Annotated in this window: 106 protein-coding genes, 1 tRNA gene and 1 pseudogene (1 of these 108 running past the window's edge); 52 read left to right on the top strand and 56 right to left on the bottom strand. The window is 57.6% G+C overall.

Annotated features, from left to right (window positions below):
• The 4 genes from ACR0NO_RS15885 to ACR0NO_RS15870 form a co-directional block, all read right to left on the bottom strand.
• Positions 1-1,094 carry the 5' portion of a sulfatase-like hydrolase/transferase gene (locus ACR0NO_RS15885; RefSeq protein WP_480724719.1) on the bottom strand. 547 nt of this gene lie to the left of the window's left edge, so only the first 1,094 of its 1,641 coding nucleotides appear in the window; it begins with the start codon at positions 1,092-1,094; its stop codon lies beyond the left edge, outside the window.
• Between the two features lie 93 nt (positions 1,095-1,187).
• Positions 1,188-1,424 carry a (Na+)-NQR maturation NqrM gene (gene nqrM / locus ACR0NO_RS15880; RefSeq protein WP_170377292.1) on the bottom strand — a complete coding sequence of 79 codons (237 nt, stop codon included), beginning with the start codon at positions 1,422-1,424 and terminating at the stop codon, positions 1,188-1,190.
• Positions 1,425-1,439: 15 nt separating this feature from the next.
• Positions 1,440-2,465 carry an FAD:protein FMN transferase gene (locus ACR0NO_RS15875; protein WP_480724646.1) on the bottom strand — a complete coding sequence of 342 codons (1,026 nt, stop codon included), beginning with the start codon at positions 2,463-2,465 and terminating at the stop codon, positions 1,440-1,442.
• Positions 2,466-2,531: 66 nt separating this feature from the next.
• A complete protein-coding gene (locus ACR0NO_RS15870) occupies positions 2,532-2,717 on the bottom strand; it encodes a hypothetical protein (protein WP_170377287.1) in 186 nt (61 codons plus the stop codon).
• Between the two features lie 112 nt (positions 2,718-2,829).
• Between ACR0NO_RS15870 and ACR0NO_RS15865 the strand changes: the two genes are divergently transcribed.
• Complete coding sequence (locus ACR0NO_RS15865; protein ID WP_170481434.1) at positions 2,830-3,354, top strand: CBS domain-containing protein; 525 nt, start codon at positions 2,830-2,832, stop codon at positions 3,352-3,354.
• Positions 3,355-3,397: 43 nt separating this feature from the next.
• Here the strand turns inward: ACR0NO_RS15865 and ACR0NO_RS15860 are convergent, their stop codons facing one another.
• Entirely contained in the window at positions 3,398-4,141 is a 744-nt protein-coding gene (locus ACR0NO_RS15860; RefSeq protein WP_480724645.1) for a metallophosphoesterase family protein, read from the bottom strand.
• 125 nt (positions 4,142-4,266) lie between these two features.
• Between ACR0NO_RS15860 and ACR0NO_RS15855 the strand changes: the two genes are divergently transcribed.
• Together ACR0NO_RS15855 and tviB are read left to right on the top strand one after the other, a co-directional pair.
• Positions 4,267-5,280 (top strand): SDR family NAD(P)-dependent oxidoreductase, encoded by a 1,014-nt coding sequence (locus tag ACR0NO_RS15855; RefSeq protein ID WP_480724644.1) that lies wholly within the window; start codon positions 4,267-4,269, stop codon positions 5,278-5,280.
• Between the two features lie 15 nt (positions 5,281-5,295).
• Complete coding sequence (gene tviB, locus ACR0NO_RS15850) at positions 5,296-6,579, top strand: Vi polysaccharide biosynthesis UDP-N-acetylglucosamine C-6 dehydrogenase TviB (RefSeq protein WP_480724643.1); 1,284 nt, start codon at positions 5,296-5,298, stop codon at positions 6,577-6,579.
• A gap of 57 nt (positions 6,580-6,636) precedes the next feature.
• Here the strand turns inward: tviB and nqrF are convergent, their stop codons facing one another.
• From nqrF to ACR0NO_RS15820, 6 genes are read right to left on the bottom strand one after another with little or no spacing between them, the layout of a single operon-like run.
• Positions 6,637-7,860, bottom strand: a complete 1,224-nt coding sequence (gene nqrF / locus ACR0NO_RS15845) for an NADH:ubiquinone reductase (Na(+)-transporting) subunit F (protein ID WP_480724642.1) — start codon at positions 7,858-7,860, stop codon at positions 6,637-6,639.
• 10 nt (positions 7,861-7,870) lie between these two features.
• Positions 7,871-8,479 (bottom strand): NADH:ubiquinone reductase (Na(+)-transporting) subunit E, encoded by a 609-nt coding sequence (nqrE, locus tag ACR0NO_RS15840; RefSeq protein WP_170377273.1) that lies wholly within the window; start codon positions 8,477-8,479, stop codon positions 7,871-7,873.
• Entirely contained in the window at positions 8,479-9,132 is a 654-nt protein-coding gene (locus ACR0NO_RS15835) for an NADH:ubiquinone reductase (Na(+)-transporting) subunit D (protein ID WP_152460184.1), read from the bottom strand. The genes nqrE and ACR0NO_RS15835 overlap by 1 nt, the downstream gene beginning before the upstream one ends.
• Positions 9,132-9,959 (bottom strand): Na(+)-translocating NADH-quinone reductase subunit C, encoded by an 828-nt coding sequence (locus tag ACR0NO_RS15830; RefSeq protein WP_170554954.1) that lies wholly within the window; start codon positions 9,957-9,959, stop codon positions 9,132-9,134. Before ACR0NO_RS15830 ends, ACR0NO_RS15835 begins: the two co-directional genes overlap by 1 nt.
• Complete coding sequence (locus tag ACR0NO_RS15825; RefSeq protein ID WP_480724641.1) at positions 9,952-11,160, bottom strand: NADH:ubiquinone reductase (Na(+)-transporting) subunit B; 1,209 nt, start codon at positions 11,158-11,160, stop codon at positions 9,952-9,954. Before ACR0NO_RS15825 ends, ACR0NO_RS15830 begins: the two co-directional genes overlap by 8 nt.
• A 5-nt stretch (positions 11,161-11,165) precedes the next feature.
• Complete coding sequence (locus ACR0NO_RS15820) at positions 11,166-12,509, bottom strand: Na(+)-translocating NADH-quinone reductase subunit A (protein WP_480724640.1); 1,344 nt, start codon at positions 12,507-12,509, stop codon at positions 11,166-11,168.
• Positions 12,510-12,805: 296 nt separating this feature from the next.
• Between ACR0NO_RS15820 and ACR0NO_RS15815 the strand changes: the two genes are divergently transcribed.
• Together ACR0NO_RS15815 and ACR0NO_RS15810 are read left to right on the top strand one after the other, a co-directional pair.
• Positions 12,806-13,921 (top strand): THUMP domain-containing class I SAM-dependent RNA methyltransferase, encoded by a 1,116-nt coding sequence (locus tag ACR0NO_RS15815; RefSeq protein ID WP_480724639.1) that lies wholly within the window; start codon positions 12,806-12,808, stop codon positions 13,919-13,921.
• Between the two features lie 105 nt (positions 13,922-14,026).
• Positions 14,027-14,103, top strand: a tRNA-Pro gene (locus ACR0NO_RS15810).
• A 250-nt stretch (positions 14,104-14,353) separates the two neighbouring features.
• Here ACR0NO_RS15810 and ACR0NO_RS15805 read toward each other — a convergent pair.
• The 4 genes from ACR0NO_RS15805 to ACR0NO_RS15790 form a co-directional block, all read right to left on the bottom strand.
• Positions 14,354-15,244 (bottom strand): EamA family transporter, encoded by an 891-nt coding sequence (locus ACR0NO_RS15805; RefSeq protein WP_480724638.1) that lies wholly within the window; start codon positions 15,242-15,244, stop codon positions 14,354-14,356.
• A gap of 58 nt (positions 15,245-15,302) precedes the next feature.
• Positions 15,303-15,926, bottom strand: a complete 624-nt coding sequence (gene wrbA / locus ACR0NO_RS15800; RefSeq protein WP_170472425.1) for an NAD(P)H:quinone oxidoreductase — start codon at positions 15,924-15,926, stop codon at positions 15,303-15,305.
• Between the two features lie 104 nt (positions 15,927-16,030).
• On the bottom strand, positions 16,031-16,900 hold the full coding sequence (locus ACR0NO_RS15795; protein ID WP_480724637.1) for a LysR family transcriptional regulator: 870 nt from the start codon (positions 16,898-16,900) through the stop codon (positions 16,031-16,033).
• A 359-nt stretch (positions 16,901-17,259) separates the two neighbouring features.
• Complete coding sequence (locus ACR0NO_RS15790; protein ID WP_480724636.1) at positions 17,260-17,715, bottom strand: Lrp/AsnC family transcriptional regulator; 456 nt, start codon at positions 17,713-17,715, stop codon at positions 17,260-17,262.
• A 115-nt stretch (positions 17,716-17,830) separates the two neighbouring features.
• On the opposite strand from ACR0NO_RS15790, the gene ACR0NO_RS15785 reads away from it, so the two are divergent.
• The gene (locus ACR0NO_RS15785) at positions 17,831-19,030 is read left to right on the top strand and encodes a methionine gamma-lyase (RefSeq protein WP_480724635.1); all 1,200 of its coding nucleotides are present in this window, start codon (positions 17,831-17,833) and stop codon (positions 19,028-19,030) included.
• Positions 19,031-19,044: 14 nt separating this feature from the next.
• Positions 19,045-21,417: a 1-deoxy-D-xylulose-5-phosphate synthase N-terminal domain-containing protein gene (locus ACR0NO_RS15780; protein ID WP_480724634.1), complete on the top strand. Its 2,373-nt coding sequence runs from the start codon at positions 19,045-19,047 to the stop codon at positions 21,415-21,417.
• Between the two features lie 608 nt (positions 21,418-22,025).
• Here the strand turns inward: ACR0NO_RS15780 and ACR0NO_RS15775 are convergent.
• The 11 genes from ACR0NO_RS15775 to cuyA form a co-directional block, all read right to left on the bottom strand.
• Positions 22,026-22,712 (bottom strand): ABC transporter ATP-binding protein, encoded by a 687-nt coding sequence (locus ACR0NO_RS15775; RefSeq protein WP_480724633.1) that lies wholly within the window; start codon positions 22,710-22,712, stop codon positions 22,026-22,028.
• Positions 22,709-23,458 carry an ABC transporter ATP-binding protein gene (locus ACR0NO_RS15770; RefSeq protein ID WP_480724632.1) on the bottom strand — a complete coding sequence of 250 codons (750 nt, stop codon included), beginning with the start codon at positions 23,456-23,458 and terminating at the stop codon, positions 22,709-22,711. The genes ACR0NO_RS15775 and ACR0NO_RS15770 overlap by 4 nt, the downstream gene beginning before the upstream one ends.
• The gene (locus tag ACR0NO_RS15765) at positions 23,455-24,432 is read right to left on the bottom strand and encodes a branched-chain amino acid ABC transporter permease (protein WP_480724631.1); all 978 of its coding nucleotides are present in this window, start codon (positions 24,430-24,432) and stop codon (positions 23,455-23,457) included. Before ACR0NO_RS15765 ends, ACR0NO_RS15770 begins: the two co-directional genes overlap by 4 nt.
• A complete protein-coding gene (locus tag ACR0NO_RS15760; protein WP_480724630.1) occupies positions 24,429-25,349 on the bottom strand; it encodes a branched-chain amino acid ABC transporter permease in 921 nt (306 codons plus the stop codon). The genes ACR0NO_RS15765 and ACR0NO_RS15760 overlap by 4 nt, the downstream gene beginning before the upstream one ends.
• A 51-nt stretch (positions 25,350-25,400) precedes the next feature.
• Positions 25,401-26,534 carry an ABC transporter substrate-binding protein gene (locus tag ACR0NO_RS15755; RefSeq protein ID WP_480724629.1) on the bottom strand — a complete coding sequence of 378 codons (1,134 nt, stop codon included), beginning with the start codon at positions 26,532-26,534 and terminating at the stop codon, positions 25,401-25,403.
• Between the two features lie 292 nt (positions 26,535-26,826).
• The gene (locus ACR0NO_RS15750) at positions 26,827-27,051 is read right to left on the bottom strand and encodes a hypothetical protein (RefSeq protein ID WP_480724721.1); all 225 of its coding nucleotides are present in this window, start codon (positions 27,049-27,051) and stop codon (positions 26,827-26,829) included.
• 554 nt (positions 27,052-27,605) lie between these two features.
• On the bottom strand, positions 27,606-28,328 hold the full coding sequence (locus ACR0NO_RS15745) for an alpha/beta fold hydrolase (protein WP_480724628.1): 723 nt from the start codon (positions 28,326-28,328) through the stop codon (positions 27,606-27,608).
• Positions 28,325-29,869: an ABC transporter permease subunit gene (locus ACR0NO_RS15740; protein ID WP_480724627.1), complete on the bottom strand. Its 1,545-nt coding sequence runs from the start codon at positions 29,867-29,869 to the stop codon at positions 28,325-28,327. Before ACR0NO_RS15740 ends, ACR0NO_RS15745 begins: the two co-directional genes overlap by 4 nt.
• The gene (locus ACR0NO_RS15735; protein ID WP_170554923.1) at positions 29,866-30,921 is read right to left on the bottom strand and encodes a betaine/proline/choline family ABC transporter ATP-binding protein; all 1,056 of its coding nucleotides are present in this window, start codon (positions 30,919-30,921) and stop codon (positions 29,866-29,868) included. Before ACR0NO_RS15735 ends, ACR0NO_RS15740 begins: the two co-directional genes overlap by 4 nt.
• 69 nt (positions 30,922-30,990) lie before the next feature.
• Positions 30,991-31,950 (bottom strand): ABC transporter substrate-binding protein, encoded by a 960-nt coding sequence (locus ACR0NO_RS15730; RefSeq protein WP_170377011.1) that lies wholly within the window; start codon positions 31,948-31,950, stop codon positions 30,991-30,993.
• 32 nt (positions 31,951-31,982) lie between these two features.
• Positions 31,983-32,996, bottom strand: coding sequence for a D-cysteate sulfo-lyase (cuyA, locus tag ACR0NO_RS15725; protein WP_480724718.1), 1,014 nt, complete (start codon positions 32,994-32,996; stop codon positions 31,983-31,985).
• Positions 32,997-33,190: 194 nt separating this feature from the next.
• On the opposite strand from cuyA, the gene ACR0NO_RS15720 reads away from it, so the two are divergent.
• A complete protein-coding gene (locus ACR0NO_RS15720; protein ID WP_480724626.1) occupies positions 33,191-34,156 on the top strand; it encodes a LysR family transcriptional regulator in 966 nt (321 codons plus the stop codon).
• Positions 34,157-34,264: 108 nt separating this feature from the next.
• On the opposite strand, the gene ACR0NO_RS15715 is transcribed toward ACR0NO_RS15720, so the two are convergent.
• Genes ACR0NO_RS15715 through ACR0NO_RS15700 form a run of 4 tightly spaced genes read right to left on the bottom strand, consistent with a single transcriptional unit; the run spans position 34,265 to position 37,222 of the window.
• Entirely contained in the window at positions 34,265-34,696 is a 432-nt protein-coding gene (locus ACR0NO_RS15715) for a c-type cytochrome (RefSeq protein WP_480724625.1), read from the bottom strand.
• Positions 34,693-36,003, bottom strand: coding sequence for a multicopper oxidase family protein (locus ACR0NO_RS15710; RefSeq protein ID WP_170718717.1), 1,311 nt, complete (start codon positions 36,001-36,003; stop codon positions 34,693-34,695). Before ACR0NO_RS15710 ends, ACR0NO_RS15715 begins: the two co-directional genes overlap by 4 nt.
• Before the next feature lie 8 nt (positions 36,004-36,011).
• Positions 36,012-36,878, bottom strand: coding sequence for a copper resistance D family protein (locus tag ACR0NO_RS15705; RefSeq protein WP_480724624.1), 867 nt, complete (start codon positions 36,876-36,878; stop codon positions 36,012-36,014).
• Positions 36,879-36,880: 2 nt separating this feature from the next.
• Positions 36,881-37,222, bottom strand: a complete 342-nt coding sequence (locus ACR0NO_RS15700) for a copper resistance CopC family protein (RefSeq protein ID WP_170640256.1) — start codon at positions 37,220-37,222, stop codon at positions 36,881-36,883.
• Positions 37,223-37,785: 563 nt separating this feature from the next.
• Here ACR0NO_RS15700 and ACR0NO_RS15695 point away from each other — a divergent pair.
• Genes ACR0NO_RS15695 through ACR0NO_RS15685 form a run of 3 tightly spaced genes read left to right on the top strand, consistent with a single transcriptional unit; the run spans position 37,786 to position 40,234 of the window.
• Entirely contained in the window at positions 37,786-38,331 is a 546-nt protein-coding gene (locus tag ACR0NO_RS15695; protein ID WP_480724623.1) for a GbsR/MarR family transcriptional regulator, read from the top strand.
• Between the two features lie 41 nt (positions 38,332-38,372).
• On the top strand, positions 38,373-39,074 hold the full coding sequence (locus ACR0NO_RS15690) for a DUF4166 domain-containing protein (protein ID WP_480724622.1): 702 nt from the start codon (positions 38,373-38,375) through the stop codon (positions 39,072-39,074).
• A complete protein-coding gene (locus ACR0NO_RS15685) occupies positions 39,071-40,234 on the top strand; it encodes a saccharopine dehydrogenase family protein (RefSeq protein ID WP_480724621.1) in 1,164 nt (387 codons plus the stop codon). Before ACR0NO_RS15690 ends, ACR0NO_RS15685 begins: the two co-directional genes overlap by 4 nt.
• Before the next feature lie 292 nt (positions 40,235-40,526).
• Here the strand turns inward: ACR0NO_RS15685 and ACR0NO_RS15680 are convergent, their stop codons facing one another.
• The 3 genes and pseudogenes from ACR0NO_RS15680 to ACR0NO_RS15670 form a co-directional block, all read right to left on the bottom strand.
• A complete protein-coding gene (locus ACR0NO_RS15680; protein ID WP_480724620.1) occupies positions 40,527-41,537 on the bottom strand; it encodes a cytochrome d ubiquinol oxidase subunit II in 1,011 nt (336 codons plus the stop codon).
• A gap of 6 nt (positions 41,538-41,543) precedes the next feature.
• Positions 41,544-42,911 carry a cytochrome ubiquinol oxidase subunit I gene (locus ACR0NO_RS15675; RefSeq protein ID WP_480724619.1) on the bottom strand — a complete coding sequence of 456 codons (1,368 nt, stop codon included), beginning with the start codon at positions 42,909-42,911 and terminating at the stop codon, positions 41,544-41,546.
• A gap of 103 nt (positions 42,912-43,014) precedes the next feature.
• Positions 43,015-43,241, bottom strand: a pseudogene (locus ACR0NO_RS15670) (hypothetical protein); the annotation flags it as partial.
• 590 nt (positions 43,242-43,831) lie between these two features.
• On the opposite strand from ACR0NO_RS15670, the gene napF reads away from it, so the two are divergent.
• The 13 genes from napF (at position 43,832) to ACR0NO_RS15605 (ending at position 56,244) form a co-directional block, all read left to right on the top strand.
• A complete protein-coding gene (gene napF, locus ACR0NO_RS15665) occupies positions 43,832-44,344 on the top strand; it encodes a ferredoxin-type protein NapF (RefSeq protein ID WP_480724618.1) in 513 nt (170 codons plus the stop codon).
• Positions 44,341-44,613 (top strand): chaperone NapD, encoded by a 273-nt coding sequence (locus tag ACR0NO_RS15660; RefSeq protein WP_170376993.1) that lies wholly within the window; start codon positions 44,341-44,343, stop codon positions 44,611-44,613. Before napF ends, ACR0NO_RS15660 begins: the two co-directional genes overlap by 4 nt.
• A gap of 17 nt (positions 44,614-44,630) precedes the next feature.
• Positions 44,631-47,123 carry a nitrate reductase catalytic subunit NapA gene (napA, locus tag ACR0NO_RS15655; protein WP_480724617.1) on the top strand — a complete coding sequence of 831 codons (2,493 nt, stop codon included), beginning with the start codon at positions 44,631-44,633 and terminating at the stop codon, positions 47,121-47,123.
• A gap of 27 nt (positions 47,124-47,150) precedes the next feature.
• Entirely contained in the window at positions 47,151-47,969 is an 819-nt protein-coding gene (gene napG, locus ACR0NO_RS15650; protein ID WP_480724616.1) for a ferredoxin-type protein NapG, read from the top strand.
• On the top strand, positions 47,966-48,883 hold the full coding sequence (gene napH, locus ACR0NO_RS15645) for a quinol dehydrogenase ferredoxin subunit NapH (protein ID WP_480724615.1): 918 nt from the start codon (positions 47,966-47,968) through the stop codon (positions 48,881-48,883). Before napG ends, napH begins: the two co-directional genes overlap by 4 nt.
• Before the next feature lie 12 nt (positions 48,884-48,895).
• A complete protein-coding gene (locus ACR0NO_RS15640; protein ID WP_170376987.1) occupies positions 48,896-49,333 on the top strand; it encodes a nitrate reductase cytochrome c-type subunit in 438 nt (145 codons plus the stop codon).
• A gap of 29 nt (positions 49,334-49,362) precedes the next feature.
• Positions 49,363-50,055, top strand: coding sequence for a NapC/NirT family cytochrome c (locus tag ACR0NO_RS15635; RefSeq protein ID WP_170666982.1), 693 nt, complete (start codon positions 49,363-49,365; stop codon positions 50,053-50,055).
• Between the two features lie 12 nt (positions 50,056-50,067).
• On the top strand, positions 50,068-50,331 hold the full coding sequence (locus tag ACR0NO_RS15630; RefSeq protein ID WP_170640276.1) for a hypothetical protein: 264 nt from the start codon (positions 50,068-50,070) through the stop codon (positions 50,329-50,331).
• A 661-nt stretch (positions 50,332-50,992) separates the two neighbouring features.
• Positions 50,993-51,973, top strand: a complete 981-nt coding sequence (locus tag ACR0NO_RS15625) for a LysR family transcriptional regulator (RefSeq protein WP_480724614.1) — start codon at positions 50,993-50,995, stop codon at positions 51,971-51,973.
• A 113-nt stretch (positions 51,974-52,086) separates the two neighbouring features.
• Positions 52,087-53,076, top strand: a complete 990-nt coding sequence (locus ACR0NO_RS15620) for a pyridoxal-phosphate dependent enzyme (protein WP_480724613.1) — start codon at positions 52,087-52,089, stop codon at positions 53,074-53,076.
• Positions 53,077-53,169: 93 nt separating this feature from the next.
• Entirely contained in the window at positions 53,170-54,123 is a 954-nt protein-coding gene (locus ACR0NO_RS15615) for an ornithine cyclodeaminase family protein (protein ID WP_480724612.1), read from the top strand.
• A 22-nt stretch (positions 54,124-54,145) separates the two neighbouring features.
• The gene (locus ACR0NO_RS15610) at positions 54,146-55,273 is read left to right on the top strand and encodes an aminotransferase (protein ID WP_480724611.1); all 1,128 of its coding nucleotides are present in this window, start codon (positions 54,146-54,148) and stop codon (positions 55,271-55,273) included.
• Between the two features lie 11 nt (positions 55,274-55,284).
• Complete coding sequence (locus ACR0NO_RS15605; RefSeq protein WP_480724610.1) at positions 55,285-56,244, top strand: Rossmann-fold NAD(P)-binding domain-containing protein; 960 nt, start codon at positions 55,285-55,287, stop codon at positions 56,242-56,244.
• A 5-nt stretch (positions 56,245-56,249) separates the two neighbouring features.
• Here ACR0NO_RS15605 and ACR0NO_RS15600 read toward each other — a convergent pair whose 3' ends face one another.
• Together ACR0NO_RS15600 and ACR0NO_RS15595 are read right to left on the bottom strand one after the other, a co-directional pair.
• Complete coding sequence (locus tag ACR0NO_RS15600; RefSeq protein WP_480724609.1) at positions 56,250-57,353, bottom strand: mandelate racemase/muconate lactonizing enzyme family protein; 1,104 nt, start codon at positions 57,351-57,353, stop codon at positions 56,250-56,252.
• A 67-nt stretch (positions 57,354-57,420) separates the two neighbouring features.
• Entirely contained in the window at positions 57,421-59,898 is a 2,478-nt protein-coding gene (locus tag ACR0NO_RS15595) for an FAD-dependent oxidoreductase (RefSeq protein ID WP_480724608.1), read from the bottom strand.
• A gap of 134 nt (positions 59,899-60,032) precedes the next feature.
• On the opposite strand from ACR0NO_RS15595, the gene ACR0NO_RS15590 reads away from it, so the two are divergent.
• The 7 genes from ACR0NO_RS15590 (at position 60,033) to ACR0NO_RS15560 (ending at position 67,352) form a co-directional block, all read left to right on the top strand.
• Positions 60,033-61,130 carry an aromatic ring-hydroxylating oxygenase subunit alpha gene (locus ACR0NO_RS15590; RefSeq protein WP_480724607.1) on the top strand — a complete coding sequence of 366 codons (1,098 nt, stop codon included), beginning with the start codon at positions 60,033-60,035 and terminating at the stop codon, positions 61,128-61,130.
• 168 nt (positions 61,131-61,298) lie between these two features.
• Positions 61,299-61,679: a carboxymuconolactone decarboxylase family protein gene (locus ACR0NO_RS15585; RefSeq protein ID WP_170376962.1), complete on the top strand. Its 381-nt coding sequence runs from the start codon at positions 61,299-61,301 to the stop codon at positions 61,677-61,679.
• The gene (locus ACR0NO_RS15580; RefSeq protein ID WP_480724606.1) at positions 61,676-61,975 is read left to right on the top strand and encodes a hypothetical protein; all 300 of its coding nucleotides are present in this window, start codon (positions 61,676-61,678) and stop codon (positions 61,973-61,975) included. Before ACR0NO_RS15585 ends, ACR0NO_RS15580 begins: the two co-directional genes overlap by 4 nt.
• Positions 61,976-62,009: 34 nt before the next feature.
• Positions 62,010-63,005, top strand: coding sequence for a taurine ABC transporter substrate-binding protein (locus tag ACR0NO_RS15575; RefSeq protein WP_170641131.1), 996 nt, complete (start codon positions 62,010-62,012; stop codon positions 63,003-63,005).
• 69 nt (positions 63,006-63,074) lie between these two features.
• Entirely contained in the window at positions 63,075-63,881 is an 807-nt protein-coding gene (locus tag ACR0NO_RS15570; RefSeq protein WP_170376956.1) for a taurine ABC transporter ATP-binding protein, read from the top strand.
• Positions 63,878-65,143, top strand: coding sequence for an ABC transporter permease (locus tag ACR0NO_RS15565; protein WP_170376954.1), 1,266 nt, complete (start codon positions 63,878-63,880; stop codon positions 65,141-65,143). Before ACR0NO_RS15570 ends, ACR0NO_RS15565 begins: the two co-directional genes overlap by 4 nt.
• Positions 65,144-65,345: 202 nt before the next feature.
• Entirely contained in the window at positions 65,346-67,352 is a 2,007-nt protein-coding gene (locus ACR0NO_RS15560) for an adenylate/guanylate cyclase domain-containing protein (RefSeq protein ID WP_480724605.1), read from the top strand.
• Positions 67,353-67,361: 9 nt separating this feature from the next.
• Here the strand turns inward: ACR0NO_RS15560 and ACR0NO_RS15555 are convergent, their stop codons facing one another.
• Positions 67,362-69,503, bottom strand: coding sequence for an ATP-binding protein (locus ACR0NO_RS15555; protein ID WP_480724604.1), 2,142 nt, complete (start codon positions 69,501-69,503; stop codon positions 67,362-67,364).
• Entirely contained in the window at positions 69,500-70,207 is a 708-nt protein-coding gene (locus ACR0NO_RS15550) for a response regulator transcription factor (protein WP_170666965.1), read from the bottom strand. Before ACR0NO_RS15550 ends, ACR0NO_RS15555 begins: the two co-directional genes overlap by 4 nt.
• A gap of 322 nt (positions 70,208-70,529) precedes the next feature.
• Between ACR0NO_RS15550 and ACR0NO_RS15545 the strand changes: the two genes are divergently transcribed.
• Positions 70,530-71,156 carry an adenylate/guanylate cyclase domain-containing protein gene (locus tag ACR0NO_RS15545; protein WP_480724603.1) on the top strand — a complete coding sequence of 209 codons (627 nt, stop codon included), beginning with the start codon at positions 70,530-70,532 and terminating at the stop codon, positions 71,154-71,156.
• A gap of 135 nt (positions 71,157-71,291) precedes the next feature.
• Here the strand turns inward: ACR0NO_RS15545 and ACR0NO_RS15540 are convergent, their stop codons facing one another.
• Positions 71,292-72,059 carry a DUF5765 domain-containing protein gene (locus ACR0NO_RS15540; RefSeq protein ID WP_480724602.1) on the bottom strand — a complete coding sequence of 256 codons (768 nt, stop codon included), beginning with the start codon at positions 72,057-72,059 and terminating at the stop codon, positions 71,292-71,294.
• A 40-nt stretch (positions 72,060-72,099) separates the two neighbouring features.
• Between ACR0NO_RS15540 and ACR0NO_RS15535 the strand changes: the two genes are divergently transcribed.
• Both ACR0NO_RS15535 and ACR0NO_RS15530 read left to right on the top strand, forming a co-directional pair.
• Positions 72,100-72,954 (top strand): class I SAM-dependent methyltransferase, encoded by an 855-nt coding sequence (locus ACR0NO_RS15535; protein ID WP_480724601.1) that lies wholly within the window; start codon positions 72,100-72,102, stop codon positions 72,952-72,954.
• A 145-nt stretch (positions 72,955-73,099) separates the two neighbouring features.
• Positions 73,100-74,062: a fatty acid desaturase gene (locus tag ACR0NO_RS15530; RefSeq protein ID WP_480724600.1), complete on the top strand. Its 963-nt coding sequence runs from the start codon at positions 73,100-73,102 to the stop codon at positions 74,060-74,062.
• Positions 74,063-74,070: 8 nt separating this feature from the next.
• Here the strand turns inward: ACR0NO_RS15530 and ACR0NO_RS15525 are convergent, their stop codons facing one another.
• The 4 genes from ACR0NO_RS15525 to ACR0NO_RS15510 all read right to left on the bottom strand — a co-directional run bounded on the left by ACR0NO_RS15525 (position 74,071) and on the right by ACR0NO_RS15510 (position 77,191).
• The gene (locus ACR0NO_RS15525) at positions 74,071-74,997 is read right to left on the bottom strand and encodes a thermonuclease family protein (RefSeq protein ID WP_480724599.1); all 927 of its coding nucleotides are present in this window, start codon (positions 74,995-74,997) and stop codon (positions 74,071-74,073) included.
• A 93-nt stretch (positions 74,998-75,090) separates the two neighbouring features.
• Positions 75,091-75,351, bottom strand: a complete 261-nt coding sequence (locus tag ACR0NO_RS15520; protein WP_480724598.1) for a DUF6525 family protein — start codon at positions 75,349-75,351, stop codon at positions 75,091-75,093.
• Positions 75,348-75,983: a DUF1826 domain-containing protein gene (locus ACR0NO_RS15515; RefSeq protein ID WP_480724597.1), complete on the bottom strand. Its 636-nt coding sequence runs from the start codon at positions 75,981-75,983 to the stop codon at positions 75,348-75,350. Before ACR0NO_RS15515 ends, ACR0NO_RS15520 begins: the two co-directional genes overlap by 4 nt.
• On the bottom strand, positions 75,980-77,191 hold the full coding sequence (locus ACR0NO_RS15510; protein WP_480724596.1) for a GTP-binding protein: 1,212 nt from the start codon (positions 77,189-77,191) through the stop codon (positions 75,980-75,982). Before ACR0NO_RS15510 ends, ACR0NO_RS15515 begins: the two co-directional genes overlap by 4 nt.
• Before the next feature lie 104 nt (positions 77,192-77,295).
• Here ACR0NO_RS15510 and ACR0NO_RS15505 point away from each other — a divergent pair, with 104 nt between their 5' ends.
• The gene (locus ACR0NO_RS15505) at positions 77,296-77,691 is read left to right on the top strand and encodes an RrF2 family transcriptional regulator (RefSeq protein ID WP_480724595.1); all 396 of its coding nucleotides are present in this window, start codon (positions 77,296-77,298) and stop codon (positions 77,689-77,691) included.
• Between the two features lie 134 nt (positions 77,692-77,825).
• On the opposite strand, the gene ACR0NO_RS15500 is transcribed toward ACR0NO_RS15505, so the two are convergent.
• A complete protein-coding gene (locus tag ACR0NO_RS15500) occupies positions 77,826-78,839 on the bottom strand; it encodes a LacI family DNA-binding transcriptional regulator (RefSeq protein ID WP_480724594.1) in 1,014 nt (337 codons plus the stop codon).
• 231 nt (positions 78,840-79,070) lie between these two features.
• On the opposite strand from ACR0NO_RS15500, the gene ACR0NO_RS15495 reads away from it, so the two are divergent.
• From ACR0NO_RS15495 to ACR0NO_RS15470, 6 genes are all read left to right on the top strand, one after another.
• Positions 79,071-80,375, top strand: a complete 1,305-nt coding sequence (locus ACR0NO_RS15495; RefSeq protein ID WP_170376927.1) for an extracellular solute-binding protein — start codon at positions 79,071-79,073, stop codon at positions 80,373-80,375.
• Between the two features lie 72 nt (positions 80,376-80,447).
• A complete protein-coding gene (locus tag ACR0NO_RS15490; protein ID WP_170376925.1) occupies positions 80,448-81,329 on the top strand; it encodes an ABC transporter permease subunit in 882 nt (293 codons plus the stop codon).
• A gap of 11 nt (positions 81,330-81,340) precedes the next feature.
• Complete coding sequence (locus tag ACR0NO_RS15485) at positions 81,341-82,234, top strand: ABC transporter permease subunit (RefSeq protein WP_170376923.1); 894 nt, start codon at positions 81,341-81,343, stop codon at positions 82,232-82,234.
• A gap of 11 nt (positions 82,235-82,245) precedes the next feature.
• Positions 82,246-83,292, top strand: a complete 1,047-nt coding sequence (locus ACR0NO_RS15480; RefSeq protein ID WP_170481540.1) for a sn-glycerol-3-phosphate ABC transporter ATP-binding protein UgpC — start codon at positions 82,246-82,248, stop codon at positions 83,290-83,292.
• Complete coding sequence (locus tag ACR0NO_RS15475; RefSeq protein ID WP_170718830.1) at positions 83,292-84,308, top strand: endonuclease/exonuclease/phosphatase family protein; 1,017 nt, start codon at positions 83,292-83,294, stop codon at positions 84,306-84,308. The genes ACR0NO_RS15480 and ACR0NO_RS15475 overlap by 1 nt, the downstream gene beginning before the upstream one ends.
• 196 nt (positions 84,309-84,504) lie before the next feature.
• The gene (locus ACR0NO_RS15470) at positions 84,505-85,266 is read left to right on the top strand and encodes a 4'-phosphopantetheinyl transferase family protein (protein ID WP_480724593.1); all 762 of its coding nucleotides are present in this window, start codon (positions 84,505-84,507) and stop codon (positions 85,264-85,266) included.
• 133 nt (positions 85,267-85,399) lie between these two features.
• Here ACR0NO_RS15470 and ACR0NO_RS15465 read toward each other — a convergent pair whose 3' ends face one another.
• On the bottom strand, positions 85,400-86,323 hold the full coding sequence (locus ACR0NO_RS15465; protein ID WP_480724592.1) for an SMP-30/gluconolactonase/LRE family protein: 924 nt from the start codon (positions 86,321-86,323) through the stop codon (positions 85,400-85,402).
• 220 nt (positions 86,324-86,543) lie between these two features.
• Here ACR0NO_RS15465 and ACR0NO_RS15460 point away from each other — a divergent pair, with 220 nt between their 5' ends.
• From ACR0NO_RS15460 to ACR0NO_RS15445, 4 genes are all read left to right on the top strand, one after another.
• Complete coding sequence (locus ACR0NO_RS15460) at positions 86,544-87,593, top strand: patatin-like phospholipase family protein (protein ID WP_170666945.1); 1,050 nt, start codon at positions 86,544-86,546, stop codon at positions 87,591-87,593.
• 133 nt (positions 87,594-87,726) lie between these two features.
• Positions 87,727-88,740: a catalase gene (locus ACR0NO_RS15455; protein WP_170666944.1), complete on the top strand. Its 1,014-nt coding sequence runs from the start codon at positions 87,727-87,729 to the stop codon at positions 88,738-88,740.
• 4 nt (positions 88,741-88,744) lie between these two features.
• Positions 88,745-89,461: a hypothetical protein gene (locus ACR0NO_RS15450; protein ID WP_170376913.1), complete on the top strand. Its 717-nt coding sequence runs from the start codon at positions 88,745-88,747 to the stop codon at positions 89,459-89,461.
• Complete coding sequence (locus tag ACR0NO_RS15445) at positions 89,458-90,855, top strand: Dyp-type peroxidase (protein ID WP_480724591.1); 1,398 nt, start codon at positions 89,458-89,460, stop codon at positions 90,853-90,855. The genes ACR0NO_RS15450 and ACR0NO_RS15445 overlap by 4 nt, the downstream gene beginning before the upstream one ends.
• A 10-nt stretch (positions 90,856-90,865) precedes the next feature.
• Here the strand turns inward: ACR0NO_RS15445 and ACR0NO_RS15440 are convergent, their stop codons facing one another.
• The 4 genes from ACR0NO_RS15440 to ACR0NO_RS15425 are packed head-to-tail and all read right to left on the bottom strand — an operon-like array spanning position 90,866 to position 95,040.
• Positions 90,866-91,516 carry an ATP-binding cassette domain-containing protein gene (locus ACR0NO_RS15440; RefSeq protein WP_480724717.1) on the bottom strand — a complete coding sequence of 217 codons (651 nt, stop codon included), beginning with the start codon at positions 91,514-91,516 and terminating at the stop codon, positions 90,866-90,868.
• On the bottom strand, positions 91,512-93,224 hold the full coding sequence (locus tag ACR0NO_RS15435) for an ABC transporter permease (protein ID WP_480724590.1): 1,713 nt from the start codon (positions 93,222-93,224) through the stop codon (positions 91,512-91,514). The genes ACR0NO_RS15440 and ACR0NO_RS15435 overlap by 5 nt, the downstream gene beginning before the upstream one ends.
• A complete protein-coding gene (locus ACR0NO_RS15430; RefSeq protein WP_480724589.1) occupies positions 93,214-94,410 on the bottom strand; it encodes an ABC transporter substrate-binding protein in 1,197 nt (398 codons plus the stop codon). The genes ACR0NO_RS15435 and ACR0NO_RS15430 overlap by 11 nt, the downstream gene beginning before the upstream one ends.
• Positions 94,411-94,425: 15 nt before the next feature.
• The gene (locus tag ACR0NO_RS15425) at positions 94,426-95,040 is read right to left on the bottom strand and encodes a CDP-alcohol phosphatidyltransferase family protein (RefSeq protein ID WP_480724588.1); all 615 of its coding nucleotides are present in this window, start codon (positions 95,038-95,040) and stop codon (positions 94,426-94,428) included.
• A gap of 341 nt (positions 95,041-95,381) precedes the next feature.
• Between ACR0NO_RS15425 and ACR0NO_RS15420 the strand changes: the two genes are divergently transcribed.
• The gene (locus ACR0NO_RS15420; protein ID WP_480724587.1) at positions 95,382-96,356 is read left to right on the top strand and encodes a LysR family transcriptional regulator; all 975 of its coding nucleotides are present in this window, start codon (positions 95,382-95,384) and stop codon (positions 96,354-96,356) included.
• On the opposite strand, the gene ACR0NO_RS15415 is transcribed toward ACR0NO_RS15420, so the two are convergent.
• The gene (locus ACR0NO_RS15415; RefSeq protein ID WP_480724586.1) at positions 96,357-97,877 is read right to left on the bottom strand and encodes a trimethylamine methyltransferase family protein; all 1,521 of its coding nucleotides are present in this window, start codon (positions 97,875-97,877) and stop codon (positions 96,357-96,359) included.
• Positions 97,878-98,071: 194 nt separating this feature from the next.
• Between ACR0NO_RS15415 and ACR0NO_RS15410 the strand changes: the two genes are divergently transcribed.
• Complete coding sequence (locus ACR0NO_RS15410; protein ID WP_480724585.1) at positions 98,072-100,507, top strand: GcvT family protein; 2,436 nt, start codon at positions 98,072-98,074, stop codon at positions 100,505-100,507.
• Here ACR0NO_RS15410 and ACR0NO_RS15405 read toward each other — a convergent pair.
• Complete coding sequence (locus tag ACR0NO_RS15405; RefSeq protein WP_480724584.1) at positions 100,504-103,824, bottom strand: adenylate/guanylate cyclase domain-containing protein; 3,321 nt, start codon at positions 103,822-103,824, stop codon at positions 100,504-100,506. The genes ACR0NO_RS15410 and ACR0NO_RS15405 overlap by 4 nt on opposite strands.
• A gap of 128 nt (positions 103,825-103,952) precedes the next feature.
• Entirely contained in the window at positions 103,953-104,852 is a 900-nt protein-coding gene (locus ACR0NO_RS15400; protein WP_480724583.1) for a LysR family transcriptional regulator, read from the bottom strand.
• A 115-nt stretch (positions 104,853-104,967) separates the two neighbouring features.
• Between ACR0NO_RS15400 and ACR0NO_RS15395 the strand changes: the two genes are divergently transcribed.
• The 4 genes from ACR0NO_RS15395 (at position 104,968) to ACR0NO_RS15380 (ending at position 108,428) form a co-directional block, all read left to right on the top strand.
• Positions 104,968-105,588, top strand: a complete 621-nt coding sequence (locus tag ACR0NO_RS15395) for a glutathione S-transferase family protein (RefSeq protein WP_480724582.1) — start codon at positions 104,968-104,970, stop codon at positions 105,586-105,588.
• Between the two features lie 34 nt (positions 105,589-105,622).
• Positions 105,623-106,099 carry a nuclear transport factor 2 family protein gene (locus ACR0NO_RS15390; protein ID WP_480724581.1) on the top strand — a complete coding sequence of 159 codons (477 nt, stop codon included), beginning with the start codon at positions 105,623-105,625 and terminating at the stop codon, positions 106,097-106,099.
• A gap of 23 nt (positions 106,100-106,122) precedes the next feature.
• Complete coding sequence (locus ACR0NO_RS15385) at positions 106,123-107,748, top strand: FAD-binding oxidoreductase (protein ID WP_480724580.1); 1,626 nt, start codon at positions 106,123-106,125, stop codon at positions 107,746-107,748.
• Positions 107,749-107,828: 80 nt separating this feature from the next.
• Positions 107,829-108,428, top strand: a complete 600-nt coding sequence (locus ACR0NO_RS15380; protein ID WP_480724579.1) for a rhomboid family intramembrane serine protease — start codon at positions 107,829-107,831, stop codon at positions 108,426-108,428.
• 223 nt (positions 108,429-108,651) lie between these two features.
• On the opposite strand, the gene ACR0NO_RS15375 is transcribed toward ACR0NO_RS15380, so the two are convergent.
• The 4 genes from ACR0NO_RS15375 to bcoG all read right to left on the bottom strand — a co-directional run bounded on the left by ACR0NO_RS15375 (position 108,652) and on the right by bcoG (position 113,130).
• A complete protein-coding gene (locus ACR0NO_RS15375) occupies positions 108,652-109,848 on the bottom strand; it encodes a peptidoglycan-binding domain-containing protein (RefSeq protein WP_480724578.1) in 1,197 nt (398 codons plus the stop codon).
• 182 nt (positions 109,849-110,030) lie between these two features.
• Positions 110,031-111,455, bottom strand: coding sequence for a carnitine 3-dehydrogenase (locus tag ACR0NO_RS15370; protein ID WP_480724577.1), 1,425 nt, complete (start codon positions 111,453-111,455; stop codon positions 110,031-110,033).
• Positions 111,452-112,216 (bottom strand): SDR family oxidoreductase, encoded by a 765-nt coding sequence (locus ACR0NO_RS15365; protein WP_480724576.1) that lies wholly within the window; start codon positions 112,214-112,216, stop codon positions 111,452-111,454. The genes ACR0NO_RS15370 and ACR0NO_RS15365 overlap by 4 nt, the downstream gene beginning before the upstream one ends.
• Complete coding sequence (gene bcoG, locus ACR0NO_RS15360; RefSeq protein WP_209250954.1) at positions 112,213-113,130, bottom strand: 3-dehydrocarnitine:acetyl-CoA trimethylamine transferase BcoG; 918 nt, start codon at positions 113,128-113,130, stop codon at positions 112,213-112,215. Before bcoG ends, ACR0NO_RS15365 begins: the two co-directional genes overlap by 4 nt.
• Before the next feature lie 111 nt (positions 113,131-113,241).
• On the opposite strand from bcoG, the gene ACR0NO_RS15355 reads away from it, so the two are divergent.
• The gene (locus ACR0NO_RS15355; RefSeq protein ID WP_480724575.1) at positions 113,242-114,225 is read left to right on the top strand and encodes a GlxA family transcriptional regulator; all 984 of its coding nucleotides are present in this window, start codon (positions 113,242-113,244) and stop codon (positions 114,223-114,225) included.
• 11 nt (positions 114,226-114,236) lie between these two features.
• Here ACR0NO_RS15355 and ACR0NO_RS15350 read toward each other — a convergent pair whose 3' ends face one another.
• Positions 114,237-115,214 (bottom strand): HpcH/HpaI aldolase/citrate lyase family protein, encoded by a 978-nt coding sequence (locus ACR0NO_RS15350; RefSeq protein ID WP_480724574.1) that lies wholly within the window; start codon positions 115,212-115,214, stop codon positions 114,237-114,239.
• Positions 115,215-115,343: the final 129 nt, after the last annotated feature.

Genomic DNA, 115,343 nt, shown 5'->3' with positions numbered 1-115,343 from the left:
AGCGCATCGCTCACCGTGCCTCGGGTTGCGTCGGCCTCTGGCGAAGGGTCATAGACAATCAGCGGCATTTTGGTCGAGGTATCGTGGAAGAACGTTTTTTCGCCCATCCAATGGTCCCCTAGAAAATCACCATGATCCGAGGTCAGGACGATCATCGTATCTTCCATCCGGCCGGTCCGCTCCATCCAGTCAAACAACCGGCCCATCTGGTCATCAGCCTGCTTTATGAGGCCCATATAGGCGGGGATCACCGCCTCGCGCACATCCTGGCGCGAGAATGTCTCGCCGATTTTGGTCTCCATGAACGCGTTCAACACCGGGTGCGCATTCTTACGTTCCTCGTCGGATCGCACCACCGGCAGCACATGCTCAGGCCCGTACATTGAGGCATAGGGTTCAGGTACGATATAGGGCCAGTGCGGTTTGATGAAGCTCAGATGGCAGCACCATGGGGCGTCACGGGTCTCCATGAATTCGATCCCGCGCCCGGTCAGATAGGGTGTCTCGCTGTCTTCCTCGGCGATATTTGCTGCCTCGGATGAGTTCTTCAGGAACCAGCCAGACAGAACATTGCCATCTGCGTCCAATCCAGAATTTGCGAAGTCATGCCAGGGGTTGTCGCTCTCATAGCCTTTGTCTCGCAGATACTCATTGTAGGCCTTGGCCCCATCGGGGTCGTAAAACCCGTCCGGCCCTTCAGGGCGCATTCCGTCATCGCGTTCGAAGACATCAAAACCACATTCCGCCACACGAGCGCCAATCAGACTGTCCGGTTCAAGACCGAGCCGCGCCATGCCTTCCGCATCCGCGCGCATATGGGTTTTACCGACCAGCCAGCATTCCATCCCAGCCTTGCGCAGGTGGTCGCCCATGGTCATCTCGCCGACCTTTAAGGGGATCCCGTTCCACGAGGCTCCATGCGAATGCACATACCGACCCGTATAGGTCGACATGCGCGAACTGCCACAGATCGGCGATTGGATATAGGCGCGATTAAATCGCACACCCCGAGCGGCCAATCGGTCGATATTCGGCGTTTGAAGATGCGGGTGCCCGTAGCAGCTCAGGTAATCCCAGCGCAGCTGGTCGAACATGATGAACAGGATATTCTTGGCTTTGGCCACATGTGCCTCCGGTCTGGTCCGGAGGCTATCTAGCCAATTCCCGAAGGGCAGCGCAAATGCTGATTAGGCCTGACGCTCCATCTGCTCCAGCATCTTCTTGGCGCGTTTGCATTGCAGCTGATCCCGCAGAGGGCTGTCGGGGTCGATGTCCTTTTGGCAAACCACGCATTTATCCGCGCCCGAGATCGCGTTCAGACCACCGCAGCTGCCCTTGATGGTTTTACCCATCAACATCACGCCCAGCGACATGCCAACCATGACCAGAGACAGAAGAATAAAGGCCAGAATGAAGGTGCTCATCTCGGTTCCTACCAATCAGTTGGTGCCCAGTGCGTCTTTGAACGCGCTGCTATGCGACGTTATATAGGCATCATCGCCGCCTGTCACATCCCGCGAGATGAAATACACGGCAAGTTTATGCTCTTCGGCCAGTTGCATACCCTTTTCCTGACCCAGCGCCAGCATTGCAGTCGCCCAGGCATCCGCCATCATGGCGGTTTCCGCCAGAACCGTGACCGAGGTCGTGCGATGCGTGATCGGACGCCCGTTTGTGGGGTCGATGATATGCGAATAGCGCACGCCGTCCTGTTCGAAGTAGTTCTTGTAGTCGCCCGAGCTGGCCATACCGCGATCGTCCAGCGACACGATCAGCTGCAGGCTCTGGGACCCTGCCTGAGGCTTTTCGATCCCGATCTGCCACGTTTCGCCCTTGTCGTTCTGGCCTTTTGAGACCAGATCACCGCCGATCTCGACTAGATAGTTTTCGATGCCTGCGTCCCGCAGGGTCTCGGCGACGGCGTCAATGCCATAGCCCTTGGCAATGGCCGACAGATTGATCCCAACGCCAGGTTCGGATTTTGCCAGCGTTCCTGCCTCAGCATCCAGCGTCAAAAGCCGATTTTGTCCAACGCCTGCCAGCGCGGCCTCGATATCAGCATCCGACGGCACAGGGTCTTCAGGCTTGCGCGGGCCAAAGCCCCAAAGTTCGATCAACGGGCCGAGTGTGACGTCAAAGGCTCCATCGGTTTTGTTATGAACGTCATTTGCGGCGGCCAGAACCAGCGCGAATTCGTCGGAGACAGCAACAGGGTCGGTGCTGGTGGACGCCGAAAAGGTGGAAACCTCGGAATTCGGATCCCAGTTCGACATCTTGGCGTTGACCGCAGCCAGAGTCTCCTCAACCGATGCAGCCAACGCGGTTTCGTCCAGATCCTCACCAATCGCAGTGACATTGAAGGTCGTGCCCATGGTCTCACCCGACAGGCGCACCACTTCGGGTTCCTTGTCGAACAGGCAGCCGGTCAAAAGGGTGATAAGGGCCAGCGCAGGCAGTAGACGCATGGATCAGTCTCCGGGAAAAGCAGTGCCCGGCATATGCCAGCCACCCCGGTCAGAGTCAAACCGGCTTCACAGCTTCAGCGGCAAAAAGCCCAACATCAAAAGGCCGATCCCGGCTGGAAGCCCGAACAGCCAGGCCCGCTTCTGCCACCCGTCCGGCTGCTGTTTCCACACCATCCGGAAATTATGGCCGCAGACGACCACAACAAAGAAAATCAGCGCTGCAATGGGGGGTGTCAGATAGATATCACTCAAAGGCTAGGACTCCGGGTTTTCGCCGATGCGGGCATTTGCACCCTATACAGGCCATTTAGCTGCGCTAAGGTGAAAGGGAAAGACTTTGCAAGAACCAAAAAGGAGATTGCCCATGGCCCCAACCTCATACCAGGCCCCCACACGCGGCGACAAGCAGGACAAGTCCACCTACAGCCAGTCGACGGGATCGAACCTGTCGCAGTCGCAGACGACCGTGGCGAAACTGCTTGAGGGGAAAGGCGACGCGGTGTTCTCGGTCCGTCCGAACGAGACGATCCACACGGTGGTGAATATTCTCAAGGAAAAACACATCGGTGCCGTTCTGGTGACCGACCAGAATGGCGCGCTGCAGGGCATCCTGTCCGAGCGTGACATCGTGCGCCGGATGGCTGATACGCCCGGCCAGACCCTGCCGCAATCGGTCGAGGATCTGATGACCAAGGAGGTTCAGAGCTGCGCGCCCGACGATACGCTGAATGCGGTTCTCAAAACCATGACCGAAGGCCGCTTCCGTCATATGCCAGTTGTCCGCGATGGCCTTTTGTGCGGTATGATCACCATCGGTGACGTCGTGCATTTCCGTCTGAAAGAGCTGGAATACGAAGCGCTGCGCATGAAGCAAATGATCGTGGGCTAAAGCAACCCGGCCCGCGGCGACCTGACGCCTCGGGCCAGACAAGCTAAGCTGTTGCCGTGAACTTGACCCCTCCGGGGTACAACTCAGCAGCGGTCAGGCAGTTGGTCGCGAAAGCGCCGGTGTCGATCGAAATCACCCCGTCCCGAACTTCGGCCTGATCAACGATCGTGTGCCCATGCACCACCCATTGACCATCCCGGCGCGGCTGCTGGCGGAACTTGGGATGGCCCCAAAGACAGGTTTTCCGGTCCTGTTTTCCTGCTGGTGTCCGAGGGTCCAGAGCGGCGTGAACGACCGAGACATTGCCGCTGGTCCACATCAGGGGCCGCTCGGTCAGCCAATCCACAAGCTCCTGCCCCATGGCAATTCGCAAACGCTCTGCCAGATCGCCCTGGTCGGCATCGAATTCTTTAATTCCAAAGGAGGCAAGCGTCTGGACACCACCGTTGTTCATCCACAGCGGGCCAATGCCAAACGGGTCTTCGAGAAACCGCAGCAACATCTCTTCGTGATTGCCTAAAAGGCACGTCACACGCCCGTTTGACGTTAAACTCAGATGTTTCAATTGCCGCAACACCTGCGCGCTGTAATCGCCCCGGTCGACATAATCGCCGACAAACACCCAGGGCAGGCCCTCATCAAGCTTCGGCAGTAGGGCTTGCAACAGGTCCAGACGTCCGTGGATATCTCCGACCGCCACGAAACGCGCCTCGGGCCTAATGCCCGACACATCCGCGCCGCGCATTCCGCCCGGCCCAAGCAGCCCTTTGATCCAGCCCGTCACCATGCAAAGACCTCTACTCTGACCGGATGCGACGGACAATCGGCAATCGGTCCGGAAACCGGCGGTTGACCAATGGCCGCGCAACCTTGATAGACATTGCAGACGGGTCGCCGAAGCGTGAGGGATGTATGAAGCGGGTTTTGATCACGGGCACGGCCGGATTTATCGGCTTTCACCTGGCGAAGCTGTTGCTGTCCGAAGGGTTCCGTGTGCATGGCTATGACGGGATGACCGACTATTACGACGTCGCCCTCAAGCAACGCCGCCATCAGATGTTGCTGCAAAATCCCGGCTTTACCACCACTGAAGACATGCTGGAAAATCATGAACGGCTGATGCAGGTCGCGGATGAGTTTCAGCCCGAGGTGATCATCCACCTCGCCGCTCAGGCCGGTGTGCGCTACAGCCTGGAAGAGCCGCGCAGCTACATCAACTCGAACGTCGTCGGCACGTTCAACGTGATGGAGGTCGCGCGCCAGCACAAGGTTCAGCATCTTCTGATGGCCTCGACGTCATCGGTCTACGGCGCCAATGAGGATATGCCCTTTACCGAGGTCGAAAAGGCCGACACGCAGCTGACCATCTATTCGGCCACCAAGAAAGCCAATGAGGCGATGGCCCATTCTTATGCCCATCTTTGGGACCTGCCGACCACCATGTTCCGGTTCTTCACGGTCTATGGCACCTGGGGGCGGCCCGATCTGGCGCTGTACAAGTTCGTCGACGCGATCCTCGAAGACCGCCCGATTGATATCTACAACCACGGCGACATGTATCGCGACTTTACCAATGTCGAGGATCTGGTCCGTGGCATCCGTTTACTGATCGACGTGCCTCCGGTGCGGCCTGCCAGCGCAGACGAGATCGAGGACGGCGACAGTCTGTCCCCCGCCGCGCCGTACCGCGTCGTAAATATCGGCAATGGTGAGAAGGTGCGCCTGATGGATTTCATTGAGGCCATTGAGGCGACGATCGGGAAAGAGGCCATCCGCAACTACATGCCCATGCAAATGGGCGACGTCCCCGCCACATGGGCTAAAACTGACCTGTTACAACGCCTGACAGGGTACCGCCCGGAAACCAATTTCAAAGACGGGATCGCGCAGTTTGTTGCGTGGTTTCGCGACTATCACGGCAAGTAGAGGGCCAAGACCGGAATGCTGGAAACCAATCCTGACGCCCGCAAAATCGCCGTGATTGGGTTGGGCTATGTAGGCCTGCCGCTGGCGGTTGCTTTCGGCAAGATCGGCCCCGTGGTCGGGTTTGATATCAACGCCGCACGTATCGACGCCTTGCGCAATGGTAAGGACGCAACGCTAGAGGTCGAGCCCGAAGACCTTGCCGCCGCGTCGGGCCTGAGTTTCACGACGCAAGCCTCCGACCTTGCGGCATGCGACACCTTCATCGTCACGGTGCCCACCCCAATCACCGCAGGCAAACAACCTGATTTAACACCTCTACTCGCGGCCTCGGAAACCGTGGGAATGGTCCTGAAACCCGGCGATCTGGTGATCTACGAATCCACCGTCTATCCCGGCGCGACCGAGGAAGACTGCGTACCAGTGCTGGAACGCACCTCGGGCTTGAGTTTCAACACTGATTTTTTTGCCGGCTACAGCCCCGAACGGATTAATCCCGGCGACAAGACCCATCGGATCGCGGATATCTGCAAGGTAACCTCGGGCTCGACCCCAAAGGTGGCGGAACTGGTCGATGCGCTCTACGCGCGGATCATCAAAGCCGGAACGCACAAGGCCGAAAGCATACGCGTGGCTGAGGCTGCAAAGGTGATCGAAAACACTCAGCGCGACCTGAACATCGCGCTGGTGAATGAGCTGGCGATGATTTTCGGCCGGATGGAGATCGACACCGAGGCCGTTCTGCGTGCGGCGGGAACCAAGTGGAACTTCCTACCCTTCCGCCCCGGTCTGGTCGGCGGGCACTGTATCGGCGTGGACCCCTACTATCTGACCCACAAAGCCGAGGCAGTGGGCCATCACCCTCAGATCATTCTGGCCGGGCGGCGGCTGAACGACCGGATGGGCAGTTATGTTGTGTCTCAACTGGTCAAACGCATGACCCGCAGCGGCATCAATGTCGGAGCGGCACGGGTCCTGGTTCTGGGCCTGACCTTCAAAGAAAACTGCCCCGACCTGCGCAACACACGCGTCGTTGATATCATTGAGGAATTGCAGAGCTATGGCATCAGCATTGATGTCCACGATCCCCATGCCGACCCCGCCGCAGCCGAGGCTGAATACGGCCTCTCGCTTTCGAGTTCCCCTCAGGACGGAACTTATGATGCAGTCGTTCTGGCCGTCGCGCATCAGGAATACAAAGACGCTGATCCGTCAACGTTCCGAGCTTACGGCAAACCCAACAGCGTGGTGTTCGACATCAAGTCCTGCCTGCCAAGGGACGCGAGTGACTTGAGGCTCTGACGCGGTCTGGAGTCCAACAAAAAAAGCCGGCGCACCACACGCCGGCTTTTTTGTCTCTCACCCGCCGAAATCGTCGAGCATGATGTCTTCGCGGTCCACACCCAGATCCAGTAGCATGTTGATGACCGACTGGTTCATAATTGGAGGACCACACATGTAGAACTCGCAATCCTCAGGCGCGGGGTGGTTCTTGAGGTATTCTTCGAACAGAACGTTGTGGATGAAGCCGGTATAGCCCTTCCAATCGTCCTCGGGCTGCGCATCCGACAAGGCGACGTGCCAATCGAAATTGTCGAACTCTTCGGCCAATTGGTCGAAATCCTCGACAAAGAACATCTCTTTCTTCGACCGCGCACCGTACCAGAAGCTGATCTTGCGATCACGGTTCTCAAGACGCTTGAGCTGGTCGAAGATGTGGCTGCGCATGGGGGCCATGCCCGCGCCACCGCCGATGAAGACCATCTCTTTTTGGGTTTCGCGGGCGAAGAACTCACCGAACGGACCCGAGATGGTGACCTTATCACCCGGTTTCAGGTTGAAGATGTATGACGACATTTGACCCGGAGGGATGCCATCGGAACCCGGAGGAGGCGAAGCAACACGGACGTTCAGCATGATCATGCCCTTTTCGTCCGGATAGTTCGCCATGGAATACGCACGCTCAATCGGTTCCGCGACGACAGACTCGTACTGCCACAGATTGAAGCGATCCCAGTCCTCGCGATATTCCTCTTCTACGTCGAAATCGGTGTATTTCAACTGGTGCGCGGGAGCTTCAATCTGGATGTAGCCACCAGCGCGGAAGTTCACGTCCTCGCCTTCGGGCAGGTCCAGGGTCAGAGCCTTGATGAAAGTCGCCACGTTCTCGTTCGAGCGAACGGTGCATTCCCATTTCTTGACGCCAAAGACTTCCTCGGGGACTTCGATGTCCATGTCCTGCTTGACCGCAACCTGACAGGACAGACGGTCGCCACAGGCCGCTTCACGCTTGGTGATGTGGCTTTCCTCGGTCGGCAGGATCGACCCGCCACCGGAATGCACTTTCACCCGACACTGCGCGCAGGTACCACCGCCACCACAGGCAGACGGAACGAAGAGCTTCTCGGCCGCCAAAGTCTGCAGCAGTTTGCCACCCGCGGGGACCGAGATGGTCTTTTCGCCGTTGATGGTGATGTTCACATCACCGGTCGAGACCAGTTTCGAACGGGCCGCCAGAATGATCGTCACCAGCGCGATGACGATCAATGTGAAAAGGGCAACGCCTAAACCAAAAGTTTCCATTCTGCCCTCCTTACAGTTTCACGCCCGAGAAGGACATGAAGGCCATCGCCATCAGACCCGCGGTGATGAAGGTGATCCCCAGACCTTGCAGACCGTCGGGAATGTCCGAGTATTTCAGCTTTTCGCGAACGCCCGCCATTGCAGTGATTGCCAGTGCCCAACCAAAGCCCGATGACAGGCCATAAGTGGTTGCCTCGGCAAAGTTGTAGTCCCGTTCCACCATGAACAGCGAACCACCCAGGATGGCGCAGTTCACCGTGATGAGCGGCAGGAAGATCCCCAGCGCGTTGTAGAGCGGCGGGAAATACTTATCCAAAACCATCTCGAGGATCTGAACCATCGCCGCAATCACGCCGATATACGAGATCAGGCCAAGAAAGGTCAGGTCAACATTGGGGAACCCAGCCCAAGACAGCGCACCCGGTTTCAGCAAGTAGTTAAGCAGCAGGTTGTTGGCAGGAACGGTAATGGCCTGCACGACCATGACCGATATCCCCAGACCCAGCGCGGTCGAGATCTTCTTCGACACGGCGATGAAGGTACACATCCCCAGAAAGAAGCTGAGCGCAAGGTTTTCGACAAAGATGGCCTTTACGGCCAGTGAGATCAGACCTTCCATCAGTGGGCCTCTACCTGCTGAATTTTGTATTCACGCTCTTCCACCTGGTTCGGCTTCCATGTGCGGAAGGCCCAGATGATCAGACCGATGATGAAGAACGCCGACGGGGGCAGCAGCAGCATGCCGTTGGGCACGTACCAGCCTCCGTTGTTGACGGTCTCCAGAATGGTGACACCGAACAGCGACCCGGCACCGAACAGCTCACGAATGAAGCCGACCAGCAGCAGGATCAGGCCATAGCCCATACCGTTGCCCATGCCGTCGATAAAGGACGCAACCGGAGGGTTCTTCATGGCAAACGCCTCGGCGCGGCCCATCACGATACAGTTGGTGATGATCAGGCCGACGAAAACCGACAGGGTTTTCGAGATCTCAAACGCATAAGCCTTGAGGATCTGGTCCACCAGGATCACCAGCGAGGCGATGATCACCATCTGCACGATGATCCGGATCGAGCCGGGAATTTGGTTGCGCAGGCATGAGATGAAGAAGGACGAGAATGAGGTCACGAAGATCACCGCCAGCGCCATCACCATCGACACCTGCAGCGACGAGGTCACCGCCAGCGCCGAACAAATGCCCAGCACCTGCAAGGTGATCGGGTTGTTGTCGACAAGCGGGTCGACCAGCATCTCTTTCTTGGTCTGGGACATCAGAGCTCTCCTGCTTGCAGTTTGGCCAGAAACGGTGCGTAGCCCGCATCGCCCATCCAGAATTTCACCAGGTTATCGACACCGACCGAGGTCAAAGTGGCACCCGCCAAGGCGTCGATATAGAAGTCGGGTCCGGCGGCAGGCTGGGATTTCGACACGGTGATTTGCAGATCACCATTATCGTCGCGCAGCTTCTTACCATTCCACAGGGCCTTCCAGCGCGGGTTGTCCACCTCGGCCCCAAGGCCGGGGGTTTCACCGTGCTGATAGAACTGCAGGCCATAAATGTCGTTGCCGTTATTCTCCAAAGCGATAAAGCCATAGAGTGTAGACCAAAGACCGTAGCCATGCAGCGGTAGGATAACCTTATCCAAGGCCCCTGCATCATCGCGCAGCAGGTAGATCACGCGATAGTTCGACTTGCGGCCAATGCCCGCCGGGTCATCATCCAGCGCGACGCTCAGCTCAGGGTCGCTAGCGGCTGCGATATCGTCGAATGTGGCCGGATCAAACTGATCGTCGACAAACTCACCAGTCGCCAGTTCCAGCACATGAGGCTCAAACGCGGCGAAGGCTTCGGTCACGTCGATGCCAGGCTCATAGACGCCCGCAACCTGCAAAACGTTGACCTGTTTGTCCTTCAGGCGGTTGGTCTCCTGCACCGGGCGCAAGCTAACAGCGGCCGCGGACACGACCATCGAGGCGACCAGGCAGACAGCAACCGCGATGATAATCGTCTTGCCGACAGAGTCCGGCGAGGCTGCCAGGAACTTGGCGATCGCGCCTTTAGGTGCCTCGTTTTGATCTGGGGATTGCGTATCAGACATGGCGACGCGCCCTCCGTTTGATGTTGGCTTGGACGACGAAGTAGTCGATCAGCGGAGCAAAGACGTTGCCGAACAGAATGGCCAGCATCATTCCTTCGGGGAAAGCCGGGTTGATGACACGGATCATCACAACCATGATACCGATCAGCGCGCCATAGATGTAGCGACCCATGTTGGTGTGGCTAGCCGAAACAGGCTCGGTCACCATGAAGGCCAGACCGAAGGCATACCCACCGATGACAACATGCCAGTACCAAGGCATCGCGAACATCGGGTTTGTGTCCGAACCGATCAGGTTCAGCAGTAGAGTAAAGCCAATCGTGCCAGCCAGACAGCCGACAATCAGGCGGTAGTTGGCGATCCGCGTAGCCAACAGGAAGGCCAGACCGATCATACAGGCCAGCGTTGAGGTTTCACCAAAGCTGCCCTGGATCGACCCGAAGAACGCGTTCCACCAGGTGATGCCATCAGCCGCCAACGCCTGGAAGCCCTGCGACGCGGAGACGGACAGCGCGGTTGCGCCCGAGAAGCCATCAACCGGTGTCCATACCGTGTCACCGGACATGCTCGCCGGATAGGCGAAATACAGGAACGCACGACCAACCAGAGCCGGGTTCAGGAAGTTCTTGCCGGTGCCGCCGAAGACTTCTTTCCCGATTACAACGCCGAAGATGATCCCTAATGCTACCTGCCAGAGAGGCGCGGTTGCGGGCATGATAAGCGTGTAAAGCATTGAAGTAACAAGGAAACCCTCGTTCACCTCATGGCCCCGCACAGTGGCAAAGATGACCTCAAAGATACCACCCGCGACAAGCGTCACGATGTAGATCGGCAGGAAATAAGTGAGCCCGTGCATCACATTGGCAAAGACGCTGGTGGGGTCCAGCGAGATACCAAACATCTGCAGCAGAGCAATCCGCCAGCCGGTGGCCGATTCAGGCCCCAACAGCGCAATGGCCGAGTTCGCCTGATAGCCGGTATTGTACATCCCCCACAGGATACAGGGGATCGTCGCGATTACGACGTAGGTCATGATCCGCTTCATGTCGATATACGACCGAGCATGCGGCGCGGCGGTGGTTACAGTTTTCGGAGTGTAGATGAAGCTTTCCACCATCTCGTAGATGGGGAAGTACTTCTCGTACTTGCCGCCCTTGGTAAAGTTTGGCTCGATCCGATCAAAGAAGCTGCGCAAACCCATTTGGATCAGCCCTCCTTTTCAATCTTGGCAAGGCAGTCGCGAAGCGCCAGCCCATATTCATATTTCGCCGGACAGGCAAAGCCGACAAGGCCCAGATCCTCTTCGTCCAGCTCCAGTGCACCCAGTGCCTGAGCGGTATCGGTGTCCATCACCAGCAAGGCTCGCAGCAGCTGCGTGGGCAGGTAATCCTGCGGCATCAACCGTTCGAACACGCCCGTCGGTACCATCGCGCGACGGCCACCATTCAGGTTGCTGGTCAGATTATACAGTTTGTTCGACAATGCCGAACCCAGAACCGGTTGGACCGAGTATTTCGACGGCATCGGCCGAATCCAGCCCATCGGAATTTGATCGTGGTCTTCCCGGATGATGGTGATCTGACGCGCGAAGCGGCCCAGATAGGCCGTCGGTCCCTCGGCCTGAGTACCCGACAGAACCGAGCCCGAAATAATCCGGGGTGTTCCGTCCAAGTTGATCTCATCCTTCGTCAGCTCATCTGTCGACGCACCCATTGCGGTGCGGATCAAACGCGGCTGACGTGCGCCCGGTCCGGACAGAGCGATCACAATATTCGGATCCAGATGGCCGGACTGCATCAGGCGGCCGATCGCGATAACATCCTGATATCCGATGGTCCAAACCTGTTTGTCGCCTGCCAGCGGCTCCAGGAAGTGGATGTGAGTACCCGCCAGACCGGCAGGGTGCGGGCCTGCGAAGGCCGCCGCTTCCACTCCGGCCACGTCTGCACCGGGAATTGCGTCGCCATCCTTGTGGCACAGGTAGGTCTTACCATCCGACAGCTTGGCAACCGCCGCCAGACCGGCGGCAAAGGCTTCCCCCGCATCACCGATGATCACCGCGGCATCAGCGGCCAGCGGCTCGCTGTCCATCGCTGTTACAAAGATCGCCGCCGGTTTGGTGCCAGGGGCCGGCATCTTCGAATAGGGCCTTGTGCGGAACGCCGTCCAAAGACCCGCCGCGCAGAGTTTTTCTGCCACGCCCTCGGCCGTATCGCCATTGCCCACGCCCGAGAAATCGACGCCCGCGTCATTCGGGTCGGAGATTTCGATCACAACGCTTTGCAAAACGCGGCGCGCACCCCGGTTGATCTGAATGACCTTGCCGGTCATCGGGGCAACCATCATCGCCTCGGGGACGTCTTTGTGGCAGAACAGCGGAGTGCCACGCTGCACCTCATCGCCTTCCTGAACCAGCATACGGGGTTTCAACCCCAAATAGTCGCCGCCCAATGCCGCAACCTGGCTGAATTCCGGCCCTGGCTGGATCGTTTGATCCGGGGCACCCTCAATCGGCAATTCCAGCCCTTTTTTCAGTTTGAAAGTTTGCATCTCGCTACTGTCTTCCAAGCCTCTCTCCTGCGCCAGCTATCATAGCCCAATTGGAAGAGGCATCTGATAGCGCGGATGATGAACCGACCGAGTCGCAAAGAGCTATTTGCTGGTCGGAATCCGCAGGCGTGTGTCTGATGTCGGTCCTTTACGCGCCGACGACCAGAAACGCAAACCCGTTAGGCTCGAAATTATCTATTGTTTGTCACTTTGTCTTAATCGAATGTTCATATTGGCGCTAACACACCGATATTTTGCCGGTCGCACCTCTGCCGCATCCGGTGTAAGCAACAAAAATGAGCATGACCCACGACCTTGATATCTTCCTGGTGGCAACACCGGGCCTCGAAACCCCGCTCTGCGCCGAAGCCACGCAGCACGGATTCGCAGGCGCACGCGTCGTGCCCGGCGGCGTCAGCTGTACTGGCAACTGGTCTGAGGTCTGGCGGGCCAATCTTGTCCTGCGCGGTGCCAACAAGGTTCTGGTGCGCATCGGCAGCTTTCCTGCCGTCCATCTGGCCCAGCTGGATAAACGCGCGCGTAAGTTTCCCTGGTCGAACTTTCTTCGCCCCGACGTGCCCGTCAAGGTCGAAGCTACAAGCCGCAAGTCTCGCATTTACCATGCCGGGGCGGCGCGCCAGCGTATTGAGGGCGCAATCTCTGACACCCTGGGCGCAGCGATTTCTCCCGAGGCCGATCTGCGTGTTCTACTGCGCATCGAAAAGGATCTCTGCACGCTTTCGATCGACAGTTCAGGCGAGCCGCTGCACAAGCGCGGTCACAAAACCGTTGTCGCCAAAGCCCCCATGCGCGAGTCCATGGCCGCTATGTTCCTGCGCGAATGCGGGTTCGAGGGAACGGAGCCGGTTCTTGACCCTATGTGCGGCTCGGGCACCTTTGTGATTGAAGCCGCCGAGATCGCCCTTGGGCTGGCGCCGGGACGTTCGCGATCCTTCGCTTTCGAGCAGCTGTCCGGGTTCGACAAAGCGGCATGGCAGGCAATGCGGAGCGCGTGCCACCCATCCGAAAGCCCCCTTCAGTTTTACGGCTCCGACCGAAACACAGGCGCTGTCGAGGCCGCCTCTGCCAACGCCGAACAGGCCAGTGTGGCGGAGCACACCCGATTTCAGCATCGTTCAGTCAGCGATATCAAACCACCCCATGGGCCCGCTGGTCTAGTCATCGTGAATCCCCCATACGGCGCACGGATCGGTGACGAAAAACGTCTGCGTTCGCTATATGGCAGCCTTGGCAAAACGCTGATGAACCGCTTCCAGGGTTGGCGCGTCGGCGTCATCACCAGCGCCCCTGCCCTAGCCCGCGCGACGCGCCTGCCTTTTCTACCCACTGGTCCGTTCGTTGACCACGGAGGCACGAAAATTCGCCTGTATAGAACCGAGATTCTACAATAGTGCATTCAGCGCAACCCAGCTGAGTGCGCCAGGGCTTTTCCAATTTCCCGCGCAAGAATCCCTCTTGCGCATCCCAACCCACGCGTATAGACCCGCCGCCACGGTCGGAGTGTAGCTCAGCCTGGTAGAGCACTGTCTTCGGGAGGCAGGGGTCGGAGGTTCGAATCCTCTCACTCCGACCAATGAAACAAGGCGCCCAAGGGCGCCTTTGTTGTTTTCAGAGGAATGGCCACAACGATATCCGCAACGTTTCGTTCTATAGATGTGCTCAGTTCGTTCACTACCGACATCCACCAACTACTGAATTGGCACTTAATATCCTCTAATTTATAATTCCCGCTGCGTTCGTAAGCGCATCTGGAATGTAGGAGCTATAGACGTTTTCCAGGTTTTCGCGCGAGGTTGCAAAATAGGCCGTGGCTTCCTCCAGTGTCATGCCGCGCATGCTCGTCTCCAATTTTTTAAACCCGAATTGTCCCTTCGACTCACGCTTTGGCCAACCACAACAGAACCAATAACTATGGCTGCTCCTATCGACTGAGTGAGGCTAAGCGTTTGTCCCAAGTATACCCAGCCGAGCACGACAGCTGTAACAGGACTCATCATGCCAAGCATCGAGACTGCACTGGGCTCCAGGCGCGCTATGCCACGAAACCAAATGACATAGGTTGCTGCAGCACCAATCAACCCAAGCCAAATAAGGCCGGCGACATTTGTCGCGCTGAGTGCAGGTAGAGACGGCTCAAGAAACAGAGCGAGTGGCAGCAGTATCAAACCACCGGCTGTTAATTGCCACGCAGTGAAACTCAGCGCCGAGACCGGAGGCTGCCATTTCCGGCTTAGAACAGTGCCAGCAGCCATTGACGCGGCTCCTCCCAAACCCGCTACGATACCGATCCAATCAAGTTGTGCCGCAGGTCCGATCAGCAGCAGAGACACACCCATTGCGCCAGTCGCGGCGGCACCAAGTGCACCAAGTCGGATTGGGGTTCCCAGCCATCCCCACGCCATCAAAATCACGATCATCGCTTGCAACGATCCTAGGGTGGCGGCCACACCGCCAGGTAACCTATACGCAGCAACGAAGAGGAGCACCCAGAACAGAGCGAAATTGAGGCTGCCTAAGACGAAAGTGCGACCGAGCCATTCGCGTGGTGGAACGCAACGCGTCACTGCAAGCAACAACAAGCCAGCAGGCAGAGCTCGTAACGCAGCCAGGGTAATCGGATAGCCAGCCGGGAGCGCTTCGGTAGCTACCAAATAAGTGCTTCCCCATACCGCTGGGGCGAGTGAGGTGAGAAGAATATCGGTAAAGCGTGACATTGTATGTCTCCCGGCTGAAGCGTTTGAGAATTTGAGTGAAACGTCAGAGCAGCGCAGGTTACGCTGCTTCCGCTTGCAGGTTTGATCCAGCGAGGCACGCTGTAATCCTTGCAACATGAGCGCCCTGGAACCGCGCTCCGGCCAAGTCAGTTTCGGTAGGCGTGCGGGAACCATCAGCACCGGCGATCGTTCCGGCACCATATGGTGCGCCGCCAATGATTTCTTCTGATGTAGTCTGGCCAGCAAATGTGTAGGGTATTCCGGCAATCAGCATCCCAAAGTGTTGAAGCGGGACTTGCGTTGTCAGAAGGGTGGCCTCATGCCCACCGTGTTGCGAACCTGTTGATGCAAAGACCGCCCCGACTTTACCAACCAGTGCGTTCCTGGCCCAAAGCCCGCCAGCCTGGTCAAGGAAGGACTTCATTTGGCCAGCCATCATGCCAAATCGGGTCGGCGTTCCCAGAATTATTGCATCATAGCTTTCCAGGTCTGTCGGCGAGGCAATAGGTGTATCATCGACGACATAGCCGGCCTTTTGGCGGACTTCTTCAGGGACGGTTTCCGGCACACGCCGAACGTCAACTTCGATGCCAGGAACACTTCTGGCGCCTTCAGCCTCGGCACCGGCCAATGCGCGGACGTGGCCATAGCTTGAGTAGTAGAGAACGAGAATACGTGACATAAGAGACCTCTCAGGGCTGTGACTTTCCCTGAGAGAATGGAATTTGTTACGTCGCCAATTAAGTCTCGCTCTTTGACATCACTATTTACCTGTATTGAACAATGTCACGACCTGAGAGCCAGGCGCAGATGATCAAGAAAGGCTGTGACCTTTGCATCCATTCCCAAGCGAGATGCTGTAACGGCGAATACTTCTGGCGCGGGCAATTCGTGGTCAGGAAGAACTCTCACCAAGGCCCCGCTAGCTTCAGGAACATCAGAAACGAACTCAGGCAGGGTTCCGATACCTTGCCCCGCTATCAGCAGATCGCGCAAAACGAGGCTGTTGCCGACCCGCACGCGCGGATCAAGCTCTAATGCTGTGACACCGTTGGCGACCGAGAGCTTCCAGCTCGTCAAATGATCAGCGAGCAAAAAGCCGATGATTTCGTGGTTTTTAAGATCCGCCGGCTGGGTCGGCGTTCCGCATCGCTCCAAATAGTCAGGAGACGCAAATATTCTCTGCCGCATCACGCCAATCCGTCGGGCAACAAGTGCCGAATCCGGCATGGCAGCACGGATGCGTATCGATAGATCGAACCCGCCCTCGACCATATCAACCACCTTGTCGTCCATCGAAAGCGTAAATCGCAAATCGGGATAGGCTTCCAAAAACTCGGGCAGCATCGGTGCGATAACGGTTTGGCCGAAGGAGCTTGACGCATTCACCCGAAGGTGTCCGCGCACTGCTTTTGAACCATCCCTAATGGTCTGTTCCGTTTTTTCGACCGCGTCGAGAATTCCAATTGCATCTTGGTAATAAAGGCTGCCTGTGTGAGTCAGTGACATGGATCGGGTCGTTCTGGTCAGAAGGACGGTTCCCAGACTTTCCTCCAGAAGCTTGATTTCTCTGCTGAGAAGCGCAGGAGAAACACCAAGGTCTTCCGCCGCACGAGCAAAGCTGCCGCGTTCAACGATACGGCGAAAAGCTTGCATGACTGATAGTTTGTCCAACTCCAGGCCCCCGAGCATTTTTTTGAGCCGCCCAGTAGGGCGTAGTAAAACGTAAGTTATACGACCGTGTCACTGGTGCGAAGGGGTGACGCGCCTGTGTTGCTAGCGTTGATTTCCGGGCGATTGCAGAAGATGCAGAAAGGTGCCTCAAGGGTTCAATCAAGCTTCTCTCTTGAAGTCGCCACACGAACTTCCAAAGGAACAATAGAACATACAATCAAAGTACAGCCTTCAATACGCTTCACCGCTAATTACCGGCTTTCCAAAGAGCACTTAGAAGCAAGGGAGCATACAAAAGTTTAGGTAGGCATTCGGAGATAGTCCACTCTAACGCGGTCCATCTATCCGGGCGGAAAAACAGAAGTCTTTTTTACTGTTCCATAGACAAAGCTGGTGTCGATCGAGGCTATCCCACCGATCGGATGAATTCGGTGACGAATAAATTCCTCGTAGGCCTCGAGATCCGATACCAAAACCCGCAATTGGTAATCCATTGCCCCGGTCAGCACGTGGCATTCAAGAACTTCATCGATCTTCCGAACGCGCTTTTCGAAATTCTGAACGTCCGTTTCATTGTGTCGCTCTAACCGGATACGCACGAAGACGGTAATGGCCATCCCGTACGCGGCAGCGTCAACGTCAGCGCTGTATCCCTTTATTACTCCGTTGGCTTCTAAGTTTTTGACCCGGCGCAAACACGGTGAGGGAGACAAGTTCACCTCGTCGGCAAGATCCTGGTTCGTCATGCGCCCGTGTCGCTGAAGCGCTCGAATGATCTGCCTGTCCTTAGCGTCCATTTCACCCTCTTTCTTAGCAGAATGTGCCAATATTGTTACTAATTTTGGAATATTTCGCAACCATTAGCCCAAAGTAAAGGAGCAAACTAGCTTCAGCATGATTCAGGAGCTTCTAATGACTCGTCCAACAGGATTTGCCACCCGTGCCATTCACCACGCTTATAACCCTCTGGAAAATGACGGTGCGCTGACACCACCGCTGCATTTGACGTCCACGTTTACCTTTGAAACCGCAGAGGCTGGTGGAGAGATGTTCGCCGGCGAGCGTGAAGGTCATATCTACAGCCGTATTTCAAACCCTACATGCGACCTTCTTGAGCAACGCGTTGCCGTGCTTGAAGGGGCCGAGGCCGGGCTAGCTCTCTCAAGCGGCATGGGGGCGATCACGGCAGTGCTTTGGACCCTGCTGTCGCCAGGTGACGAAGTCATCGTGGACAAAACGCTCTATGGCTGCACCTTCGCCTTTTTGCGTCATGGTTTGGCGAAATGGGGGGTCACGATAACACATGTCGACATGACAGACCCTGAGAACCTGAAAGCGGCCGTTTCTGACAAAACCCGCGTTGTCTATTTCGAAACTCCGGCCAATCCGAACATGCGCTTGGTGGACATCGCCGCAAGCGCCGCAATTGCGCACTCAGTCGGTGCAACTGTCGTCGTCGATAACACTTATGCCAGCCCGTATCTGACCCGCCCGATCGAGCACGGCGCAGATATCGTTCTACACTCCGCTACCAAATATCTCGGCGGGCATGGAGACGTGGTCGCTGGCTTGGTTGTAGGAACCGCTGAACAGATTGCTGAAATCCGCCTTGTTGGGATGAAGGACATGACCGGCGCGGTAATGGCACCTTTCAACGCGATGCTAATCCTGCGTGGTCTGAAAACACTAAACCTGCGTCTGGATCGTCATTGTGTTTCTGCCAAGGTCGTCGCGAAGTTCCTTGAAGCGCACCCTGCCGTTGGTGAGGTTTATTTCCCCGGTCTTGAGAGCTTCGCACAGCACGATGTAGCGCAGCGACAGATGTCCCAACCCGGCGCTATGATAGCTTTCGAGATCAAGTCTGGCCTTTCCGGTGGAATTGAATTCATGAACCGCCTGAACATGATCCAGCGCGCGGTGTCGTTGGGCGATGCGGAAACACTGATCCAGCACCCAGCATCGATGACCCATTCGACATATACGCCCGAAGAACGGGCCGAGCATGGGATCAGTGATGGCCTAATCCGCCTGTCCGTCGGGCTGGAGGATGTTGAAGATATCCTTGCAGACCTGGAGCAAGCTTTGCCCTACCCTGCCCGCAGCGCCGCCTGAACCCGGAGACCACCATGCACATTGATCCCACCCAACTGAAGATCGTTGAACAGCGCCTGCTGTGGTTGTCTCATTGGATGATCCACCATGCCAACCATGTCCGACCAAAGGTGGATGGGATCAAGATCGGTGGCCATCAGGCTTCGTCCGCTTCGATGGTGTCGATCATGACCGCGCTTTATTTCTCGGCCTTGCGGCCTGAGGACCGGGTTGCAGTCAAACCCCATGCGTCGCCGGTGTTTCATGCAATGCAGTATCTCATGGGTAATCAGACCCGCGAGAAGATGGAGAATTTCCGCGGATTTGGGGGTGTGCAAAGTTATCCCAGCCGGACAAAGGACATTGATGATGTTGATTTCTCGACCGGGTCTGTGGGTTTAGGTGTCGCGATCACCTCGTTTGCGTCGATCATTCAAGACTACATCAAGGCCAAAAGCTGGGGGTCAGACGCGCCAATGGGACGTATGGTTGCCCTGGTAGGCGATGCCGAACTGGATGAAGGCAATGTCTACGAGGCACTACAGGAAGGATGGAAGAACGACCTCCGAAACACGTGGTGGATCATCGATTACAACCGACAGTCGCTGGACGGTATAGTCCGGGAGGGCTTGTTCGAACGGATCGAGAAAATCTTCGATGCATTCAGTTGGGATGTCGTTCGTGTCAAATATGGGGTTCTTCAACGCGCGGCCTTTGAAGAGCCCGGTGGCGACCGACTGCGCGACTGGATTGATGCTTGCCCCAACCAGGATTACTCCGCTTTAACTTTCATGAGTGGTGCGAATTGGCGAAAGCGTCTCATGGACGATCTGGGGGATCAGGGGGATGTGACCGCTCTGATCGAACGGCGCACGGATGCAGAGCTCGCGGCCCTTATGGAAAATCTGGGTGGCAACTGCGTCGAGACAATGGCCCAAACATTCGCCGCCATAGATCATGATCGCCCCACATGTTTCCTGGCCTACACAGTCAAAGGATGGGGCACCCCTATTGCAGGCCACAAGGACAACCACGGCGGGCTGATGAACAATAGTCAGTTTGCCACGTGGCAATCGCATATGGGTGTGCCGAAGGGCGAAGAATGGGAGCCGCTTGCGACGGTGCAGGAACCAGAAAAACTGAAGGATTTCCTTGCGAATACACCTTTCTTTGCCAAAGGTCCGCGCCGCTATTTTGATGACAAGTTGGATGTGCCTCCAATCGGGATCGACACCAGCCGCGAAATCTCGACACAGATGGCGTTTGGCAAGATTCTTGACGATCTATCAAAAGGCGACAGCCCATTGGCCGAACGCATAATGACGACCTCCCCAGATGTGACAGGCACAACAAGCCTTGGTCCTTGGGTTAACCGGCGCAAACTGTTCGCCCGATCCGAGCAATCCGACGCCTTCATAGAACACCGGATCCCTTCGACGGCAAAATGGGAATTCACTCCGGAAGGGCAGCATATCGAGCTTGGTATCGCCGAAATGAACCTCATGTTGCTTCTGGGAGCTGCGGGTTTGTCGCATTCCCTGTTCGGTAAGCGGCTGATCGCAATTGGCACCGTCTATGATCCGTTTGTCAGCCGCGGTCTCGATGCGCTGAATTACGCCTGTTATCAGGACGCGCGTTTTATGCTGGTTGGCACACCTTCGGGCGTCACACTTGCCCCCGAAGGTGGAGCACACCAATCCGTTGGAACACCGCTCATCGGGATGAGCCAAGACGGGTTGGCCGCTTTTGAACCCGCCTTCGCCGACGAGCTCGCGGTGATTATGGAATGGGCCTTCAACTACCTGCAGCGCGATGGCGAAGGACAGCCCGACGAGCGCACATGGTTGCGCGATGAAACTGGAGGGTCTGTCTACCTGCGCCTGACGACCAACCCGATTGAACAGCCTGGCAAACGTGTCGACGACGAGTTCCGCCAAGGTGCCATTGATGGGGCCTATTGGTTGCGAAAACCCGGGCCCAATTGCGAAGTTGTAATTGCCTATCAAGGAGCAGTCGCGCCGGAGGCAATCAAGGCTGCCGGTATGATTGGTGAAGGCCGTCGCGACATAGGTGTATTGGCCGTGACATCCGCAGATCGCCTGAATGCCGGATGGACCGCCGCTCAACGAGCGCGTTCTCGCGGCAACCAAGCGGCACGCTCCCACATCGAAACCCTGATGTCCGACCTTCCGCCACACTGCAAGCTCGTCACCGTTATCGATGGTCATCCTGCAACTCTATCCTGGCTCGGGGCAGTGCGTGGACATCAGACTATCCCAATGGGTGTCGAGCATTTTGGTCAGACCGGAACAATCGGCGATCTGTATCGCCACCACTGCATTGACGCAGACGCTATCCTAGAGAAAGTGAATGGACTGACCCATGGCAGAACTCTTCACCGTGCATAAGTGGGCTTGATCTGGGCAATAATGTAGAGAACAAACTAGCACTGAACATAGACCACGATAACTAGCGGACCATGTAGACAGTGCTCTGAGGTTCAATGAACCTGCCGAACCTGAACTTGGCTGGTTTGATTGGCGACAACGCCTGGAAAACAGGGCTCCTTTGACTAAAATGCAATAACTTGGCCCTCTGCACCGGTCTTCGGGAGGCAGGGGTCGGAGGTTCGAATCCTCTCACACCGACCAATAAAACAGGTTGTCAAATACAGAGATATTTTGCCTTTTGACCAATTAACTTACCTTTTCGCCAACAAAAATTACCTCCACTCGCCTGGAGCGTTGCTAGTTCAAATCGTAATTTTGAACTAACGGCCCAGAGCCGACTTTGAGCACTGCAACCGAATACTGCGTCGCAGCCAGCTTAGCGGCCATTCGCTGCGTTGCTAGAATTTGTGTCTCTCCTAACTCACAGCCTGCAGAAACAGCAGCCATTCCATCCAGGCGGAAGCAATGCGGTTCGCTATTTGACAGCTATTCTGATTTTGCGGCGAACCATCAAAAGCGATTTCGTGGACGCTTGGTAGCTGTCAAAGCTTGGGCATTTGTACCAACTAAACGCCGAGATGCCGCTGGCTGATTTCACTATCCAGATCGCCAATTGCGCCTGACCAGACCGATCTGCCTCGCTCAAGGATTGTCGCGCGATCACAGATCGCTCTCAATTCACTAAGAGATTTGTCAATTACCAGAATTGAAAGGCCAGATTCACGTTTAAGTTGCTCCACAGTCACCCAGATTTCTCGTCTGATATTTGGCGCAAGCCCTTCCGTAGCCTCATCCAATATGAGCAAGCGTGGATTGGTAACTAACGCACGCCCAATGACCAGCATTTGCTGCTCTCCGCCTGACAAGGAGCCCGCAAGCTGATCGGCGCGCTCGCTGAGACGCGGGAAAAGCGCAACGACCTTGTCTATATCCCAATGGCCAGGTCGGGACACAGCTACGAGGTTCTCACGCACCGTTAGATCGCGAAATGCGCGGCGGCCTTCGGGGACAAGGCCGATGCCCAATCTTGCCACTTGGTGGCTCGACAGTTTGCGAATGTCGGTGTCGGCAAACACCATCGAGCCTTTGCTTCCGATCATTCTGCAAATAGCGCGAACGGTGGTTGTCTTGCCCATGCCATTGCGCCCCATAAGGGCGACGACTTGGCCCGCTTCGATGGTCAGATCAACGCCAAAGAGGGCTTGGCTTTTGCCATAGCTTGCGACTAGGCCGGAGATGGAAAGAAGGTTCATTGGTTCTCTCCAAGATAGGCGCGCTGAACTATTGAATTTTTGCGAATATCTTCGACTGATCCTGTGGCAATTACACGCCCGTAATCAAGAACCGTTATTCGGTCAGCCAATTTGAAGACGACATCCATGTCGTGTTCCACAAGCAGTATCGGGGCATGATTTCGCAAGTCGCTCAGCAGGTTCGTGAGCAGCTGCGTGCCTTCTGCGCTCAAACCGGCCATTGGCTCGTCCAGTATGAACACCTTTGGTTTAAGGGTTAGCGCAACTGCGACTTCCAGTTGGCGGCGCTGACCATGGCTGAGTTCGCCTGTTCGCTTGTTTGCTAAGTCGATCAGGTCCACACGACGCAATGCATTCTCTGCGTGATCGCGCAGGTTTTTGTCGCCAAGAATGGGTAGGAAGAATTGCCAGGGTCGGCCTTTGGCCCCAAGCGCGCCCAGCATGGCGTTCTGCAAGACCGTGTCCTCTGACGCCAGAGCGGAAATCTGGAAGGTGCGTCCGAGCCCGAGCCTTGCCCGGTTTTTCGTTGTCTCCTGGGTGATATCCTGGCCCAGAAGGCGAACCGAACCCGCGTCAGGCTTCAGGCCGCCGCAGATCTGAGCGATGAGCGTTGATTTACCGGCCCCGTTTGGGCCGATCACGGCGTGAACTTCGCGGGGCCTAAGGTCCAATGTCACGTCGTCATTTGCAATCAGGGCGCCAAAGCGTCGAGTGAGACCTTCAACTTGCAACACGGGCCGCATCATCGGTCAGACCTTCCCGTGATGACGCCGTAGAGGCCGCCGCGGGCGAAAAGGACGACCACCAACAAAAGCAAACCAAGAAAGAATAGGAAATATTCGCTAATGCCTCCAAGCGCGTGCTCTAGTACGACGAACAAAGTCGCGCCTGCGACCGGCCCGAACGTCCGGCCCAACCCTCCGAGGATTATGAAAACAATCAGTTCACCTGACATCTGCCAGCTGAACATCGTGGGACTGACGAAGCGATTAAGATCGGCAAAAAGCGCCCCCGCCAGCCCACAGATCATGCCGGAAATCACCAACGCGATCAGTCTCAGCCGAAACGGATCAAGCCCGACCGCCTCTACCCGCTCGGGACTTTGCCGCGCTGCGTTTAACGCAAGCCCAAAGGGAGATTTTACGAGCCGCACGTTTAGCCAAAGGACTAGGCTCAGAATTGCAAAACAGATCCCGAAGAACTGTATGGGATCAAGCGTGTTCATACCCGGGAAGGAATTTCGAATGTAGATGGAAAGGCCGTCTTCTCCGCCATAGGCGGGCCAGCTGATTGCAAAGAAAAAAAACATCTGCCCGAAAGCCAGCGTGATCATGATGAAATACACGCCGGAAGTTCGAAGCGACAGAAGCCCGATTATAAAGGCGGCAACACCTGAAAACAGTATTGCCACCAACCAGATCACAGGCATGAGCTTGGTTCCAGAAATCGTGATAGGCCATTCCATCAATGGCGAATACGTCTGAGCGTGAAACGCCAGAATACCCATCGCATAGCCGCCAATCCCAAAGAAGACCGCGTGCCCGAGGCTCACGAGCCCTCCAAGCCCAAGCGCGACATTGAGACCAACCGCGGCCAGAGCGAAGATGACCGCGCGGGTCGCCAACGTAATTGTGAAGGGTTCGTCCGAGACCCAAGCCCAAAGCGGCACCCAAAGAAGCAGGCTCATGAGAATGACGTTTAGTGCTTTTTCTGGGATCATGCTCTTGCCCCGAACAGCCCGGTCGGTCTCCAGATCAGCACGCCAGCCATAAGAACGTAAATCGACATTGATGCCAATGCCGAACCAGTCGACGTTGCAACATCTGGTGCCACGAACAGTTTGAACAGTTCCGGCAGGAAGATGCCGCCCAGGGTATCGGTCAATCCAACCAGCAAACTGCCGATAAGCGCCCCCCGAATGGACCCGATGCCCCCGATCACTATGACGACGAAAGCGAGGATCAGGATCGGCTCACCCATTCCAATCTGGACCGATTGGATGGCACCCACAAGTGCTCCCGCTAATCCGGCGAGCGCTGCTCCGAGCGCGAAAACAAACGTGTACAAGCTACCAATATCAACGCCGAGTGCTGCAATCATTTCACGGTCATTTTCTCCGGCACGAATCTGAATACCAACTCGGGTCCGTGAGATGAACAACCACAGCCCAACCGCCACCAAAAGCCCTACAAGGATGAGTACAATGCGATATAGCGGATACCGAATGCCGCCTGGCAATGAAACGGGACCGGACAGATAGCTCGGAATTTCGAGAAACAGCGGGAATGAACCGAAGATCCATCGCGTACCCTCCGAGAAAATCAGTATCAGCGCAAAAGTCGCAAGCACTTGCTCGAGGTGATCGCGGGCATATAGCCGACGAATGACTGCCAATTCGACGATGAACCCGGCCATGGCCGCCGCAGCAATGGCAGCTGCTACAGCCACCAAGAACGACCCCGTCGCCGCAGCGGCCGCCGCAGCCGCAAAAGCACCGACCATGTAGAGTGATCCGTGCGCAAGATTTATGAGGCCCATCACGCCGAAGATCAGCGTCAGGCCTGCTGCCATGAGAAAGAGCATGAAACCGAACTGGATTCCGTTCAGAATCTGTTCGGCGATAAGGACTAAAGTCACGGTTCGAGCAAAAAACGGGCCGCCGCTCCGGAGTCGGGGGCGGCCCTTCGATTACATTTTACAGTCTGCCGCGTAAGCGTCCGAGTGGTTTTCCAACGCCACACCAATGATCCGGTTAGTGAATACATCACCTTCCTGAATCACTTCGCGCGCATAGATAGTCTGAATTGGATGGTGGTTTGGACCAAACGCAAAGTCGCCACGTGTGCTGTCGAAGTCGGCCGCACGCAATGCATCTCTGAACGCGTCTTGATCCGAGACCTCAGCCGATCCGAGCGCCGAAATGATCAACTGTGCCGTGTCGAAGCCCTGGCTTGCATAGAGAGACGGAAGCCGCCCGTACTCGGCCACAAAGCTTTCTACGAATGCGGCATTTGTTGGATTGTCGATATCCTTGTTCCATTGGCTGGTATTCACAATCCCAAGTGCTGCGGGCCCGACGGCTTGAAGGATGCCCTGATCGAACGAAAACGCCGGACCCACGACGGGCAAATCAACCCCGCTATCTGCGTATTGCTTGAGAAACGAAATCCCCATTCCGCCGGGAAGGAAGAAAAAGACACTGTCTGCGCCGGACGCACGGATTTGAGCAATCTCGGCAGCATAATCCGTTTGGCCAAGCTCGGTATAAATCTCACCGGCAAGATCGCCTTGGAAGAACCGCTTGTACCCAGTCAAAGCGTCCTTGCCCGCCGGATAATTCGGGGCCAGGATGAAGCTGTTGCTATGCCCTGCCGTGTTGGCATAGGCGCCAGCTGCTTCGTGCAGGTTGTCGTTCTGCCAGGCGACGTTGAAGTAGTTTTCATGACAACCTTGACCGGCTAGCGCCGACGGTCCGGCGTTCGGCGACAAATAGAACTTACCTTGGGCCGTTGCCGCTGGAACAACAGCCATTGCGAGGTTCGACCAGATAATGCCCGTCAGGATATCCACCTTCTCGGACTGGATCATCTTGTCAGCAAGCTGCACGGCGACGTCGGGTTTTCGTTGATCATCTTCGACGACGACCTCGATATCATCCCGCCCGGATTGGTTGATACCCAGCATGAAACCGTCGCGCACATCGATTCCCAAGCCGGCTCCACCACCGGACAGAGTAGTTATCATACCGACCTTCGTCTCAGCGAATGCACCTGTGGCCAGCAACCCGATGGATGCGGCAATGGCAATCGATTTATACTTCATAAGTTCCCCCCATGTTATTTTTAACTATCGCCGGTTGCATTTGCCCGGCCTTATTTGAAGTTGCTACATCAAGGACCGCTTTCTCAAACAGTCATTATTGAAATGCTTTCCTGTTCACAAAGGCAATGTCCAGTGCAAGCTTTCAATCTCTAAGGCTTTAATTAGTTGTCAGCACCTAAATCCGCAGATTTTGGGGTGTCTTGTCAGAAGAACTTTGTTTGAGCAGGACAGGGCGGTCGCGTAGCTTTTGCCCATGACCAGACCTTCAAATACTTTAAAACCAGTCCCGAGATCATCCGCCTTCACTTTCAAGGTCTGCCATCCAAGCGACGGCTCGACCTGGAGCCGGAATTGCTGTGAGGCTGATACCTGTGGCCGCCATTTCAGCGTTGTCCCAATGTGTGTCGAGCATTTTGGTCAGACGGGAACAATCGGCGACCTCTATCGCCATCACTGCATTGACGCAGACGCTATTCTGGAGAAAGTGAATGGCCTGACCGATGGCAGAGCTCTTCACCGTGCATAAGTGGGCTGGATCTGGGCAATATAACAGAGAACAAACTAGCACTGAGCATAAGGTGCTGGATGACTTACTGAAAAACAAGAGCTTACCAACATACGACAGAGGCCGGGTTTGCTCGCAATGAAACCACAACGTTATCGCAACGCTATCTGCCACCGAAGTGCAATGGCTGGCATTCAAAGCCCTTATTTTGTTTACTTCATCCCGAGAACTCGCCTTCAGGAGGCAGGGGTCGGAGGTTCGTATCCTCTCACTCCGGCCAAAAAAGTTTCTTGTCAAATATTGAGATACTTTGCCTTTTGACCAATGAACTCACCTTTCCGCCAACCAAAGTTACATCCTCCAGCCTGAAGCGTTGCTAGTTCAAGTCGTAACTTTAAACTGGCGGCCGGTTCCAGCCGTTCATCGATTCCGGCATTCCCTGCGGCGTGGCTGACCACACCGGAAAATCGCTGCGATCGCTAAATCGACCCGGCGACGAACTTCCGGATCACGGACAAAGCTGGCGGCGGCTGCGGCCCTACAATAGTCAAAGTCGTATGCATACTTCAGTGATCCAAAAAGTTGGATATAAGGCGTTGAAAAAGATCAGATTTCTCCGCATGAAGCGCGTGGGCGCAGGCCGGTACGACTGCAAGCGATGTACTGGGGATCGCTTCCCACAGTTTATGAATTTGGCTCCACGGATATGTCCGATCTCGATCGCCCCAAAGGACGAGAGTTTCCTGTTGGATTTGGGACAGGTTCTGTTCCCCTGACCAAGCTTGCATCGCGTCCAGGCCGGCCTCCAGGGCCGGCAGCTTGGTTTGAGCGGCAATCGCGGCGCAGTGCTCATATCCGGGTGCAGCTTCGCGATCCAGAAACCAAGTTGCTGCGATCCGGCGTGTGGTGGCCGCTGCGCCGTCTTCCGCAGCGCGCTTTTTACTCTGTTCAATGGTCTCGAACCGCCCTGGTAAAACACCGATGGCACCAGTTGCGTAAAGCACCAGGCGTTTAATCCTTTCAGGATCGCGCAAGGTAATTTCCTGAGCGATCATGCCGCCCATGGAGTGACCCAGCAGATGATACTCCTCCACTCCAAGGCCGCGGAGATGCCGGACGACCCAATCCGCATATCCGCCAATGCTGTCGATTGGCGGCAGATGGGCATTTGCTCCGAACCCGGGCAGGTCGACGGCAATCACATCAGCATGCTGCTGCAGTGTATCGCGACATCCATCCCATTGTGCGCTGCCCCCCATGAAGCCATGAACAAGGACAAGGGGGGTCACTTTCGCTGACCTTGAACGATCCGGTCAAGGATCATCGCGCAGAATAGAATGGCAAAGCCTGCGAGGATACCCTGGCCCACATTGGCGTATTGCAGCGCCTCGAGGACGTCTTCGCCCAGCCCTTTCGCACCAATAAGTGAGGCCACGACGACCATGGCCAGCGACAGCATGATTGTCTGGTTGATACCGGCGCGAATGGAGGGGCTGGCGAGCGGTAGATCGACCTTGGTGAGAAGGTACCACTTGTTGGCGCCAAAACTGATCGCGGCTTCACGCACGCTTTCGGGAACACCACGCAGGCCTAAAACAGTAAGGCGTACCACGGGTGTCCCACCGAAGATCATCGTAACAATGACTGCCGCTGGTTTGCCGACCCCGAAAAAGGCAATCACAGGCACCATGAAGACAAAGGCAGGCATTGTCTGCATGAAATCCATGATCGGTTGGATGACCGCGTAGAACCGCGGTCGACGCGCAGAGAACATGCCCAAAGGAATGCCAATCACGATGGAAAGCAGCGCCGCAGTGCCGAGAAGCGCCAACGTCGTCATAGCTTTTTCCCAGAAGCCGAGAAGGCCCATATAGGCCAGAAAGGCACCAGACCATATAGCCATGCGCAAGCCAGCGGTAAGCCAGGTCAACAGAACGATCAGCGCGGCCACCACGATCCAGGGGGTCTGAACCAACGCAACCTCCATGGCATCCAGCAACCAGCGAATAGCTGAGGTGAGCCCGTCAAAGAACGCCACACTGTTGGCGACGCACCAGGCGATAAATGCCTCTACACTGTCAATACTAGCCAGGCGAATTGAGTTATCTGTCGGGAATTCGCTAAGAAATGAAAATCGGCCCGGGAAGCTGTAGTGGATCATTGCGGTCGCGACTAACAGGATCATGAAACCCGCGCTAAAAACAATCTGACTGACCGGCATGCCAGAGCGAATGGTGCGATCTGAGAGCCAGTCGGAAAAGCGGGCCTCCAGCGCCCAGTTGGCGGCCACAGCCTGTATGAGCTTGGCCACAAGCAAGATGGCAACACCGGTGAGCGCAATCGACGGACCTTGTGCGGCGAGTAACTCTGCCTCAGCGCGGAAACCTTCAATATTGGCTTCCAGGCCTTCGATCTGGCGTTGAATCGCCGCCGCTCGATCCGAGCCGCTCTCCTGCGCTGCCGCGAGCTGCTGGTAGCGCAAATCGAGCGTACCTTCGATCGAGGTCACACGGGCCAGCGCGTCTGCTCCCAGATCTCCGAACAGGCCCCGCGCGATCTGCACAAAGCCGATCGCCTCGACGACAAGAAACGCCAATGCCCATGACCAAAGCCCGCGTGCGCCGAACCAGATCGGACCAAAGAGCCCGGCCATCACATTGAAAGTTGCCGTAAAGCGCGCGGACGCCCCGATCTTGTCGAAGTTGCGGATGTAGTAATCGGGGCTGGTGCGCACAAAGGTGCGGATATTCTCGCGGCGTTCCTCGGCATAGGCCTGCGCGGCTTCGCTTTCTGTGTCTTCAAGGGGGTTCACACCAAGATCTTCGCTCATGACATTTCCGTCCCTTCAATCACGGTGCGCAACAGATCTGCGCGAGTGATAACACCTCTGTCTTGGCCGCCTTCGGACACCAGAACCGGCCGTTCGTCGTCGATGGCTCGTGTGATTAAAGCGGAAAGTGTCTCATTGTGGTCCACCCGATCAATGTCAGCAGGCAGTGGGCCGTGCGTAGCGAGATAGCTGTCCAAGGGCTGCATTGCCGCATGAGCATGCACCACCTTCAGCCGCGATATCCCAGCCACGAAATCAGCGACGTAGTCATCAGCGGGATGCATGACAATGTCCTCAGCCGAGCCGATCTGCACCATCTTGCCGTCACGCATGATCGCAATCCGGTCCCCGATGCGGACAGCCTCATCAAGGTCATGGGTGATGAAGATCGTTGTTTTCTTGAGGATTTTCGACAACCGGATGAACTCATCCTGCAACTGCCGTCGGATCAGAGGATCAAGTGCGGAGAATGGCTCATCCATCAACAGAACATCAGGGTTAGCCGCAAGCGCACGGGCAAGCCCCACACGTTGTTGCATGCCGCCAGAGAGTTCGTGAGCGAATTTCGACCCCCACGCTCCCAATTCGACAATGTCGAGAATGGCGGCCGCCTGCCGCATACGCTCGTTCTTGGCGACCTGGCGGATTTCCAGCGGCATTGCTACATTATCAAGGACCGAACGGTGGGGCATCAGCGCGAAATTCTGGAACACCATCCCGATTTTCCTATTGCGGAAAGCCTGAAGTTCCTTTGTGCCGAGCGCCATGACGTCGGTGCCCTCGATCTCGATCTTGCCGGCCGTTGGTTCGAGCAGGCGATTGAAATGGCGCACGAGTGTGGATTTGCCGCTCCCTGATAGGCCCATGATACAGAAGATCTCACCGCGATTTACGTTGAGGCTGACATCGGCCACGCCCACCACAGCATTGAATTCGGCAAGGACTTCAGCCTTGGTCAGTCCACGCGCACGAATGGCTTCCAGAGCAGCTTCGGGCTTAGCGCCAAAGATTTTCCAGATATTGGAAATTTCGATTACAGTCTCGTCGCTCATCCGCCCACCCGTACGTGCCTTCAAATGGGGCGGCACCGCTAGGTGCTGCCCGTTGTTTTTAGGTCTGGCTCAGAGACCCAGCATCGCATCTACGCGCTCGGAATTGGCGTTAACCCACTCGGCCGCAACTTCCTCAGCATCGCGCCCATTGGCACTGATCTCGAAGGCCAGCGAGCTCACGTCATCGGCGGTAAGGGAGAAGTTCGCGAAGAACTCTGCAATCGCCGGCGAGCGATCCCCAAGCGAGTTGGACCAGGCGATCTGAACTTCCTTCAGAGCGTCCTTGCTGGCTACCATCGACTTGTTGTACCAGTCAGGGTCGTCGGAGGGCTGCACCATCACGTATTTTTCAGGGTCATAAGTCGGTTCGGTCAGCATCACCACGTCAAACATGTACCAGACGGCATGCGGCTCATAGCAGTAGAAGGCATATCCTTCTTTTTTGGCGATACTGTCCTTGATGCGCGCGGTCTTAACAGCTTCCTCGGCGCGGATCGGATCGATGAAGTCCAACAGGCCATAGTCGCGCACCTTCACCTCGTTCACATTGGCCGAGGCCCAGCCGGGTGCACCGATCCACATCTCACCCTTACCGTTGCCATCGCTGTCCATCGCGGCCGCCACATCGGGGCGTCCAAGATCCGCGATGTCGGTGATATTCATCTCTGCGGCAAAGTCTTTGGAGACGCAGAAACCCTGATTGCCCTGATAGGGGTTCGATGACAACGTTACGGTGCCAGCACCATCAACATATTGCTTGGTGAATGCTTCCTGATTTGGCAGCCATACATCGGGGTGCACATCGATATCGCCCTTACCCTGATCCATCGCTTGAAAGATTGTGGCGTTGTTACCGGGCACGTACTCCACCGTGCCGCCAATGCGGGTGGTCACGATCTCACCCAAGACATGGGCAATAGCCTGCGCTCCGGTCCAAGTAGGAACACCGATCTTAACCTCTTCAGCGGCAAGTGGTGCGCCGAGAGCTGAAACCAAAGCCGCGCTGATCAAGTATTTTTTTAGTTTCATTTGATATCTCCTTGTTGGTTTGTTGTTTATTTTCAGGCCACGTAGCCAGGAAGTTCAAAAGTTTCGGGATAGCCAAACAGGGCTGCGCTTCCGCCGGTATGCAGAAAGACGACATTGTCCATGCCGTCGAAATAGCCTTTGCGGGTTTGGTCAATGAGCCCATCCAATCCTTTACCTGAATAGACCGGGTCGAACAAAAGTCCTTCGGTGCGGGCCAACAGCTTGAGCGCGTCAATCATCCCCTTGGTCGGAAGACCATATCCTGCACCGACGTAGTCGCAATTTGCACGTACATTTTCTCGCGCAATGGGCGTGCCCGTCTCCATATACTCGACAGTGCGCACAGCCAGATCATGGACCATGCCTTCCTGTTTGTCTTTTGGGGCCCGCACGCCGATGCCCAAAAGGTGAATGTCGCTTTCCAGTGCGGCAAGACCGGCGACCAATCCGGCTTGCGTGCCGGAGCTGCCGGTCGCATGGACCAGCGCGTCGATTTTTAAGCCGGCATGGGCGGCCTGTTCGCATAACTCGCGCGCGCAATTCACGTAGCCCAAAGCCCCGATCGGGTTCGATCCACCGCCGGGAATGATGTAAGGGGTTTTGCCTTCTGTCTTCATCTGCGCGGCGCAGGCTTCCATCTCGGCATTCATGTCCGCACCACCGGAACGCTTGGAGACGCTGGCGCCATGCAAACGATCCAACAGGACATTTCCATTCAGAATATAGTTCGGATCATTGGAACCCGTACGATCCTCAAGAAGTATATGGCACGCAAGGCCAAGTTTTGCAGCCGCCGCTGCTGTTTGACGCGCGTGATTAGATTGCGTCGCCCCCTGCGTGATGATGGTATCTGCACCTTTCTGGACAGCGTCAGCCATCAGAAATTCCAGCTTACGAGTCTTGTTCCCACCCGACGAGAGGCCGGTGCAATCATCCCTTTTGACCCATAAACGTGGACCACCCAAAACCTCACTTAGGCGATCCATCGGCTCCAAAGGCGTAGGAAGATGACCAAGCGATACCCGGGGAAATTTCGCCAGAGTCAGCGATAGCTCCTTGCACAAGCTCAAAACCATCTCCGGCGCGACCATCGCGTCACCGCCGGTCATCTGAATTGTCTCAGCCACCACTCTCTCCCTGCTTTTGCCTACAGCCAAACAGTTTCAAAAGAAAAAGAATAAAAACAGTGCATATTTCGCAGGCTGCCCATACATTTTCTTTGGGTGCGATGGAGGTGCGGATGAATATGCTGTGGTTTGACGATGTTCTGACCCTTCTAGAAGAGCGGAACATGACGCGGGCCGCGGCCCGCAGAAACATCACACAACCCGCGTTCTCAAGGCGTATTCGCAGTTTTGAGGAGTGGCTGGGGATTGAAGTTCTCGATCGCAAATCGAACCGGGTCGAGATCAGTCCGGCACTGGCCTCGAATGAAGCCGAAATCCGCTCTTTGATCGCCAGATTAAATGACCTGCGCACAAAAATTGCGCAACATGGCCCCACCGTTTCGATTGTGACGATCGCCGCAACACATGCATCGGTCGTCTCCACCTTCCCTGATATGGCATTGCGTGCACGTGCAACGTTCAAGGGGCTCCGGTTTCGTCTCAGAACGGCCAATCTGAACGATTGTGTCACTCTATTCCTGCGCGGTGATACCAACATGCTGCTATGCTACGAGGCGCAAACCGTCGCCCCAATGCCGTTCGGAGCAGGCATTCGTCGCGGCACTTGGGGTCACGACTACCTTATTCCGGTCATCGGTGGCGGATTGCGGTACGCAGTGCGCGGAAACGGTGATGTGCCTTTGGATACGCCGTCCATCGTCTATCCCGAAAACAGCTACTTTGGCGAAGCATTAAACAAGAGCAAACTTCCCTTCGGAACCGCCGATTTCAGCAAAAATCCCGTTTGCCAGACGGCCTTTTCAAGCGGAGCAAAGGAAATGATCCTGAACGGTCTCGGTGTTGGTTGGCTGCCGTTCAGCATGGTGCACAAGGAAATTGAAAGCGGCGAGCTAATTTCCCTACGCAACCAATTGGGTCAGGAACAGCTCGACGTAGTGGTCTATGCCCACCACCAGACCGAGATAGCGAAAACCTTGCTTGATTTCTGGACAAACAAGCCGTCTTCAAAGTCTAGAATGGACAAAATGCCCGCTATGGCCAGAGGTCAAAACAATCCGTTGGAACCGAATTTTGAGTGACGGAAACCTATAAAAATGAAGCCATAACCCTGTGGCGTCTTGGCAGCAGACGGACCAGTCTTGGACTTGGACGACCCTACTACCACAGTGCAGAGAAGACCGTCTTCCTCAATTGTGCGCCGGATTGCGACTCGCTTGCATTTCCTGAACACGATCGGGCCAAGTTGACCTGATATAAGCCAGAATATCCCAAATCTCATTTTCGGTGAGTTCATCACTAAACCCCGGCATGCCGCTTGCAAAGCCAGTGACCCCGCGCACGGCTAACGCTGCTTCGCCACCAAGTCGTGTGTACTCGTACAGAAGCTGATTGTCATGGTGCCAAGTGTGCCCTGTCTCATCATGCGGTGGTGCAGGCAGAACACCATTGTCATCAGGAGTCTGCCAATTTGGTTGTCCTTCCAGGTTGATGCCATGGCAGGACGCGCAGTGGTCTCCGTAAAGAACACGCCCATTAGTCAAATCTCGGTCTTCCATTTCGTGGCTGGCAATTGCCTCGCTCGCAACGCTACATAGAGCCATCGCCAGCAAGCGTTTCATACGACTTCCACCCATGTTTTCATACCAGCCGCCTGATGCCCTAGCATGTGACAGTGCAACAGCCATTTACCGGGATTGTCGAACACGCAAACGATTTCGCGGGTTTCACTAGGATTGATCAGCGCCGTATCCCGGAAAGCGCCTAAGCTGCTGTCCGCCCCGACTTCAAAGAAATGATGCCCGTGCAGATGGATGCCATGCGGGAAACGGGTGTCGTTTACCAGACGGATGCGCGCCGTTTGGCCACGTGCAAACTTGTGGAGCGGCGTATCTGATAAGCCAGATTGTCCGTTGAATGCCCAAATGTCAGTTTGCGTGCTTACGGGACGGCTCATCGCCCCGCCTTGCATGGTGAGCGACAGGTCCACCGCATTGTCCAGATCTGGCTCCTTCCGCTCGTTTGGTGGCAGTGTGGGAATAGCGGACGGTTGCCGTGTGCTGTTTACCCCTTCAACCGGAATTTCACCCAACGGGTAAGGATCGTCGCGCGTTGGGAAAACAAAGGCGATGTGATCAGCTGATTTTACGTCAGCAATGATATCTAAGCGTTGAGCCGGTGAGAGAATGAGGTTCGAAACCTCTTGCGGGTCCGGCAGTGGCATACCGTCGAACGCAACGATTTTGCCGTCGATGCCTTCAAGTTCAATCGGGAATATCCGGTCTGTTGCGACATTGATCAACCGCAAGCGCACGCGATCACCGCGCCGGACCGGCGTATTTGGTTCTACAAGCGCGCGGGCGTAGTTCCCCAACCGCCCTTGATGCGCCTGATCGTGCCTGTTCTCAAAGCCGTCGACAAGCACTCCGTCTTCGGTGATGCGCCAGTCGTCAATCATCACAATCAGATCGTGATCCACATCGGGCGGGCTTAGCTCCTCAACGATCAGCGGCCCGTAGAGACCTCTGGCAACCTGTTCCCAGGATCGGTTGTGGGAGTGATACCAGAACGTCCCCGCATCGGGTGCTCGGAAGCTGTATTCGAACTCAGCACCCTTCTCGACTATGGGTTGGGTCATCCCCGGCACGCCATCCATCGCATTGTCGATGCGCAGCCCATGCCAATGCACCGCCGAGCCTTCACCAATCTGGTTCAGGAACCGAATATCAAATGTATCGCCCTGACGGGCGCGAAGCACCGGACCGGGCGTACTGCCATTAAAGCCAAGCATCGGAGTTGCCGGATCACCTTCGGGCAGAATTTGCGCATTGACCGGCTGTGCGACCAGTTCAAAGGGCGCTGATGCAAGAGCGATGCGCGGTGCCAGTGCCGCCGCGCATGTTGTGAACAGGAAGTCTCGCCTTTTCATGGGTTGCCTCAATTCGGTAGGGTCAGAACGCTGGTGAGCGTCGCGGTGGCGACAAGCACCATCAGTATGACCGTAGTTTCGATTTCAATCGAGCGCGCCAGATGACGCGCCGCCTTATCGTCCCCTGCTTGCATGGCTGGAACGAAGCGGAGTTTGTTTGCGGCCGCCAACGTCAGGACCGCGCCTACAAGTGCGATTTTGATCAGAAGGGTTTGCCCGTACCCGGTAGTCGTCAGCGCCCTCACATCGCCCAACAACATCCAAGCCATTATTAGCCCTGCCAAAATCATAGCAGGGACAACAATCGAAGCCGCCTGGCCGAATCGATGGCCCAACTTGGCTGCGTCGCTCAGATATTCTTGCCGTAGCGAAAGGGTGCGCAACGGTCCGAGGATGCCGATCCAAAACGCGACCCCTAAAAGGTGCAAGAGCAAGAGCAAGCGAACACCTGTTGGTTCCAATTCAGGAATATGCCCAACCTGAGCAAAGGACCACAAAGCGAGCAATCCACCCGCGAGGGCGATCCATTGCCCAACAAGGGGAATAAACACTCCGGCAATGATTAGTATGGCCCCAGTGATCCGAAGAACTAGAGCGTCGCCGACCGAGGTCTGCCACAACAGATCGAGCATTTCAGGATCGGTCATCCCATCGGCCCCACCCGTCAGGGCAGCACCACGCAGCATGAACCCGAGGACAGAGGCAACAAGCGCAAGCGCCGCCAACAGCACAACCTGCAGACGCATACTATCGCTGAGACGCGACACAAGGTCGGTGAAAGCAATCTGAATGATCAAAAGCCCAGTCGAACCGCCAATACCGACATAGAGTATCAGCTTGGACAGTATTGCGCCTATTCCCCAGATATCGGGCATACTCAGTCCACTGTAAATGTGAATTCACCCTGCATTGCGTGTCCGTCCACACCCAAGCCCCGCCACTCAATTCGATAGATACCTTCACCCATGCCTTGAAGCGGGAGCGCGAACGCGCGGCTAAAACTTGTCTGGTCTCCCAAGTCGAGCGTGACTGTATGCGCATCCTGATGGATCATGTTAACCTTTGTCAGGCGAATATCATCCGTGAAATTAAAGCTGATCTCAGAGGGCACCTCAGTAACTGTCGCGCCGTCTTCGGGTGTGGTGGTGTCCACTTTCGAATGGGCAAAAGCGTTTGTGGCAAGCGCGGAAATCAATGCAACTATGGTGAGCATTTTCATCGGCAAGTTCCTCAGTTCATTCCATTGACGCACTGTATTCTGCTGACGTAGTCGATGACCATAGCCACGTCGCCAAGGGTTAAGCTTTCACCAGATGCGTGTCACCAAGCCGTTGCTCACGGCCCGAATCTGACACTTCAAGTGAAAACCAATGCTGCGGGCACGCCGAAATTTGCAAGCACTATCCGCACTCAAAAATTTTGAATACGCGTAAGTTCTCCAATCGGAGAACAGGTGGCAGTGTTTCTGTTCTCAGCTTATTCTAAAAAACCCTCTTTTCGACCCCCCAACTTATCCTCTTACTACGCTTTCTTTTTGCGCGCGACTTGACGTAAAGCCGAAAAGGGCAATGCACCGATCTGGGCGCATGAAAAGTTATCGTTGAGATCAAGCGGACGGCCCAAATCAAAGCGCTCACGAAAAACCGTTTTTAGCCAGTATTTTATCTCATTTTTGACGCTTCAGCTCCCACTCCACATAGCTTTGTTATTTGAAGTTCCAATCGTGCTCTTGATTTTCAGTGCTTTATGCCTGATATTTCTGTCATGACAGAAATTATCGACATGACGAAATCAAATGCTGCAAGCCAGTTCATCCTGTATTGGGGGGACATGGGGAACCAGTGGGGTGTCAATCGTTCCGTGGCACAAATACACGCGCTTTTGTACCTCAGCTCCCGACCCCTCAATGCGGAACAAATTGCCGAATCTCTGGGCATTGCCCGATCCAATGTGTCCAACTCTCTAAAGGAATTGGTGAGCTGGCGTCTCATCCGGCGCGTTCCTGTACCGGGGGATCGGCGCGAACATTATGAGGCCGAGGTAGATGTTTGGGAAATGGGGATCCGTATCGCTCAAGGGCGCAAAGAGCGCGAGATTGATCCCGCAACACAGGCTCTGCGCGCATGCGTTGCCCAAGCTGAAACCGAAAGCGGGTTGGACCCAATCACGCTGCAGCGGATGCAGGATATGCAAGAGTTCCTGACAACGTCCGACACATGGTTCCGCGACATGCTGACAGTGCCCCGTCCGAAGCTGATGATGTTGATGAAAATGGGAACCAAGGTTGTTTCCTTGCTAAGCCTTACCGGAGGCAAAAAGAGCCGCTAAAAAATTTGACCCCTAATTTCTCTTATGACGGAAACAACAGAATGCTCGAAATAAAGGAAACCTCAACCGCGCTTGGAACAGAACCAATTCAACCGCAATTCAATACCGCCTGCGACCAGGACGACCGGTTCGAAAACCTACTGGGGGCTACGGCATGGGCCCGTTTGCCCAAAGCAATTCGGCGCAGATTCAGCAAACGGTTGCTGGGTGATGCTAGCCTTGCCTATCAGGGGCGCGTGATCCACATGCATATGAATTTCATTGGACGCGCTTTGGCCATTGTCCTGCGAGTTATGGGTGCACCGCTGCCTTTCGATCGCACCTCGGTCGGTCGCTCCGCCGTGGTGACAGTCACAGAAGACGCGGCAACGGACGGTCAATTTTGGATTCGGCAATATGGCCGGGCCAAAGGGTTTCCGCAGATGGTTGGCAGTTCCAAACGCTTTGCCGGACCAACCGGGTTGGAGGAATATATCGGCTTTGGAATCGGCATCTCGCTCAGACTCAAAAGCACACGGACCGGCCTCTACTTCGTCAGTGACCGGTATTTTCTGAAACTGGGACAAAGACGGCTGTCTTTTCCGCGATGGGTATGCCCAGGGCGTCTGGTGGTCGGCCACGAAGAGCTTGGTGGTGGATATTTCCGATTCACCTTGGAACTGACGCATCCGTTGTTTGGCGCGTTGATCTGGCAGGACGCCACATTCCGCGATGCGGAAGTAATCCGGAGCATCAGGTCATGAAGGCCGTGATCATAGGGGGGTACGGCGTTTTCGGATCTCTGACTGCGCGCTTGCTGGCGCGGGACGGACACCAGCTCTGGTTGGTTGGACGGCATCCCGAAAAGGGTCGTGCTCTAGCTCAGGAACTGAATGCGCAAACCTTAAAACTGGATGTCAGCGCAGCACCCGAGGCGCTGTTTGATCAGAAACCGGACGTTGTTATTGATGCCGCAGGACCGTTCCAGCACTATCGCGGCGACCCTTATGCGATCCCAAGGCTTTGCATCGCCAATCGCTGCCACTACCTTGACCTGTCGGATAGTGCGACCTTCACACAAGGCATTGCAACCTTGAACACCGATGCCAAGAAGGCCGGTGTTTTCGCGTTGTCGGGCGCGTCCAGCGTGCCCGGCCTGTCCTCGTGTATCGTCGCAAACCTGATCAAAGGTCTGGAAGACGTTGACACGATCGACATTGCAATCCTACCCGGCAACCGGGCACCGCGTGGCATGTCCGTTATCAAGAGCATCGTGAGTGGCGTCGGGCGTCCATATCAACAATGGCGTGATGGTGCCTGGCGGACGACCATCGGATGGACGGATCGCAAACTGTATGAACTGGAGCCGGGTTTGATCCGCGCTGGATACAGCGTCAACGTTCCCGACATCGCGCTTCTTCCAGACCTGACTGGCGCTCGGACCGTAACCTTCCGCGCTGGCCTTGAACTGCCGGTGATGAACGGGGCTCTCCGTCTGCTGGCGCAGCTGAGGCAACACGCGAGGCTCGAATTACCAGAATGGGCCTATTTTTCACTCTACATGCTTTCGCAAGCGCTCTATCCCTTTGGGAGCGACCGTGGAGGCATGGAGGTGAGTGTTTCTGGCAAATGCAACGGACGAGGCGTAACTCGCAAGTGGCGGCTGATCGCCGAAGAGGGTCACGGTCCGTTTGTGCCCGGGATCATGTGCCGCACGATCCTAAGAGAGTTGCCAAACATCAAGACCGGTGCGCGTCCGTGCCTGAACGAGGTTCGGCGGCCCGTGGTTGAACACGCGATGGAAGATTTGCAGCTTCGCACCGGGGTGTTCGAACACCTAGATCCGAGAGACACTGAAGAGACGGTCGGAACCATAAATCGTACCCTTAGAAATCAGATGTGCCAAAGTACCGCCCAACGATAACCCCGCGCCGAACGGCTGAGAGTGCCAAGAATATATTTTCCGCGGGTTGCGAGATGAGTTGCAGCTGGAGCTCGAAGTCTGAACAGCCACGACAGAGTTCGGCTTAATATTTGTTTTTAAATGGTTTTGAGATTGGCCTGTTGTCGTATTTCCAAGAGTTTTGGATCATAACACAACCAGTTGCTCGAGTTTCTTGAGGTTCGGGTCTAAGAAATGGATGATTTCGGCCGCTCCAGACTTTGCGAAAAAACCCGTTTTCCAGGTCCACGGGTCATTCAAAGATTGTCGCGGCTCAGTCGTATCGCAACTCAATCGCCTTCCCCCGAAAGATCGTGTAGGCCATCACCGTGTATCCGGCGATCACCGGCAGAACAAAGACTGTCCCTATCAGAATGATAAACAGGCTTTCCGGAGCGCTTGCGGCTTCGTAAATCGTCAGTTGCTCGGGCACCACATAGGGGTAGAAGCTGTATGCCATCCCGAAGAATGCCAGTGTGAACAAGACGATAGATGCCGCGAAGGGAAACCAGGCCCAACTGTCGTTTCGGGTGGGCAGGTGACGCAAGGCATACCACAACAAAGCGATCAAAATGCCCGACATGAGGGGCAGAGGCAGCAGCAGGAAGAACTCGGGGAAGGTGAACCATTTGTCAAAAATGCGCGAGCTGACCCAAGGGGTCGCCAGTGACACCGAACTGATGCCGATGATCAGCCCCCAGATGCCACCTTTGGCCCAGTCAACGGCTTTTTGCTGCAGCACCCCGTCGGTTTTGAGAATGACCCAGCAGGCCCCGATGAACGAATAGCCGACGGCCAGAAACACGGCAGTGATGGCGGCGAAAATCCAGGTGCCGAACGTGCTGTCCAGCCCCATGATGTATTTGCCCAGCATGAAGCCCTGCGCCAACGCCGTCATCACCGAACCGGCAAAGAACGCCATGTTCCAGCTGCGTTTGTGATGCGCCGGGGCTTTGACCCGGAATTCGAACGCGACACCGCGCAGGATCAGGCCAATCAGCATGATCGCCACCGGCAAATACAGCGAGGTCAGGATAACCCCATGTGCGGTTGGGAAGGCCACCAGAAGGATGCCGATGGCAAGCACCAACCACGTCTCGTTCGCGTCCCAGAACGGCCCGATCGAGGCAACCATTCGGTCCTTTTCGGCCTCATCGGCAAAAGGGAACAGGATCCCAACGCCCAGATCAAAGCCGTCCAGAACCACGTAGACAAGGATTGAGAGCCCCATAAGCGCCGCAAAGGTCAGGGGCAGCCACTGTGTCGGATCACCAAAATAGGTCATGGTTCTTTACTCCGCTGGAACTGCTTTGGGGTATTTCGGATCTGGGCGGGAGGGTTGGTCGCCCTGCGCCGCCTTCCGCGCCAAATAGAACAGAACACCGATATAGGCGGTCAGAAGCAGGGCGTAGATCAGCAGGTAGGCTGCCAGTGTCGTTCCCACCATCGGCGCGGGGACATCAGCCACGGCTTGTTCAGTTGTCAGCACACCATGAACCAGCCACGGCTGACGGCCAATCTCGGTTGTGTACCACCCGGCCAGCGTTGCGACCCAACCCGAAAAGGCCATCGGGACCAATGCAATTTGCACGAGTTTTGGTACTCCCGCAGGCCCGCGCCGCATGAACAGCAGTGTCGCCCAGCTGAGCAGCAGCATGACCAGACCGGTCCCGACCATGATGCGGAACGACCAGAAGACAGGCGCAACAGGTGGGTGCAGCACGGTGCCGTCCGCGGCAACAAAATCATTCAGGCCGGGCACCACACCCTCTGCCTTATGCGTCAGAATGATCGAAGCGAGGTTGGGGATGCTGACCTCATAGTGGTTTTCGCGCGCGGCTTCGTCGGGGATAGCAAACAGTAACAGCGGTACGTTAGATTGCGTCTCCCAATTGCCCTCCATCGCGGCGACCTTCTGCGGCTGATATTCAAGCGTGTTCAGCCCGTGCATGTCTCCCATGAAGATTTGCACCGGGATCAACAATGCGCCCAGCCAAGCGCCGGTCATAAAGGTTGACCGCACGTCCTGCCCGCGATCTCCGAGCAGCCATCGGAAGGCCGAGAAGCCAAGCACCAGGAATGCCACCGTCAGGCCGCTGGCCAGCAGCATGTGGGTCAGTCGGTAAGGCATTGATGGGTTGAAGATTATTGCCCACCAATCGGTTGCGAAAGCTACACCGTCCCGCATCTCGAACCCGGCAGGTGTGTGCATCCAGCTGTTCAGGACCAAAATCCAGAAGGCCGACATAGTCGTTCCGAACGCCACTAGGAAAGTCGCGGTTGTGTGCAGCCAGTTGGGCACGCGTGAAAAGCCGAACAGCATGACGCCCAAGAACACTGCCTCGAGGAAGAAAGCCGTCAGGATCTCATAAGCCAGCAACGGCCCGGCGACATTGCCCACGGTCTCCATGAAACCGGGCCAGTTGGTGCCAAACTGAAAGGACATGGTGATGCCCGAGACCACACCCATCGCAAAGGACAGGGCGAAGACCTTCACCCAAAAGCGGTAGGCATCCATCCATTTGGTGTCTTTGGTTGCGTTGAAGCGCAGTTTGAAAAACAGCAGCACCCATCCCAATGCGATCGTGATCGTCGGGAAGAGGATGTGGAAAGATATGTTTGCCCCAAATTGAATGCGGGACAGCAGAAGCGCGTCCATTGTTCACCTGTAGAAGTCTTGCTTGAAACTCAGATAGGTGTGGCCATTTTGGTGTTAAGGGATGTGCGACAGCCGGTCATGCGGCAGGGTGGCGCATAGCTTTAGCGGTCACAGATCCGATGTTCTGATCGGCCGGGATTTGATCAATCAACTTCGGCAACATGGGGGCACCCATTGACCCGCAGGCACATCCGCAGGATGCTACCGAAAGGGGGACACATTGCTCATCGTGACCTCCACCGCCCTCACTTCAAGCGTTTCCTCGTAGATCCCTACACGTATCTTGCGCCAGATGCGGCGCTTGGTGCCGCCCTGATCGCGTCTGCTCCAACGCCTAAAAACTGACAAAAGACCAATCGGCGGCTGTTAAGAGTGTTCTGTAGTTTGCAAGCAGCGGGTCTTTTCGCGTGGCTTCTTTCATATGAACAGATTTTGCTAGAAATCTTGTGAATTCCCCAGCTGCAGAAACGCATGATAGCTGTGAGTGGCAGGTGTTTTCTGCACGTTTTTCCTATCGCTCAGCCAACTCAATTTTTCAATTCTCCCTGCTTTACCCAGAAACCGAGGGGTTCAAAATTTTGACCGCAGAGGCCGGTATCAACGTTGAATTGTGAAAAGAAAACCAAGGCGGGGTTTTGAAAGTTTAGAGACGTTCGCTGACCTCAATGTGGCATTGCGGACTTTCAAACAATCTGAACAGAGGCGTCTATCGAAGAGACTCGATGATTGGCCCGGATTGAGATGCACCGGTGAAATACGGGGTTAGAAACAAATTCTCTTCTTCTTATGCGTGAAATGTGCAAAGTTTTAAGAACGATCAAGAATTAATCAAATTGAACATGACATAGGTCAATTTTTGGCCTGCGACAGTTCGATAAAGAGTTTGGTAAGTCTCGAGATCAACAGCGGACCGCAAGCCGATGAATAAGCTAGCCAGCCGCCGTGCCTTTCTGCGTGGCGCTCCGCTGCGCGAAGACCGGACAGCAATCATTCCGCCCGGTGCGGATCAGGACCACTTTTTTGAGTTGTGCGTCCAGTGCAATGATTGCATCTCGGCTTGCCCCGAACACATCATCACCTTTGATCGGCAGGGCTGGCCAGTTGTCAGCCTTGAAGCCTCGCCCTGCACGTTCTGCGGCACCTGCGCCGAGGCCTGTACGACCGGTGCTTTGAAACCTGAAAACCTGAGTGATTGGCCGTGGCGTGCCCATGTCACAGCAGGATGTCTTTCGATGAATGGCGTGAGCTGCCGTGTGTGTCAGGACGTCTGCGACAGCAACGCGATTGGGTTCAAACTGTTACTTGGGGGGCGGTCGGAACCCGCCGTTGACCAAGAGGCCTGTACAGGGTGTGGTGCCTGCGCCAGCGCGTGCCCCGCTAATACAATCCGATTTGAGCGCCACGAAACACTCCCCCAGGAGAGCTTGCAATGAACATCTGCGGATGCCTTGTCCACGTCGCCCCCGACGCAACCCAGACCGCCCAGGAGGCGATGCTAGGGTTTGACGGTGTCGAAATCCATGCCGCCGCCGAAGATGGCCGTGTTGTCGTCGTGGTCGAGGACACGCCCGAAAAGCTGGCCTCCGAGACGATCATGGATCTGCACCAGATCCCGGGCGTGATCTCTCTGACCCTGACCTATCACCATTTCGAAGACCTCGCGGAGACCCGTCCGCATCTTAACGCTTCCTGCCAGACCTGAAACCGGAGACCCATGCTATGACCATCTCTGAATCCCGCCGGACCTTCCTGAAATCGACTGCTGCCGCCGCGACCGCTTCGGCGGCTGGTCTTCCGCTGGCCACCGGCGCAGCGCAGGCGCAAGTCGGCACGTCTGACATTCGTTGGGACAAGGCGGCGTGCCGGTTCTGCGGCACGGGTTGCTCGGTTCTGGTCGGCACCAAGGAAGGGCGTGTGGTGGCCACCCAGGGTGACCCGGACGCGCCTGTGAACCGGGGCCTGAACTGTATTAAAGGCTATTTCCTGTCCAAGATCATGTATGGCAAGGACCGTCTGACCACGCCCTTGCTGCGCAAGACCAATGGCGAATACGACAAGAACGGTGAATTCGAGCCGGTCAGCTGGGACGAAGCCTTCGACGTCATGGCCGCCAAGTGGAAAGAGGCTCTGGCCAAGAAGGGCCCGACCAGCGTTGGCATGTTCGGCTCTGGCCAGTGGACCGTCTGGGAAGGCTATGCGGCTGCCAAGATGATGAAGGCCGGGTTCCGCTCGAACAACATTGACCCCAACGCGCGGCATTGCATGGCATCAGCCGTTGTGGGCTTTATGCGAACCTTCGGCATTGACGAGCCGATGGGTTGCTATGACGACTTTGAGCACGCCGACACCTTCGTGCTATGGGGGTCGAACATGGCGGAAATGCACCCGATCCTGTGGTCGCGCCTCACCGACACGCGCCTGACCAAACCGGGTTCCGAGGTGCATGTGCTGTCCACTTTCGAACATCGCTCGTTCGAGCTGGCCGACAATGGGATGGTGTTTGCGCCTCAGACCGATCTGGCGATCCTGAACTATATCGCCAATTACATCATTCAGAATGGCGCAGTGAACGAGGACTTCGTCAAAAACCACGTCAACATCACCAAAACCGTCACCGATATCGGGTATGGCCTGCGCGACAACCATCCGCTGCAGGAAGCGGCCGAGAACCCAAATGGCGGCAATATGGAACCGATCAGCTTTGAGGAATATGCCGAGGCGGTTTCGAAATACACGCTGGAATACACGTCCGAGCTGTCGAGCGTACCTGCCGATCAGCTGGAGCGTCTGGCCCAGCAATATGCCGACCCCAACCGTAAGGTCATGAGCCTGTGGACCATGGGCTTTAACCAACACACACGTGGGTCTTGGGTGAACTCACTGATGTATAATGTGCACCTGCTGGTCGGGAAGATCTCAGAGCCGGGCAACTCGCCGTTCTCGCTGACCGGCCAGCCGTCGGCCTGTGGCACTGCACGTGAGGTTGGCACCTTCGCCCACCGTCTGCCCGCCGACATGGTGGTGACGAACGACAAACATCGTGAGATTTGCGAAACCGCATGGAACATTCCCGCTGGCACCATCCCGGACAAACCCGGATTCCACGCTGTTCTGCAGCACCGCAAACTGAAGGATGGTGACCTGAACGCCTATTGGGTGCAGTGCAACAACAACATGCAGGCCGCGCCCAATATCAACGAAGAAGGCTTTCCCGGCTACCGCAACCCGGAAAACTTTATCACCGTGTCCGACCCCTACCCGACGGTCACAGCCGTGTCTGCCGACCTGATCCTGCCCACCGCCATGTGGGTCGAAAAGGAAGGCGCCTATGGCAATGCCGAGCGTCGCACCCAGTTCTGGCGGCAACAGGTGCAAGCGCCGGGTGAGGCGAAATCGGACCTCTGGCAGTTAATGGAATTCTCCAAACGCTTCACCGTCGAAGAGGTTTGGGGCGAAGAACTGCTGGCCACCATGCCCGAGCATCGCGGCAAGACCATGTACGACGTGCTCTATGCCAACGGCAAGATCGACCAGTTCCCGCTGTCTGAGACGGCCGAAGGCTTCCACAACGACGATGCGGAACATTTCGGTTACTATGTCCAGAAAGGTCTGTTCGAAGAATATGCCGATTTCGGGCGCGGTCATGCGCACGATCTGGCACCGTTCGAAATGTACCACGAGGCGCGCGGTATGCGTTGGCCGGTCGTAGACGGAAAAGAAACGCTCTATCGTTTCCGCGAAGGCTATGACCCCTACGTGCCCGAAGGCGCGGGCGTGAAATTCTATGGTAAGCCCGATGGCAAGGCGAGTATCATCTTTGCCCCCTACGAACCCGCCGCCGAAGAGCCCGATGAAGAATTTGATCTGTGGCTGTCCACGGGCCGCGTGCTGGAGCACTGGCACTCGGGCTCGATGACCCGCCGGGTACCGGAACTACACCGCGCCTATCCGAACGCGGTTGTCTACATGCACCCGCAGGACGCCGAAGATCGGGGGCTGCGTCGTGGACAAGAGATCGTTCTGTCAACCCGCCGCGGCGAGGTCACCAGCCGGGTCGAGACTCGCGGGCGCAACAAGGTGCCGCGCGGTCTCGTTTTCATGCCGTGGTTCGATGAGCATCAGCTGACCAACAAGTTGACGCTGGACGCAACCTGCCCGCTGTCGAAAGAGACCGACTTCAAGAAATGCGCCTGCAAGGTCGAGCGCGCTTAACCGGGAAGGATCGCAAAGGTTGTCCCCATGTCCCTGACCGGTACTCCTCTCTCGCCGCAACGGCGTCGCTTCCTGCAGGATTCGGCGCGCGCGGCAGGCGGCTGCGTGGTTGCTGGGTCATTTCTGGCCTGGTTGGCCCGCGATGCCCGCGCGCTACCGGCGGAAGCCTTGCGCCCACCCGGCGCATTATCGGAAGATGAGTTCCTGTCAGCGTGTATCCGCTGCGGGCTCTGCGTGCGGGACTGCCCTTACGACACCCTGAAACTGGCTGAGCTTGGGGTCGATGCCGTTGCAACCGGCACGCCCTATTTCACCGCCCGCGATGTGCCCTGCGAGATGTGCGATGACATCCCCTGTGTCGCCGCTTGTCCTACCGGCGCGCTGGACCCGGGTTTGGACAATATCGACGACGCCAAAATGGGCGTTGCTGTTCTGGTCGATCAGGAAAACTGCCTGAACTTCCTCGGCCTGCGCTGCGATGTCTGTTACCGCGTCTGCCCTGTTATTGACGAGGCGATCACACTGGAATCCGCGCACAACGCGCGTTCAGGCCACCATGCGATGTTCATTCCTACCGTCCATGCCGACCGCTGCACCGGCTGCGGTATGTGCGAGAAAAGCTGTGTTCTACCCGAAGCTGCGATCAAAGTACTGCCCGCCCGATTGGCGCGCGGCAGCAGCGCGGACCACTATCGCAAGGGCTGGGAAGAAAAAGAAAGCCACGGCGGTCCGCTTGTGGACGGATTGATCGACCTACCCGACCGCCTGCCGGGGCCGGGTACAGACAATCTGGCCACGCCGGGAGGCTTTGCGCCCTCCTATGACCTACCGGGGGCAGGCCAATGAGCGCGCACACTCATATTCCCGTTGGTCAAGAGGCTATTGAGGCCAAAGGCTGGATCGTTGCGCATAAGTTCCTGCTGCTCCGTCGGACAAGCCAACTGTTCTTTTTGGCGTTGTTTCTGCTGGGGCCTTGGTTCGGTCTCTGGATCGTGCAGGGAACGTTGGCGGGGTCGCTGACCCTTGGCGTTCTGCCCCTGACCGATCCCTTTGTGCTGTTGCAAAGCTTTGTGGCCGGGCACTGGCCGGAACTGACCGCCTTGATCGGCGGGATCATCGTTCTGGTCGCCTATGCGCTGATCGGCGGGCGCGTCTATTGTTCGTGGGTCTGTCCGATCAACCCGGTGACTGATGTCGCCAACTGGTTGCACCGCAAGCTGGACCTGCCCAAAGGCTGGCAACCCAAACGCAGCACCCGCCTGTGGATACTGGCGACGGTCCTGATCGTCTCAGGCCTGTCTGGCGTCATTGCGTGGGAGTTAGTCAATCCAATCACCATGCTGCATCGCGGGCTGATTTTCGGCACAGGCTTTGTCTGGGCGCTGATCGCTGCGATCTTCATATTTGATCTGGTCGTCGCCCGCCACGGTTGGTGCGGCCATATCTGCCCTGTCGGCGCCTTCTATGGCTTGATCGGCAGCAAAAGCCTGCTGCGTGTCAGCGCCGCCAACCGGACCGCCTGCAATGACTGCTTGGATTGCTATGCCGTCTGCCCGGAGAACCAGGTCATCTCGCCAGCTCTGAAAGGCAATCCGGACGTGACGCCGCTGATCCTGTCGCCCGATTGCTCAAATTGCGGCCGCTGCATCGATGTATGTGCGGTGGATGTCTTCAAGTTTACTCACCGGTTCGACGACCAAGTCGTCGCGCCTTTCGATCCCGTTCCCGCGCCCGATGCGCGTACAGCCAGACCTATCTAAGGGAGTGCACAGATGAACAAGCCAATCCTGACAGGCGTCGCCGCCCTGATCCCAGTCGTACTCCTCAGCGGGTTCGCCCTTGCGCAATCCGCCCAGGTTGAGACCCTGCGAGGCGGCGAAGTGGATGAAACGGTCCCGCTGGATCAAGTCCACAAAACGATGGAAGGACGCATTGTGCGGAACTACCGGCAGCAGCCGCCGCTGATCCCGCATTCGATCGAACAATACCAGATCGACACGCGGACCAACCAGTGCCTATCCTGCCATGACTGGACAGTTGCGGGCGAACGCAACGCGCCCACCTTGTCGATGACCCACTATCTCGATCGCGACGGTAATGAGTTGGATCACATCGCAGGGACCAGGTATTTCTGCAACCAGTGCCACGTGCCGCAGGTAAATGCGCCTACCTTGGTCGACAACCTGTTTGAACCATCCCACAGCAACTAATCCAACGTATGACTGAAAGGAGCACCAAGATGGCAGACTCTCCTGAAAAACGCGGCTGGATCGGTCGCTTGTGGAACGCGTTCTGGACACCGGCTGTACTGTTCAGTTCGGGTTTTTTGATCCTGGCCGGCTTTCTGGGGGGTATCCTATTCTGGGGTGGCTTTCACTGGACGCTTGAACTGACCAATACAGAGGAGTTCTGCGTGTCCTGCCATACGATGGAAACCAACCTGGGTGAATACCGCGAGACGATCCACTACAACAACCACTCGGGCGTGCGCGCGATCTGTTCGGATTGTCACGTGCCGGATGAGTGGAACCACAAGATCAAAGCTAAGATCATGGCCGTGAAAGATGTCTATCACGAGCTCGCAGGCACAATCAGCACCCCCGAGAAATACGAGGATCACCGTCTGGCAATGGCCTCGGCCGTTTGGAAGAAGATGAAGGAATCCGACAGCCGCGAATGCCGGAACTGTCACAACTTCGACTATATGGACTTTACCTTGCAGGAAACACGCGCCGCGAGCGAGCACCAGCGTGCGATTGACACCGGGATGACCTGTATCGACTGCCACCAGGGCATCGCTCACAGCCTGCCGCCGGGATATCTTGAGACCTATCAGGACATAGCCGAAGCGGTTGACGGCAAGCCGCTGCACAAACAAGCGGCGGTGTCTGGCAATGACATCCAGTCCTTCCTCAACTCCAGCGCCGATTAAGAAGGGGCAGATATGTTAGATATACTTGGGACAATCGGTGGAAACATCCTCAGCCTGCCCGGCATTCTTGGGCTGGCGCTAGGAATGATGACCAGACAAATATGGCTGGGCGCGGCGCTGGGCGGACTTGTCGGCGTGTTTGAAACACTGGTCTTTGCCGGTTTTCAATTTGCTCAAATCGAAGCTCTTGAGCTCGTGATTGCAATACTGGTTGGCGTGTGTGCGGGCGGTTTAGGGAGCATTATCCGAATTAAAGGAACGCAAGTCAGGCCTTAGAGTCAGGATGCCTTTATTTCCAAAGCGCTGCAGGATTCCCGGCTTGGAAAACGGAGCGGTGGCAAGCGCGATCTGTTCTGGCTGAGCCACGAGTAGATGGCCGAGCTTTCCCCTTTCTTCCCGAAGCCGCACGGCAGGCCATGGGTCGATGATGGAAGGGTGCTGAGCGAGATCTTCTTCATTCATAGTGGGAAACGATGGCGAGGCGCGCTCAGGTCCCATGGGCGGCACAAGACGCTTTTCAGTCGATGGAAACTTAGGAACGAGAAAAGCACTTTGCCCAGACGATGGTCGGCCCAGTTGCCGAATATGGCGAGGAAAAGAGCATGGTGATCCCTTTTCGGGACATCACTGCGCAATGTACTGCCTAGCAGTGATATGAGATCATGTTTGGTAGGTTCAGGGATTAGACGCGCGTGGCGACACCTTATGATCGCCGCCAAAGTCTTCCTTTCTGCAATCGCCCTCGCAGCGAAAGTAATTTTTAGGATTTGCATCCTGAGCTTAGGTGTTGGGTTACAGGTTGTGATGCTCGCTTCTGCGCCATGTACTTAAAGCGAAAGACCGCCTTACGGCTCTTAGGATTTTGACGTCTCAGCTATTCCGGGTTCCACACGCTCTGAGAGTTGCACCTCTTGTTCGTCCTAAATTAAAGATAGTGGTGAAACCGGATCAGCGACGGGCGGATCAATTGAAAGACAAGACCCAAGACTTGCGCACGGCTGATCAGGGCGGAACGTCCGATGTTCAACTGCGCTTGCAAGATGCGGACATGAAGCTATTGCATGTGTTTGCCCATGTCGTCGAAGCCGGAGGGCTATCCCCCGCGCAATATGGGCTGAACATGAGCTTGTCTGCCGTAAGTGCCGCAATCTCAAACCTGGAAACCCGGCTTGGCTTTCGGCTTTGTGACCGCGGACGCGGTGGGTTTCAGCTGACCGAAGGGGGGCTTCTTGTGTATCAGGAACTCCGCTCGCTCAGCGTTGCGATCGGGTCCTTCAACAGGTCGGTTCAGACCTATACGAGCGACATGCTGGGTCAATTCAACATCGCGATGGACGATGCGATTCTGACCAATCTCTCGTGTCCGATCTACAAGGTGATCCAGAGGTTTGCCGCGCAAGCGCCGGAGATTTCGCTGAACATTACCATAATGAGCGCCCCTCAGATGGAACGCGCCTTGCTGAACAATGAACTCAACATTGCCATCGGGCCATTTCAGGAATTGTCCCCCTCGCTTCGCGCCGAAACAGTCTATGTCGAACAGCAGCTGTTGTGCTGCGGCCGGTTGAATCCGATTTATGATCTGTATGACCCCGACGAAATCGAAGAGGCAGTGACCAAAGCGCAATTTTCCAAACGCAGCTTTGATGATCGCGACCGACACCAGGCACCTGGGCCTTTCACCAGCACGGCAACTGCGGCCACAATGGAGGCTATGCTAGCGATGGTCCTTAGCGGCCTTTACCTCGGCTACCTGCCTCGCCACGCCTGCGAGCCATGGATCGAGAGAGGTGAGCTGAAATCAGTTCTACCGCAGGTCTTTGCCTATGACACCGATATTCAGCTGGTCTCCCGCAAGGGCCACGGGGACAAACGCGTCGATCTGTTTCTGGCCGCGCTGGCAGAAACTCAAACCTGAACGCCGTCACTTTTGCACCGCAATAAGTTCACTTCAGAAAAAATGGATTTTTTCGCATCCGGTTTCTGACATGGTGTCCCGATGGCATTGAACGAAACGGCAGGGCCTCCGACATGACGACCCCCCACAGCTATGTCTCGCTGCAAGAGATCATGCGCACCGCGCAGCGGATTGCGCCCATCGTGCGCAAGACACCCCTAGTGTTTTCTGAGGCCCTGTCGGAGCGAGCGGGTTTTGAAATCTGGTTGAAGCTGGAGAACCTGCAAACCACGGGCAGCTTCAAACTGAGGGGGGCCTCAAACCGTATTCTGCAACTGACCGCCGAGGAACGCGCGCGCGGGATCATTGCCGTCTCCAGCGGCAATCACGGCAGGGCCGTGGCCTATCTGTCCAAACGTCTGGGGATCACGGCCCGAGTGGTTGTCTGCTCGCTCTGTCCGGAAAACAAACGTCAGGCGATGCGCGACCTCGGGGCCGAGGTAATTGTGCATGGCGACACGCAGGACGAGGCGCAGGATCACGCGGATCGGCTGATGGAGCAGCACGGCTATACCTGGGCCGATCCGTTTGACGATCTGAACGTCATCGCGGGGCAAGGCACGATCGCGTTAGAAGCGCTGACCGACTTGCCCGATGCGGACATGATCATCGCGCCCTTGTCCGGGGGCGGTCTTTTGTCCGGTATTGCGCTGGCCACCAAGTCGATCTCACCCAAGATCTCCGTTGTCGGGTCGTCGATGGAGGTCGAACCGGGCATGGTGCGCAGTCTTGAGGCGGGCAAACCGATCCATGTCGAGGAATTCCCAAGCCTCGCCAGCAGCATCACGGGGGCAATCGGCCTGCGCAATCGCTATACCTTCCCGATCATTCGCGACTTCATGGATCGCGCCGTTCTGATCCCCGAGGACGCGCTGGTGCCTGAAATAGCCCGGTTTGCCGATAGCGAAGGTATGATTGTCGAGGGCGGCTCAATCACCTCGGTCATCGCAGCGCTCAGCGCCGAGGTCCGCGAGATGGCCCCCAATCGCGCCATCGTCGTCATCAGTGGCCGCAACATCGGCCTGCCGACGTTTCTGTCGGTGATCAAGGACGCAGGGGTCTGATCCCCACGTGGATGAAAGGGCATTTCCTGCCCGCATCCCTCCCGCTAAGACACACCGGGGATTGCCCCGCACAGAAAGACCAAGGACTCCGTCATGACCGACACTTCCAAATCCGCAATCGTGCTGAACGCCTCAGACGTTGCCGCGCTTTTGCCCTCAGTTGACGCGCTGGCCGCGATGCGGGCGCTGTTTACCGAGCTTGGGCGCGGGCAAGCCGTGCAACCGCCGCAAACCCTGACCCTGTTCCCCGAAGACAAGGGCGATTTCATCACCTATCTGGGGGCGAGCACGGGGGGCGATCTGTTTGGCGCCAAGCTCTCGCCCTATCTGGTGCGCCCTGGCAAACCCGTGATTACTGCGTGGACAGTTCTGATGTCGATGGAAACCGGCCAGCCCCTTATGCTGTGCGATTCCGGTGAGCTGACGACCGAACGCACCGCGGCCACGACCGCTTTGGCCGTCGACCACCTCGCCCGCCCCGAGGCCAAGGTTCTGTCGATCATCGGCTCCGGCAAGGTGGCGCAAGCACATCTGAAGCATGTTCTGGCCCTGCGTGACTGGGGCGTCATTCGCGTCTATTCCCCCAGCCTCGCGCAAAACGCCGAGTTGGCAGCGCAGTGGCAGGCGACAGACAGCCGGGTCCATCTGGCCGACAGCGCGGAAGCCGCCGGTCAGAACGCGGATGTCGTCATGCTCTGCACTTCGTCAGGCACGCCCGTGTTCGACACCGCGTCAGTGGCCGCAGGAACACTGGTCACCTCGATCAGCACCAATGTCGCCAACGCGCATGAGGTCGACCCGGCGTTCCTGACAACAGCCGAGGTTTATTGCGACTATCGTGTCACCACGCCCGGTTCGGCCGGAGAGATGAAACTGGCGGCCGAAGCCGGTTGGCAACCCAGTAGCATTCGCGGTGATCTGGCCGAATTGCAGGTTGAGGCCTGCAAGCCGCCTTCCGGCGACAAACCCGTCTTCTTCCGCTCAATCGGGTTGGGGCTCGAGGACATCTTCATGGCCCGCGCTGTCTATGACGCTGCTTCGGCGTAACTGAGAGCAGGAGGAGAGACCCATGGACATCAGACCTTTCGGCGTCGAAATGTGGATGAATGAGTATGAGACGAAATGCGACCTCAACCTTGCGGAAACCTGCGTGGAATCCATCACTCTGGGTGAGTTGTTCGAGATGGCTGGGCAGCACAACAGCATCATGAACGACCTGTCGGCGATGAAGATGACCTATGGCGCGATCGAAGGCTCGGACCGGTTGCGCGACGCGATTTGTGGACTGTACGAAAACCAGGCACGCGAAAACATCCTGACCACCCATGGCACCATCGGGGCGAACTCGCTGGTGCATCAGACCCTTGTGGCGCGCGGCGACCATGTGATTTCGGTGATCCCGACCTATCAGCAGCACTACTCGATCCCTGAAAGCATAGGCGCCGAGATCGAGCTACTGCACCTGAAGCCTGAAAACGCGTTCCTGCCCGATCTGGATGAATTGCGCGCCATGGTCCGCCCTGACACACGCCTGATCGCGATCAACAACCCGAACAACCCGACGGGAGCTTTGATGGACCGCGAGATGCTGGAACAAATCGTCGAGATCGCGCGCAGCGTCGGTGCATGGCTACTGTGTGATGAGGTCTATCGCGGTACCGATCAGACAGAGGATGGCTTCACGGCGGCGGTCGCTGATCTCTACGAAAAGGGGATCAGCACAGCGGGGATGTCCAAAGCCTATTCTCTGGCCGGACTGCGCGTTGGCTGGATCGCGGGGCCCAAGGATATGCTGCATGACGTGATGATCCACCGCGATTACAACACCATCTCGGTCGGTCAGGTCGATGAGCTGCTGGCCGCCATGGCGCTGGAAAACCGAGACAAGATTCTGAATCGCGCCCAGCGGATCACCCGTGAGAACCTGCAGATCGTCGAAGACTGGATCGCACAGGAGCCTCTGATCTCATGGGTAAAACCGAAATCCGGCACCACGGCCTTGCTGAAATACGACCTGCCCCTGTCCTCGCGTGAGCTGTGCGTGATCTTGCTGAAAGAGGACGGCGTGATGCTGACCCCCGGCAGCGCTATGGATATGGAGGGCTGGCTGCGTCTGGGTTACACCAATCCCACGGCGGATCTGGTAGCGGGCCTTGAAAAATTCTCGGGCTTTCTGGCCCGCCACAGCGCCGCCTGAAAGAGACGCCGATGATTCAGCTGGACAAGGCGCAGATTCAGGATCGGTTCGTTTTTTCAAAGGCCGTCGATGCGATCCGCGCGGCCTATGTTGCCGTCGCACAGGGACGGGTTCAGACCCCGCCAGTCACTTATCTGGGCTTCCCCGAGGCCGCCGGGGATTGCCACGTCAAATCCGGCCATATCGAGGGTGACGATACCTTCGTCATCAAGATCGCAACCGGGTTTTACGACAATCCCTCCATAGGCTTACCCAGCTCGAACGGCATGAACATTGTCTTTTCGGCCAAAACTGGCGCGCCGGTGGCCTTTTTGCAGGACGAAGGCTGGCTGACCGATATCCGCACCGGTATCGGCGGGGCATTGGCGACGCAGGCGCTTGCGGTTGAGGGGTTTGAGAATGTGCTGATCGTCGGCACCGGCTTGCAGGCCCGCCATCAGGCGAAATGTCTGCAACAGTTGATCCCGGATCGCCGTCTGTCTTTCCAAATCTGGGGGCGGTCCCCGGATCAGGCCAAGGCGACAGCCGAAGACCTGATCTCAATGGGGATAAAGGCTGAACGCGCCGATGACCTGCCCTCGGCCTGCAAGACGGCGCAGGTCATAATCACGACAACACCTGCTCAGAGCTTTTTGATCGCAAACGACTGGGTGCAACCGGGTACACACATCTCGGCCCTCGGCGCCGACTGCCCCGGCAAACAGGAGCTTGAGGCCGATCTGGTCGCCCGCGCCGATCTGCTGGTCTGCGACTCACCCGAGCAGTGTTTGGATCACGGAGAGTTCCAGACCCTTGCTAAGTCCGGTCACCTGACCGAGGCCGATGTCGCCACACTTGGGAACATCCTGTCCGGCGCGTATCCGGGTCGACAATCGGCTGATCAGATCACCATCACGGATCTGACCGGGCTGGCGGCTCAGGACATTGCAATCTCAAGCGCCTTGCAGATAGAAACCGGACAACTGGCGTAGACAGCTTAGTCAAGGATCGCAACGGGCTGACCCAAGACCTCGGTATCGGGGGTCACCCCAAGCCCAACCCCTTCGGGTGGGGCGATACGGCCATTTTCGCGCACTCGCCCATCCGGCGCAAGCCGGGGGCCGACATAGTGGCTGAGGTCACAGGTATTCATGATCCCGCGCGAAGGGGTCGAGGCAGCCAGATGCAACAGCGCAGCCGTGGTGATGTCGCTGCCCCACGTATCCTCGATACACATCTGCGTGCCCAGGGTCAGACACAGATCGCGGATCTGACGCATCGCGGACAGGCCGCTCATCTTGGATAGTTTCAACGCAACGGCCTGCATACAGCCCAACTGATGCGCCTGAAGGACCGAGTCTATATCTAAGGCGTTTTCGTCGATCTTCATCGGCAGACCGGTTGAGCGCTGAACATGCGCACATTCTTCCAGCGTCGCGCAGGGTTGTTCCAGCATCACATCCAGATGGGACGCCGCACGCCCCACGCGGATCGCTGTCAACGCATCGCTGCCGCAGTTCCAATCGCCATAGACCAGCGGGCCGGGGCCAACAGCCTCACGCACTTTGGCCAGGCGCTCGACATCGGTTTGCCAATCTGCATCTGCACCCAGTTTGACCTGAAACTGGCGCATACCTTTGTCAAAAGCGTCGCGCGCCATCCGGGCCATCTCATCCGGGGCAACGCACGTGATCGAGTGATAGAGCGGCATATCCTTGACCTGACGGCCGCCCAAAAGCTTGTGCAAAGGCAGATCGGCGGCCTGCGCGGTCAGATCCCAAAGCGCAGTATCAATGGCCGATTTCGCATAGCCGTGGCCCGGAAGGTATGCGTTCAGTTTCTCCATCAAAGCCTCGGGTCCAACAGGATCGGCCCCGAACAAGACCGGGGCCAACTCGGTCACGGCCGGAACGACACCCTTGGCATAGGCCGGCAGATAATGAGGGATCGGGCAGACCTCCCCCCAGCCCTGCAAGCCTGTATCCGTATCAAGCCGCAGAACCACTGATGTCGTGGTATCGCAGGTTTTCCCATCCGCCATGTAGTAGGTTTCATGGCTGGTCAGAGGGACTTCCCAAACGGCAATACGGGTGATCTTCAACTTAGGCTTCCTTATGGCGCAGAGCGTGTTGAGGGGGGCAGAAACGCGCGCCCTGCCCCCTTCGTATTTATGCCGGAACTGCGGCTGGAGCGTCCGTTCTGGGACGCTCGGACTTTGGATCATAGGCCGCTTCGCCAAGGATACGCCCCTTGCGCGGGCTACCGGCGATCACGACCTCGACCTCAGTGCCGGGAACATTCACATGCGGCTTGACGAAGGCAAAGGCGAGGATCTTGCCAACGCTATGACCATAGGCAACCGAAGCGGTCGCGCCCACGACACTACCGTCGATGCGGATCGCCTCCCCCCCATGACCGTCTTCGATGCCGTCCGGCTCGATTTCCAGATAGGCGCAGATCCAAGGCATTTGACCGGCTTGGGCCTGTGCGGCGCTGGCCCGCGTGGCTTCAACCCCCAGATATTCTTTGTCCAACTTGAAGAATCGGCCCACATTCGCCTCGGGCAGCGTGACCTCATTTGTCAGCTCACCAGCACCAGGGAAAGCTTTCTCCATCCGCAGACTGTTCATCGCGAACGAGCCGTAGTTCTCGATCCCGAATGCCTCTCCCGCGGCCCAGAGCGCGTTGTATACGTCAACGCAAGCTTCATCCGGCATGTGAAATTCCCAGCCCAATTCACCCGCATACGACATGCGGAAGGCCCAAACCTTGTGCCCGGCGACAGTGATTTCCTGCGCCGACAACCACCGGAAACCGGCATTGGACAGGTCGGCATCGGTGCATTTGGCCAGCACCTCGCGGGATTTTGGCCCGTTCAGGGACAAAGCCGACCAATCTTCGGAGAGCGTTTTGACGGAGACGGTCTCTCCCGCGAGGTTCTGGTTCAGGTGATCCACAAGGCGTTGCTCGAAGAACGCGGCGCAGACCAGATAGTAGCGATCCTCGGCCATGCGCACGATCGTGGTCTCAAGCTCGATCCGCCCTCTGCGATTCAAAAAGTGCGTCAGCGTGATCGAACCGTCTTTCTGAGGCATTTTATTCGCGGTCAGGCGATCTAGCAGCGCATAAGCATCCGGGCCCGAGACTTCGACCTTGGTGAAGGCGGTCACGTCCATGATCCCTACGCGCTCACGCACGGCCTGACATTCCAGGGCAACCATGTCGAACACCTCGTTGCGGCGGAACGAGTAGTGGTCGCGCTGTTCCACGCCATTGCGGGCGAACCAACGGGGGCGTTCGTGGCCGAAGACCTCCTCATAAACCGCGCCTTTGTCCTTGAGGATCTCGTAAAGCGGAGACGGTTTGATCGGACGCCCCTCAAGACGGTTGAAATGCGGAAAGGGGATCTCGTGGCGCAGCTTGTAGTCTTCATGCGCCTTGATGACCTGCCAGTCTTTCTTGGCGTAGCTGCCAAAGCGGCGCGGGTCATAGTCGCGCATGTTGATATCGGCGGCCCCGCGAACCATCCATTTCGCCAGTTCGCGGGTCAGACCAGGCCCCCAGCCAATGCCGATCTGCGTACCGCAGCAGCACCAGTAGTTCTTGACGCCCGGCGCCGGACCAACCATCGGGTTGCCATCGGGCGGGTGGCTGATTGCGCCGTGCACTTCGCGGGTAATACCCAGTTCGGCAAAGATAGGCATCCGCTCCAGCGAGTTTTCCAACCACGGCATCACGCGGTCATAGTCGGCCTCAAACAGCCAGTTCTCGTACTCCCAAGGGCATTCATCGTGCCAGACAGAGTTCGAGTTCTCTTTCTCATAAATCCCGATCAAGCCCTTTTTTTGCTCCATCCGGATATAGCCCGACACCATCTTGTCATCGCGGATCACCGGCAGTTCAGTGTCCAGATCCTGAAATTCGGGCACGTTCTCGGTGACAAAATAGTGGTGCGTCATCGAAGTCATGGGCAGCTGAAGATCGGACCATTCGCCCATCTGCCGTGCATAGGTGCCGCCCGCGTTGACCACATGTTCGCAGGTGATCGTGCCCTGTTCGGTCTCGACCACCCATTCGCCTGCATCGTTCTGCGTGATGTTAGTCGCGCGGCAATGGCGGAAGATCTTCACACCTTTCTGCCGCGCACCAGCCGCCATTGCCATGGTCACGTTCGAAGGGTCAACATGGCCATCATCGGGCGTATACAGCGCGCCTAAGACACCATCGAGATTGTAGTACGGGTGCTTTTCGGCAATGAACTCTGGTCCCACCAGCTCGATATTGAAGCCGAGGGCGCGACCGACGGACAGCGTGTGGCGCAGCCAGTCCATCTCATCCTCGGTATAGGCCAGCCGGAACGAGCCGCAACCGTGCCACGTGACGGCCTGACCGGTCTCTTCTTCCAGCGTCTTCGAATAGAGGCCGATATTGTAGTCGACCATCTTGCCCAGCCCGTAGGAGCTTGTGGAATGGGTGATCTGGCCCGCCGCGTGCCAGGTTGAGCCGCTGGTCAGCTCGGCCTTTTCCAGGAGGATGGTCTCCTCTCCCCATCCTTCGTGGCCAAGGTGGTAGGCTAGGCCACAGCCCATGACCCCGCCGCCAACAATGACGACCTTTGCGCGTTCGGGCAGTTCTTTCTTGGACATCGCAGGATTCCTGTTCCAGAGTCGCAGATTTCTGTGGATTTGATAATCAAACAAATGTACCACGGTCAACATATAACGACACAAATGAACGCTACCCAAGGCAAGCCCCTCGGTTTCCAAGTTGAGGATCCATCATGACCAAGCCGCTCACCCACTCGCTCGAGGCCCGCTACTACACCGATCCCGCCGTCTTCGAAGATGAGATGAACGGGCTGCTGGCGCGGACATGGCAATTCGCAGGACATGCGGCCGATATCCCGAATGTGGGTGACTATTTTGCCTTTCAGATTGCTGGTCAGAACCTGTTTGCCATTCGCGGTAGGGATGAGGTGGTGCGCACCTTCTACAACGTGTGCCAGCACCGCGCGCATGAGATGGTGACCGGGACCGGCAACACCCGTGTTGTGGTCTGCCCCTATCACCAATGGACGTATGAACTGACGGGCGGGCTGCGCGCAGGGCCCAACATCAAATCGGTCCCCGGCTTTGAACGGGAAAAAATCTGCCTGACCGAAGTTCGGACCGAGATTTTTCTGGGTTTCATCTTCGTCAATCTCGACAAAGATGCCGCCCCGATGGACGACTGGTACCCCGGCGTGCGCGAAGAGATTGCCGAATTCGTGCCCCATATAGATGACCTCGCGCCGCTGGAATGGGTCGAGATTCCGGAAAATTGCAATTGGAAGGTCTCAGTCGAGAACTACTCGGAATGCTATCATTGCCCATCGAACCACCCGACCTTTGCCGAGGGTGTGGTGAAGCCGGAAACCTATGACATCCGGCCAGACGAGCAAGGCGGCTACGTCCTGCGCCACACGACCGAGTGTCAGGCACTGGACAAGATGACCTATCCGATCGACCTGTCGGTGCCCCATGCCGGCGACTATCAGTCGTGGTTCCTGTGGCCCATGTTCTCATTCCAATGCTACCCTGGGAATGTGCTGAACACCTATCACTGGCGCGCCGAAACCGTCGACACATGCACCGTCTGGCGGGGCTGGTACACGGAAGGCGGCCATGAAAGCGATGTGATCCGCGGGCTGGCCGTACAGGATCGCGAGACCACCGTGGCCGAGGATATTCGCTTGGTCGAATCCGTATATCGCGGCCTCAAGTCCAAGGGCTATGTGCCCGGCCCACTGGTTCTGGACCCCAAATGCGGCGTGATGAGCGAACATTCCATCGCCCGGCTGCAGCAATGGATGCGGGACGGCGTAGACGCGACCTCCTAACCTGAAACGCTTTTGGAGTCCGTACGGTAGCCCCTGCCACTGCACGGTTTGGCGTTCGACTTTTTGCCTTCGATTTTGGATATAAAGGCAAGTCCCATCTGGCAGGAGACCCGTCTGCCGGATTGGCTGACCAATAGTCAACGGGTCGCACAATCACGAGGAAGACCTATGGATGACACCCTGTTCGAAACCGGGCTGAAGCAACGCAAATCGACCCTGGGCGCAGAATATGTGGAAAAGAACCTTGCGGCGGCGGATGACTTTACCCGCCCGTTTCAGGAGGCCATGACCGCCTGGTGCTGGGGCTTTGGCTGGGGCGACGACACAATTGACGCCAAAACGCGCTCGATGATGAACCTCGCCATGCTGGGTGCGTTGGGCAAAATGCACGAATGGGAAATCCACTGCAACGGCGCACTGAACAATGGCGTCACCAAGGAGGAAATCCAGTCGATCATTCACGTGGTTGGAATCTATTGCGGTGTTCCTCAATCGCTTGAATGCTTCCGCGTCGCGCGCAAGGTGTTGGAGGAACGGGATCTACTATGACGCCCGCTTTGGAACAGCGATCAGAGGTGTCGATTCCCTCTACTGGCACCAGCGCAATCACGCTCGACCAGACGTCTTTGGCGCAACCGCGCACGGGGGCGGTTCAACATGAGACCATGTTGAAAACAAACAGCAATTCCCGGCAGAGCCACCAAATGGATTTTGCGCGCCTTCGCGCCCAATTTCGCAGCTCTGCCCCCGGTTTTTACAGCGCCGCAGCACAATTTGTTTCGCTGTTTCACTATCTTGGGTCTATTGTCTCAGGCATCGGTCCGGCAAAAAGTCGGGCTATATAAAAAATGATCATCACAACAGGGAGAACATAAACCAATGATCAAAAAGTATCTGCTCTCAACGGCCTGCGCCGGTCTTGCCGCGTTTTCGGCATCACAAGCAGCGGCTGCGGATGAAATCACCGTCGCCTATTTCCTCGAATGGCCGATGCCGTTCCAATACGCCAAGGCCAACGGCACCTATGAAGAAGAGATGGGCGTCAAGATCAACTGGGTGTCCTTCGACACCGGGACTGCGATGTCGGCTGCTATGGCATCCGGCGACGTTCAGATAGCTGTAAGCCAAGGCGTTCCGCCGTTCGTTGTGGCCACATCAGCTGGTCAGGACCTGCAGGCCGTCGATGTTGCGGTTAGCTATTCGGACAATGACAACTGCGTCGTGGCCGAAGCGCTGGAAATCGACAAGACCAACGCCGGAGAGTTGAACGGCAAGAAAGTCGGTGTGCCGATCGGCACGGCCGCGCACTATGGGTTCCTGTCGCAGATGGCCCATTTCGGCGTGGATACCAGCTCGCTCGAAATCGTCGACATGGCACCCGCCGATGGCGCGGCAGCCTTTGCTCAGGGTAACCTGGACATGGTCTGCGGCTGGGGTGGCGCGCTGCGTCGTATGCTCGACCACGGCAACATCCTGTTGACCGGCGCCGAAAAGGAAGAGCTTGGCATTCTGGTGTTCGACGTAACAAGTGCACCGACCTCGTTCATTCAGGAAGAGCCTGAACTGCTGTCCAAGTTCCTCAAAGTGACTGCTGACGCAAACGCGCAGTGGAACGCGGGTGACTCCAAGGATGAGATGCTCGCCGCGATCGCAAAGGATGCAGGTATGGACCTGGCCGATGCCGAGGCAACCATCGCGACCTTCACCTTCCCCTCCGCTGAAGAGCAGCTGTCTGACAAATGGCTGGGTGGTGGCGCGCATGAGTTCATGGGCGGCGTTGCCAATGTCTTTGTGGATGCGGGCAGCATCGACTCGGCGCTGGACTCCTATGAGGGCGCTGTAAACAGCGCGCCGCTGGCGGCCGCGTCCAACTAATACAACATACATATTCCGGGGGCCGGTCATCCGGCTGGCCTTCGGAAACAACAGCAGGAAGGAAACGGAATGCCTGAACTGGACATCATTGATTTGTCCATGCGCTTTGACTTGCCCAACGGTACCTCTGTGCAAGCCCTTCAGGACGTCACGCTCAGCCTTAAAGAAGGTGAGTTGGTCTCGGTCCTCGGGCCCTCGGGATGCGGCAAGACAACGTTGCTGAACATCGTCGCGGGCTTCCTTGCGCCCACCTCGGGCCGGGTCGAGCTAAATGGCCACGTGGTCGAAGGGCCAGACGCGGAACGCGGCATGGTGTTTCAGAAAGGCGCCTTGTTCGAATGGATGAACGTGCGCGAAAACGTGGAATTCGGCCCGCGCATGAAAGGCATGCCCAAGGAAGAGCGCGATAAGATCTCGGACCATCTTCTTGAGGTCGTCGGCCTTCAGGACTTCAAGGAAAAGGCCGTCTATGAGCTGTCGGGCGGTATGCAGCAGCGCGTGGCCCTGGCACGGTGTCTGGCGAATGAGCCTGACGTCATCCTGATGGATGAACCTTTGGGCGCGTTGGACGCGCTAACCCGGGAAAAGATGCAGGGGCTGGTCCTGAAACTCTGGAAAGAGACCGGCAAGACCATCATCCTGATCACCCACTCGGTCGAGGAGGCCCTGTTGCTAGGCGAGCGCCTGATCGTGATGGCCCCGCGTCCGGGGCGAATTCACAAGGAATACAACCTGCCTTTCGCGGAACGCGGCGTGAACGCCGACCTTCGCGATGTCAAAAAGTCCGAAGGTTTCGCCGAAACCCGAGATGAAATCCTATCGATGATCTGGGAAATGGAAGAAGAAATCATGGGCCGGACGGAGCAAGCATCATGATCGTACTTCTGTTTTATATCGGCCTGTTCGGCGGCGCGTTTTTGATCGTTCACCTGCTGCGCAAGGGCCTGCAAAGCCGTCAGGACTTTACCAGCCTGAAAACCGTGACCTTTGGCGATGAAAGCGCTGTGCGCGCGGATCGCGCAGCCTCGATCATCTCGATTCTGGTTATCTTCGTAATCTGGGCGGCATTCACAGGATCGAAACTGATCCCGCTACATGTTCCGGGGCCGTTTGTGGGGGAAACCCAATTCACCTACACGGTCGAGAATGCAGACGGCACGACTGATGACGCCACCGTCTTCATCCGCGTCCCACCCTTCGGAGAAGATGCAGAAGACTTCGAGGTTGATCCCGGTACGGGCTTCGCCAAAGACGATGCATTTGCTGCGCCAACCGGGCGGTCCTCGACCATCTTGTTTGACAAGAACGACGACGCCAAACGCGCAGATGGCGCAAAGATCATCGCGATCAATGGCAATCCGATCGGTCCTGACGCAAAAGTCAATGTTGGAGACGGCACTGTATCGCTGACCGGCAAGGGCGCTATCAGCTTTACCCCAGCACAGGGTTTGCAAATGAACCCGATCTGGCTTCCTGCACCGGAAACGGTCGTCGCGCGTTTCTTCGAGATCGCCAATGAAGGCTATCAGAACTTCTCGCTCTGGCAGCACTTGGGTTGGTCGTTGCTGCGCGTCATCGCAGGTTTCATCGCCGGGGCCATCGTGGGTATTCCGCTGGGTTATGCAATGGGCTTGTCGGGCTGGTTCCGCGGTTGGTTCGACCCGATTGTCGAGTTCATGCGACCTGTCCCTCCGCTGGCGCTGATCCCGCTGGTCATCATCTGGTTCGGGATCTGGGAGACTGGCAAGATCGTTCTGCTGTTCCTTGCCGCCCTTTGGATCATGACCATTGCCGCCCGTGCGGGAGTTTCGGGTGTGAATATCTCCAAGATCCACGCGGCCTATTCGCTGGGTGCATCCAAATGGCAGATCATGCGTCATGTGATCGTCCCGAACTCTCTGCCCGAGATCTTCACGGGTGCGCGGGTCGCGATGGGCGTCTGCTGGGGCACGGTTGTTGCGGCGGAGCTGGTCGCGGCGCAGAAAGGGGCTGGTATGATGATCATCGCGGCCTCGAAATTCCAGCTGACCGACATCGTGATCATGGGCATCGTGCTGATCGGCATTATCGGCTACGGCATTGATATCCTGATGCGCAAGGCCGAGAACGTACTGGTCCCATGGAAGGGTCGTAGCTGACCTAAGATACCAAAAACACCGGCAGATTGACCCGCCCGTCGATCTGCCGGTTTTTCTGTCCAAGCGTTTCTCTCGCCAACTACACAAGTTAGAGCGCAGATTGAAACCAACTGGCAACTGACGGTTGCAGCCCCTAGACTTGGCCTCGAACCTGACTGCCCGCATCACTGCGCCAGTCGCGATAGGCCGCCGTGGAGCTTCAATGCGTGTCACCGTTGGGATCGCTGTGTCAATGCTCGTCGCTTTGTCCATCGGCGTGTCGACCTTCATTGTGCATTCCCTGTGGTGGACAACGGCGCGAGACAACAGTCAGATGCTGGCCGCCGAGATCAACAGCCAGATCTCGAACACGGTCCGGATTGAGGTTGGCCTGACCCTCAGATCCGCCGAGGCTGCCTGGGCCGCAGTCCGGACGATCTTCATTCAAAACGTGATCGAAACACGTCAGGCCGACAAACGCGAATTTGTGTTTCTGTCTCAACTGCAATCTCAACCAAATATCTCGTGGATCACCTTCGGCTGGCCCGATGGTAATTTCTTTGCGGCCCACCGGCTGGGGGATAGCGGGCTTGAGATGATCGAGATCGACGAGAACATTCACGACAGGAAGCTGCGCAGAGACCGCTATATCTTCATCCCTGGCGACATCCAGTTCGAAGAACGCAGCTTTGCCGAAACAGATTACGACCCGCGCGAACACCCCTGGTATGACAACTTCATCGACCGCGACACGCCAGATTGGATCGAAGTGCGCGATCTGCCAAACAGCGACAAGACAGTGTTTGCATATTCCGGCCCAATCGATGTACGTCGCCAACGGCAAGGCGTGCTGTCGGTTGCCATTGATACCGACCGCCTTTCCCGCTTTCTGGGCTCCCTGCGCCCCGGTGAGTTCGGTGCGGCATTTATCCTCAGCGCCGATGGCAAGGTCATTGCCGTGCCCGATCCCAACGCGGACGAAATCACCCCCGCCCGCATGGGTGAGGGAGAGCTTTACGAAGTGGCGAAACTCTCGGGCCAGAAACTGCTGACCGACGCAGACGGGGTCGTTGCGGGCACCCTGACGAAACGGATCGTCTACGACGACGTGGCTTATGCGGTCGCTTTGACACCGCTGGGTTTTTACGGTTGGCGTGTGGCGACGGTTATCCCGGAATCGGCCTTTCTGTCCGGGATCGACCGGACGCTGGTCAATCTGGTCTACATCCTGCTGGGCGTGGTGGCCTTGGCGACCATCGCCGCAATCTGGCTGGTGCGCCGGGTCGTTGCCAACCCGCTGTCACGCGTCGCTGAAGACCTCAGCCGGATTGAGCGGTTCGATGTCGAGCAGGTCTCACGTCGTCCCTCGCGTTTGGTCGAGCTTGAGAACCTCTCGGCTGCGACGGCGAGCATGGCGGCCGGGCTGTCGGCCTTTCGGAAATACGTGCCGACCGATCTGGTGAAAATGCTGGTCGCCGCGGGTGTGAAGTCGCAACCCGGTGGCGAGACCAAACAAATCTCGGTCCTGTTCTGCGACGTGTCTGGCTTCACCGGTCTGGCCGAGAAACACGGCCCAAAGGTCGTGGAACTGATGGAGCCGTTTTTCAATGCTGCCTCTTCAACGATCGAACGCCATGACGGGACGCTCGACAAGTTCATCGGCGACGCGGTGATGGCCTTCTGGGGCGCACCGAGGCAGAATCCGAACCACGCGGAACACGCCTGCCGCGCCGCCTTAGAGTTAGTGGAAGTCATTGAAAACTCGGCCCTGCAAAGCCAGTCGGACGAGGCACTACATGTGCGGATCGGGCTAAATAGCGGAGAAGCTCTGGTTGGCAATATCGGGTCCGAGCATCGCCTGAACTACACCGCCATTGGCGACGTGGTGAACGTGGCCAGCCGGTTGGAGGGTGTCAACAAGACATACGGCACCGCAATCCTGATCGGCCCCGAAACCCGGCGCGAAGCGGGCGACGCGATCATTGCCCGCGAATTGGACACGATGGAGATCGCGGGCCGCACCGAGGAATTGGTCGTGTTTGAACTGATCGCAATGGCCGGCGACACGCCTGAACCGCCAGCCTGGATCGCGGCCTACGAGTCTGGCCTGGCGCATTTCCGGACCGAGCGATTTTCCCAAGCCATAGACGCGTTCAAATCTGCCGACACGTTACGCGGTGGCGACCCGGCATCAGTGGTGATGATCGAACGGGCACAGGCTGTGCTATGAGAGACCGCCTCAAGAGGCCTGTCGTTTAAGGCCCTGAATGACGACCCCGCAGGATTGAATAAGCTTGTCCAACTCTGCGCTATAATTCTCGGCACCGCTGCGCAAAAGCCCCTCGACCGATTGTGCCTTGGCGGCCAATTCCGTTTCACCAAAACTGGAGACACTGCCATAGACCCGGTGAACGAGGAACTCGATCCGATCCCTGTCGCCTTGGCCCCGCGCTTTCTTAAGCTCGACATAGCAGTCTTCGAGCGACTCTCGGAATGTCAGGAAAACCTGATCCAACTCTTCATTGCTCAGGAATTTCCTCAGGCGTTCCTTGGTGTCATCGGTATTTGGAATGTACGATATCTCAGGGGATGGCTGCCCGAGTGAGGCTCGCATGGCGCCATATAGCACTCGCTCATCCAGAGGCTTTGAGACAACCGCGTCAAAGCCAGCGTTCGTGTATTCATCCAGATCTTCGGGCATTACGTTGGCAGTCACTGCAATAGTGGTGATTGACTTGTCCAATCCCGTTTCCTTGGCAATCTGCTTCAGGTCGCGCGCCAATTGAACGCCAGTCGTATCGGGCAGTCGGATATCGGTTAGAATGCAATCGGTGTCATCTGGATGGAAGCGGGCAATCGCCTCTTTGCCGTTGGCCGCTGCGGTGACCGTGTGGCCATCCCTCTCTAGCAGGCTTTTGAGGATCTCCATGCTGGTCGGGTCGTCCTCGATGATAAGAACGTTTTGCTTCGTCCCGACCGTGGCTGCAAAACCCGCCATTTCGGATTGCGGGCTTGGGGCCGGGGCCGCGTGGAAAGGCACTTCGACCCGGAACACTGTCCCCTCGCCCAGATTGCTTTTGACCGACACCTGCCCATTCAGCGTTGAGACAAGCCCACGCACGATCGAAAGCCCCAGCCCAGTCCCGCCTGTTTTGCGTGAGTCGATGTTCGAGGCCTGCGTGAAGGGTTCAAAGATATCCTTGACTTGGTCCTCGGGCACACCGATCCCGGTATCGCTGACCGTAAAGGCCACCGACTGCTTTGATTGCTCAAAAGACAACGTGACCGAGCCTTCATTGGTGAACTTCACCGCGTTGCCTAGAAGGTTCAGCAGAATGTGCCGCAGGTGGCCGCTATTGCCGCTGAGATAAACGCCATCGTCAAACTGCGGGATGATCAACTGTACGTTCTTCGACCGGGCCAGCGGGCGCAAGACGGCCTCGAGGTCTTGCAGAACTTCGGACAGGTTGAAGGTGCGAAACTCTCGATCTTCGGGCTTTTCCTCAAGACGCGCGATGTTGAGGACATCGTCGATGAGATTGCGCATCGCAAGGCTCGAGCGTTCAATCTCATCCAGTCTCTGGTCCAGAGACTCAGGGTCCTGCGGGGTCAATTTGATCAGGCGGATATTGCCCACGATGCCGTTCAGCGGTGTGCGCAACTCATGGCTTGCGGTTGCCAGAAACTGGGATTTCGCCTCATTCGCCTTTTCCGCATCGTTGCGCGCCTTTTCCAGATAGACACTCTGCACGAAATTCGCCCGCAGTGTGCGTTCGGAAAAGAACTTGGCATAAAGACCAATCAGAACAGTAGAAGCCAGAACGAAGGAGGGACCGATCCACGTATCAATACCGCTGCTTAAGCTCGTTTTGTCGAACACCAGATAGTACGACACCGGCACGAACAGCAAAAGCTGCAACGCTGCCGAGTGGGAAAAGACAAAGGGCAGGAACACGGTGCCCGCAAGGCTGATCAGCGCAAAGCGATACAAAAAATCCTTGGATTCATGATCACCGGAAAAGGCGAAGGCGGCCCAGATGGCCAGATACATCATCGACCAGCCGGTGGAGATGATCACGGGCAATGTGCGCGCCGGAAGTTTGTGCGAGAAAAAGAAGAGTCCGAAAATGAACGAGATGATGAACAGCCGCGCGCCCCAGACAGCCAGATCCTGACCTGAGAAGCTGCGGGAATGCAGGACAAAAACCTCAAGAAAAGCAAAGACGACGTAGAAAGACGCGCCAAATAGCAGCGCTGTGCGGAATTGCCCGCGTGTAGATTCGAAGTACCAATCGCGGTATTGAGCCTCAAACTTTTTGTCCAGAAAGTTCTGGGTGACCGCGTTGATCGGTTCGTCATATATGAAGGCGCGGGGTTTCACTGTCGTGTCACCCCCAGTCGATAGCCGACCCCGTGGACCGTCACGATGATCTTTGGACCATCGCCGCCATCCGACAGCTTCCTGCGGATCTTGGCAACCAGAGCGTCAATTGTTCGCTCTCCGGCGTCATGATCCGGCGACAGGGCGACCGCATCCAGCAACACCGACCGGGACAGCACCCGACCGTTCGCGTTTACGATAGCCATCAGCACGTCGAACTCGGCCCGTGTGACGGGTATGACCTCGTGCTGGGCATTCCAGACCTGTCGACTGTCCAGATCAATCTCGATCTCGCCCAGCCGGACCCTGGTATCCTGCCGCGGCATCTGCGCCTGGGGGTTCGTGCGTCTGAGAACTGCGTTGATCCGGGACAGAAGCTCATCCGGGTCAAACGGCTTGGTCAGATAGTCGTCACCCCCGATGTCCAACCCGCTGATCTTGTCGCTCGCGGTATTGCGGGACGACACGAAGATAATCGGAGGATGAGCCGATTTCGCGCGCATCGAACGCGCAAGCACCAGACCGTCCTCATCCGGCAATCCGAGGTCCAGCAAAGCGATATCCACCGATTGGGACGCAAGCGTCGCGCGTGCATCCGCAACATTGGACGCTTGAAGAACATTGTAGTGCGGCCGAAGAAGCGCGGACGTCAGAGCAAGCAATGACGGGTCGTCCTCTACCAACAATACGTTCAGCTTCTTCAACTCTGTGGTCCTACCTGTCTGTTTCTAAACACAGCTTGGCACGTGTGAGTATTTACGTCCAAACCATCCCCACACTCTTTTTGGAATATGTTCAGCCACGGACACAAGCCTAGCGTGCGCAACAACCCCGCCTGTTAACATCTGGTTAACATCTGCATCGCGGTTTGGTGACAATTTGATTTTAATCTCTGTTTCAACGTCCAGATTTGTTGGTGCAGTTATGTTAAATACATCTTTTGAAATTATTGAGCCCATCGACGATCCCGAACTGTCTGAACTTCCGGCGCCATGCAGCAAGCATAGCACGCTGGCAGTTGTTGATATGGAGACCACAGAACCGTCGGTCGTAAAATCATTCCCGGTTCGCCCGACGATCATCCACCCTCAGCCGAGCGCATTGATCGACCAAACTTTCGAGGACAACATCGCCGAATGCGCGGCCGATGGTGAAAACAAAAGCCTGTTGGTCACAATCATGATGACCGATGTAGTGAACTCGACCGAGATCATCGCGCGTCTGGGCGATGCAGAGTGGCGCGATGTCATGGATGCTCTGGATACGGCAGCGCTTGAAACCGTTGCAGAACACGAAGGCACACTTGTGAAACTGATGGGCGACGGCATGCTGGCGATCTTTCCCCGCCCCAGCGCCGCCATCGCTTGCGCCAAGGCTTTTCGGGCCACGGCAGACGCGCTTGGCCTAAAGCTTCGGGCCGGTATTCATTGTGGAGAGTGTCTGCGCACCACCAACGATGTGACCGGTATCGCGATCGCAATCGCGGCCCGTGTTCTCAGCCTGACACCCGGTGGGCAGACATGGGTTTCCAGCACCGTGCGCGATCTGGTTTTGGGTCTGGGGCTGGAGTTTCAGGAAATTGGACCCAAACAGCTGAAAGGCCTGAGTGACGATTGGGTTCTGTATCAACTGGAGGGTGACGCCGAGACGTAGTCGCCGCCTCCATAGGGTTTCTTGCCTCCCACCGGCTTGAGGGGGAACCGGGTATCCGATCAGATCGGAACTGCGGTTCGCAGGTTAGGCATGAGGTAAAGAAAGTGGTGCGCGGGTGAACGGTTTTTTTGGGTACTAGAGTGGTTTTTTATTGGTCCCGTTCACCCAGCGCAGCACAGTCCATAAAGGCCATGATTTTGCCTGCAGCGCCGTCTTGAGCGGCGTGAACACGATCATCATGACAATGCCCAGCGAGAACAGACACCAAATCGCAGGCATTTCCGTCGGGCTATCTGTTGAGGCCCATGCCAGCGTCGGCCCGATCAGCAGTTGAAACCCCGCCACTTTCCACGCGCCCAGCGCAGCGGGCAGAAGGAACATCACCGTAAAATAGACCGGGAAATTCAGATCATATTGCTGCCCGAAAATCGTGGCAGGCAGGCTTTCACCCAGATCGTTCAGTGGCAGATGCCAGCCTAAGTGCCAGCTTTCCGCCTTCACACACAGATGATCGCTGCACAAAAGACGCCCCGGTCGGCACGGGCCTGCCCACTCGAACGGATAAATTTGCAGCAACAGATACGCTCCGGTCACTGCGCCGAGACCGAAGACCACGGGCGCTATAATACCGCGCACATCCTTTGGGATAAAATACAAGGCTAGAATGCCGGTAAACAATGGCTGAAAGGCGATATGTATATAGGCCAGAAACGCCGCGACCTGGTTTTGGGGCAATGCGCATTGTCCCTCGACGGAATAGGAATAACCCTGCAGCACCTCAATCGCGGTGAAATACACCAGCGGAGACCAGAGCAACGGGCTCTCGCCTTGTCGTATGGCTTTGACGGTGGCGATCACCCCGACGGCAGCAATGGTATAGGACGCTGGCCCGCTCCAACACATTGTTATATCAATCCTTCAAACCACTCGTCTCGGGATCAGTATGCATTCGGTCAGCCCTCAAGAAAGCCTTTTTTCGGTCGACGACATTCTTGAGGATTTCGCGCGGTTCGACTTTCCCCTGAAAGACATCTGGCTCAGCGCGGCACGGTTTCATTTCCACAATCTCGACCCTGAAATCTGCGCCCTGCCCCTCGGCGCACGCGCGCTGGAGATCGGCTGCGGGGCAGGTATCCTGCTGACCATGCTGCGCCAACGGAACCCAAACATCACGCTGGACGCCATTGAGCCTTTCGCCGAAGGCTTCGCACCGATGGAGCATGTTCTGGATCACGCTGCCAAGCAGGGCGGAGACATTCAACGCAGCACCTATGAGGAGTTCACTCCGTCCCAACTCTATGATCTGATCTACATGGTCAACGTGCTGGAGCATTTGCCGGATTGGCAGCATTTCCTGGATACGCTGCCGCGTTTTCTGGCCCCACAGGGCCGCTGCCTGATCCTGTGCCCCAACTACGGTTTCCCGTATGAGCCGCATTTCAACATTCCCGCGCTTCGCTCAAAGACCCTGACAGGGCGACTGTTTCGAAAGCGGATTACATGGGTTGAGGACACTTACGAAGTTCATGGGTTGTGGAACAGCCTCAACTTCGTCCGTCTGGCCCAGATCAAACGTCACCTGAAGGGGTCCGGCCTGCGCCTGCGCGTGCGGTCTGAGATCACCGACCGCATGATCGACAGATTCAACGATGATCCGGTATTTCAGGAACATATCGGCGTGTTCAACGCGATCGGGCGCGGGGCAAAAAAATTGGGCCTCACGCAGGTTGTTCGCCTGTGGCCATTTGAGAACATACAGCCCTATATGTTTCTGGAGCTGTCCCAAACCGATGCCTGAACCGCGCACCTCATCGAATTTGGCGGAAATCCAAAGCCGTGCTAACGATTGGGGACGCTAAGCGTTTTCATAGTCTCAATCATTTTCAGTGACGGTAATGAGTTCGATCAAGGTTCCGAGGGAATTCACAAAACCAGACGATAGGATGGCCTGCAAAGCGCTGGCCATCAGCGCAGGCGTTGTCGCTGCGGCGCTTGCTATCCCTGCCCTTTTTCCCGGGGCATGGCTTTCCCTGACATTAGGTTCGATCCTGTTTGCGGCAGGAATCCTGCGGCTCTATTCCATCCAGCATGACTGCGGGCACTACAGCTTTTTCACAAACCGCACGTGGAATGATCTGCTTGGGAACCTCCTGTGCCTCTTTTCCGGGATCGCGCATAGCGTTCTGAGGTATAATCACAACCTGCATCACCAGCATCTGGGCAATCTGGATCACCGGGACGCCCACGAGGTCTATGTCATGACCCGGCGCGAATATGAGACCGCGCCCCTGTCCAGGAAACTGTTCTATCGCGCCTACAGGCACCCGATCACCTTGTTCCTGATCGGCCCGGTTCTGATTTACTTTGTCCAATACCGCTGGCCCCGAAACACACTGAAAGTCAGCGTCCGGGATGTCCTATTGCAGAATATCGCCATGTTTGTCTTCTGGGGCCTGATCATCACATTTCTGGGTTGGTGGAGTTTTTACGCCCTGATCCTTGGCAGCATTCTTGCAGGCAGTTTCGGAATATTTGTCGTCTATGTCGGGCACAACTTCGAAGAAACCTATTGGCGCCAATCCGGCGACAAAACCGCCCACGCTGCCGCCTTGAACGGGGCGAGTTCGCTCCGACTAGGACCGGTTGTAGATTTTGTTCTGCTGAATTTCGGCTTCCATGACCTGCATCACCTGAACGCCAAAATCCCCTGCTATCACCTCAAGACCTGCAACGCCTCAATCGCGCAGGACTGGAACAGCGCGGCGATCGACGTCCGAGGCGCGCTCAACTGCCTGAAATGGAGGCTGTGGGACGAGGATACCAATCGGATGATCCCCTTCCCACATAGTCTGCGCCATGATCTCAGTCTGGACTGGCGCGGCCCGGCACCTTCGGCGAAGCTTTAGACCTGGCGCTACTGTGACGGCAGGCCGGTGTCGGACATGGTGAAATCGTCCGGCAGGATCACGATATCCTTGGGGTCGACCGTCAGCCTCATGGAAGTGGGCGAGGTCACCTCGACCACATTGTGGAAATGGGCGTCATAGTCATCAGGCAGAAGCATGCGATCGTCCCGGTCCCTCGGATCCGCGCGCAGCCAGGTGTCGAACCCGCTCAAATCATCGAATTCATCCGCGAAATAGTCATGCAAGCGCCGAAAGAGCTTGGGCCAGATTGCCAGATTCTGATAATTCGCCGGGGTTACTTCGAAGTCTTGCCCGGGGGCAGAAGCGTCATCAGGATACAGACCCTTCCCCGCCGCACGGGCCTGATCCGCAATCCCTCCGAGATGCCGGGCAAGTGAGATCGGCAGCGTCAGGTAGAACAGCGGATAGGACTGACCAGCCTCCAGGCTGCGAGCGTTGAAGCTCTGATCCACGCGGTCCGGCCTCAGTTTGAATACCTCACCGTCCGGTTCGGGCGCATCACCCGAGTAGACAAAGGCCACAATCCGGCCGTGGCCGTCCAGACCATTGGTCAGGATGTAACCGCGAACCGGGTTGTTTTCGACCTGCTGTACCTTGTTTGGCTTGTCATCCCAGAACACCACGTCTCCGAACCCGGCCCAATCCAACAGAAAATCGCGCGACGCCTCCGCAAGGGGTTTGTTCTGATGCGCGCTGCGGAAATGGGTTTCGAGCGCATCCAGACCTTCAAACCGCAGATTGATCATCCCGCGCCCATTGAAGCCGGGCCGGGGCTGACCCGAACGCCAAAGGTCCTGAACAAGCGACGGGTCATCTGGTTTGAATTTCAGAGTATCACCGTCAGGTTCCGGGCCCTGCTTTGGAATGTCGGGATAGAAAATATGAAACTCGCCCTTAATCAGCTTATAGGCCATTGCGCCCTCCGTAATTCATCAATCAACAATGATCGGATGGTGACGGCTGAGCGTAACAGTTTCAAGTCAAAGCGACCCCAGAGCGTGGATGCCTTAACCGCGCGGCAGGGCCATCACCTTGTCGCGTGCCAGTGTTCTCGCCTCGGCCCGATTCAGCGATAGCAACGTTTCTTCCGGCGTAAGACCTTTGGCCAGTGCTTTGACCCAAATCCGGCGCGCCGAGACGGGCGACCATGGCAGGGCCGCTTCCGACAACCACTGCCTCAACGGGGCGGGCAGGCTGTCAAAGACGGCCATGGGATCGCCCGCGCGCTTCCTGCGCCGCAAGCTGCTTTGTCCCAGATTTCCTGTCATGCGGCCTCGTCCAGGTCTGTGATGGGATCCAGCACCAGAACGAGCCGGGTCTCGCCGGTGCCTTCGATTGGAGGAGAACGGTGCAAAAGGCCCGACCGCGGTGTCTCCGGCCAACGTGTCCCACGTAACAGGATCGGAGACCCGGTTTGCACCGTAAAGACACGTTGAGGCTCAGCGCCATCACGCGAAATGCCGTATTGCGTACCGGTGCCGCGATAAGTGCAGACCAGTCGCGCGGTGATGGCGTCGATATGGAACTTGCGGCAGGCGTTGTTCGTGACAACATCCAGCCGCAACCGCAAATACCGGGCCGAGACCAGATCTGAGAACACGTCTGCCAGTAAGGCGATATCCGCCTCCAGCCAGTCCCGCTCAGGGCATGCTGGCAAACCGGACATGTCGCAAAGATGGCTGATTGTTTCGGCCACCTTGCCCAACGGAAGGATCACCCGCCCCTTCGGCAGGTCCTCGGGTTCAAGATCATTTAGCCAGCTTTGAACACTGGGCGGAGTTTGACGCCGCCAAAGTGCTGCGGCGCAGCCTGGGTTTAGAAAGGCGCTCAGCGCCTCGGGCGTATCCGCAACGCCAACCCCAACGGCCGCACCGATCACGGTTTGGCGCACAACGCTCATGCTGCGGCCTCAGCCTGACGCCAGATCGGGAACGGGTCGGGATAGTCCGGCAAATTGTCGGGACCCAAAGCCGCAACGGCAGGTACGAGGCAGGCATCCAAGCGCGCCCTAAGGGTCGGCCAGTCGATCCCCGCACCGATGAACACGATCTCTTGCCGGCGGTCTCCCCATGGTTCTTGCCAATGGGCCTGCATATAGGAGCGGGCACTGTCATGGGTTGGCCGCCGATCCTCTGGCACCGAAGCCCACCAAGTGCCCAAAGGCTGCACGCTAGAGAGCGCTCCGGCCAGCGAAAACTCAGCCACCCAATCGGGACGCGTAGAAATCCAGAAATGCCCCTTGGCCCGGATCACACCCGGCAGATCGCCGTTCAGAACCTCAAGGATACGCTCGGGCACGAAGGGCAGACGCGCCCGGTAGACATAAGACGCAACTCCATATTCTTCAGTCTCCGGCACGTGGTCAGCAAAGCCATACAGCTCTTTGGCCCACATCGGATGCTCATGGGCTTTTTCGAAGTCAAACAGCCCGGTATCGAGGATTTTCTCAGCCGCCACAGCGGAGTGATTGACCTCGACGATCTCGGCATCCGCATTAAGGCTGCGGATGATCTTGCGGGCCGCGTCGACCTTTTCCGGCCCGGCATCGTTGACCTTGTTCAGGATCACGACATCGGCGAACTCGATCTGATCTGTCAGCAAATGGACGAGGGTGCGTTCATCTTCCTCGCCCATGGTCTCACCGCGATCCTGCAGGAAGTCATGCGAGGAGAAATCCCCAAGCAGGTTAACCGCATCGACAACCGTCACCATCGTGTCCAGACGCGCCACATCGGACAGGCTTTCGCCATACTCATCGCGGAAATCAAAGGTCGCGGCCACCGGCAGAGGCTCAGAAATACCCGTTGATTCAATCAGTAGATAGTCAAAGCGCCCCTCGGCCGCCAGTCGGCGGACCTCATCCAGCAGGTCATCGCGCAGGGTGCAGCAGATACAGCCGTTCGACATTTCAACCAGCGTCTCGTCCGTGCGGCTCAGTTCGGTATCGGCGCGCACGAGGTCAGCGTCGATATTCACCTCGGACATATCGTTCACGATCACCGCGACACGGCGACCTTCGCGGTTGTTGAGAACCCGGTTCAGCAAAGTGGTCTTGCCAGCCCCAAGAAATCCGGAAAGCACCGTGACGGGAAGGCGCGTATCTGACATATGAGTCTCCATAGCTCTGGATGCGGTTCTTGTAACTTTCATAGTTACTAGATTAATGCAACAGCCAAAGTTACGTTGCCAGCAGGTTTGGAGAACCCCGTCATATGAAGCGCAATAGCCGCCTGTCACTTGCCCTGCACACGCTCAGCCACATGGCCGGAGAGCCGGACCGTGTGCGCACCTCAACCGAAATTGCGGACCATGCCGGAACCAACCCGGTTGTTGTGCGTCGCGTTCTGGGAAAACTACGTGCCGCCGGTCTGCTGACGTCCGAGAAAGGCCATGCAGGCGGATGGCGTCTGGCCCGCGTGCCGAGCGAAATCACGTTGGCCGATGTCTACCTTGCGCTGGACGAGCGCCTTGTCGCCAGCGGCCTTGAAGATGAGGCGCCAACCTGTTCTGTCGAACACGCCCTTCAAAAACGAGTACGCGGCGTTCTGGAAGAGATTGAGCAAAGCCTTGTGGAAAGACTTTCAGAGACTTCGATCCAAGAGGTCTGAGTCAGGGCCCTGCCTAGGTGTCGAGACCTCTCTCTGTTTGCAAGAGCGGGCAATAGGCGGTGTGAAGAATACTGTCATCCTGCACGGCGTCCAGAAACCCTTCGCGATTTCAGGCACCTCGGGCCGTATCTGTGTCAATGGGTACCGCGCGGGACAAAGAAGGGTTCGATCAGAAGGGTCTCACTGGCCTTAGCCGGTTCAGCCAGACGCTTTTCGAGCAAGGTGATCACATGTTCGACCGACAGGTCGATCGGATTGTTGATCGTGCTCAGATTGAAAGCGGGCCACCCGGCCATTTCAATATCGTCAAAGCCCACAATCGAGAGTGTTTCGGGCACGTCCACGCCCAGCTCCTGCGCGGCGGTCAACGCTCCGATCGCGCTGGCATCATTGGCACAGATCAGCGCATCAAGGCTGTTCTCACGCAGCAATTTCTGCGCTGCCTCGTAACCAGACCCAACCGTGAAATCTCCGACCTCTAGCGCAATCAGGGACAATCCTGCCGCCGCCAAAGTGTTGACCACCCCGGCCCTGCGATCATCTGACGATCCAAACTCGGCAGCGCCCGCAATGAACCCGAACCGTGTGCGGCCCTTGTCCAATAGAACACGAGTCGCGAGGGTCATCCCGTCAGCATTCTTGCAGCACACATTGTCGATCCCCGCCGCATCCACGATCCGCCCGGATGAGATCATGGGGACACCGAATTTGCTGCATTGCTCCACAAGCGCGCCGGGCATGCTGCCCCCGCGCAGAATCAAAGCATCCAGCGGATAGCGCAAAACGTGATCCATGGCTGATTCCGCGCTCTCGCCACTGCCATCAATCAGAATCGGCCACTTGTTCAGAGCGTTCAACTGCCCGACCAACCGGTTCACAAACTCCGAGTCGTAGGTGCTCCGCTTGTTGCCCACAAAGACCGCTACGAGGTGCGATCGCCCCCCCTTCAACCCCGCCGCCAACGCATTCGGTTGATACCCCATACGGTCAGCCATACGCATGATTTTTATACGTTTTTCCGCATCAAGGTAAGCGCCGGGCGTAAAAGCGCGGGACACGGCCGAGCGGGACACGCCCGCCGCATCGGCAACCGCCTGCGCCGTAACGCGGCGCGGTCTGTCCAGTTGTTTTTTGCTGTCATCAACCACGCCTAAGCTGTCCATCTTTTTTGTCGAATTTGTCAATATTGCTAGAAATCTTTCATTGAACTGTCATACGTTAACAGTATGTGGTCACGTGTGCAGTTTGCGGACGTGTTCCACTGATGCGGGTCGGAGGCTGCGCGCGAAAAACGCCGCAGGGGAGCCTGCATGAAAACTGGCACATAATGCCAACGGTCTTTTTGCTGCAAAGGGCCGATACCGAACCGGAGGATCGAAATGAACAATCTGAAGTTTTGCGCAACAGCTGCCGCGCTCGCGTTCACCGCGACCGCAGCTTTTGCAGAAACCGAAATCACTTGGTGGCATGCACATGGCGGGCAACTAGGGGAAACCGTCAACAAGGTTGCCGAGAAATTCAACGAGTCGCAGGACGAATACACAATCACTCCGATCTACAAGGGCAGCTACGAAGAAACGCTGACCGCCGGGATCGCTGCCTTCCGCGCGGGCGAGCAGCCCAACATCATGCAGGTGTTTGACGCAGGTGCCGCCACCGTGATCGCGGCCAAAGGCGCGACCGTTCCGGTTCAGGACCTGCTGGCTGAAAACGGCGTCGAATTCGACATCAATGACTACATTGCCGGTGTGCGTTATTTCTATGCCGACAGCGATGGCAAGATGATCGGGATGCCGTTCAACTCGTCGACCCCGATCCTGTATTACAATGTCGACGCTCTGGAAGCTGCTGGCGTGACCCCACCGAAGACTTGGGAAGAGTTCCAGTCGACAACCGCTCCGGCGCTGAAAGAGGCAGGCTACATCCCGCTCAGCCAGTCGCACCTGCCCTGGATCTTCACCGAGAACTTCATGTCGCGCCACAACCTGCCGTTTGCGACCAACAACAACGGCTATGACGGCATGGACACCGAGATCCTGGTCAACAACGACGCGATCAAGGCGCACTTCACCGCCGTGACCGAGTGGAAAGACAACGGCATGTTCGAATGGTATGGCACCGGTTGGGGTGACAACGCAAAACCGTTCGAAGAAGGCAAAGTTGCCATGTGGCTGGGTTCGTCCGGTTCGTTCGGCGGCCTGTTGCAGAAAGACCTGGGTTTTGAATTCAGCGCGGTTGAGCTGCCCTATTGGGAAGCTGTCACCGCTGAGCCGACCCAAACCTTCATCGGTGGCGCAGCGCTGTTCGCGATGTCGGGCAAGTCGGACGAGGAAAACAAGGCAACCGCTGAATTCTTCCGCTTCCTGACCGCACCTGAGACCCAGTATTTCTGGCACCAGGAAACCGGTTATGTCCCGATCACCGAGGCCGCTTATGAAGCCGCCAAAGCAGACGGCCACTATGATCGCTATCCTGCCGCCGAAGTTGGTGTGAACCAGCTGCAAGCCAAGGCCGGTGACAACACCAAGGGCTACCGCATGGGCTTCTACGTTCAGATCCGCGACATCATGAACCGCGAGTATGGCCGTATCCTGACCGGTGAGACCGACGTGGAAAGCGCTTTCCAGAACATTGAAGCCGAAGCCAACGAATTGCTGGCGCGCTTCGCCAAGACTCAGGGCTAAGGTTCTGGGATCACCCCCAAGATGGTCGCGCCTTTGGGCGCGGCCATCCCCCATTTTGCAACTGGACTAACAATGAAACGCGCGGGCTTCGACACTATCTGGCTTCCTGTGGCGCTGCTGCTGCCGCAGCTCATGATCATCGCCATTTTCTTCTACTGGCCCGCTGGATGGGCGCTGCAATCGTCGTTCTTTCTGCAGGATCCGTTCGGGTTCGGCTCGACCTTTGTGGGGGCGGACAACTACACCTCATTGCTGGGCAATGATCAGTACAAACGCATCGCGTGGTTTACGGTTGTCTTCTCAATTCTCGTCACCTTCTTTTCGCTGGCCATTGCACTTTTGCTGGCGGTCAAGGCCGATAAGGTGATCCGAGGGGCGAGATCCTATCGCACCCTGCTGATGTGGGTCTACGCGATCGCACCCCCGGTCGCGGGCTTTCTGGGTATTCTGTTCTTTGATCAAAGCACCGGCCCCATGACCAAGTTCTTCGGACTGTTCGGCTGGGAGTTCAAGCTGGGCGTTGACTACAACGCCACCGCAACGGCAATGATCATCGTTGCGGTGTGGAAACAGATCCCGGTCAATTTCATCTTCTTCCTATCGGGCCTGCAATCCATCCCACGTTCAGTTCGCGAGGCGGCCATGATCGACAACCGCTCGTCCACGCGGCGGTTCTGGGACGTGACCTTTCCTCTGCTGGCCCCAACCGCGTTTTTCCTCCTGATCATCAACATCACCTATGCCCTGTTCGATACATTCGGCATCATCGACGCACTGATGAAGGGTGAGCCGGGCAACAACCCGATGACGCTTGTCTACAAGGTGTATCTGGATGGCTTCCGCGGCAACGACCTTGGCGGATCCTCCGCGCAATCCGTTGTGTTGATGGCCCTTGTTCTGATCCTGACCGTCTTCCAGTTCCGGCTGGTGGAACGCCGGATTCACTATACCTGAGGGAGGAAATCATGGCCGACACCACACTCGACACACCCGCCGTGACCCGCAAACCCCGCAGAATCCGCTGGGAAACGATCGGAGATCACTTTGTCCTCATCCTTGGGTCCTTGCTGATGATCCTGCCACCTCTGCTGGCGCTGACGACAGCCAGCCACGATGCGGTCACCATCCACCGCGAAGGCATCCAACTGGGCCTAGGCGACGACCTGGGCAAGAACTTCAACGCCGCCATGTTTGAAAAAGGCGGGTTCACGCAGACAGTTGATGGCACCTTGATGCTGATGAACTCCTTCATTCTGGGCATCGGCTTTGCCGTGGGCAAGATCATCATCTCGATGATGGCCGCCTATGCCATCGTCTATTTCCGTCTGCGCTTTGCAACGCTGGCCTTCTGGGTGATCTTCACCACCCTGTTGCTGCCGCTCGAGGTCCGCATCCTGCCCTCCTACGAAGCGATCCAGAAACTGGGCCTGACCAACACCTATACCGGTCTAATCGTTCCCCTGATCGCATCTGCCACAGGCACGTTCTTCTTCCGGCAGTTCTTTATGTCCGTCCCCGAAGAACTGGCCGAGGCGGCCCGGATCGACGGCGCAGGGCCGTGGAAGTTCTTTATCGACATCCTCGTCCCGCTCAGCCGCACGATGATTGCCGCGATCTTCATCATCATGTTCGTCTTTGGCTGGAACCAGTACCTGTGGCCAACGCTGATCACGACGGATGAAAGCTTCTTCACGCTGGTCCGGGGCATCAAACAGATCGTGCTGACCTACACCGACAGTCAGATCCCCGAGCATGGACAAGCGTTGGCGCTGGCCATTGTTGCGATGATCCCGCCGGTGGCGATCGTCATCTTCTTCCAGAATTGGTTCGTCAAGGGCCTCACAGAATCCGACAAATAAGGAATACGCGCATGGCTCAGGTATCATTAGAGGGCATCCGCAAGGTCTATCCAAACGGCTTCAAGGCCGTTCAGACCACAAGCTTCACCATTCAAGACGGCGAGTTCGTTGTTCTGGTCGGTCCTTCGGGCTGCGGCAAATCCACGTTGCTGCGCATGATCGCGGGGCTCGAGGATATCACCGAAGGTACGCTGAAAATCGGCGACCGGGTGGTCAACGATGTGGACCCGGCAGATCGGGACATCGCGATGGTGTTCCAGAACTACGCGCTTTACCCGCATATGACGGTGCGCAAAAACATCGGGTATGGCCTGAAGAACCGCGGCACGCCAGCGACCGAGATCGCAGCCAAGGTCGAAGACGCCGCCAAGATGCTGAACCTGACTGAATATCTGGACCGCAAACCGGCGCAATTGTCCGGTGGTCAACGCCAGCGCGTCGCCATGGGGCGCGCGGTGGTGCGCGACCCCGCCTTGTTCCTCTTTGATGAACCTCTTTCGAACCTCGATGCAAAGCTGCGCAACCAGATGCGGATCGAGATCAAAGCCCTGCAGCGTCGTCTTGGCACGACGGCAGTTTACGTAACCCATGACCAGGTCGAGGCGATGACGATGGCCGACAGGATCATCGTTTTGAACGCAGGCCGGATTGAGCAGATCGGTACCCCCTCCGAGATCTACCACAATCCGGCTTCTACCTTCGTCGCCTCGTTCATGGGTGCCCCACCCATGAACCTGATCGAGGCCGAAGCGTCAGACGGGCAGGTCCGCCTCAACGGCTATGACGGGCTGATGCCCGCGCCACAGGCCGTCAGCGGCCCGGTGACCATGGGTGTACGTCCCGAGGATGTCGAACTGGATGAGAACGGATCCGTCTCGTTCCAGGTCGACATCCTCGAAGAACTTGGCGCGCATCGTTTGCTGCACGGAACGCTTGCGGACCAGCCATTTACAGTCATGGTCGGCAAAGACCATAGCGTGCACACGGGCGAAACCCGCATCACGCTGAAACACGACGCCCTGCGTCTGTTTGACGTGGAAACGGGAAAAGTCCTTTGATCACTGATACTGTCGCGACTTTGCCCGCTGTCACATCTGACCAGCGGGCTGAAATTCTGGCTGCCCCGCGCACAACGCAGGCGCATCGCTCGCTAATGGCATCCTTGCCGGCGATGAACGCGCTGCAATTGGGCGGCGAGGCCAAAGCGGCCCAACTGCCGGCGCAGATCACCGTCGCTGCCTGGAATGTTGAACGCTGCCTGTTTCCCGAAGAAACCGCCGCGCATCTGGCCCCGATCGCGCCAGATATCGTTCTGTTGTCCGAAGTCGATTGCGGCATGGCCCGCACCGCGCAACGCCACACCACCGAAGAGGTCGCTCGCGCCCTTGGCATGACCTACGCCTTTGGCGTCGAGTTTCACGAGCTTGACCTGGGCGGCCCGACCGAGCGCGCCTTTTGCACCGATGATTTCAACACAACCGGCTGGCACGGCAACGCCGTCCTGTCCTCAGTCCCGTTTGAACGCACGACGTTGATCCGGTTGGACGACCACGGCCACTGGTTCACCCCCGAAAGCGGCGCTGCCGACCCCGAGCAACCCCGGGTCGGCGGGCGCATGGCCATTGCCGCCGTGGTGCCCACCGAACAGGGGCCGATCTGCGTAGTCTCTACCCATCTGGAAAGTAATTCCGCCGCTGAACACCGGCAAGTTCAGTTCGAACTTCTGCTAAAGGAGATCGATGCCTTCGCCCCCGACATGCCCGTTCTGATCGGCGGAGATCTGAACACCGGCAACCACCTTCCCCCCGATTTCGACTGGCGCCGCGAAACCTTGTTCGCTCTGGCCGAAGATCAGGGCTATTCGTGGGCGTTTACGGCCGAGGGCGACACGACCCGCCCCAGTCTGATCACGCCACACCCGGACCGAAAGATGAAACTGGATTGGCTGGCCGGACGGGGTTTCACGCCCGTAGACAAAGGCGTGTTGAGTTCAATCTCAGCCACCGGCACACCGCTTTCTGACCACGACTGCGTGTGGACAAAGGCCGATATCTCCGCACTTTCAGACGCATGATCCAAATCCGGTCGCAGTCTGGCACGCGGCTACGCGATCTGCGGACATGAGGGGCACTCAGCCGCCCAACCCTCTGGGCGGGCCGTAGGTTCTAGCTTTCGGCCTCAGATGGTTCCCCACATCTCTCTACAATTCAAGCTGCCCCAATATGCTGGCGTCGTACGATTTGAAAAACCGGATTGACGTGGCGCGACGCTTGAGGGAAGCCAAGGGGGCCATGACACCGCCTGCCCAACACCTCTCTTCCCTTGAAACGCGCTCCGATGGGTTCCTGACGGACGTGGGGGCCATGGACATCGGGTCTGCGACAGCGACTGCTGTGATCGCGAGGTTTGATCAATCTCGTTTTGAAGATGACCTTTTTACGACGTTGTGCGTCGACCGCCCGGATCGTTTGGACAGGGCCGTTGAAAAGAGAAAGGCCGAGTACCTTGCAGGCCGTGCCGTAGCCATGGCCGCTTTGGCGTCAACGGGGCATGCATCGACGCAGATCGCCACAGGTCCCAACCGTGAGCCGATCTGGCCCGCAGGCGTCGCAGGTTCGATCACGCATTCAAAGGGGCGCTGTGCGGCGATTATCACCGATCAGCCCGGCACCTTGGTTGGCGTCGATATAGAGGACATCGCCGAAGGATCCTCACTGGATGCGATTTTCAAGGTCGCTTTGCAGCCCGAGGAAACCCGGCTGATCCGGGAAAGCGACGCGCAGGCGTTGAAGGCAACGCTTGTATTCTCAGCCAAAGAGACACTCTACAAAGCCCTGTTCCCGGCGGTAAAACAGTTCTTTGGTTTTGACCATGCCGAACTGCACTGCGCGCCCAGTGAAACCTTTCTAAGGCTGCGGTTGACCAAATCGTTGAAGAATACAGTCACGGCAGGGACGGAATTCGACATCGGCTACCGACAACTAGACCGCAGCGTCATTACCTGGCTTACCACACCCACGCCTGCAGACTGAGCCTCGGCAGTCCGGCCAAGGCCTTGTCCTTCTAGTTCTTTGTCGCCGGATTACACCTGCGACACACCCTCCGTGATTGGCCATGGCTCAAGCATATGCTGATCTCGACCGCGCAAAACCGACGGTCCTTACATCAAGCCGTAAACTCCAGCTTCAACCCCGGACGAGGCCATCTGGCCTTGTAGATTTTGCCCGTGCTGGAGGCGGTGATCCAGATGTCCTGCATGTCCTCACCACCAAAACACATATTGGTCGTGAAGAGGTCGGGGATGGCGACATGTTCGGTCAACCCGTCAGGACTAAACACCGTGATACCACCGTTGAAAATCGTCGCCACACAGACCCGTCCGTCGGCCTCGACCTTGAGACTGTCGAGCCATTGGTACCCCGGCAAGGTCTGCACCACCTGCCCTGGCATCCCCGGAATCGGGCCGGGCTCGACTTGGCCCTTGCCCGTGATCTTCATCGCCCAAAGCCGCCCAAACACTGTGTCCGAGACATAGACGGTGCCGCCATCCGGCGACAGCCCGACCCCGTTGGGCATCGGGATCGTAGCAGCCTTGATAAGTGTCTTGCCGTCGATCGTGGCATAGTACAGCCCGCCATAGCGCGTGGACTCTGCGTCCTCGATCCCCGTATCGGTGAACCAGAACCCGCCATCCTTGTCGAAAACCAGATCGTCGGGCGCGATCAGCCGTTTCCCCTCATAGGAGTCGAACAGCATCGTAACCTCTCCGGTTTCAAGATCGACCCGATGGACCGACCCGCCCTTGTAGTGCGGACGAATGGGGGCGGGGACGGTAATATCGTCGGGGCCGTAGGGCACGAAACTGTAGACACCGCCATTGTTGCAGACATAAGCCGCGCCATCCGGGCCGATCGCCACGCCATTCGGGCCGCCGGGGATTTCGGCCACCACACTGACGGTGCCATCCACGGACAGGCGCACAAGGGTCTGCTCTTTGATATCCACGAACAGGACCGAGCCATCATTCATCGCAACCGGACCTTCTGGAAAGCCCAGCCCGCTGCACATCTCATGTAGTTCCAACGCCATAGCCTCAACTCCCTGATTGCGCCGTGGCCCCGGTGGGGTCGGCCATTGCGGGCCAAGCCCGTCCTTTTCGCGGCGAACTGTGCTGACAAATACAGGTTTTCGCAAGGCTTTTTCCAATTTGCTATGCGGGATAAGCCTCAACGGGTCGCAAAACGGCTGGCTTTTCCCAGCCCAGTTATCCTAAAACCTCCTACAACTAAAAAGCGATGAGGCGCATCGAATGGTATTCAAACTTGTGTCCTGCGATGGCGGGGGGATCAGGGGCTACCTGACCTGCCTGATCCTGCAAAGCCTGCAGGAAGAGACCGGCGTTCTGGACAAGGCCGACGGGTTCGCGGGAACCTCGACCGGTGGGCTGATCGCCGTGGCGCTGGCGGATGGCCGGACGCAGGGCAAGGATATGGGCCAGCTGATCGGCGACCTTGCCGCGCATTACCGTGAAGATGCCGACAAGATCTTCCGCGAAAACGAACACAGCTTTCTGGACAAGGCGCTGGATGAGGTGCTGCGGCGGTTCAAACTGGGCGGAGGCCCGGGCATCACCGCCTCGCAATACAATGCCACCGGGCTGGAGGAGATCGGGCGCAGTCTGGTCGGAGACCGCAAAGTCAATTCTCTGTCGCCGGATCTGGTTCTGGCGGTCAACACCGTGTGCCTGCATCGCAGCGACAAGGTGGGATGGTCCCCGTTCACTATCACCAACCAGACGCTGGGCTACGAAAAATGGCTGGATATGAGCGATGTCGGCCTGCTGGATGTCGCCATGGCAAGCTCGGCCGCGCCATCCTATTTCCCACCGCATCAGATCATCTCGGACGGGGTGGACTATGGCTATTTCGCTGATGGCGGGGCCTTTGCCAACAATCCAGTGATGAACGGCATCAACGTGGCCATCGCGGCTGGTCGCGCCGAAGGGCTGGCGCATATCGAGGCTCTGTCGATCGGCACTGGCCAACAGCCCACAGATATCTCGGAGGAGATGATCAAGAACCCCGACGACTGGGGCCTGTTGAAGTGGTTCGGGATCACCTCGGGCGCGCCTCGGGGGGCTTTGATCGAACTGCTGCTAACCACATCTGCCGAAAACCAGTATTGGATGGCCCATCTTGTGTTGAAAGAGCGAATGGTGCGTCTGAACCCTCCGCTACCCAAGGTCGTGGGGCTGGCAACACACCGACCTGAATCCTACGATCTGATGGAGAAGGCATTCTACACCTGCCGGCAAAGTGAATACTGGACCCATGCCAAAGATATGCTGAACAAATGGTAGCCGAACTCAGTTTTGCTTGATCAAACAGTGGCTTCGCTGGGTTTTATGTATTCTTCCTGTTGCCTTTGCCCGACCAGTGTTTATGGTTAACGCCACATTTTTGGGGTAACTTCAGTTAACAGGTGGTCAAGTCATGAGCGATCCCGGCCTTGCCGAGAAGCTGGTAGAAGTTCTGCATCGTCCTGATGGTGATCTGGCTCTACGCCCCGTTCACACAATCGGGATCAGTGCGACCGGCTATTTCAAGCCCACACCCATCGCCCGGAATTTCTGCGCCGCGGATCACTTCACCAATGAAAAGACGGATGTGATTGTTCGGTTTTCGAACGGATCGGGCTGCGCCGTGGTGCATGACGGCTGGTCCGATGTCCGGGGGCTAGCGGTTCGGTTTCACTTGTCTGATGGTTCTGATACCGACCTGATCGCGATGAACCTGCCCGAGTTCTTCACCCCGACGCCCGAGACGTTTCTGGATTTCGCCGAGGCCGCCAAGCCCAAGCTCTACAACGGTCAGACCCCCTGGCAGAAAATCTGGAGCTACCTTCAACTGATGCTGCCTGAACGCGACCCCTATCCTGGCGAGACGATCAGCCCGGACGAAGGCGCCATCGGGTTTGCCGACCGGAACGCTTATTCTCAACTTGGTGTATTGCAGGCCGCCCAGATCGGCGCGCCAACAAGCTACGCGCGGGCGGCCTATCACGCCTGCCATACATTCATCGTAACCGGAGCAGAGGGCGTACGCCGCTGGGTGCGGTTTTCGTGGCAACCCATCGCAGGCGTGCTTAACACCGACCCGGATGAGACCCCCGTGGATGACTATCTGCAGGCTGAACTTAGGGAGCGTCTTGCTAAAGAACCTGCGCGGTTCTCTCTGATGATGACAATCGGTGAGGTCGGAGACGATTTCAACAACTCCTCGCGCCCCTGGCCACCTCATCGCAAACGGATCATGATGGGCGTTCTCACGCTAAACGCTGTGCCTGAGGACCAGATAGAACAGTCTGAGAAGCTCAGCTTCAATCCTGGTTTGCTGACCCCCGGGATTGAGGCCTCGGATGATCCTGTACTGAAAATGCGCATCGACTCGTACAAAATCTCAAGCGCTTGGCGCGGCGGGTCCCCCTGCCCGTTTTCGAAGGGGTAAGACCATGACTCGTCAGAACAGCTGGTTCAACCGCTACGTCAACACCCTGCCGGATCGGGGATGGTTCAAGTTCCTGTCACGCTACATCGTTGTGCCCTATTGGCACTGGCGCGACCCCAAGCCGAAACTGCCCGGCGGCCCGCGCCCCTCGCCACAACCCAGCGAGAACGTGCAGCGCATGATGAACCTGATCATGCCGCTGAAAGACCCCTCGCCCGCTGGACGTGCCCATGCCGCGCTGGCGATCGCGCAGAACGTCGAAGAGATCTTTGCAGGGCTCGACAATGTCGGAACGGTGCATTTCGCCCGGTTTCTGCTGATCGACGACAAGATCTGCATGATTTCGGTCTATGACGGCGATTTCAGCAACTACATTCGGGATTTCATCACCACCATCGGCAGTGTGTTCAACGACGTCATCTCGCTCGTGGACGGGGCGGAGCACCTGATCCCGACCGAGCACAACGTCGAAGAGTTCATCGACTGGGTCCATGAGCACGACCTGTTTCAGGCCCCCGATTTCCCGACCGACTTGTTCGGCCTTCAGGATGAGGCCAAAGGGTTGCCTCCTAACCAGCCGCCGCATCGGCTGGAAACCCTTCCGCGTGCGTTTGTTCTGCAACTCTACGCGAACCCTAACCTGTCGCTGGGGGGCGGTTATCGCGCCTATCCGGGCGTTTCCGCCGCGCAAGTGCGCCAAAAATTTGGACAAGGCTGGTGACTGCAAAACTCGATCTCGCCGACATTCAGGGCAACATCCTGCGCGGTTATCGCCGCGATCTGGTGCGCCATCTGTTTCTTGAAGTCACCGACCGCGCCGCGGCCCGTCAGTTTCTGGCAACCGCCGTCGATGGCGGCAGTGACGCGGTCCCCGAAATCACCCGAGGGGTGTTGTGGGAGGTCAAGCCGCCCCTTTGTTTCAACATCGGCCTCACCTATGCCGGGCTGCGCGCGCTTGGCACCGCGTCCGAGGATCTGAAAACCTTCCCCAGCGAATTCGTGCAGGGCATGACGAAACGCGCGATGAAACTGGGCGATTTCGGCACCAGCGCACCGGATCACTGGCCGGCTCCGTTTGATCAACCTGACCGGGTTCACATCATGGCGTCGGTCTATTCCGACGTTCAGGATCACCTAGACCTGGTAGAGAAACAGGTTGGCGCGGCCTTCACCATTCTGGGTAAACGCGACGGCCGCAATCTGGCCGATAGCAAGGTGTTTTTCGGCTATGTCGATGGCATTTCCCAGCCCCGGTTCGAGCAGGTCTATGACCCCGAGCAAGCCGGTGTCGATGAACCGATTGACCCGCTGGGCACCGCCCTGCTGGGTTATCCCACACGCCAAGAGGGCGTGGTGTTCCGCGTCCCCTCGCCCAATGCGCTTGGTTTCAACGGGTCGTTCAATGCGTTCCGAGTTCTGGCGCAGGATGCGGCCGGTTTCGAGGCCTATCTGGACAAAGCCGCCGATTATCTGATGGATCACCCGGATCGCGACAAATTAGTCGATCCGAACAATCTGGATCGCATCGGAGAAGGCCTAGACATCCACGGCGCGCTGCGTGAGGTCGTCGCAGCACAGATGTGCGGGCGCTGGCGCAACGGCGTTCCTTATGAGTTGTCACCGGATGCGCAATGGCCCGAGCATGAGGTCTCGTTGACCAATTTCAACTACAACGCCCATTCCCGCTGTCCCGCCGGCTCGCATCTGCGACGAGGCAACCCGCGCGGCGGTCGGATCGTACAGCGCATCGCCAACTACACGCGACGACTGGTGCGGCGCGGCATGTCCTACGGCCCGGATTTCGACCCGCAAAACCCCGACACCGCCGAACGCGGCCTGCTAGGCAGCTTCATCGGCGCCAATATCGGCGCACAGTTTGAAGCGGTGATGTGCGACTGGATCAACCTCGGCCTGCACGACCCGACAATCACGGGGGCCAATGACCCTCTGCTGGGGGCGAACACGCCGGAAACCAGCTGGTTCGACCTCAGCCTGCCAGATGGCGGCACGATCCGACTGCACGGCTTTCCCCGCCTGATCCATACACGCGGTGGCGCGTACACGTTCCTGCCCAGCTTGACGGCGATCAAGTACCTGTCCGGATTGACGAACTAGGCAAAGCTGATCATCTCGACGAACACCGCTTTTCAGGCAGTGTCACAACCCTGCCTCCTGCGGCATCGGCATCGGCGATGTCATGCGTCACCAACAAAACCGGCAGCCGCGCCGCGCGGGCTCGGGTAAAGACGAGGTCCCGCATTCTGTCCCTGAGGCCGACATCGAGGCGCGAGAAAGGCTCATCCAAAAGCAGGGCATCGGGCTCCGCTAAAAGCATCCGCATAAGGGCGACACGGGCGCGCTGACCTCCGGACAGGGTCTCGGGATCGCGGGCTTCAAACCCGTCCAACCCGATCTCGGACAAGGCGGCCTGAATGCGCGCGGCCCGGTCCGGGGTACGGGGCGGCAGGCCAAAGCCGACATTCTGACCAACAGACAGGTGTGGGAACAACAGGTGGTCCTGAAACAGGATCCCAACGCGGCGCTTCTGGGGTGGCAGGGCATTCAGAACCCGCCCGTTCAAAGTAATGCGCCCTTCAAGACGAAAGGCGGGCGACAAAGTTCCGGTGATCGCTGCAAGAATGGTGGATTTCCCAACCCCGGACGGCCCCATCAGGCTCAGTACCTCTCCGGGCGCGATGTCAGCCGATAGCTGCACCAGCCCTCTGCCATCGGCGTGAGAGATCGAAAGCTGATCCAAAAAGAGGCCGTTTTCAATCATGGCGCAGTCCGCTTTTGTTGCGATAGACAATTCTGGGGATCATCAAGGCCAGCAGGAATGGCAGCCATGCCGTGAACGCCAGCGCGATGGTCCAGACCCCTATCGCACGACGATCACCGCCTGAAAACAGGGCCAGCGCTTCAGTCGTCAACGTGTTCAACCGCCCGCCCGAGGCCAGAAGAGTGGCCAGATATTGGCCGACTGACACCGCCATCCCCACCGCAAGCGCCGTCAAGATCGGAGCCAGCAACATTGGCAGCCGTATACGCCAAAGCACTCCGACCGGTCCCAGCCCCATGGCGGCGCCAATCGTGGCATAGCGACGGTCGAGCGCGCGGTAAGGGCCGGCCAAGGCCAGAAACACGTAGGGCAAAACGAAGACCAAATGGGTCAGGACCACAGGGAGGGTGCCCTGCGCCGCTCCGATCTGGATCATCAGGATCTGCAGGCCCGGCAGGAAAGCGATCTGAGGCAGGATGAGCGGTAGGTACAGGATCACCATACCTGTCTTGTTCATCTTGCGCCGGGTGCGGAGTTCTGCGTTCAGGCAGCCGATCACCAGAACCAAAGCGATCAGTGCGGTGGCAAACGCCAGTGCCAAGGTGACCAGGGTGACCTCTACCGCGTCCGGGCCGTGGCGCTCCCAGGACATCATACTGAAGCTGCTCGGTAGCGCGTCGGGAAACCTCCAACGTCCGGCGAAGGACCAGATGAACTGGCCGATCAGCCCGCCGAACACCGCGATCCCCGCCGTGAGTGACACCACGAGGCCAAGGGTTCTAAGGGCGGTGTCGCGCAAGCCCATGCCGCGCGTTCCGCTTTCCACACCACGGTTGATCAGCGCGGCCACGGCCCTTTCACCACCTCGCCAGACCATGATGGCCGCCGCCACCAGCCCCAACTGAACCAAGGCAGCCGCAGCAGCGGGCGCGCGCATGGCCAAATCGGGGTCCGTCATCCAGCGCAGGATGAACATGGACAGCGTCGGTGGGCGCGACGGCCCCAGAACCATCGCGACATCCACATTCGACATCGCATACGCCAGGACCGCATAGATCGGCAGCCGAATCTGTATGTAGAGCGCGGGCATCACGGCCAGAAACCACCCTCGGACCCTGCCGTAGCCCAGCACTTGCGTCACGCGCATCCGCTCAGCCGATTTGATCTGAGGCAGCGCGGCCAGCGACATCAGCAGCAGAAATGGCAGTTCTTTAATCATCAGCCCAGCAATTAAAGACCACCCGCCGGGGTCTTGCAGGATCAACACGTCCGGAGGGCGGGTCCATCCCGTCAGACCGGGCGAGATAAGACGCGCAATCCAGCCTGACGGCGCAATCAGGAAAGCCAGCCCCAGCGCGGCCGCCGCATGGGGTACAGACAAAAGAGGCGACAGCAGCGCCTCGAGCCGCGAAAACCCGCGTGTACCCTGCCAACCTGCGATCAGTAGAAAACACCCGATCAGCGCCCCAAACGTTGAAAGGAAACCGGTTTTGAATGATAGCCAGAGGGCCTGACCGACGCCCGGCTCGGCCCAGAGGCGCACCCACGGATCAAATGAAAACCCGTTTTGCCCGTCCGGGCGCATACCTCCGAAGGCCGGGAGGATCGTTCCCAAAAGCCCGGCTGCGATCGGACCCAGCAACAACGCTATGGTTAGCGTCGGTGCCAGCCCCCATGGTTTGCCGGTGCTTAGGTCAGTTGCCAACGCCGTAACGCTCAGCCCAATCCGCTTCGATCCGGGTCATCCAGCTGGGATGCGGCTCCGGCAGGGCTTGGCCAAGCTCGGCGGGCGAAAGGGTTGCTACGCCCAGCTCCAACGCGTCGAACCCGGCACGATCGTCAGCCGAAAGGGCGGCCATGTCCAGCACGGTGCTAAAACCCAGTACCTTCGGATCCTGCGCGCGCAGTTGCGCCTCGGGGCTCATCAGGAAATCAGCAACGACCATGGCACCCGCTTTGGCCGAGGCATTGTAGGGGATCGCCACAAAGCTGGCATTGCCCAGCGTTCCATCCTCCAGAACGAAGGTCCGCGCGCTTTCCGGCAGCTGCTGGTTGGCAATGGCCGTTGTCGCCTCACCCGGAGAAAAGCTGATCGCCATATCGACCTCTCCGTCGTTGATCAGCTGCAGTTGGCTTGGCCCGGTTTGCGGATAGGCGCGACCTGCCCGCCAGAGGTCCGGCGTGACATCCTGCAGCCAGTCCCACAGTGGCGCCGTCACCTGCGCATAGTCGTCACCAGCGGGCTGTTGCAGGATGGCCGGGTCCTCGACCAGTTCAATCAGCATCTGTTTCAGGAAGGTCGTTCCCAGAAAATCAGGTGGCTGAGGGAAGGTGAACCGACCCGGGTTCACAGCCGCCCATTCGCGAATTGCCTCGGCGGATTTGGGAGGCTCAGGCAGTACCTCGCTATCATAGATGAACACGACCTGCGCCATGGCCCAAGGGCTTTCATACCCTTTGGTCGGGACGGTGAAATCTGTGGTGACGGTCTTGCCGTCCACGTCTACGAACCGCCAGTTGGGCAGAGCCTCAGCAAAGGGGCCAAACAGAAGATCGGCCTCTTTCATGGCACTGAAATTGGCGCCGTTGATCCATATCAGATCAATCGCTCCGTCCGTGTCCTGACCAGCGGACTTCTCGGCAATCACTCGGCTTACCGCGTCAGCGGTATCGGTGAGTTTCACGTGCTCAAGCTTGACGCCATGTTCCTCTTCGACGCGGGTTCCGACCCATTCGATGAAATCGTTGATCGTGGTCGAACCACCCCATGCGTTCCAATAGACGGTCTGGCCGTTGGCCTCATCCAGAACGTCCTGCCAGTTTGCGGGATCAGGTTCAGCCCATGCTGTTCCGGCCAGCGCCGCGCAGAGGGCAGCAAATAGATGTTTCATGGGTTTTCCTTGCGTTTATTCCGAGTGAGTGAAGACCTGCCGCGCCAACAGGATGCGCGAAATGGCGGTGACAAAGCAAACCGCGCCAAACGCCCATGCCATTGGGCCAAACCAAGCGGGCAGCAGGCAGATTGCTATGAAGAAGGCAATGGTTTCAGTGCCTTCCAGAAGACCCCCAGTGAAGTAGAGTGACTTGGACCCGTGTTTCTGCGACTCCAGCCCCCGTTTTTCGGCCAGGATCGCATAGCCCAGAAAGGTCGCGCCGTTGAAGTAGAAGCTGACCAGCAACCATGCTCCGGCCAGGGCATTTGCCGACGGGTCCGCCCAGACAAATGCCATTGGAATCGCGCCGTAGAACAGAAAATCACAGGTGATATCGAGATAGCCGCCAAAGTCGGTCTTTCGCCCAGCGCGCGCGATTGCCCCATCCAGACCATCCGCCAGACGCGACAACAGGATGAACAGCACCGCCAGAAGCTGCAATCCCAGCACGATCGCCCCAGCTGCCAAGAGGCCGAAGCCCAGACCCGCCAGAGTTACAAGATCAGCCGAGACACCACGCGCCGCCAACCCCCGCCCAATCGCGTTTAACGGCGGATCGATCAAAGGGCGGATGCGGGCATCAAGCATTGTTGGCCTCCGGGCTGCGGACAATTGGCACGGAGGCGGAGCTTTCACATGCCGTGGCATCGGGCAGAATTGAAAAGAGAAGGCCGTTTTCCAACCTGAGTTGCCTCACTACCGGTTTGCACGACATCGACAAGATCGTGCCGTTTTACTTGGGTACGATTAAAGAACGAAGCGGTGAAAGAAAAAAGGAATACCGCATCTTCACACTGTTGTGTCATCTGCAACATGAGAAGATTGTGGCATTGTGGTTAGTAGGTGCGGCTTTTCGTTGATTTGATAGTTTACCAACAATAATTTCAAATCATTGTAGCTAATTCACGCCGAGTTCGTGCCGAGGAAACATGCCCCGCCCTAACGCCAACAAGGACCTGAACCTAAAAGGCTTGGAGTTGTTTCAGATCTGCGCCCAGAAAGGATCGCTTCAGGCCGCAGCCGAGGAAACTGGCCTGACCATCAGCACCGTCTCGCATCACTTGCGCAATCTCGAAGACCACCTTGGGGTCGAGCTGTTCAACCACGCGCGCAGGCCGATGGTTCTGACGCCCAAAGGGCAGGTCTTTCTGCGCAATATCAGTGACGCACTGTATACCATCCGCAAAGCCAAGGCCGAAGCATCCGCCGGGAATATTGCCGAGGCGAGTTACCTTAGGATTGGCACGATCGAGGATTTCGACAGCGATATCATCCCAGAACTCGCCGTCTTTCTTTCGGGCCACATGCCGAGCTGCGATTTCATGTACCACACCGATTCCAGCCATGCGATTGTCGAGATGCTGCGCAACCGGCATCTTGATCTGGGGATCACGACCACCCCAGAGGAACGGCTGCGGGACCTGCAGGATCGCCCATTGTTACGAGACCCGTTTGTGGTGGTCCTCCCTCGGTTCGGCGAGAAATCCCTTTCCGACGTTGTCGAAGGGCGCACCAAACTTCCGTTCTTGCGGTTTTCCGGCAATCTGATCATCGCCCGGCAGATCGAGTCCCAAATGCGACGGCTGGGGCTTTCACCGCAGTCCAATTTCGAATGCAGCAACAACCAGACTTTGATGGCTATGGTCGCCGCAGGTGCGGGCTGGACCATCACCACCCCTTTGCTGTTCTCGCGTGCCAAAAGGTTTCACCCAAATCTTAGCATGCACAAATTTCCGGGCAAAAGCTTTGCTCGCACGCTTGCGATTGTCTCTACACCCGATTGTTCGCGGTCCGTGTTGGACCTGATAGATGGCAAGATGCGCGCACTGATCCGAGATCACGCTTTGACTGCGCAATATGAGAAAACTCCGTGGCTGGCGGATAGCTTCAAACTGGTAGAATGATCAGATCAGAATATTGAACCGAGACCGGATGGCTTCCTCCTGCTCGGACGTCAGGTACGAGGGGTTGTGGTCGCGAAGAATCTCATCCGCGCGGGCCTTTGCCCTACCCCATGCATCTTGAGCGCCATTTTCTGCCCATGTGCGCGGCTCAGCTCGATCAGCAAGTGTGGGGTAGAAGTAGTCCCGCTCCATCGCCGCATGAGTATGTTGGCCCCCCAAGAAATGCCCATCACCCAGAACGGCATCACAAATCGCATCGAACCCGAGGTTGTCGTCCGTTACCTCGACCCCGCGCAAGGCGCGATAGGTGTTGGAGTGCATCTCATCATCCAGCACGAAAGCCTCAAAACTGGCCCCCAACAACGATGCAGTCATGCCCGAGCTTTCGTAGATCAAGTTCCCACCCGCCAAAGCCGCTGCCATGGAGGTTATGCCTTTCTCCATCCCGTATTGCGCGTCTATGGCCTTGGCGTCGGTCATTGAACAGGCCACGCCCGAGGGCAAACCAAGCCAATTGGACAGTTGCGCCGATGCGGCATTCAACACCGCGGTCTCTCCGCTGCCGCCAGAAAATGCCCCAGTGCGCAGGTCGATGACCAGAGGCCAGTTCGAGAACACCATCGGAAAACCAGGTTGGATTGCGTGGACCATCAATAGGGCCGCCAAGGTTTCCGCCAGAGATTGCGCCAGAAACCCCGCCAAGGTCGCAGGCGCCGTCGCTCCGGCCTGCGCCGCCGTGATGCACGAGATCGGAATATTGTGTTTGATGCACTCGTAGGTGACATCCACCGCATCTTCGCCATAACGCATGGGCGATATCATCGGGCTGATATGCGCCTTCATGAACGGGCGTTTGGCAAATTCTCCGGGCCCTCCTGCGGCGATGTCCAGCATCTCGACTATCGGAGCGACATATTCGGCCAGCGTGAAGGACGTCGCCGTCGGTTTGGTGGTGTTCTTGAGCAGCGCGAAAACGGTGTTAACATCCAGATCATAGTTGTCCGGCACATCGGTCGCCACGCAGCAACGTGTGAACCAGCTGATATTCGCCAGCGTGTCCTGTAGCCGCGTAAAGGCATGCAGGTCCTTCAGGGTCGAAGGACGATAGAGCGCGCTTTCCATATCAAGCGTTTGCACCGCGGCCCCACCGGTTCCGAAATACACTTTGTTGCCACCAACTTCGATCGACCTCTTGGGATCGCGGCCATGCAAGGTGAAGGTCTTTGCGGCTTGATCAATCGCCTCTTCGACAAGCTCGGGCGGGAACAGAACGCGCCCCTTGCCGTTGTCTACGGCTCCCACGGCCAACAGATCGTTTCGCAATCTGTCCGGCACCTCTCCGATACCCAGTTTCTCAAGCAAGTCGAGGGCAGTATCATAGATGCGGCGCAGGTCGGCTTCGCTGAGCGGCTTATACATCCCACCGATCTGACCCGGCGGGCATGGATCAAAAACGGGCTTGGCTGCCCGTTGTGCCAGACGCCCTTCGCGCCCACCTCGCTTGCTACGCTGTCCAGCCATTCCCAGTCCTTTGAAACAGGGTGTTTGTGATATGAAGCAAGAGGAATTGTTGCCCGTGGCGCAAGATCATCTCTTTTACTTCGAAAAAATAGATTTCTAATTTTGATAAAGTCTCATTATATCACTCTACAATTGCACATGGTGACAAACGGACTTCGTATGCAGGGCAAGCGAAATCCGGAGGCTCAACCGTCATGAAATCCCGTACTAAAGTTGTTGTCATCGGCGGCGGCATTGCAGGTTGCTCAACACTCTACCACCTGACACAGGAAGGCTGGACCGACGTGGTTCTGGTCGAGCGGAACGAGCTGACCAGCGGTACCACATGGCATTCGGCAGCGCAGGTGACGAATTTCGGAATGAACCAGACCATGGTCGGGCTGAAGACGCATTCGATCAACCTGTACAAGGAACTCTCCGAAAACCCCGAATATCCGATCAACTACCACCACGCCGATGGCGGCATCCGACTGGCCAATACCGAAGCGCAGATGCAGGGCTATCGCCACTTCGCCTCGATGGCGCGTGGGATGGGGGTGCATTTTGAGGTGATCGACGCCGAGGAATGCGCCCGCCGCCACCCCTTGATCTCAACCACCAACCTGTTGGGCGGATTGTGGGACCCTCTGGACGGAGACATCGACCCCGCCCAGCTGTGTCAGGCGCTGGCCTATCACGCTCGTAAAGCTGGCGCCGAGGTCTATCGCAATACGCCGGTCACCGCGCTGACCCAACACAAGGATGACACTTGGACCGTGCATACGGAACATGGCGACATTGATTGTGACATCGTCGTCAATGCTTGTGGCTACCGCGTGAATGAAGTGGGCGCTATGATGGGGGTTCACCACCCCGTCGCCTCGATGGAGCATCAGTATTTCCTGACCGAGGATATCCCTGGTATTGCCGAAGCCGGTCACCGGATGCCTCTGCTGCGCTGCCCAATCAGTGATTATTACTGCCGGCAGGAAAAGGGCGGGCTACTGGTCGGGTTCTATGAGCAGGACTGCAAAACCTGGGGCATGGACGGGATTGATCCGAACTTTGTGAATGCCCTCTGCCCCGACGATCTGGAACGCGTCATGGACGTTCTAGCCGGCGCGTTTGAGCGGATGCCAGCATTGGAAGAAACTGGCATTCGGTCCATAGTGAACGGACCAATCACCTATACCATCGACGGAGCCCCGCTGGTCGGGCCGATCCCCGGTAAACGCAACGCCTTCTGCATCATCGGCCTGCGCGCGGGCCTTGGCGAAGGTGGCGGCCATGGCTGGCTGCTGGCGCAACAGATCGTGCATGGTGAGGCTTGCTATGACACATGGTGCCTCGATCCGCGCCGGTTCACCGGGCATACGAATGTGGAATTGACCTCACTGAAGGCTATCGAAGACTATCAGAACGAATTCCGGTTCCACTTCCCGCATGAACATCGCCCCGCCGGACGACCGGCCAAGACAACCCCGCTGACGCCCATCTTGGCGGCAGAAGGGGCCGAGTTTACCGTCGTGAACGGGTGGGAGCGGATGGACTACATCAAGCCATCACCCGATTTTCACCCGACACTCACCTTCAACTTCGATGAGGCGTTCGACATCGTCGCTGCCGACGTAAAGAACGTGCAGGAAAATGTTGGCCTGTGCGAAGTCAACGGCTTTAACCGGTTTGAGATCACCGGAACCGATCGCCACAGTTTCCTCGATCGAATGATCTGCGGCACGGTCACCAAGCGCGATGGACGCGTTGGTCTGAGCTATCTGCTGAACCAACACGGCATGGTCAAGGCCGAAGCGACCGTGGCAAACCTGCCAGCCTCGGATCGGGGGCCAGAGCGTGTGTGGTACGGCTCGGCTGCGGCCAGCGAATATCACGACATGGACTGGCTGACCCAGCACATTAGCAAGGATGAGGATGTTCAGATCCGATCCCTTACCAATGACCAGACCATTCTGGTTCTGGCTGGCCCCAAAGCGCGCGCCGTGCTGTCGGCCTGTGCGCGCGGTGACTGGTCGAAAGAGGCCTTCCCATGGCTGTCGGTGCGCGAATGCTTCATCGGCTTTGCCCCGGCCACCGTGATGGGCGTCAGCTTCTCGGGCGAGTTGGCTTATGAAATCCACGTGCCGAACGCCTCGCTCTATGCCGCCTATCTGGCGCTACGGGCCGCCGGTGAGGCGCATGGGCTGAAGCTGTTCGGGGCCCGCGCGGTGGAATCCATGCGGATGGAAAAGGGCTTTCTGCATTGGAAATCCGACATCCTCACGGAATTCGACCCATATGAGACCGGCTTGGATCGGTTCGTAAACCTGAATAAAGGTGAGTTCATCGGCAAGGAGGCCCTGTTGGAACGCCGCGCCAGCGGCAAGCGCAAGCAACTCGTGACGCTGCAGATCGACGCAACACACGCACCCGCCCATGGCGGGGCTTCGTTGATGCATGGCGACACTGTGGTTGGCACCGTCACCTCGGGCGATTGGGGTCATCGGGTCGGGCAGAACCTGGCCTATGCGTTCATTGATCCCGCGCTGGCGGGCGAAGGCACCAGTGTGTTGATCGATATGTACGGCGATTTGGTCGACGCGCAGGTCATCCCTGCCTCACCCTATGATCCTGCACACGTACGGATGCGCGCCTAGGCCGTTTCCACCCCAGCCAACAATTCACGAGCGAGGCGCATCTCAACTGTTTGGTCCCCGCCCGAGATCGCCTCAGCCGCCGCCTGAAGTGCTGTGTTTGCAATCGCCGCGCAGTGAAACCGCTCGCATGTCCGGGCGAAATCTATGGCCGTGTGCAGGGCAAACATCCGCGCTTTTTGGTCCTGTGCGCGGGAAAAAGCCTGCCGGAATTCCGCCTCGGCGGGACTGGTCGAGGATTTCGCCAGCGCATAAACCCGGTCGGTTTCTGCCTGCGCCCACCCCTCGTTGGTCAAACGCTGATGTTCACGCGCTTCCGCCAATGCGGTCAGAGCACCTTCGCGGTCGCCCATGGAAAGCGTGACTTCGGCAATCAGTGTCATGAAGAACGGTTTGTGATTTCCCGCTCCGCTGGACCACCATGCATCCGTCGCCCTTTTGAGGTCCTTGATGGTGTCCGGGCCAGGGGATGCGTAGGCCTTGACCCAGCTTCTCCAGACATTGGCCGTCAGGGTCATGAAGGTGAATGCGTGCTTGTTCGACAGCTCTTCCAGTTGCTCCATCTCTCGGGTCACAGCGCCTGGATCGCGGCGCAGAAGATGCAGCATACACAGGTAAGTCAGAGCCTGCGCCACGCTATGGGCATGATCTAGGTCGCGGGCAGCCTCAACCGCCTGAGTCTGTATTTCCAGCGCCTTGTCCGGCTCACCGCGCATCCAGGTGGCGAGGCTCAGGAAGCAAGAAGTTATGGCCGCGTGGTCGGATCCATAGACATAGGCCAGATGCGCATCGCGTTCGGGGCGGTAAAGGGCCAGCGCCTGTTCGAGATGCGTGTGGGCCGGGTCCAGCTCTCCGATATGAAACAGCACCGCGCCCATCGCCCGATGGGCCACCATTTGATGTTGCGTTTCGCCTGATGTGTCCGCCAAGTCCAGAAGTTGCCGCGCCACAACCCGCGCCAAATCATACTCACCCCGAACCAAGTGAAAGGAATACAGGCCGTTGAGGACCGGGAACAGGTTCTCTGTCTCATCCATGCGTTCGCACAAGTCCCGTATCCGGGCATAGGTCGAACCGGTCTCATCCGCGGCGATACCTGCCGTCGAGCGCAGAACCCCTGCGCGCAGCGTCTGTATCTCGATCTCTCGCTTGTCACGCTCAACACTGGTCGTTTGGTCGCCCAGCAGATCAAGCGCCAAGGACAGCTGCGTATTCGCCTCGGTATTGGCCGAGCGTTTGACAGCGCGCTGACCGGCCAGATAGCGACAGTCGATCGCCTCATCCACCATACCTGCAAGGGTGTAGTGATGGGCCAGAACTTCGGGGCCTGCATCCTCGACCGCCGAGGTTTTCTGGTCCAGCGTCTTGGCAACCCGTTCGTGCAGAACCCGGCGTTCGGTTTTCAGAAGACTGTTGTAGGCGGTGTCGCGGATCAGGGCGTGGCGATAGCTGAAGGTCTGCAACTCGTCATCTCCTGAGGTCGTGACGATGCCAGCCTCAACCAACAGGTCCAAACCGGACCGCAACACAGTATCGCTGAATCGCGACACTTTCGAGATAAGCGGGTACGAGAATTGAGGCCCGATCACAGCCCCGATCTGCGCCACTTCCTTGGCCGAGCTCAGGCGATCCAAACGCGCCATCAACGCATCATGCAGCGCACTGGGAACTGAGCTTGCAGCAGAGGCCCCTCCGCTGGCGCGAGCAATTGGAGCATCGGGCATATCGCCTGCTTCCAGTAGATCCTTCGTCACCTCTTCCACGTAAAGCGGCACACCATCGGATCGGGCCGCTACCAGTTCATACATGGCGTCGGGGATGTCCTGCCCTTGCGCGACCTCATTTGCGATGCGTTTAACGTCCTGAAAATCAAGCTGCCTGAGAACCACTTTGGTCAGATTGGATTGCAACGCCCAACCCGGGTCAAACTCCGGTCGGAAGGTCATCACGACCATCACCGGAAGATCCCTAAGACGGTCCACAAGCCGATCCATCAGCGCCTTTGTCGTCGGATCGAGCCAGTGCGCGTCCTCAAACAACAGCAAAACCGGCTTATCGGATGCATCGGCCAGCAAATGGTCCAGCAACATCTGGTGTGTCTGATCCATGATCTGCTGCGGCGTCAGGGTCAGCGGCCCCAACCGATCCTCGAACGGGATCGACAATAGCGACGCGGCCAATCCCAGAACCTGATCTGAGGGATCTTTTAAAACCGACGAAATCTTCTCCAGCTTTGCCTCATCCGAGTCTTCAGACCTCAGGTCGGCAACATGGTGAAGCCGCCGGATGATCGGATAAAACGAGCTGGCAAAATGGTACGGCGAACACTGCAGTCGGATTTGCTCATGCGCGCCTTGGGGGGTTTTCTGCCGCAACTCCTCAATCAGGCGCGATTTCCCGATCCCCGGCTCTCCGGACACCAGAACGATTTGACCTTCGCCCTCACTGGCCAGCTTCCACTTGTCGCTGAGCGTCTCATATTCTGTCGTGCGACCGATCAGAGGGCCGAGGGCAGCACCCTCAGCACGTCTGAAACGGCTGTCCGTGTCGCGCGCACCGATCACTTGCCACGCTTCAACTTCTTTCGTGAACCCCTTCAGCTTGAAAGACCCTTGCAGCACATAGTCGAAGGCCCCACCCGCCAACTGATGCGTCCGAGGTGACACGATCATGGTGCCGGGTTCCGCCATCACCTGTAGACGGGCGGCCAGATTGGGTGTCTCACCCATCGCGGTGCCGTCTTCGAACATCTTCTCACCGCGCAAATCGCCAACCACGACCAGACCGGTGGCGATCCCGATCCGCACCTGGAGTTTTGCGTGAGTGCGGATCTCAGGCACTTCACGGATGATACGCAACCCGGCGCGAATGGCGCGCTCGGGGTCTTCTTCATGGGCCAGCGGGAACCCGAAGAACACCATGATCCCGTCGCCGTAATAGCTTGCAATCTGACCATCGAAATCCGCGACGGACGCCGCGCAGGTCTCTTTGAACAGCCGCAGAACCTCGGCCAAGTCCTCAGGGTCGACCCGTTGCGATATCTCGGTCGAACCGACCAGATCAATGAACATGACCGTCAGCTGACGGCGTTCGGCCACGATCGACGCGCCCAGTGCCGTGTTTTGCGGCCGGGCGTTGCCGTCAGTGGTTGAGCGTACCGCCTTCATGAACCGCCGCCGAGGTCCCAGAGGCAGGCCAATGGTCACGAGGTCTTCGTCGGTCAGCTCTGTCAGGTCACCCAATTCAATCTCATTGTCGGCGAAGGCGCTGGCGTATTTGGCCAGTCCGTGCTTGCTCAGCCAACGTTCGATTTCGGCCATACCATCCCTTCCAAGGCTGCGGGCGTCCTCTCAAAAACTGAATTCCGTGAGGGTCGCCCGGCGCTCGACCCTACGAAAACAAGGGGCCAAGGATTGGTCAAGGGTCTAAGCGTCATAGGTTTTAGGCATTACGCTCCGGCGTTGCAGATCAGGTCGTCGCTTGCCAGATGGTCGATCAACGCGCGGACCCGCGTGGTCAGCCTGCGGTTTTGCGGGAAAAGCGCCGCCACGACGTAAGGTGTGACACGGTATTCGGCGAACAGCTCAACCAATTCCCCGGACCTAAGGGCATCCGCCACCGTGTAGGCCGGGCATCTGGCAACGGCCACTCCTGCGGCGGCCAACCGTGCCGAGGCCGCAGGCGCATTGGCCTGAAGGCGACCATTGACGTGAACCGCCACCTCGCTGCCATCGACATCAAACCGCCAGACTGCAGGGTCGCTCATATTGCCGTCCAGAATGCACTCATGCGTGGCAAGGGCACTTGGATGCGCGGGCACACCTGCACTTTCGAGATAGGCCGGAGACGCGCACACAATCAGCGGCATCGGACCCAACCGGCGCATCTTAAGCGAACTGTCCCGCGTTGGCCCGATCCGGATCGCCAAATCCAGACCCTCTTCGATGATCGACACCCGGCGGTCTGAAAGGTTGAGATCAATTTCGACCTCAGTGTGCTTTTCGACAAAAGCCGCCAGCGACGGGGCCAACCGTAGTGAGCCGAACCCTGTCGGCGCAGAAATCCTTATAATCCCGCGCAGAGACGTCTGCGCGTTGCGCACCGCCTCCTCCATTTCGTCGAACCCGTCCAGAAGCGGTTCGCACATCGCCAGGTAGGTCGCCCCCGCATCCGTCAGGGATACGCTGCGGGTGGTTCGGTTCAGAAGCTGAACGCCCAGCGCCTCCTCCAGATCGGCCACGTATTTGCTGACCAGACGCGACGACCGCCCCAGCCGCTGGGCTGCCAAAGTGAACGAGGCATTCTGTGCCACCAGCGTAAAGGCACGCATTCGGTCGATCTTGTCCATGTCTATTCCGCCCTCCTAGGGCTTAATGATCCCCTAAAACTGCCCATTATCGCCCATGGTGGCAAGCTGTATCTATAGCCGCAGAAGCAATTCCGCGCATGACAGGAGCTGACAAATGTCGAACGCAGTACGTATCCACCACTTCCCGAAATCCGGCCACGCGCACCGCGCCCTGGTCTTTGCCAAGCTGGCCGGTATCGCCCATGAGGTCGTTTTCGTCGATTTGGCCGCAGGCGCGCATAAATCGCCCGAGTTTCTGGAGATGAATCCCAACGGGCAAGTCCCGGTGCTTGAGGATGGCGATGTTGTAGTCTCGGATTCCAATGCGATTCTCGTATACCTCGCCCGGCAATACGCGCCCGACTGGATGCCGACCGACGCGGTGGGCGAGGCGGCGGTGCAGCGCTGGCTGACCCTCGCCGCGGGAGAGATCGCATTCGGATCCGCCGCGGCGCGGTTGATCACGGTGTTCGGGGCACCTCTGGACGTCGATTTCGCCGCCGCAACCGCAGCCAAGGCGATGCAAAAACTTGAAAAGGGATTGGAAGGCCGCGACTGGCTGGTTGGCGACCGACCGACCATCGCAGATGTCGCCGCCTACTCCTACACTGCCCACGCACCCGAGGGGAACGTCTCGCTCGACCCCTATCCGAATGTGCGGGCATGGATCGCCCGGTTCGAGGCGCTGGACGGATTCGAGCCGATGCCAGCCACGGCCGTGGGCCTCGTCGCTTAAACGTCTGCGCCAAACACCCAATCGGAGACGTGCAATGACACTCGAAGAACCTCGCCACCCTCTGCCGCCCTTCACCCGAGAAACCGCGATTGAAAAGGTCCGTCTCGCCGAGGACGGCTGGAATGGCCGTAGCCCGGCCAAGGTCGCGCTGGCCTACACGCCGGACAGCCAATGGCGCAACCGGGCCGAGTTCCCCGTTGGCCGCGCCGAGATCGAGGCGTTTCTAACCCGCAAATGGAACAAGGAACTGGACTATCGCCTGATCAAGGAACTCTGGGCCTGTGACGGCAACCGGATCGCGGTGCGATACGCCTATGAATTCCGTGATGACAGCGGAAACTGGTTCCGGGCCTACGGCAACGAAAATTGGGAATTCGACGAGAATGGCTACATGGCCAACCGCTTTGCCAGCATCAACGAATTGCCGATCACAGAGGATGATCGCAAGTTCCACTGGCCTCTGGGCCGCCGCCCGGACGACCATCCGGGGCTGAGCGATCTGGGCCTTTAAACACACACCAAGGAGGTAAGACGATGTCTGGCACGGAAACTCCGTTCCACGCGGGCGAACTGGCGGCGCAAGTGCGGGCGGGTGCGGGCGATATTGCCCGCAGGGCCGCTCCGTACATTCGCGACCATTTGCCGGACCAGCATCGTGCCTTCTATCAGGCGCAGCCGTTTCTGGTGGCTGCGTCCAGCGATGCAGAGGGCCGCGTATGGGCGACAATCATTGAAGGCGAGGACGGGTTCGTTCATTCGCCTGATCCCCGCAAATTGACCGTAGATACCGTGATCGACCAGCGTGATCCGTTGGCAGAAAGCCTGAGAAAAGGGGCTGATATCGGCGTTGTCGGCATCGAGCTGGCGACGCGCCGACGCAATCGGTTCAGCGGTCGGACCCGTCCAACCGACACTGGTTTTGCAATCGATATCCGCCAGAGCTTCGGCAACTGCCCTCAGTATATCAATGAACGCGACTGGCGGCGGGTAGCCGGCAATAAACCGGCAGAGGCGGTGGTATCTGACCACCTCGACCCCGAACAGATCGCAAGTATAAGCGCCTCGGATACCTTGTTCATCGGGTCCGGTCGACATGGTCCGCAACACGCGGCGTCGAACGGGTTTGATGCATCTCATCGCGGAGGGACACCCGGTTTTGTCCGCGTCGTCGCTCCAAACCGCCTGCGTATTCCCGACTATTCCGGAAACAATTTCTTCAATACGATTGGCAATCTGTTGGAGAACCCCCGCATCGGGCTGCTATTCGTCGATTTCGCGACCGGAGGACTGCTGCATCTGTCCGGGCGGGCCGAGATCGACTGGGCACCGGCCGAGGCGCGTGATCCCAACGTTCTACGCATGATCGACGTTCAGGTCGACTCCGTGATTGACCGACCAAACGCGCTGTCGCTGAGATGGTCGGCTGAACCGACCCCATCGAGACAGCTGGTAGTTGCGGACAAGATTGCCGAGGCCGAGGGGATCACATCATTTCAACTTCGACCCGCAAATGGTGGGCCACTTGCCGCGTTTGAGGCAGGGCAGCACCTGCCGATTGTGCTCAGCGTTCCGACGCATGACACCAAGCTGCGGCGGACATATACCCTGTCCGGCAACCCGTCCGAGGACCACTACAGGATCACTGTCAAACGCGAACCGAATGGTGCTGCATCCCGCTTTCTGCACGACAAGGTGCAATTGGGCGACGTAATCGAGGCCAAACCGCCAGCCGGGGATTTCCTGATCCCGTCAGTAGACACGCCCCTTGTCCTCGTCAGCGCCGGCGTTGGCGTGACCCCGATGATCGCAATGTTGCATCAGACTGTGGCACAGCACCCTGACCGTCCGGTCTGGTTCATACATGCCGCGCGCAACGGACGGTTTCACGCGCTGCGCGGCGAAGTTGACGACCTGATTGCCACCAGCCCGATCGCACGGAAACGGATCTACTACAGCGCGCCCGAGGCCCAGGATGTGGCGGGGCAGGATTTTGACATCAAAGGCCGGATCACGGCGCAGGAACTGGTTGCATTGAACGCAGGTCCCAACGCTCAGTATTTGCTCTGCGGTCCGTTGGATTTCATGACCGACCTGAAATCCGGCCTTGAAGCGTTAGGGGTCGGGGAAAACCAGATCCATTTCGAGGTCTTTGCCACCTGAGCGCGTCAGCGCCCACACTCTGATCCGACTATCCTGCAAGGCGTATTGATCGTTGTCACTGCCACGATTATCTATTTCAGATGATTGAAAAAAACGGTAAACGTGTTGTTTTTTCGCGGTTCAAGGTCCTGGCGCTCTTCGTAGCGGTGCTTTGGGCGATACAGGTTCTCAATTGGACGGTTGGGTACCGCCTGAACCTCGCGTTCGGGCTGATCCCAAGGCAGATCGCCGGGTTGGACGGTATCTTTGGCATGCCACTTCTGCATGCCAGCTTTCCGCATCTCATTTCTAACACGCCTCCGCTGATCCTGATGGGGGCCTTGCTGGCGGCTACAGCAACACGGGCATTGTTGGTCGTGAACGCCGTCATCATCGCTTTGGGCGGAGCGCTGGTCTGGCTGTTTGGAAACACAGCCATCCATATAGGCGCATCCGGGCTAGTGTTTGGGTGGTTCGGCTTTCTGGTAGCGCGCGGATTGGTCGATCGGTCGCCCGTGACCCTTGCCGTGGCCATGGTGGTCGGGCTGCTTTACGGATCAATCCTTTGGGGCGTTCTACCCGGTCAGCCCGGCATCTCGTGGGAGGCGCATTTGTTCGGCGCAATCGCAGGCGTTGCCGCAGCTTTGCTCGTCCGAACTCACGTACATGCCCCACGGATTTTGAACGTGGATCAACCCTAAACAAGCACAGTGAGGCAAGGGGCCGATTGCGGATTGCCGACACACCCGTGGCGATAGGAATTGCCCGCACCAAAGGGTTTGTCACTAGCCCCTACGATATCTAAGACTTCGAACGGGTCACGCAGAGCACCCGTCTGCGCAGCACTCGATCAGGGTTCCTGTTATTGAGGCGCTTGAAGAAGCCGCGGACGATCCTTGCGCCCGCGGAACAGGTCAGCCAGACCTACTGTGTTTCTGTCATTGCCGCACGTAGCAATTCCGGGCGATCCGATTGTGATGGCAGGAACACGGCCTGAGATCCGGCATCAAGTGCTGACAGGCTTGCGTCATACCACTGCATCGCCAGATCGCGACGCTCTTGTACGCCGAAGCCTTCGCGCAGGTGGTGACCGATCAGCTCTCCATAGGCAGGTTCGCCCATGGCAACCAGCATCAAGGCCGAGCCTACTGCGCTGTCCATATTGTCCTGACGGTAGCCCATCGCCAAACATACTTTGCTTGTCGCTGCAATGTCCTCGGGGCTGAGGCCAGAATCCAGAGCCAGCTTGCGCATTTGTGTTTCGGCCTCGGTTTTAGACGTCAGCGACAGTGAAACGACCTGTGGCGCTAGCATCTCTCCATATGCTTCGCATTGCGCTGTCACTTGATCCGGTGTCAGGCCCTGAATGTCCTCCATCAGATCTTCACCCCGCGCCATGGCGTAGCTGCGCGCCAGACAGAACTGCTCGCTCAGGGCGAAATCGGGGTCCGACATGTTCGCAAGCGTCGTGTAGCCGCCATTGGTTGAAGTTTGCAGCATCACCGCGCTACAACGGTTGGCCAGAGACGGGCCACCAGTGCCACCTGCAAATAGGCTCGGCAGGGCTGCAGTGGCCGTTTCGGTCACTTCAGGCTCGGGCGCCGGTTCGGCAGGGGCAGCCGTTGCAGTCACAGGTGCCACGGGTTGCGGCGCGGGTTGCGGAGCAGCAGCTACAGCCGTGCCCGTTTGGACTTGCCGACGATAGGCCATCAACAACGGCTGACCGGAGAGCTGAGTGCTGGCCTGACCGCCACTTGTGCCCCAGTAGTAGGCCTGCATCAGGAAATCGCGCTGATAGGGTTGGAAATCATAGCCATTGACCGGATATCCCATGGACGCCTGATACCGTTGGATTGCAGCCCGCGTGCCACCACCGACCTGACCATCGACCCGTCCGGCATTGTAGCCGAAATAGTTGAGGGCCGTTTGCGTCTGCGCCCCTTGCGAGGTGGATGGAATGCTTGGCCGATATGTCCGGGTGGTCGAGCGCTGCGCTTTCTTCTTTTGCTGATCTTTGCCGATTGCGTAGCCAACCACGCCTCCGACGACAGCACCGCCAATGAAATCACCCGCATCTGCCCTGGCAATCTGGGGATTCGCGGTCGACAAAGCGAAGGTCAAACAAAGTGTTGCCAATAAACGAAAAATCATAAGTTACCTCCAAAACACAACAACAATTGGAGGAAATTATAGCACAACGCCGCCGCGCTTGCGCAAAAAAGGCGGGCCAGGATTTTTGCAGATCGACCCGCCAGTAGATGCCGCCGCCGGATTCGTTAACCCAGAGGCAGCACGCGTTGATATCAGCCCCGTTGCCCCACATGGCGACCCGCCCCTTGAGGGGCCGGTAGTTTGGCATGATCTTCGGCAAAAGCGGTCAGTTTCGCGGCCACACCCTCGGTCGGCAGAGAGGTTTTGCGCGCGTTCAGGTCCATATGTAGCAGCAGGGTCTCAACGGTGGCCGCGACCTCTCCATCCGGGCCGTGCAGGCGGTGGAACAAGTGCATTTTCTTGCCTTCACCGCGCAGAACCTGCGTGGTGACGGTCAGCCGATCCCCTGCATGCAATTCCGCGTGGTACTGCACGAAATTCTCGACCGTGAAGTAGCTGTTGCCCGCCGCGACATAGTCTGCATCCGCGTCGATCATCAGCATGAAATTGTCCGTCGCCTGGGCCGAGACTTCGATATAGTGGGCCTCATTCATGTGACCGTTATAGTCTGTCCAGCTTTGCGGGATCATTCGATCCACAGTGATCGGCAGATCATCGCCTTCGGGGTCAGGCAACATCGTTTCGTGCGCGTTCAGAACGCCGCCCGCCCCGCTGCCGGTTTTCTTCAGCGCTCGCATCATCCCGATCAGGTTGTCATCGCGCAGACGCTCCAGTTCGCGGATCGACAAATGGCCGGATTGCGCATCCGATTGACCGGCGATCAGGTCGACCAGTTCATCGGTAAATTCCGGCACATCCATGAGTTTGGTCCAAGGCCATTGCAGGGCCGGGCCGAATTGCGCCATGAAGTGTTTCATCCCCGCCTCGCCACCCGCGACGCGGTAGGTTTCGAACAGACCCATCTGCGCCCAGCGGATACCAAAACCCATACGGATCGCTTCGTCGATTTCTTCGGTCGTGGCGACGCCATCCTTGACCAGCCAAAGCGCCTCACGCCAGACAGCCTCGAGGAAACGGTCGGCGATATGCGCATCAATCTCTTTGCGCACAGTCAGCGGATACATCCCAATGGACCGCAGGATATCCGACGCCTTGGCACATGTGCCGGCGTCCCCCACCAGCTCGACCAGCGGCAGCAGGTAGACGGGGTTGAACGGGTGCGCGACGACGACGCGGCCGCCGTGTTCGTTCAGCTCAGAGGGCTTGAAACCTGAGGTCGAAGACCCGATCACCGCATCCGCAGGCGACAGCTTGTCGATCTGCGCGTGGATCTTGTGCTTGAGGTCCAAACGCTCGGGCACGCTTTCCTGAACCCACACGGCACCAGCCAGAGCCTCGCCCATATCGTCGTGAAAGGTCAGAGTGCCCTCGGCTGGCAGCGCCTTGTCATAAAGCGCGGGCAAGGCGCGGCGGGCATTGGCCAGCACTTCGCCGATTTTGCGCTCTGCTTCCGGGTCCGGATCAAAAACCGATACGTTCCAGCCGTTCAGCAGAAAGCGGGCGACCCAGCCCCCGCCGATCACGCCGCCGCCGAAGATGGTTGCTTTTTGTGTCATGGCGCAAGTGTCTCCGTATGGCCATCAATGGACAGAACCTGCCCCGAGATTTTGGTCCCTGCCTCTGAGGCAAGGAAATGTATGCTGTTCGCCACGTCCTGCGCCGTAACCCATGTTTTCATGGACACGCCTGTCACATAGGCGGCGCGCATGGTCTCAATACTCTGACCATGGGCGGCGGCTTCGTTCGCCAGCACACGCTCCATCCGGTCGCCTTCAACAGCACCGGGGCAGATCGCGTTGACGCGAATGCCAAAGGGGCCAAGCTCCATCGCGAGGGTTTTGGTCAAGCCGATCAGGGCCCATTTAGCCGCCGCATAGGGCGACCGCATCGGATAGCCCATGATCCCAGCGGTGGACGAGGTCATGACGATCAGGCCACTTTTTTGCGCCTTCATGACCCGCGCCGCCCAACGGCAGGTCAGATATGCACCGTGCACGTTGGTGGCGAGGCATTGCTGCCACGCGTCATAGGCGAGATCTTCGATTGGCCCGGCGGGGCCGCCGGTACCGGCATTGGCGCAGACCACATCAATGCCGCCCCATTCGTTCTCAACCGAACTTAGGAAAGCGTCCATGGCGGATTCCGAGGTGACATCGGCCACCACAGCGATACTGCCGGGATGCGCGTCGGCAAAGCTCCGAACCGCGGCAGGGTCTGCGTCGCAGACCGCTACTCGTGATCCGTCTTGAATGAATTGCTCCGCAATGACGCGGCCGATACCAGCCGCGCCTGCGGTTACAAGAACGCGCCTGTTCATTTCGCGACGGGAGCGCGCTTGGTCAGGTCCAGTTTCTCGCGCACGGCGTCCGGGCCGATGATCTTGGCGCCCATGTTCTCGATCACCGTCACGGCACGTTCGACCAGTTGCGCGTTGGTGGCCAGAACGCCTTTTTCCAGAAACAGATTGTCTTCCAGGCCAACTCGGACATTACCACCCGCCAGAACCGATTGCGCGGCATAAGGCATCTGATCGCGACCCAGCGAGAAGGCCGACCATGTCCAATCAGAAGGCACCGCATTGACCATCGCCATGAAGGTGTTGATGTCGTTGGGGGCACCCCACGGCACACCCATGCACAGTTGGACCAGAGCGTTGGGCTCCAGAATACCCTCTTTCACTAATTGCTTGGCGAACCACAGGTGGCCGGTGTCGAAGGCTTCGATCTCGGGCTTCACGCCAAGATCGGTCATCATCTGACCCATCGCCCGCAGCATGCCAGGGGTGTTGGTCATCACATAGTCTGCCTCGGCAAAGTTCATGGTGCCACAGTCGAGGGTGCAGATCTCGGGCAGACACTCGGCAATATGCGCCATCCGCTCCGTCGCGCCGATCATGTCAGTGGCCGCTTCATTGACCGGAAACGGGCTTTCGGTCGGGCCGAACACAATATCACCGCCCATACCGGCCGTCAGGTTCAGCACCACATCGACCTCAGCATCGCGAATGCGGTCTGTCACCTCGCGGTACAGGCCCAGATCGCGCGACGGCACACCAGTTTCCGGGTCGCGTACGTGGCAATGCACAACGGCAGCCCCCGCCTTGGCCGCATCAATCGCCGAGTTGGCAATCTGCTCGGGCGAGCGCGGTACATGCGGAGACTTGTCCTGCGTCCCACCCGATCCGGTGACGGCACAGGTGATGAAAACTTCGCGGTTCATGGCAAGGGGCATAACTTTGTCCTTCGATCAGCAGGAATCGCGCCTTGGAAGGCGACTGAATGCGGCAAAGCTACTTTCAAAACCCAGGAAAAATCGATACATTTTTCGTCAGGAGGAATACTTTTGTCGTCATCCCCTCATGAGCATTTCGAGTTCCTGTTACTGGACGGGTTTTCCAACATGGTTCTGGCCAGCGCCCTCGAACCGTTGCGTGACGTCAAGATGCGCGCGCTCTACGCCAGTCCAGGTTGGGAGATCACCAGCCTGAACGGTGAACCCGTGGAAAGTTCGAGTGCGATACAGGTCTCTCCAAATCGCGCCTTCGACCCGACGAAATCGACCGGAACGCTGGTCATCGTGGCCGGTTACCGCGTCCGGCAGCAGATCACCAAGGAATTGCTGGTTGCGATCCGACAAGCCGTTCGGACCGCCCGGCGCGTTCTGGCTCTGGATACGGCGTCTTGGATACTGGCCGAAGCCGGGGTTCTGGACGGGCACCAAGCTACGATCCACTGGCAGGAGTTTGATGCCTTTCGCGAAAGCTTTCCCAAAGTGAACGTGTCCAGCGCCCGGTTTGTTCAATCCGGCCCGTTTCTGACCTGCGGAGGGGCCAGCACAGCGCTGGAACTTACCCTCGACCTGATCCAGAACCTGTTCGGCCCCGCCGCCGCATTTGATGCCTCGAACATGTTCATCTACGACCCTGCCCGCCAGTCCGAACTGAAGCGTGGTTCGCAACAATTGCAGGATCGTGGGTCGACCAAACTGCTGGACGCCCTGAATGTCATTGCCGAAAACGTCGAGACTCCGCTGACAACCTTTGAACTGGCCGAACGCGTCTCGCTCTCCGAGCGCAGCCTCAGCCGCGCATTTGCAGATGAGCTGGGGATGACGACTGGCAAATACTACAAGCTCTATCGTCTGCAACATGCGCGCTATCTGGCGCAGGAAACGCGACTGAGTGTCGAACAGATTGCCCTAAGATGCGGGTTTTCTTGCGCGTCGGCCTTGGGGCGGTCGTTCACCCGTGAATTCGGCCGCCCGATCAGCGCCTTTCGCACGCAAAACCGAAACGGGCCGTCCGATGGGACAGCCCGCTCCGTCTAACGTTTGGCAGATCACGCGGCAGCGATCTGACCTGCCTTTTCAACCAGCACTTCCGCCTGCCGGATCGATGCATAATCGATCAGGCGACCGTCCAGCGAGACAGCGCCTCTACCAGCCGCTTCGGCATCGGCCATCGCGACGAGGATCCGCTTGGCCTTGTCCACCTCGGCATCCGAAGGCGACATGACCTCATTGGCCAGCGTGATCTGGCTGGGGTGAATGGCCCACTTGCCTTCACAGCCCAGAACCGCTGCGCGCTTTGCCGCCGCACGATAGCCAACGGGGTCTTGAAAATCCCCGAACGGGCCGTCGATCGGGCGCAGGCCGTTTGCGCGCGCCGCAACAACCATACGCGCCAGCGCGTAGTGCCACATATCACCCCAATGGGTCATGCGGCCGCCCTCAGGGTCGGCATCGGTCAGCACCGAGTAATCCGGGTTCACACCGCCAATGATGGTTGTCCGTGCGCGGGTCGAGGCCGCATAGTCGGCAACCCCGAAATGCAGACTTTCGTTGCGTTTCGATGCGGCAGCAATCTCGCTGACATTCTGCATGCCAAGCGCGGTTTCGATGATATGCTCGAACCCGATCCGCTTTTTGTAGCCCTTGGCGTCCTCGATCTGGGTGACCAGCATGTCGACGGCATAGACATCGGCAGCGGTGCCGACCTTGGGGATCATGATCAGGTCCAGACGCTGACCGGCCTGTTCGACCACATCCACGACGTCGCGATACATATAGTGCGTATCCAGCCCGTTGATCCGCACCGACATGGTCTTATTGCCCCAATCGATATCGTTCAGGGCCTCGATGATGTTCGCTCTAGCCTGTTCCTTTTCGTCTGGGGCAACGGCGTCTTCCAGATCCAGGAAGATCACATCCACATCCGACTTGGCCGCTTTTTCAAACATGCCGGGCTGGCTGCCCGGAACAGCCAGTTCGCTGCGGTTCAGGCGGGCCGGAGCCTGTTCGATTGGGTGAAAGCTCATGGTTAAGGGTCCTTGGTTTTACAAGTTCGGATAGATAGGGAAGCGGGCGCAGAGGTCGGCGACTTCTGCTTTGACCTTGGCCTCGACCTCGGCATTGCCGTCTTCGCCATTGGCGGCGAGACCGTCGAC

Source organism: Ruegeria sp. CL3, from assembly GCF_056536505.1.
This window is presented reverse-complemented; position numbering and strand designations above follow the sequence as displayed.

Bases quoted from the DNA above. Each gene is read 5' to 3' on its own strand.
- napA (WP_480724617.1), top strand. From the start codon at position 44,631: ATGACCATCTCTGAATCCCGCCGGACCTTCCTGAAATCGACTGCTGCC.
- ACR0NO_RS15775 (WP_480724633.1), bottom strand. From the start codon at position 22,712: ATGAACCTTCTTTCCATCTCCGGCCTAGTCGCAAGCTATGGCAAAAGC.
- ACR0NO_RS15685 (WP_480724621.1), top strand. From the start codon at position 39,071: ATGAAGGCCGTGATCATAGGGGGGTACGGCGTTTTCGGATCTCTGACT.
- ACR0NO_RS15865 (WP_170481434.1), top strand. From the start codon at position 2,830: ATGGCCCCAACCTCATACCAGGCCCCCACACGCGGCGACAAGCAGGAC.
- ACR0NO_RS15540 (WP_480724602.1), bottom strand. From the start codon at position 72,059: ATGTGTTGGAGCGGGCCAGCGTCCTATACCATTGCTGCCGTCGGGGTG.
- ACR0NO_RS15770 (WP_480724632.1), bottom strand. From the start codon at position 23,458: ATGATGCGGCCCGTGTTGCAAGTTGAAGGTCTCACTCGACGCTTTGGC.
- napG (WP_480724616.1), top strand. From the start codon at position 47,151: ATGTCCCTGACCGGTACTCCTCTCTCGCCGCAACGGCGTCGCTTCCTG.
- ACR0NO_RS15455 (WP_170666944.1), top strand. From the start codon at position 87,727: ATGAGCGATCCCGGCCTTGCCGAGAAGCTGGTAGAAGTTCTGCATCGT.
- ACR0NO_RS15575 (WP_170641131.1), top strand. From the start codon at position 62,010: ATGATCAAAAAGTATCTGCTCTCAACGGCCTGCGCCGGTCTTGCCGCG.
- ACR0NO_RS15860 (WP_480724645.1), bottom strand. From the start codon at position 4,141: ATGGTGACGGGCTGGATCAAAGGGCTGCTTGGGCCGGGCGGAATGCGC.
- ACR0NO_RS15545 (WP_480724603.1), top strand. From the start codon at position 70,530: ATGGAGACCACAGAACCGTCGGTCGTAAAATCATTCCCGGTTCGCCCG.
- ACR0NO_RS15595 (WP_480724608.1), bottom strand. From the start codon at position 59,898: ATGTCCAAGAAAGAACTGCCCGAACGCGCAAAGGTCGTCATTGTTGGC.
- nqrM (WP_170377292.1), bottom strand. From the start codon at position 1,424: ATGAGCACCTTCATTCTGGCCTTTATTCTTCTGTCTCTGGTCATGGTT.
- ACR0NO_RS15815 (WP_480724639.1), top strand. From the start codon at position 12,806: ATGAGCATGACCCACGACCTTGATATCTTCCTGGTGGCAACACCGGGC.
- ACR0NO_RS15515 (WP_480724597.1), bottom strand. From the start codon at position 75,983: ATGAGCGTTGTGCGCCAAACCGTGATCGGTGCGGCCGTTGGGGTTGGC.
- ACR0NO_RS15740 (WP_480724627.1), bottom strand. From the start codon at position 29,869: ATGAGCGAAGATCTTGGTGTGAACCCCCTTGAAGACACAGAAAGCGAA.
- ACR0NO_RS15785 (WP_480724635.1), top strand. From the start codon at position 17,831: ATGACTCGTCCAACAGGATTTGCCACCCGTGCCATTCACCACGCTTAT.
- ACR0NO_RS15370 (WP_480724577.1), bottom strand. From the start codon at position 111,455: ATGACACAAAAAGCAACCATCTTCGGCGGCGGCGTGATCGGCGGGGGC.
- ACR0NO_RS15450 (WP_170376913.1), top strand. From the start codon at position 88,745: ATGACTCGTCAGAACAGCTGGTTCAACCGCTACGTCAACACCCTGCCG.
- ACR0NO_RS15635 (WP_170666982.1), top strand. From the start codon at position 49,363: ATGGCAGACTCTCCTGAAAAACGCGGCTGGATCGGTCGCTTGTGGAAC.
- ACR0NO_RS15610 (WP_480724611.1), top strand. From the start codon at position 54,146: ATGGACATCAGACCTTTCGGCGTCGAAATGTGGATGAATGAGTATGAG.
- ACR0NO_RS15400 (WP_480724583.1), bottom strand. From the start codon at position 104,852: ATGGACAAGATCGACCGAATGCGTGCCTTTACGCTGGTGGCACAGAAT.
- ACR0NO_RS15465 (WP_480724592.1), bottom strand. From the start codon at position 86,323: ATGGCGTTGGAACTACATGAGATGTGCAGCGGGCTGGGCTTTCCAGAA.
- ACR0NO_RS15640 (WP_170376987.1), top strand. From the start codon at position 48,896: ATGAACAAGCCAATCCTGACAGGCGTCGCCGCCCTGATCCCAGTCGTA.
- ACR0NO_RS15820 (WP_480724640.1), bottom strand. From the start codon at position 12,509: ATGCAAACTTTCAAACTGAAAAAAGGGCTGGAATTGCCGATTGAGGGT.
- ACR0NO_RS15530 (WP_480724600.1), top strand. From the start codon at position 73,100: ATGGCCTGCAAAGCGCTGGCCATCAGCGCAGGCGTTGTCGCTGCGGCG.
- ACR0NO_RS15875 (WP_480724646.1), bottom strand. From the start codon at position 2,465: ATGCGTCTACTGCCTGCGCTGGCCCTTATCACCCTTTTGACCGGCTGC.
- ACR0NO_RS15700 (WP_170640256.1), bottom strand. From the start codon at position 37,222: ATGAAAATGCTCACCATAGTTGCATTGATTTCCGCGCTTGCCACAAAC.
- ACR0NO_RS15620 (WP_480724613.1), top strand. From the start codon at position 52,087: ATGACGACCCCCCACAGCTATGTCTCGCTGCAAGAGATCATGCGCACC.
- ACR0NO_RS15755 (WP_480724629.1), bottom strand. From the start codon at position 26,534: ATGAAGTATAAATCGATTGCCATTGCCGCATCCATCGGGTTGCTGGCC.
- ACR0NO_RS15395 (WP_480724582.1), top strand. From the start codon at position 104,968: ATGTCGAACGCAGTACGTATCCACCACTTCCCGAAATCCGGCCACGCG.
- ACR0NO_RS15590 (WP_480724607.1), top strand. From the start codon at position 60,033: ATGACCAAGCCGCTCACCCACTCGCTCGAGGCCCGCTACTACACCGAT.
- ACR0NO_RS15390 (WP_480724581.1), top strand. From the start codon at position 105,623: ATGACACTCGAAGAACCTCGCCACCCTCTGCCGCCCTTCACCCGAGAA.
- ACR0NO_RS15525 (WP_480724599.1), bottom strand. From the start codon at position 74,997: ATGGCCTATAAGCTGATTAAGGGCGAGTTTCATATTTTCTATCCCGAC.
- ACR0NO_RS15790 (WP_480724636.1), bottom strand. From the start codon at position 17,715: ATGGACGCTAAGGACAGGCAGATCATTCGAGCGCTTCAGCGACACGGG.
- ACR0NO_RS15730 (WP_170377011.1), bottom strand. From the start codon at position 31,950: ATGAAACTAAAAAAATACTTGATCAGCGCGGCTTTGGTTTCAGCTCTC.
- ACR0NO_RS15705 (WP_480724624.1), bottom strand. From the start codon at position 36,878: ATGCCCGATATCTGGGGAATAGGCGCAATACTGTCCAAGCTGATACTC.
- ACR0NO_RS15485 (WP_170376923.1), top strand. From the start codon at position 81,341: ATGGCCGACACCACACTCGACACACCCGCCGTGACCCGCAAACCCCGC.
- ACR0NO_RS15535 (WP_480724601.1), top strand. From the start codon at position 72,100: ATGCATTCGGTCAGCCCTCAAGAAAGCCTTTTTTCGGTCGACGACATT.
- ACR0NO_RS15415 (WP_480724586.1), bottom strand. From the start codon at position 97,877: ATGGCTGGACAGCGTAGCAAGCGAGGTGGGCGCGAAGGGCGTCTGGCA.
- ACR0NO_RS15460 (WP_170666945.1), top strand. From the start codon at position 86,544: ATGGTATTCAAACTTGTGTCCTGCGATGGCGGGGGGATCAGGGGCTAC.
- ACR0NO_RS15565 (WP_170376954.1), top strand. From the start codon at position 63,878: ATGATCGTACTTCTGTTTTATATCGGCCTGTTCGGCGGCGCGTTTTTG.
- tviB (WP_480724643.1), top strand. From the start codon at position 5,296: ATGCTGGAAACCAATCCTGACGCCCGCAAAATCGCCGTGATTGGGTTG.
- ACR0NO_RS15765 (WP_480724631.1), bottom strand. From the start codon at position 24,432: ATGATCCCAGAAAAAGCACTAAACGTCATTCTCATGAGCCTGCTTCTT.
- ACR0NO_RS15510 (WP_480724596.1), bottom strand. From the start codon at position 77,191: ATGTCAGATACGCGCCTTCCCGTCACGGTGCTTTCCGGATTTCTTGGG.
- ACR0NO_RS15580 (WP_480724606.1), top strand. From the start codon at position 61,676: ATGACGCCCGCTTTGGAACAGCGATCAGAGGTGTCGATTCCCTCTACT.
- ACR0NO_RS15385 (WP_480724580.1), top strand. From the start codon at position 106,123: ATGTCTGGCACGGAAACTCCGTTCCACGCGGGCGAACTGGCGGCGCAA.
- napF (WP_480724618.1), top strand. From the start codon at position 43,832: ATGAATAAGCTAGCCAGCCGCCGTGCCTTTCTGCGTGGCGCTCCGCTG.
- ACR0NO_RS15630 (WP_170640276.1), top strand. From the start codon at position 50,068: ATGTTAGATATACTTGGGACAATCGGTGGAAACATCCTCAGCCTGCCC.
- ACR0NO_RS15795 (WP_480724637.1), bottom strand. From the start codon at position 16,900: ATGCAAGCTTTTCGCCGTATCGTTGAACGCGGCAGCTTTGCTCGTGCG.
- ACR0NO_RS15430 (WP_480724589.1), bottom strand. From the start codon at position 94,410: ATGAAACATCTATTTGCTGCCCTCTGCGCGGCGCTGGCCGGAACAGCA.
- ACR0NO_RS15405 (WP_480724584.1), bottom strand. From the start codon at position 103,824: ATGGCCGAAATCGAACGTTGGCTGAGCAAGCACGGACTGGCCAAATAC.
- nqrE (WP_170377273.1), bottom strand. From the start codon at position 8,479: ATGGAAGGTCTGATCTCACTGGCCGTAAAGGCCATCTTTGTCGAAAAC.
- ACR0NO_RS15560 (WP_480724605.1), top strand. From the start codon at position 65,346: ATGCGTGTCACCGTTGGGATCGCTGTGTCAATGCTCGTCGCTTTGTCC.
- ACR0NO_RS15495 (WP_170376927.1), top strand. From the start codon at position 79,071: ATGAACAATCTGAAGTTTTGCGCAACAGCTGCCGCGCTCGCGTTCACC.
- nqrF (WP_480724642.1), bottom strand. From the start codon at position 7,860: ATGGAAACTTTTGGTTTAGGCGTTGCCCTTTTCACATTGATCGTCATC.
- ACR0NO_RS15855 (WP_480724644.1), top strand. From the start codon at position 4,267: ATGAAGCGGGTTTTGATCACGGGCACGGCCGGATTTATCGGCTTTCAC.
- ACR0NO_RS15805 (WP_480724638.1), bottom strand. From the start codon at position 15,244: ATGTCACGCTTTACCGATATTCTTCTCACCTCACTCGCCCCAGCGGTA.
- ACR0NO_RS15830 (WP_170554954.1), bottom strand. From the start codon at position 9,959: ATGTCTGATACGCAATCCCCAGATCAAAACGAGGCACCTAAAGGCGCG.
- ACR0NO_RS15780 (WP_480724634.1), top strand. From the start codon at position 19,045: ATGCACATTGATCCCACCCAACTGAAGATCGTTGAACAGCGCCTGCTG.
- ACR0NO_RS15720 (WP_480724626.1), top strand. From the start codon at position 33,191: ATGAATATGCTGTGGTTTGACGATGTTCTGACCCTTCTAGAAGAGCGG.
- ACR0NO_RS15490 (WP_170376925.1), top strand. From the start codon at position 80,448: ATGAAACGCGCGGGCTTCGACACTATCTGGCTTCCTGTGGCGCTGCTG.
- ACR0NO_RS15365 (WP_480724576.1), bottom strand. From the start codon at position 112,216: ATGAACAGGCGCGTTCTTGTAACCGCAGGCGCGGCTGGTATCGGCCGC.
- ACR0NO_RS15520 (WP_480724598.1), bottom strand. From the start codon at position 75,351: ATGACAGGAAATCTGGGACAAAGCAGCTTGCGGCGCAGGAAGCGCGCG.
- ACR0NO_RS15695 (WP_480724623.1), top strand. From the start codon at position 37,786: ATGACGAAATCAAATGCTGCAAGCCAGTTCATCCTGTATTGGGGGGAC.
- ACR0NO_RS15480 (WP_170481540.1), top strand. From the start codon at position 82,246: ATGGCTCAGGTATCATTAGAGGGCATCCGCAAGGTCTATCCAAACGGC.
- ACR0NO_RS15615 (WP_480724612.1), top strand. From the start codon at position 53,170: ATGACCGACACTTCCAAATCCGCAATCGTGCTGAACGCCTCAGACGTT.
- ACR0NO_RS15410 (WP_480724585.1), top strand. From the start codon at position 98,072: ATGAAATCCCGTACTAAAGTTGTTGTCATCGGCGGCGGCATTGCAGGT.
- ACR0NO_RS15380 (WP_480724579.1), top strand. From the start codon at position 107,829: ATGATTGAAAAAAACGGTAAACGTGTTGTTTTTTCGCGGTTCAAGGTC.
- ACR0NO_RS15835 (WP_152460184.1), bottom strand. From the start codon at position 9,132: ATGTCCCAGACCAAGAAAGAGATGCTGGTCGACCCGCTTGTCGACAAC.
- wrbA (WP_170472425.1), bottom strand. From the start codon at position 15,926: ATGTCACGTATTCTCGTTCTCTACTACTCAAGCTATGGCCACGTCCGC.
- ACR0NO_RS15675 (WP_480724619.1), bottom strand. From the start codon at position 42,911: ATGGACGCGCTTCTGCTGTCCCGCATTCAATTTGGGGCAAACATATCT.
- napH (WP_480724615.1), top strand. From the start codon at position 47,966: ATGAGCGCGCACACTCATATTCCCGTTGGTCAAGAGGCTATTGAGGCC.
- ACR0NO_RS15420 (WP_480724587.1), top strand. From the start codon at position 95,382: ATGCCCCGCCCTAACGCCAACAAGGACCTGAACCTAAAAGGCTTGGAG.
- ACR0NO_RS15585 (WP_170376962.1), top strand. From the start codon at position 61,299: ATGGATGACACCCTGTTCGAAACCGGGCTGAAGCAACGCAAATCGACC.
- ACR0NO_RS15690 (WP_480724622.1), top strand. From the start codon at position 38,373: ATGCTCGAAATAAAGGAAACCTCAACCGCGCTTGGAACAGAACCAATT.
- ACR0NO_RS15605 (WP_480724610.1), top strand. From the start codon at position 55,285: ATGATTCAGCTGGACAAGGCGCAGATTCAGGATCGGTTCGTTTTTTCA.
- ACR0NO_RS15710 (WP_170718717.1), bottom strand. From the start codon at position 36,003: ATGAAAAGGCGAGACTTCCTGTTCACAACATGCGCGGCGGCACTGGCA.
- ACR0NO_RS15715 (WP_480724625.1), bottom strand. From the start codon at position 34,696: ATGAAACGCTTGCTGGCGATGGCTCTATGTAGCGTTGCGAGCGAGGCA.
- ACR0NO_RS15505 (WP_480724595.1), top strand. From the start codon at position 77,296: ATGAAGCGCAATAGCCGCCTGTCACTTGCCCTGCACACGCTCAGCCAC.
- ACR0NO_RS15425 (WP_480724588.1), bottom strand. From the start codon at position 95,040: ATGCTTGATGCCCGCATCCGCCCTTTGATCGATCCGCCGTTAAACGCG.
- ACR0NO_RS15825 (WP_480724641.1), bottom strand. From the start codon at position 11,160: ATGGGTTTGCGCAGCTTCTTTGATCGGATCGAGCCAAACTTTACCAAG.
- ACR0NO_RS15570 (WP_170376956.1), top strand. From the start codon at position 63,075: ATGCCTGAACTGGACATCATTGATTTGTCCATGCGCTTTGACTTGCCC.
- ACR0NO_RS15680 (WP_480724620.1), bottom strand. From the start codon at position 41,537: ATGACCTATTTTGGTGATCCGACACAGTGGCTGCCCCTGACCTTTGCG.
- bcoG (WP_209250954.1), bottom strand. From the start codon at position 113,130: ATGCCCCTTGCCATGAACCGCGAAGTTTTCATCACCTGTGCCGTCACC.
- ACR0NO_RS15350 (WP_480724574.1), bottom strand. From the start codon at position 115,214: ATGAGCTTTCACCCAATCGAACAGGCTCCGGCCCGCCTGAACCGCAGC.
- ACR0NO_RS15735 (WP_170554923.1), bottom strand. From the start codon at position 30,921: ATGAGCGACGAGACTGTAATCGAAATTTCCAATATCTGGAAAATCTTT.
- ACR0NO_RS15660 (WP_170376993.1), top strand. From the start codon at position 44,341: ATGAACATCTGCGGATGCCTTGTCCACGTCGCCCCCGACGCAACCCAG.